Genomic DNA, 95,401 nt, shown 5'->3' on the forward strand with positions numbered 1-95,401 from the left:
GCTCCCTGGTCTGTGGGTGCCCCTCCTGATGTATGTCCGATACACGGCGGAGGGGCCGTCCTCGCCAGGAAGCCTCTGAGAACCCGCGGCGGTGCGGGTGTCGTAGGTGGGTTATGCGCCTGCGGCGCATGCGACACCTCATCGACGTGCAGCTTTGCGACCCGCGGTTGCGGGCCGGGAAACTGTGGAACCCTCTCCCGTGGCGGACGTGCGGTTTCCGGCGGGGGCGTGCGGTTTCAATTGAAACTGCGCGCGAACGTCAGGCCGCGACGCGTGGCAGGGCGGGGACTGCGACCGCGGGCGCGTTGCGGGGGAGCGCCCGGTCGACGGCCACCATCGCCAGGCCGAGGAGCCAGAAGGCTCCGCCGTAGATCGCCACGTTGAGCGCCATCCCGTCGTAGCCGAGGGCGTTGACGTCCAGGAACGGGTACGGGTACCGGTCCAGCAGCGCGCCCCGGATCAGGGCGAAGGCCAGGTAGCCGAACGGGTAGGCGAGCCAGTGCAACGCGTTGGCCCAGCGGAACCGGCGGTGCTCGTCGAACAGCAGCCAGTCGACCGCCGCCGCGATCGGGGTGACCAGGTGCACCAGCTGGTTGCCCAGTTCCCAGGTGCCGGACAGCGCCGCGGTCATCTGGAACGGCTGCCCGGCCAGCACCAGGTTGTAGACCAGCCCGGTGATCGCGATGAAGAGCGTCGTGCCGCCCTTGAGCCACTTCGGCGGGTGTCCCGCTCCGCACGCCGTCGCCACCGCGGCCCAGGCGAACACGACGGCCACCACGACGTTGCTCTGGATGGTGAAGTACACCAGGGCGCCGGTGAAGCTGCCGTCCTTCGTGCTCAGGTAGATCCCGATGACGGCCGCGAGCGCCACGGCGATCCGGAAGAGCGTTGCGGCCGGCCTGCGCATGTTGTCCCACCCAGAAACGCGAAGAATCATTCAAGATTCAGATTAACGAGGCGAACCGGGCGTGCCGACGTGATCTGCGGCGCATGGGAAACGGCCCGGCCCGAAGGGGAATCGGGCCGGGCCGTTCGGGGGCGCCGGATCAGTTCTGGGAGATCAGCGAACGCAGGAAGAAGACCAGGTTGGCCGGGCGCTCGGCGAGGCGGCGCATGAAGTAGCCGTACCACTCGTCGCCGTAGGCCACGTACACCCGCAGCTTGTTGCCCTCCGCGGCGATCCGCTTCTGCTCCTCGGCCCGGATGCCGTACAGCATCTGGAACTCGTAGCTGTCCGCGCTGCGCCCGGACCGGGCGGCCAGGTCGGCGGCGATCGCGATCATCCGCGGGTCGTGGCTGGCCACCATCGGGTAGCCCCCTCCCGCCATCAGGATCTTCAGGCAGCGGACGTACGAGCGGTCCACCTCGGACTTGCCCTGGTAGGCCACCGAGGCGGGCTCGGAGTAGGCGCCCTTGCACAGCCGGACCCGAGAGCCCTCGCCCGCCAGGTCGCGGCAGTCCTGCTCGGTGCGGTGCAGGTACGCCTGCAGCACCGCGCCGACCCACGGGAAGTCCACCCGCAGGTCGCGGAGGATGCCCAGCGTCGAGTCGGTGGTGGTGTGGTCCTCCATGTCGAGGGTCACCGTGGTGCCGGCGGCGGCCGCGGCCTCGCAGATCAGCCGCGCGTTGTCCAGGGCGATCTTCTCGCCGTCGTTGGACAGGAATTGCCCGACCGCGGAGAGCTTCACCGAGACCTCGGCCCGGTCGGCCAGGCCCTCGGTGGCGAGCACCTCCAGCATCTGCTGGTAGGCGCGGACGGTGTCGGTGGCCTGCTGCGCATCGAGGGTGTCTTCGCCGAGGTGGTCGAGCGTGACGTACATGTTCTGGTCACGCAGGGCCCGGGTGGCCCGGACCGCGTCCTCCGGCGTGGTGCCGGCCACGAACCGCTCGACGACCGGCTTGGTCAGCGGGTTGGCCTCCACGAGTCGGCGCACGCCCTGGGAACGGGCGGCGGCCAGCAGGGTGCTGCGCAGCATCGTGGTCTCCTTCTTTGCAGCTGTGCTCGGGGGTTTCGGGGATCTCCTGCCTTCCGCGTTGCCTGCAGTCGAAAGTGCGTGCCGCGGTTCGCCGAACGGGGCGAAGGGTTCGGAGTGGGGAACTGCTCAGGGGTTCGGGGCGCCCTCGGCCGAGGGCGCCCCGAACGCTCAGCCCATGTGCGGGTAGGAGATACCGGTGGGGGCGTCCCAGGTTTCCTTGATCGCCCGGGGGCTGGTCCACCGCTGGATGTTCAGCAGCGAACCGGCCTTGTCGTTGGTGCCGGAGGCGCGGCTGCCGCCGAAGGGCTGGCGGGAGACGATCGACCCGGTGGGCTTGTCGTTGACGTAGAAGTTGCCGGCCGCGCCGCGCAGCTTCTGGTGCGCCAGCTCGATGGCGCTGCGGTCGGTGGCGAACACCGCGCCGGTCAGCGCGTACGGGCTGGAGGCGTCGACGACGTCGAGGATCTCGGAGTACTTGGCGTCGTCGTAGACGTGCACGGCGATGATCGGCCCGAAGTACTCGGTGGTGAACACCTCGTCGGCCGGGTCGTCGCAGACCAGCACGGTGGGCTCGACGAAGTAGCCGACCGAGTCGTCGTAGCCGCCGCCGGCGAGGACCTCGATGGAGTCGGTCCCGGCCGCGCGGTCCAGGGCCGCCTTGTGCTTGGCGAAGGCGCGGGCGTCGATGACGGCGCCGCCGAAGTAGGAGAAGTCGGTGACGTCGCCGTAGCGGACCGAGCGGGTCAGGTCGGCCAGCTCGTCGCGCAGGCCGCCTTCCCAGATCGAGCGCGGGACGTAGGCGCGGGACGCGGCCGAGCACTTCTGGCCCTGGTACTCGAACGCGCCGCGGGCGAACGCGGTCGCCAGCGGGACCGGGTTGGCCGAGGGGTGCACGACGATGAAGTCCTTGCCGCCGGTCTCGCCGACGATGCGCGGGTAGCTGCCGTAGCTGTCGAGGTTGTCGCCGATGGTGCGCCACAGCTTCTTGAAGGTGGCGGTGGAGCCGGTGAAGTGCAGACCGGCGAAGCCCGGGTCGGTCAGCGCGACCTCGCTGATGGCCTGGCCGTCACCGGTGACGAGGTTGATCACGCCCGCCGGGAGCCCGGCGGCCTCGAACAGCCGCATGGTGAAGTGCGCGGCGAACTGCTGCGAGGGGGTCGGCTTCCACACCACGGTGTTGCCCATCAGCGCGGGCGCGGTGGGAAGGTTGCCGGCGATGGCGGTGAAGTTGAACGGCGTGATCGCGGTGACGAAGCCGTCCAGCGGGCGGTAGTCCATGCGGTTCCACTCGCCGGGAACCGAGCGCGGCTGCTCGGCGATGATCTGCCGCGCGTAGTGCACGTTGAACCGCAGGAAGTCGATGAACTCGCAGGCGGCGTCGATCTCGGCCTGCTGCACCGACTTGGACTGGCCGAGGATGGTGGCGGCGTTGATGGTGTCGCGCCACGGGCCGGCGAGCAGGTCGGCGGCGCGCAGGAGCACGGCGGCGCGCTCGTCGAACGACGTCGCGGCCCACGCGGGGGCGGCGTCCTTGGCGGCCTGCACGGCGTCGGCGACGTCCTGGGTGGTGGCCTGCGCGGCGGTGCCCAGCACGTGCTGGTGGTCGTGCGGCTGGACCACGTCGAACTTGTCACCGCCGCCGAGGCGCTGCACGCCACCGATGGTCTGGGTGAGTTCGATGCGCTCGGACTCCAGCTCCGCGACCCGCTTCTGCAACGACTCCCGCTCCGGCGAGCCGGGCGCGTAGCCCTTGACCGGCTCGTTGTAGGGCACCGGGACCGAAGTGATGGCGTCCATGGCCAATTTCGCCTCCTTGCGAGAGTCGCTGTCTGGGACAAGGGTCCTGTTACTTGGGAGATTAAGGTTTCGTTAGCGCCCCGGGCTTGTCCATTCGGCTATCGTTGTCAATATCGGATTGTCCGCTTGAACAAGTGGGGTTCCTGGTTTGCACGAGGTCGAAAACGCCCCGGCAGTGGACGCGGTTGGCGTCGCCGTCGTGGGGGTGCCATTGCGCCAACTCCTGATCGCGGTGGGCGAGCCACTGGTCGACGTGCTCGCGGCGCCGCGCGGCTTCGAGGTCGAGGTGCGCGACGTCGTCATTGTCGACCCGGAGGAGGAGTCCGGCAGCGGGCGCAACGGCGACTTCGTGCTGGTCATCGGCGCGCGAGGCCGGGCGGCCGCCCGGCTGGTGCGCGCGGCGGCGCGCGACGGCGCGGCGGCCGTGGCGGTGAAGGTCGACTCCGAATCCGACGCGCGAGCGCTGCGGGACACCGCGATCGATTGCCGGATCGCGCTGCTGGGCGTGCGGCCCGAGGTCCGCTGGGAGCGGTTGGAGTCCTTCGCGCGCTCGGCCGTCGACAACGCCCGCCTGACCACCGACGCGGACCTGGGCGAGGCGCTGGGCGACCTGTTCTCGCTGGCCCAGACGGTGGCGGCGATGACCGACGGCATCGTCGCGATCGAGGACACCGCGAGCCGGGTGCTCGCCTACTCGCGCTCGGACGACGAGGTCGACGAGCTGCGCAGGCTGTCGATCCTGGGCAGGCAGGGACCGGAGTCGTACCTGGCGATGCTCCGGGAGTGGGGCGTCTACCAGCGGCTGCGCGCCGGCGAGGACGTCGTGCGCATCGACGAGCGACCCGACCTGGGCATCCGCCGCCGGATGGCGGTCGGCATCCACGCGGGCACCCAGCCGCTGGGCACGATCTGGGTGCAGGAGGGCAAGCGGCCCCTGTCGGAGCACTCCGAGCGGGCGCTGCTGGGCGCGGCGCGGGTGGCGGCGCTGCAGCTGATCCGGCAGCGCACCGAGGCCACCGCCGGGCCGCGGTTCCGGGAGAACCTGCTGACCGGGTTGCTCGACGGCCTCATCGACGCCCAGTCGGTGGCCGACAACATCGGCGCCGACCCGGCAAAGCCCGCGGTGGTCGTGGTGTTCACGCTGCGCCCACCGGACGCCAGCGCGGACCGCTCCGAACTGGAGCTGCAGCGCGCCGAGATGACCAGCCTGATCTCGGTGCACGCCTCGGCGTACCGCCGCAGTGCGCTGGTCACCACCATCGGCTCGCGGGTGTACGTGCTGCTGCCGGACCTGCCGGAACGCTCGGCGGTGGCGTCGGCGCTGAGCCTGACGCGGGAGATCGTGGCGGCGGCCAAGCAGCACCTGCGGGCGCGGGTGCAGGTGGGCGTGGGCTCGGCGGCGCGGACGCTGGACGAGGTGGCGGAGTCGCGCACCGAGGCGGACCGCATCCTCGACGCGATGACCCACGACCTGCGCGCGGAGATCGCGACGATCTCGGACGTCCGGGCGCAGGTGGTGATCAGCGAGATCCTGACGGTGCTGCAGGGCAACGAGCGCTTCCGCGACTCCCGCCTGGCGGCGCTGCACGAGCACGACGCGGAGCACGGCACCGATCTGGCCCGCTCGCTGCTGGCGTACCTGGAGGCGTTCGGCGACGTCCGGGGGGCCAGCGACGGCCTGCACGTGCACCCGAACACGCTGCGCTACCGGGTCCGCCGGGCCGGCGAGATCACGGGCATCGACCTCACCAACCCGACGGAACGCCTGAGCGCCCACCTCCAGCTGCTGCTGTCCCGCCGGGCCGCCCGCCGCTGACCGCTATTCGGTGGCGTCCCTGCGGGTGGTCGCCACCAGCGCGGCGAAGCCGTCGTGGGGCTCCGGGGCATCGCCGTCGCCGGGCCACCAGTCGTACGCGGGGGACGGATCCATGGGTGGAACTCCTTCGGCGGTACGTGCGGGCCAGTCTCCCGGAACCCCGAGGCGCTCCGGGCGGATTCGCCCCTTCAGGCCCGGCATCGTGCCCACCCGTTCCCGGCGAGTCTCCCTCCACATAGGACCAGGAGATGCCGGAGGTGTTTTCAGATCTGTTCCCCGAGCACGACCACGGACCTGAATCCCGCGGCGTTCACGACATGCCTTCCGCTGCGAAGGCTTCGAGCACCATTTCGGCGAGTTCCGCGATCTCCGGGACTTCGTCGCCGCTGAGGTCGCGGGCCAGGTCGAGGCATTCCGGCCATTCGGCGTGGACGATCGCGTGGAGGGTGGCGTACCGGACGATCGGCGTCCCGTCCTGGGATCCCCGGGCGAACAGCGCCCTGACCTTCTCCGCCGCGGACAGCGGGGCGCTCAATCCCAGGCGGAGCATCGCGCGCACCTGCTCGTCGGGAAGCCCGCTGTCGAAGCTCCGGTCGGCGATCCGGTTCAGCTCGGCGGGGCTCCAGACGTTGATCTTTCCGTCTTCGATGGACTTCCGCACCTGGTCGACGTGTGCCCGGTCCTCGCCGTGCACGACGAGGTACCGCAGCTGGCCGGACTGGTCGACGCCGGTGTCGTCCACGATGTAGTGCACCGATGTCGCGGCGTCGGCCTGCCACTTCGTCTCGCGGTTTATGAGCTGCTCGGGATTCCGTTCGAGCGATCCGACGAGTTCCCAGCCGACCACTTCGGCGAACCGGTGCACCAGCTGTTCCGGTTCGCTCTTCTTCAGCAGGAGGCGGCGGCTTCGAACATCTCCAGCGGTCATGCGGCGCTCCACGGAAGGCTGCGAAAGATCAGTTCGTGATTGATGATTCCGATTCTCATCAGAAGAAGCACTCACGAGTGCGTCAACGGCGAGCGTCGAAGCGCTCTTGCAAGGGCGCGTAGTCGTGGTGCGGGAAGAGCTCGGGGAAGAAGCGCAGCATCGACCGCAGGCTGCTCGCCGTGTGGTGGAAGTCGTCGCCAGCCAGGTCCGCGTCGGTGAACAGGTACTGCCAGCCGAAGGTGCCCTTCGTCAGCGCCAGCGCCGCCAGATATCCCAGATAATCCAGGTCCATCTGCAGGGCGCCGACCCGGGCATCCCACACCCAGATCTCCAGCGGAGTGCGGTTCGGCTCGATGCGGACCGAGGTGATCACTCCGGTGCCCGCGCGCGGGTGGCCGTCGATCTCGCGGAACTGCGCGAGGAACTCCCGCTCGTCGTCCGGTGTTCCCTCCCAGGCGAGCGGCGGAGCGGACTCGAAGATCGCGCTGTGGAACTGCGGCAACCGGAACTCCCCGCCCAGGCTCGCGAATTCCTCGGCCCCGCGCCAATGCCCGGCGATCCGCCTGAACCTCGGGGCGGATTCGGCGATCGCGGGATCGACCACGACGTCCCTCAGCTCCGGCAGGAGAGCGCACACCTCCATCGCTTCGGCGGCGAGTTCCGCCGCCGACATGCCGTTCTCGCCGACGGCATCGGGCTCCACCACCAAGGTTTCCCGATGGACGGTGATCGCGGGACAGTCCCGGAGCTCGGACAACGTTCGCGCCAGGATCTTCTCGTACTCGGTGGGGTTCTCGATGGTAGTGCCGTCGGCGAGCTGCACGCGTTGCTCCTCTTCCCGAAGTGCTCCGCCGGAGAGTACTGAACTCCTCCCATTCGCGAAGCATCTTGCGCAGAGGACCCGTGCGCTCAGGTCGAATCCTCCGACCCCGCGGAGACCGCGGACGAGCTCGGCAATGCCGCCGGGATGTCGGCGCGCTCGGGGCGTTTCCCGATTTGCTCCAGCGGAACTTCCAGCGCATTGCCGAGTTGTTCCCGCTTTCCTGCGGGTGGGAGATCGAGACCGCCGATCAGCGCCGTGAGTGCTTTGGGGCGCTGTGGCACCCCAAAGCACTCACGGGACCTGGCCGGCGTCAGAGCTTGCGGAGGCGGACCCGGTTGATCGAGTGGTCGATGTCCTTGCGCAGCACCAGGGTCGCGCGGGGACGGGTCGGGAGGATGTTCTCCACGAGGTTCGGCTCGTTGATCGTGCGCCACAGGTGCTCGGCCTCGGCGCGGGCCTCCTCGTCGGAGAGCTCCGAGAAGTGGTGGAAGTGCGAGTCCGGGTTCGCGAACGCCGTGCTGCGCAGCGCCAGGAAGCGATCGGTGTACCAGCGGGCGATGTGGTCGGTGTGCGCGTCGACGTAGATCGAGAAGTCGAACAGGTCCGACACCGCCAGGCTCGGGCCCGGCTGCAGCACGTTCAGGCCCTCGATGATCAGGATGTCCGGCTTGCGGACCACGTTCCGCTCGCCGGGCAGGATGTCGTAGGCGACGTGCGAGTAGACCGGCGCGGTGACCTCCGGCGCGCCGGACTTCACCTCGGTGACGAAGCGCAGCAGCGCCCGCCGGTCGTAGCTCTCCGGGAAGCCCTTGCGGTGCATCAGGCCGCGGCGCACCAGTTCGGCCTTCGGGTGCAGGAAGCCGTCGGTGGTGACCAGGTCGACCCGCGGGTGGTCGGGCCAGCGCGCCAGCAGCGTGCGCAGGATCCGCGCGGTGGTCGACTTGCCGACCGCGACGCTGCCCGCGATGCCGATCACGAACGGCACCTTCGTGCCGTTCGTCTCCTCGCCCAGGAACGTCGTGGTGGTCTCGTGCAGCCGCTGGCGGGCCGCCACCTGGAGGCTGATCAGCCGCGACAGCGGCAGGTAGACGTCGGCGACCTCGGCGAGGTCGACCGGCTCGCCGAGCCCGCGCAGGGCGACGAGCTCGTCCTCGGACAGCGGTAGGGGCAGGGAATCGCGCAGCTCCCGCCACTGCGCTCGGTGCAGCTCGACATACGGGCTCAGTTCGCGAACGCGCGTCACAAGCACCCCTCGGCATTGAGGCCCGGCAGGAACTCCAACGCCCCCGGGAACTTCCGGCGACGCCCGGGAAAACCCTAGGACGCCGGAGCCCCGCCGCGCTGTGATCCAGTGCACGCTGAGACACAGCGAACACCCTTGATCGATCGCGACTCATTCCGCTTCGCGGACAAGAACTTCCATTTCCGCAATTTCAATGGAAATCGGACCTTCGATTTCCATTGAAATTGCGCCGGAACGCCGGAACGCCGGAACCCCGGAACGCCGGAACGCCGGAACGCCGGACGACGCGGGGGAGGGGCGTCATCCGGCGTTCCGGGTTCCGGTCGTGGACCGGGGTCAGCAGGTCACTTCGGCGGCTCGGTCGTGGTGGCCTCGTTCAGCTTCGACTTGCGGTAGCCGTAGGCGAAGTAGATCGCCAGGCCGATGACGAACCAGAGGGCGAACCGCAGCCAGGTCACCGGGTCGAGGAACGTGACCAGCCAGATCGAGAACACGATGCCGATGATCGGCACGATCGGCATGCCCGGGCACTTGAAGCCGCGCGGCAGGTCCGGCCGCTTGTAGCGGAGCACGATCACGGCGGCGCACACGATCACGAACGCGAGCAGGATGCCGATGTTGGTCAGCTCCGCGGCCTCGCCGATCGGCAGCAGGCCGGCGATCCCGGCCGAGGCGATGCCGATGAGCCAGGTGAAGCGGCTCGGCACCTGCTTCACCGGGTGGGTCTTGGAGAACCACTTCGGCAGCAGGCCGTCCCGGCTCATCGCGAAGCCCACGCGGGTCACGCCGAGCATGAAGGTGAACAGCACGGTGAGGATGCCCAGGATGGCGCCGACCGCGATGATCGCGCCGAGCACCGGCAGGCCGACGTCGGCGAAGGCGGTGGCGAACGCGCTCTCGCTGCTGATCTGCTGGTACGGGACCATGCCGGTGAGCACCAGGCAGGCCAGCACGTAGAGCACCATCGAGATGGCCAGCGAGTACATGATCGCCTTCGGCATGTGCCGCTGCGCGTCCTTGGACTCCTCGGCCGCCGTGCTCATCGCGTCGTAGCCGAACACCGCGAAGAACACCGTCGCCGCACCGGCGAACGCGCCGCTGATGCCGAACGGGAAGAACGGGTTGTAGTTGCCGGCGTTGATGTGGAAGGCGCCGACGACGATCACGACCAGCACCACGGCGACCTTCAGGTACACCAGCAGCGTCTCGAAGCGCGCCGCGCTCTTCATGCCCTGGTTGAGGATGAAGGCGATCAGCAGGCACAGCAGCGCCGCGAACAGGTTGATCTTGTAGCTGCCCGCCGGTACGCCGGCCTCCTCGGTGCCCGGCGCGCCCATCATCCACAGCGGTAGATCGATGTTCAGGAAGCCGAGCAGTTCGTTGAAGTACCCGGAGATGCCGATGGCGACCACCGCGACGATCGCGGTGTACTCCAGCAGCAGGTCCCAGCCGATCAGCCACCCGACGACCTCGCCGAGCACCGCGTAGCCGTAGGTGTAGGCCGAACCGGCCTTGGGGATCATGCCCGCGAACTCGGCGTAGGAGAACGCCGCGGCCGCGCTGGCGATGCCCGCGATCAGGAACGAGATCAGCACCGCCGGCCCGGCCTTCTCGTTGGCCACGGCGCCGGCCAGGGAGAAGATGCCGGCGCCGATGATGCCGCCGACGCCGATCGCGGTGAGCTGCCACAGGCCCAGCGTTCGCTTGAGCCCGGTGTCGCCGCCGTCCTCGACGATCGAGTCGATCGGCTTGCGGCGGAATATCCCCCGCCCGGGGTGGAGACTTGGTGTGGTCACGGCTTCTCCCGATGCATTTGTTCTCGCGAAACGGTACGTACATGGCGTGATCCGGCCCGGTGGACGTCCCGCGCAACGTCGTCCGTGTCCTGCATCACCAATGGGTTTGCACGTTGCGGCGAAACCTACGCGTCGACGATGCGCAATCTGATTGTGGGGTCGGATGAGAGTTTGCTGGGCCGTTTGGCCGACCGGACAAATTGGCCGGTGGGAGGTCGACGCCTGCCTCACAGCCGGGCTCTATCGGTAGCGACCCGTGACCCGCGGGCATCGCGATCGTTAGTGTTCACGCCGGAGTCCACCCGAGGCCAGCCCCGCGGCGGAAATGAGAGTTGTGATGTCCAGTTACCGAACCGTCGTCGTCGGGACCGACGGCTCGGCGCCCTCGTTGCGCGCGGTGGCCCGCGCCGCCGGGGTCGCCGGCGAATCGACGGCCCGGCTGGTGATCGTCTGCGCCTACTACCCGAGCAGCGCGCGGGAGGTGGAGGAGGCGAAGGACGCGCTCGGCGACGAGGCGTTCCAGGTGATCGGTTCGGCTCCGGCCGAGGACACCCTGCGCGAGGCGGCGGACGTCGCCCGCTCGGCGGGCGCGGCGGCGGTCGAGACGTTCGCCTCGGTCGGGGCGCCGGTGTCGGTGCTGCTGGCCGCCGCCGAGAAGGAGGTCGCCGACCTGTTGGTGGTGGGCAGCCGCGGGCTGAACACGTTGAAGGGGCGCATCCTCGGCTCGGTGCCGTCCGAGGTGTGCCGCCGGGCCGATTGCGATGTGCTCGTTGTCCGAACCGCGCGGTAAGCCGTCGATGCGCGGTCACGAGGTCGAGGAGACCATCCTCGGCGGGCCCGCGCGCTACACCAAGGACGAGGTCGCCGCGGCGGCCGGGGTGCCCGTGAGCCGCGCCGAGCAGCTGTGGCAGGCGATGGGCTTCGCGCACGTCGAAGACGACGCCGTGGTGTTCACCGACGCCGACGTCGCCGCGCTGCGCTCGCTGGTCGAGCTGGTCTCGGCGGAGGTGATCCCGCCGGAGCTGGAGTCGGCGGTGGCGCGGTCGCTGGCCCAGACCATGTCCCGGCTGGCGGAGTGGCAGGTCGGGATCTTCAAGTCGCTGCTGGGCGAGCAGTTCGCGCTGGACGTGTCGACCACCGCGCAGGTCGCCGACGTGATCCTGCCGGTGATGGAGCGGATGCAGGACTACGTGTGGCGGCGGCACCTGGCGGCCACCGCGGCGCGGGAGCTCGCTGAACGCGATCCCGGCGCCGACGAGCGGGTGCAGGTGATCGGCTTCGCCGACATCGTCGGCTACACCCGGTTGATCCGGGACTTCACCGAGCTGGAGCTGGCCCGGCTGATCGACGGCTTCGAGTCGCTGGCCGGCGGCGTGGTCGCCGAGAACTACGGCCGGGTGGTCAAGACGGTCGGCGACGAGGTGCTGTTCGTGACCGACAACGCGGCGGAGGCCGCCGAGATCGCGCTGACGCTGAACGAGGAGATCGCCAAGACCGACCTGCTGCCGCCGCTGCGGATCGGGCTCGCGATGGGCCCGGTGCTCGCGCGCTTCGGCGACGTCTACGGGTCGACGGTGAACATCGCGAGCCGGCTCACCTCGGTCGCCCGCCCCGCTTCGGTGCTGGTGGACCGGGAGGTGGCGGCAGCCCTGCGGGGGCGTGCCGAATACCGGCTGATCTCGGTGGGGCCGACGAAGGTGCAGAGCTTCCGCGGCCTGCGGGCCTGGGCGCTGCGCCGATCGGAGTGACGGCCACACGAACGGGTGCATTCTGTGTGACCTAAATCCCGTTTCACTTGCATGCGACAAGCAAGCATGCTTGGTATGAGGCCGGTCGGCGTTGATCACCTGGCCTTTTGCGATCTCCGCTGGTCGGCGGTCTCGTTCCGGCCGGGTTGATTTGGCCTCTTTGTCCGCGTTTCGGTCGTGTTCGCGCCGCGTAAAGCGGGATGCCCGCGGGCTTGACCGGCAATAGAGTCGGGATATGGCCGATCGGGGAACAGTCGCGGCAGGAAGCCATTCCGACGAAGTATCCGCTCTGGTGGCGCGGTACGGCCGGTTGCCGGCCGGCGCGCCGGTGCGCCTGGCCAAGCCGACCTCGAACCTGTTCCGCTTCCGCGCGCCGTCGCAGGGGGCGGGGCTGGACGTCGGGCGGTTCAACCGGGTGCTGGAAGTGGATTCCGCCGGGCGCACCGCGCAGGTGCAGGGCATGGCGACCTACGAGAGCATCGTCGACGCGCTGCTGCCGTCCGGGCACATGCCGTTCGTGGTGCCCCAGCTCAAGACGATCACGCTGGGTGGCGCGGTCGCCGGGCTGGGCATCGAGTCCACCTCCTTCCGCAACGGCCTCCCGCACGAATCCGTGCGGGAGATGGAGATCCTCACGGGTTCCGGCGAGGTCGTCCGGGCCCGCCCGGACAACGAGCACGCCGACCTGTTCCGCGGATTCCCCAATTCCTACGGCACGCTCGGCTACGCGCTGCGGCTGGAGATCGAGCTGGAGCAGGTCGAGCCGTACGTCCGGCTGCGGCACGTGCGCTTCGGCTCCGCGCAGGAGTGCGCCGCCGCGATCGCCGAGATCTGCCGCGACCGCAGCTACGACGGGGAGTCCGTCGACTTCCTCGACGGCACCGTGTTCGGCGCCCGCGAGCAGTACCTGACGCTCGGGTCCTATGTGGACAAGGCGCCGTTCGCCAGCGACTACACCGGCCAGCAGATCTACTACCGGTCCATCCAGCAGCGGCAGGTCGACTACCTGGGCATCCGCGATTACCTGTGGCGCTGGGACACCGACTGGTTCTGGTGCTCCCGCGCGCTCGGCGCGCAGCACCCGCTCGTCCGCCGGTTCTGGCCGCGGCAGTACCGCCGCTCCGACGTGTACCGCCGGATCGTGGCCTGGGACCGCCGCCACGCGGTCACCGACCGGATCGCGACGCTGCAGGGCAAGGGGCTCAACGAGCCGGTGATCCAGGACGTGGAGATCCCGGTCGAGCGGCTGCCGGAGTTCCTGGAGTTCTTCCACCGCGACATCGGAATCGCCCCCGTGTGGTTGTGCCCGGTGCAGCTGCGCGATGGCAAGGGCTGGCCGCTGTACCCGATGGATCCCGATGCGCTGTACGTCAACGTCGGCTTCTGGGCCACGGTGCCGCTGCGGCGCGGCGAGGCGCCGGGCCGGTTCAACCGGGCCATCGAGCGCGCGGTGACCGAGCTCGACGGGCACAAGTCGCTGTACTCCGACTCCTACTTCGAGGAAGCGGAGTTCTGGCAGCTCTACAACCGCCCCGCCTACCAGCGGCTGAAGGAGCGCTACGACCCGCAGGGCCGGCTCCCCGGCCTCTACGAGAAATGCGTGGGGAAAAAGTGAGCAGGAAGGAGATCCGCTGATGGGCTGGGCAGAGGTGTTCGCGCGCATCCTCGGAAGCGACCTCTCGGTGGAGATCCGCGCGTTCGACGGCAGCCGCGCCGGACGACCCGGGGCGGACGTGTGCGTGGAAATCCGTTCACCGCTGGCGCTTTCGCATCTCGCCGCCGCGCCGGGCGAGCTCGGCCTGGCGCGCGCCTACGTCACCGGGGCGATCGAGGTGCATGGCGACATGTACACCGCGCTGGCGGCGTTCCCGTCCGTCGCGCTCAACGACATCCCGCCGAGCCTGCGCCGCGAGCTGGCGGTGAAGCTCGTCGGATACCGGCTGTGGTGGCCGGTGCGCCCGCCGGCGGTCGAGCACCGCCCGCGCGGCTGGCGGCACTCGAAGCGCCGCGACAGCACGTCGATCGCGTACCACTACGACGTGTCCAACCGGTTCTACGAATGGGTGCTGGGCCCGTCGATGGCCTACACCTGCGCCGTCTACCCCGAGCAGACGTCCACTTTGGAGGAAGCGCAGTTCACCAAGCACGACCTGGTGGCGCGCAAGCTCGGCCTGCAGGAGGGCATGCGGCTGCTGGACGTCGGCTGCGGCTGGGGCGGCATGGTGATGCACGCGGCCGAGCACTACGGCGTGCGCGCGCTCGGCGTGACGCTGTCGCGGCAGCAGGCGCAGTGGGCGCAGAAGGCCATCGCCGAACGCGGCCTGGCGGACCTCGCCGAGGTGCGCTACCTGGACTACCGCGACGTCGCCGAGACCGGCTTCGACGCGGTCAGCTCGATCGGGCTCACGGAGCACATCGGCCTGGCGCAGCTGCCGGGCTACTTCTCGCTGCTGGCGAGCAAGCTGCGTCCCGGCGGGCGGCTGCTCAACCACTGCATCACCCGGCCGGACGGCAGCCACGGCTCGCGGCCGGGGAAGTTCATCGGTCGCTACGTGTTCCCCGACGGCGAGCTGGAGCCGGTGGGCACGCTGGTCTCGGCGATGAACGACAACGGCTTCGAGGTGCGCCACGAGGAGAACCTCCGGGAGCACTACGCGCTGACACTGGCCGGCTGGTGCAAGAACCTGGAGGAGCACTGGGGCGAGGCGGTCGCGGAGGCCGGACTCGACCGGGCACGCGTGTGGCGGCTCTACATGGCCGCCTGCCGGCTGGGCTTCGAGCGCAACATCGTCCAGCTCCACCAGGTCCTCGGCGTCCGTCTGGACGACACCGACGCCCACTACCCCCTCCGCCCGGCCTGGTAAGCATCGTTTCTACTGGTCAGGGCCCATGTGTGCGTTGTGCTGCTACGGCGGCGCAAAGTACGCACGGGCCCTGAACCGCGTTCCGGGCGATGAGTTCTGCCGCGGTCGCCGGTCTACCCGTCCGCAGCCGGCATGGTGGCGGCGGGACGGGAGACGGGCATGTACGAGATCAAGCAGAAGATCATCACCAACCTCTGGTTCGACACCCAGGCCGAGGAAGCCGCGCAGCACTACGCCGGCATCTTCGACGACTCGCGCATCGTGCGCGTCCAGCGCTACGGCGACGCGGGGCCGGGCGAGCCGGGAACGGTCATGACCGTGCTGTTCGAGCTGGCCGGGCAGCAGTTCGTGGGCATCAACGGCGGCCCGGAGTTCAAGTTCACCGAGGCGATCTCGTTGGAGGTCCTGTGCGACTCGCAGGACGAGGTGGACCGGCTGTGGCAGCGGCTCGGCGAGGGCGGCGAGCCCGGCCCCTGCGGCTGGCTGAAGGACAAGTACGGCCTGTCCTGGCAGATCGTCCCGCGCCGCCTGTACGAACTGATCGCCGACCAGGACGAGACCAAGGCACGGCGCGCGATGAAGGCGATGCTGAGCATGGGCAAGCTCGACATCGCGGCCCTGGAAGCCGCCGCCGAGGGCTGACCTCGCCGATCCGCGCATTCCTCCCCCGGAATGGTGTTCGCTGCTGGCAAACTGCCGGTGGCCGACACGAGGTGGGGGATGAGCGAGATTTCCGGGGAAATGCGCGATCTCAGCGACATCGATCTGCTCCGGCGCCGCTGCGAGTTCGACGCGGCGCAGCAGGCCGCCGACGCGGCTCTCGCCTTGGCGGACAGCGCCGAACTGCGCATCCTGCGGGGCCGGGTGGCGCTGGACCGGATCGCCGTCGGAACGGCGTTGATCGAGTTCGAGCGGGCGCTCGAACTCGACCCGGATTCCGAACGCGCGCACGCCTGGCGCGTCGCCGCGTTGGCACGCGACTACCGCTACGACCAGGCGCTGGAATTCGCCGAATCCGGGATCGAGCGCTTCCCGGACGGCGTGGTCGTCCGCGTTGCGCTCGGGCGCCTGCTCGTGGCGATGGAGCGCCCGGACGACGCGATGCGGCACCTGGAGAAGGCACTCGCGATCGCCCCGGATGACGTCAACGCCATCGAATGGCGATGCCTGGCATTGCACGCGGCCGGCGAACTCGACGCCGCCGTGGCGGCGATGCGCGAAGCGCTGCGACGGCTCCCCGACGAGGCGGATCTCCTGGATTCGCTGGCTTACCTGGAGATCGAGCAGCTCAGCTACGAGTCGGGGTTGCGCACCCTGGATCGCGCGCTCGAAGCGGACCCGTGGCACGCGCTCGCGCACGAGCGCAAGATCTCGCACCTGAGGGTGCTGACCAGGTTCGATGCGGCCGAACAAGCGGCCGCCGAAGCGCTGGACCGGCTTCCGCGCTCGCCGGACCTGCTGATCGAGCACGCCCTGGTCGCAAGCCGGCGAGGCCAGGACGAACTGGCCGTCGAGCGCATCGAGCGGGCCGTCGCGGTCGCCGCGGGCAACCCGCTCGTCGCGGACTGGCACGCGACGTTCCTCCGGGACGCGAAGCGGACCGAAGACGCCGAAACCGTGCTCGACGCGGCCATGGCCGTGAACCCGGAATCGCCCCGGCTGCTCCTGGAACTCGCGTGGCTGCGCACCTCCCAGGGGCGGCACGACGAGGCGGTCGAGTTGGCGCGGACCGCGGTGCGGATCGATCCGTACCGGAGGTACGCCCGCACCGTGGAGATCGGCGTGCTGCGCGGCGCGGGCCGGCTGGAGGACGCCGAGAAGGCGGCCCGGTCCGCACTGCGGCAGTTCCGCTCCGGCGAAGACATCCGGCTCGATCTGGTCAACGTGCTCGGTTCGCAGGGCCGGAACGAGGAGGCGTTGCAGGAGTGCCTCCACTTCCTGGACGACTGCCCGTACGACCTCGATCTGATCTTCGCCAGGTGCAACCTGCTCGACCGGCTGCGCCGCCACGACGAAGAGCTGGCCGCGGCGCAGGACGCGCAGCGCCGGTTCCCCGACGTACCGGCACTGCGCTACCTGGTAAGCCGGATCCACCGGTCCCGGGCGGACTACGACACCGCGCTCCAGTGGGTGGAGCGCACTCTCGACGTGGCGCCCGCCCATGTCGACGCACTGGAATCCAGGGCGTTGATCCTCCGCCTGATCAGGCGGTTCGACCAAGCCGAAGCGGCCGCCCGGGCGGGCTTGCGCAAGGTGCCGACCGCCCCCGAACTGCACGAAGAACTGTCCCTGGCCTTGTCCTGCCAGGGCCGGTACGAGGACGCGGTCGCCGCGCTGGAGGACGGTCTCAAGGCATGCGGTGAGACGTGGTACCTGTGCGAGGCACTGATCGCTGAGCACACCCGGCAGGGTCGTCACGAGGAGGCCCTCCAGACCGCCGAGCGCGCCTTGCGGCTGGATCCCGGGAACGTGTCGGCCCTGTTGGAGCGCTTCGACGCACTGGTGGAGCTGCGCCGGTTCGACGAGGTCGACGCCCTCGCCGCCCGGCTGGCCGCGGAGTTCGGCGAGGACGAGGACGTCATCCGGAAACTCGGTTGGCGGGAGTTGCTCCTCGGCCGTGTCGATGCGGCGATCGAGTTCTTCCGCCGCAACCGTGACGGCGACAGCCCGATGGTCGCCGTGCAGGACCAGGTCAAGGCGCTGCGCATCGCCGATCGTTACGACGAGGCCGCCGCGTTGCTGCGCGAGGAGTTGGCGCAGGATCCGGATTCCCGGTTCCTCCTGCTGGAACTGAGCCGGACGTTCCGCCAGGCCGGCCGGTTCGAGGACGCCCTTCAGCTGGCACGCCGGGCGCAGCGGGTGGAGCCGCACTCCCGGGTCGCGGTGTGGGACGAGATCATCGCCCTGCAGCGGATGCGCCTGGCCGCGGAGGCCGAAGCGGCCACGCTGGCCGCGATCGAGCGATTCCCCCACGACCTGGACTTCCCGCGGCTGCTGAGCGAGATCTACGCCGACACCAACCGTCCGGAGCAGGCGCTGTCCTGTTTGGACAAGATCCTGGCGGTCAGCCCGTACGGTTCGGACGTCGTCGTGCTGAAGGCCGGTGTGCTGCGCAAGCAGCGCAGGTATCGCGAAGCGGAGCGCGTCGTCCTCGACTACCTGCGGCGATATCCGCGTGACCGGTCGTTGCTCGTCGAGCTGGGCTGGATCCAGCTCGCGCAACGGCGGTTCACCGAGGCGGAGAAGCATTTCTCCGGGCTGCTCGGCGACGCGTTCAGGCCAGGCGAGCGGATCAACTCGCTCCTGGGCTTGGGCTGGGTGTCGTTGCACGGCAACGACACCCAGAAGGCGCAACGGCATTTCCGGGCGGCGCTGGAGATCGACCCGCGCGACGACGAGATCAGGCTTTCGCTGGCCGCCGCCCTGCTGCGCGAGGTGGGAACAGCGCAGCACGACGAGGTGGAACGGTTGTGCCTCGGCGTTCTGGAAGACGACCCGTGCGACGACGAGGCGCATGCGCTGCTGGGCGTGCTGAACTTCCGGCGCGGCAACCACGCCGCCGCCGAACACCACCTGCGCACCGCCGTCGAACTCGTCCCCGGCGGCGGTCCCATCGTCGACCTGGCCGCGCTGTACAGCCAGCTCGGGCGTTTCGACGAGGCGGAGAAGCTGCTGGACCAGGCCGTCGAGCGGGACTGGTACGACGTGCAGGCGCACATCGAGCTGGGCAACGTCTACCTCCAGCGAGACGTCGACGGGGGAGAGCCGGGCGAATGGGCCGGGCAGGCGGCGCAGCAGTTCCGCCAGGCGACGGTCCTGGCTCCGGGCAACGGAACCGCCGCGATCGGGCTGACTCGCTCGGTGGTGCGGTCCTCCGGTGACCTGGTGAGCGCGGAGGAGCCGCTGCGCTACGCGCTCGACCGGTCGGACTGCGACCTGCCGAAATGGCGCCTGCAGGTCGAGCTGGCCCGGCTGCTGGTGCAGCGCGGCGACGCGACCGGCAGCGAGGACCTCTACCTGGAGGCGCTGGCGGTCGCCCGGGAGGCGATCGGTTCGGCTTCGGACCAGGCCGAACCGCACTTCGTGGCGGGTGTTGCCGCGTACAAGATCGGGGAGAGCGGCGACGTGCAGCTCTCGTCGCTGCACTTCCGCCGGGCGATGCGCTACCTGCGCCGGGTGGAGAAGTTCGACAGCCGGAACTCCGAGGCGCACCGGGTCCGGGTGCTCGCGCAGCAGCGCATCCGGCGGGCCCGCTCCAGCGTGGTCGGCAGCACCGCGCTGATCACCGTGTCGCTGGTCATGCTGGCCATGCTATGGAGCGCGTTCTTCCTGCGGTACCAGGTGCCGACCGTACTGCTCGGCACCTTGACGCCGGTGCTCGTCGCGATGGTGGCGATCGGTTTCCTGCTGCCGCTGCTGGTCCGGCTGAAGCTGCCCGGCGGCCTGGAGGCCGATCTTTCCGCGAGCCTGCACCAGGTTTCCTCCGGTCCGACCGGCGAGGTCACCCTCGGCTCCGGGCGCTACGGGGGCCGGCCCAACGAACAGGCGCGGTCCCGTCCGGCATCGCTGAGCGAAGGCCCGCGCGGCGAACTCTCCGGCCGCAGCTGACTACTCCAGGTCCTCCAGGGTCAGGGGCGGGACGAAGTCGCCGATGCGGTTGCGGATCCAGAACGCGCCCGTTTCGCGGCGCTCGGCACGGGTCGCGAAGCGGTAGCGGTAGAACTGGGCCCGGACCAGCCGCGGCGGCGAATCCGGGAACGGGTTGTTCCGCAGCAGCCGGAGCACGTGCTCTTCGTTGCGCAGCAACGCTTTCACCAGGTTCGGCAGCCAGGACCGGCCGTAGCTGGGGGAGATCGCGAGGAACCACATCAGCCAGTCCAGGCGGAGGTGGTACGGCGCCACCTGCGGCGGCCGCCGGTGCGGGTCGCCGGGCTTGCCCTTGAACTCGTACGCCAGCCACTCGCCGTCCGCGGCCGCGCCCTCGATGATCACCTCGTAGCGGGTGCGCGTGACGCTGCCGAAGGCGCCGTAGGTGTTGCCCAGGTGCAGCCTGTTGAAGCTGCGGTTCATCACCTGCCGCCGCCCCAGCATGTTCCGCACCGGCCAGTAGCTGAGGACGACGAACACCACCGCCACGACGAGCACCGCGGCCACGAACCACGGTGGCGGCGCGGCCGGCGGCGGCGGTTCCGGCGTCACCCAGCGCAGCAGCCACGAGCCCATCGCCGAGAAGGCCAGCGTGATGGTCAGCCAGTTCAGCCACGCGAAGTTGCCGCTGAGCACCAGCCAGCCCTGCGTGGCCACGACGACCAGCGCGGCCATCGTGGCGGCCGGCTGCGGCGCGAACAGTACGAACGGCACCACCAGCTGCGTGCCGTGGTTGGCCGCGACCTCGACCTTGTGCAGCGGGCGCGGCAGCCAGTGGAACCAGCGGCTGAGCGGGCCGGGCATCGGCTGCGTCTCGTGGTGGTAGTACAGCGCGGTGAAGTCGCGCCAGCAGGCGTCGCCGCGCAGCTTGATCAGCCCGGCGCCGAACTCCACGCGGAACAGCAGCCAGGTGAGCAGCCACAGCACCGGCGCGGGCGGCGCGAGGGAACCGGGCCCGAGGAAGATCGCCAGGAATCCGGCCTCCAGCAGCAGCGATTCCCAGCCGAAGGAGTACCAGACCTGCCCGACGTTGACGATCGACAGGTACAGCAGCCACAACACCAGCCACAGCACGATCCACACCCACAACGGCGCGAAGTCGACGACCAGCGCCAGCACGCTGCCGGCGATCCCGGCCCAGCACACGCCCGCGAAGAACCGGTCGGAGTAGTGCAGGTGGAACAGGCTAGGCGCGCCGCGGAACGGTACGCGCGCCAGGTACCGGGGGATCGGCGTGAGGCCGCGTTCGCCCAGCAGGCCGCGGAACTGGCGCAGCGCGCAGGCGAAGGCCACCAGGTAACCGACCGCGAGGAGGTGCTGCACCGCGAACCGCGCGGCCCAGTAGTCGGGAGCCGAGAACCAGTCCCACATCCTCCCCACCATCCCTGCCGGTGGATGGCTCCTAGAATCTCGTACCGAACGTGTGGAGGCGAGCTTGCTGGACGACGTGGTGGCGGTGCTGGCCTGTCCGCACTGCGGTGCGGACCTGAACAGGGCCGGGAACAGCCTGCGCTGCGCGGCGAACCACGTGTTCGACATCGCGCGCCAGGGCTACGTGAGCCTGCTGCCGGGCGGCACGAAGGTCGTCGGTGACACGGCGGCGATGGTCGCGGCGCGAGCGGAGTTCCTCGAAGCGGGTCACTATGCCCCGATCGCCGACGCGGTGGCATCGGCGGTGGCCCCGCTCGACGGCTGCGTTGTGGACATCGGCGCCGGTACGGGTTACTACCTCGCGCGGGCCCTGGCGGATTCGGACCGCGTCGGGGTCGCGCTGGACGTCTCCAAGTACGCCTGCCGCCGCGCGGCGAAGGCCCACCCGCGCATGGGCGCCGCGGTGGCCGACGCATGGCAAGCGCTGCCGCTGCGCAGCGGCGCGGCGGCAGCGGTGCTGAACGTCTTCGCGCCGCGCAACGCGGCGGAGATGCACCGCGTGCTGCGCCCCGGCGGCCGGCTGGTGGTGGTCGTCCCGAACCCGGGCCACCTCGGGGACCTGGTGTCGGCGCTCGGCCTGCTCAACGTGGACGAGCGCAAGCAGGAACGGCTCACCGAACAACTGGCCGACCACTTCGACCTGGTCGAGCAGGAGACGTGCGAGTTCAGCCTGTCGCTGACCCAGGCGGCGGCCGAGTGGGTGGTGGCGATGGGCCCCAGCGCCTGGCACGCCGACCCCGAAGACCTGAGGGCCCGCATCGCGGCCCTGCCGAAACCGGTCACACCGATGGCTTCGGTCACGGTGGCGACGTACCGGCGCCGGGCGTGACCCGTGCGTGTTTTGGGGCGCTATGGCACCCCAAAACACGCACGGGGTCCTGACCAGCTCGAACAGTTACTCGGGTTCGTGGATGGTTTGGGGGATGTTCCAGGGGTTTTCGTCGCGGAGGGCTTCCGGGAGGAGGTTCTGCGGGACGTTCTGGTACGTCACCGGGCGCAGGAAGCGGTCGATCGACGCCGTTCCCACCGAGGTGAAGCGGGCGTCCGTCGTCGCCGGGTACGGGCCGCCGTGCTGCATCGCCGGCGACACCGCCACACCGGTCGGCCAGCCGTTGAACAGCACCCGGCCCGCGCGCTCGCGCAGGCGGCTCACCAGGGTCGCCGCGAACTCCGTGTCGTCCGGCTCGGAGTGCAGCGTCGCCGTGAGGTTGCCCTCGAACGCCTCGGCCGCGCGCCGCGCGTCGTCCTCCGAGGCATAGGTGACCACAATGGACAGCGGGCCGAAGACTTCCTCGAGCAGCGCCTCGCGATTGGCCAGGAGCGTCTCGACGTCGGTGGCCAGCAGCGTCGGCACCGCGCCGTCGTCCACGCTGCCTTCGGCCAGCACCCGCACGCCCGGCACCTCGGTGACGGCTGCCCGCCGCCCGCAGTAGCCCTCGTGTAGCCGCTCGTTGAGCAGCTTGTGCGCCGCGACGGCCTTCGACTCCGCCGCCAGCGTCTCGTCCAGGCCGTGGTCGGCGGGCAGGAACAGCAGGCCCGGCTTGGTGCACAGCTGCCCGGCGTTGCCCGAGTACGACGTCACGTAGCCCTTGGCGATCTCCTCGCCGCGGGCGCGCACCGCGCCGGGCGTGACGAACACCGGGTTCAGGCTGCCGAGCTCGCCGAAGAACGGGATCGGCGTCGGCCGCGAGTTGGCGATGTCGAACAGCGCGCGACCCGCCGGGACCGAGCCGGTGAACGCCGCGGCCTTGATCCGCGGGTCCTGCAGCGCCGCGGTGCCGACCTCGAAGCCGAGCACGACGGCGAACGCACCGTCCGGTGCGCCGGCGGAGCGCAAGGCCTCGACGATGATCTCGCCGGTGCGCACGGACAACTGCGGATGCCCGGGGTGGCCCTTGAGCACCACCGGGCAGCCCGCCGCGAGCGCCGACGCCGTGTCGCCGCCGGCGACGGAGAACGCGAACGGGAAGTTGCTCGCCGCGAACACCAGGACCGGGCCGACGGGCTGCAGGATCCGGCGCAGATCCGGCTTGGCGCCCAACGGGAATCCGGCGTCCGCGCGGTCCAGGGTGGCCTGCAGGTAGCGGCCCTCGTCCAGGACCTCGGCGAACAGCCGCAGCTGGAACGTGGTGCGCTTGAGCTCCCCGGTCAACCGCCCCTCGGACAGGTTGGACTCGGCCATCGCCAGCGGCACCAGCTCGCCGGCTGCGGCGTCGAGCGCGTCCGCGACGGCGCGGAGCTGCCGGGCGCGGGTAGCGGGCGGCTGCGCGCCGAAGGCATCGGCGGCGTCAGCGGCTCGCTGCAGGACGGTGTCGAGTTCTGCTCGGGTGGTGTCCGGGATCTCGGTCGCGGTCAACGTGCCCATCCTTTGCGCGTCGCGAATGGCGTCTCCCGACACCGTAGTACGCCACACAACCGGCAGGTCGCACGCCGTTCGAAATCACGGCCGGTGGAAACGCGAAAGGCGCCTCCGAGCCGGTTGCTCGGAGGCGCCCTTCAGGCCGAGAAGATCATTCGGCGCGGGAGATCCGCACCATCTCCTCGCGCGGCACGACCTTGACGCGCTCGCGGCCCTGGGCCTCGCCCAGCGCCTTCTCGTGCGCGTCCAGGCGGCCCCAGCCCTCCCACGTCGTGTACTCCACGCCGCGCTCTTCGAGCAGCCGCAGGATGCTGTCGTTCGCCGGCTCCTCCGCCTGCGGCATCGTCGGCAGGTCGGCGAGCAGGTTGTTGATCGTCTCCAGCGCGTCGCCCTTGGTGTGGCCGATCAGGCCCACCGGTCCGCGCTTGATCCAGCCGGTCGCGTAGACGCCCGGGATGTGCTCGCCGTCCAGGTCCAGCACCCGGCCGCCGGCGTTGGGCACCGTGCCGGTGCCGTGGTCGAACGGGATGTCCGCCAGCGGCGAACTCAGGTAGCCGACCGCGCGGTAGACCTGCTGCACCGGGTAGGTCTCGTACTCGCCGGTGCCGCGCACGTTGCCGTCGCCGGTGAGCTCCATGACCTCGACCTTGAAGCCCTCGACCCGGTCGGTGCCCTGCACCTCGACCGGCGAACGCAGGAAGTGCAGGTGCAGCCGCCGCGCGGTGTCGTGCTTCGGGTCCCGCAGCGCCCAGTCCTGCAGCGTCTTGACGATCGTCTTCACCTGGTTGTTGGTGCGGATCGCCTCCTCGCTGGCCTCGTCGAGCTCGAAGCCCTCCGGGTGCACGATGATCTCCACGTCGGCCTGGTGGTCGAGCTCGCGCAGTTCCAGCGGGGTGAACTTCGCCTGCGCCGGGCCGCGGCGGGCGAACAGGTGCACGTCGGTGACCCGGGAGTCCTTCAGGCCCGCGTGCACGTTCTCCGGGATCTCGGTGCTCAGCAGGTCATCGGCCTGCTTCGCCAGCACCCGGGCCACGTCCAGCGCCACGTTGCCGGCGCCGATCACGGCGACCTCCTCGCCGTCCAGCGTCCAGTCGCGCGGGGCCTCCGGATAGCCGTCGTACCAGTAGACGAAGTCGGCGGCGCCGTAGCTGTGCGGCAGGTCGATGCCCGGGATGTCCAGCGCCCGGTCCTTGTCCGCGCCGGTGGCGAAGATGATCGCGTCGTAGTGGTGGCGCAGGTCGTCCAGCTTGAGGTCCACGCCGTAGTCGACATGTCCGACGAACCGGATCTCGGGCTTCTCCAGCACCCGGTGCAGGGCGCTGACGATGCCCTTGATGCGCGGGTGGTCGGGGGCCACGCCGTAGCGGATCAAGCCGTAGGGCGCGGGCATCCGGTCCAGCAGGTCGATCTCGACCGGCGTCTCGGACTTGGTCAGGATGTCGGCGGCGTACACGCCGGCCGGCCCGGCCCCGACGATCGCTACCCGCAGTGGGCGAGTCATTCAATCTCCTCCTACGCCCGCTCCGGGCCGAACGGGGGTCGGCCGGATGGCGGCGCTTGACTTGCTGGCCCACGACTGGGCCTGGTGGCCGTCCACCAAGACCCCACCAGCTTAGGTATCCCTTACCCCGGATCCCGCGATGCGGACGGTGACAATGGTCATACCGGTTCCGCGGGCTCAGAGATGGCAACGCTGAGTACGTGACTAGACGCCCTGGGTGACAGTAAGATCGCCGCGTTGATCAATGCTCCGGTCGCGGCGACGTCGAACTCGAACGTTCCAGATGATCCCGATCACGGCCGTGCCTCGGGGCGCCGGAAGACCGAGCTCTGGAGGTCCCGCGGATGCGGCCGGACTGGATACCCGAAGGCGTCGACCTGGAGAAGCCCAGCGCCGCGAGGTGCTACGACTTCTACTTAGGCGGGGCGCACAACTTCGCCGTCGACCGCGAGCTCGGCCGCAAGGTGATGGAGGTCGTGCCGAACGTGCAGGAGGTCGCGGTGAACAACCGCGCGTTCCTGCGCCGCGCGGTCCGGTACTGCCTGGACCAGGGTGTGCGGCAGTTCCTGGACATCGGCTCCGGCATCCCCACCGCCGGCAACGTGCACGAGATCGCCCAGGCCGTCGACCCGGGCGCCCGCGTGGTCTACGTCGACAACGAGCCGGTCGCCGTCGCGCACAGCCGGTCGATCCTCGGCGACAACGAGAACGCCACGATCGTGCAAGCCGATCTGGTCGACGTCGAGGACGTCCTGGACGCGCCGGAGACCCGGCGGCTGCTCGACTTCTCCCAGCCCATCGCGGTCATGATGGTCGCGCTCGTGCACTTCGTCCCGGACGACAGCAAGCCCCGGGAGGTCATCCGCCACTACTACGATCGGTTGCCGGCCGGCAGCTACCTCGGCTTCTCCCACGTCACCGGTGACCACTACCCGGAAGGCGTCCAGGGGCTGGTCGAGCTGTACAAGAGCAGCACCAACCCCGTCACCCTGCGCACCCGCGCCGAGGTGGCCGGGATGCTCGACGACTTCGAGATCGTCGAGCCGGGCGTGGTCTACGTGCCCGACTGGCGCCCCGACACCGAGGACGACGTGTGGGAGAACCCGGAGCGGTCGATCGTCTACGGCGCCGTGGGGCGCAAGGTGTGACCCGGATGCCAGGTATGGGGGGACCGGCGGACGGGCAGCCGCGAGCGGACCAGGTGGTCCGGCAGTGGGCCGGCCAGATCATCAACACCAGCTACGTCCCGATGGGCCGCCGCGATCTCGAAGCCTTCCTGGGCAAGTGCTACGAGGAACTGGTGGGCGAGCTCGGCGGCGGCGGGGTGGAGGCCGCGCGCGACGTCGGTGAGCGGCTCGTCGGCGCGCACCTCACCAACTCGACGGCCCTGGCGCGCACGCTGCGGCATCTCGCCGCGGAGCTCCCGAAGTTCCGCGAGGCCGAACCGGCGAGGCTGACCGCGGTGCTCGGCGAGCTGGCCGCCGGGTACGCCGGCGCGCTGCGGGAGCAGACGCTGTGCGAGCAGGAGGTGATCCAGCGCGCCGTCTCTGACGCCCGGGACGCGGCGGAGGAGGCACTGCGCGCCAGCGAGGCGCGTTCGCGGGCGGTGTTCACGGCATCGGCGCTGGGCATCGCGATCGTCACGCTGGACGGGGTGATCGAGGAGACCAACCCGGCGCTGACGCGGATCTTCCGGCGGCCGGCGGGTGAGCTCGTCGGCGGCACGGTGTACGAGCTGGCCGACGAGGGCTGGCTGATCAAGCTCGCCGACACCGTCGCCGCGCTGGCCACGGGCGACACCGACCAGGACTTCCTGGACATCCGCTTCACCGAGCCCAACGGCTCGCACGTGTGGACCCAGCTGTCCGGGTCGCTGGTCCGCGACGCCCGCGGCGAACCGGACTACCTCGTGCTGCTCTACGAGGACATCACCGACCGGCACATGCTCCAGGAGCACTTCCGCCGGCAGGCCGTCCGGGATCCGCTGACCGGCCTGGGCAACCGCACCAAGCTGGAGTCGAGCCTGGCCGCCGCGCTGGAACCGAACCGCCCCGGCCGCCGGGTCGGGCTGTGCTACTTCGACCTCGACGGGTTCAAAGCGGTCAACGACAGCCTCGGCCACCCGATCGGCGACCGGCTGCTGCGGCAGGTCGCGCAGCGCCTCGAAGCGCTGGCCGCCGAGGCCGGTGCGGAAGCGGTGCGGATGGGCGGCGACGAGTTCGTGGTGCTGGTGCCCGACTCGTCCGGCGCCGGGCCGGTGATCGACCTGGTGGAACGCCTGCTGCGCGAAATCACCCGGCCGGTGCTGATCGGCGCGCACGAGCTCCGCGCTTCGGCCAGTGTCGGCGTCGTCGAGAGCGAGGTGGCCGGCACTGACGCCGAGGCGCTGCTGCGGGACGCCGACATCACCCTCTACCGGGCCAAGAGCGACGGCCGCGCGCAATGGGTGCTGTTCGACCCCGAGCGCAACGCCGAGGCGCGCGACCGGTTCAGGCTCTCGGCGGAGCTGCCCGCCGCCGTGGACCAGAACGAGCTGTTCGTCGAGTACGAGCCGATCTTGGACCTGCCCTCCGGCGCGCTGGCGGGCGCCGCCGCGGCCGTGCGCTGGGACCACGCGGAGTTCGGTGAGCTGGGCGACGAGCAGTTCCTCGGGCTGGCCGAGGAGACCGGGCTGATCGTCCGGCTCGGCAGCTGGGTGCTGGAGCAGGTGTGCGAGCACGCGGCGCGCTGGGTGCGGCAGCTCGGCGCGGACGCGCCGGTGCCCACGGTGAACCTGTCGCTGCGGCACTGCCGCGACCCCGAGCTCGTCGCCGACGTGCAGGAAGTCCTGCGGCGCACCGGGCTGCCGCCGGGCGCGCTGGCGCTGGGGCTGCCGGAGTCGGCCCTGTTCGACCACCAGGACGACCCGGTCGACACCCTGGAGATCTTCGCCGACATGGGCATCAAGCTGGTGGTCTACGAGTTCGGCGACGACTACGCGCGGCTGGGCCGGCTGCGCGGCCTGCCGCTGGCCGGGGTGCGCATCGACGGGCCGCACCTGGCGAGCCTGGCCGATCCGGACGGCCCGGACCCGCTGGACCGGCACCTGGTCCTCGCCGCGGTCGGCGGCGCACAGCTGCTGGGGCTGCCGGCACTCGCCACCGGCGTGCGCACCGAGCTGCAGGCCGACCGGCTGCGCGAGCTCGGCGTCAGCAAGGTCCAGGGCCCCTACGCGGGGGATCGCGCCTCGGCCCTGGAGATCGAGCAGCTCGTCGCGACGAGGAGCTGAACGTCGCGGGCAGCCTGCTCGGCTGCGACCGCGTTCCGCTCCTTCTTCCGCCACGCGCGCAACTCGCACCGCCACTGGTTCTCAGAAGTCGTCTGCGCGGGCAGACGTGTGCCGGGGATCGCACCGCTACCTGCGCCGCTGCGGGGAGCGGCCGAAAACGGGTCGCGACTGGCCGATAGCATCGGTATCCGAAGAGTATCCGCGCCGGTCCACGGCCGGCCCAGCCTAGGAGTGATCGTGTCCGTACAGCCTTCCCAAGCTCAACAAGCTCTCCGGGTGAAGGTTCCGGCGGGCACTACTGCGGGCGCGGCGGTCGCCGAGGCAGGGCTGCCGTCGAAGGGGCCGGACGCGATCGTGGTGGTCCGCGACGCCGAGGGCGACCTGCGCGACCTCGCGTGGGCGCCGGACGCCGACGTCGAGGTGGAGGCGGTCGCCGCCGACACCGAGGACGGCCGCAGCGTCATCCGGCACTCCGCGGCGCACGTGCTGGCCCAGGCGGTGCAGAACCTCTTCCCCGACGCGAAGCTGGGCATCGGCCCGCCGGTCCGGGACGGCTTCTACTACGACTTCGACGTGGACCGCCCGTTCACCCCGGAAGACCTGCAGGCGCTGGAGAAGCGCATGAAGCAGATCATCAAGTCCGGGCAGAAGTTCTCCCGCCGCCGCCTGGAGTCGGTCGAGGCCGCCAAGGATGAGCTGGCGAACGAGCCGTACAAGCTGGAGCTGGTGGACATCAAGTCCGATGTGGACACCAGCGAGGTGATGGAGGTCGGCGGCGGCGAGCTGACCGTCTACGACAACATCGACCGGCACGGCGAGGTCGTCTGGGGCGACCTGTGCCGCGGCCCGCACGTGCCGCACACCCGGTTCATCCCGGCGTTCAAGCTGATGCGGGTGGCCGCCGCGTACTGGCGGGGCGACCAGAACAACCCGCAGCTGCAGCGGATCTACGGCACCGCATGGGAGTCCAAGGAGAAGCTCGACGAGCACCTGGAGTGGCTGGCCGAGGCGGAGCGCCGCGACCACCGGCGGCTCGGCGCGGAGCTGGACCTGTTCTCCTTCCCGGACGAGATCGGCTCCGGGCTGCCGGTGTTCCACCCCAAGGGCGGCATCATCCGGCGCGAGCTGGAGGACTACTCGCGGAAGCGCCACGAGCAGGCCGACTACGAGTTCGTCTACAGCCCGCACATCACCAAGGACACGCTGTTCAAGACCTCCCGGCACCTGGAGTGGTACCGGGACGGCATGTTCCCGGCGATGCACCTCGACGAGGAGCGGGACGCCGACGGCGAGCTGCGCAAGCCGGGCGTCGACTACTACCTCAAGCCGATGAACTGCCCGTTCCACAACCTGATCTACCGCTCGCGCGGGCGTTCCTACCGGGAGCTGCCGCTGCGGCTGTTCGAGTTCGGCTCGGTCTACCGGTACGAGAAGTCCGGCGTGGTGCACGGGCTGACCCGGGTGCGCGGCATGACGCAGGACGACGCGCACATCTACTGCACCCCGGACCAGCTGCAGGACGAGCTGAAGTCGCTTCTGAAATTCGTGCTGGACCTGCTGCGCGACTACGGCCTGGAGGACTTCTACCTCGAGCTGTCGACCCGCAACGAGGAGAAGTACGTCGGCAGCGACGAGAGCTGGGCGGTGGCCACCGAGGCGCTGCGCACGGCCGCCGAGGACTCCGGGCTGGAACTGGTGCCCGACCCGGGCGGTGCGGCCTTCTACGGCCCGAAGATCTCCGTGCAGACCAAGGACGCGCTGGGCCGCAGCTGGCAGATGTCGACCATCCAGGTCGACTACCACCTGCCGGAGCTGTTCAACCTGGAGTACACCGCGCCGGACGGCAGCAAGCAGCGGCCGGTCAAGATCCACCGGGCGCTGTTCGGCTCGATCGAGCGGTTCTTCGGCGTGCTGACCGAGCACTATGCGGGCGCCTTCCCGGCCTGGCTGGCGCCGCAGCAGGTGGTCGGCATCCCGATCGCCGACGAGCACGTCGAGCACCTGCAGCGGGTGGCGAAGACGTTGCGCGCCAAGGGAATCCGCATCGACGTCGACACCAGCGACGACCGCATGCAGAAGAAGATCCGCACCCACACCACGCAGAAGGTGCCGTTCCTGCTGCTGGCCGGCGGCAAGGACGTGGAGGCCGACGCGGTGTCGTTCCGGTTCCGCGACGGCAGCCAGATCAACGGCGTGCCGGTGGACGCCGCGGTGGCCGCGCTGGAGGACTGGATCGGGCGCCGCGAGAACGCCTCGCCGACCGCGGAGAACTTCCAGGCGGAGCGGGCGTGAGCGGAGTTCGCGGCCCGGAGGGCGTCGAACTGACCGAGCAGTCGGGCGTCGGGGTGCCGGACGCGTTGCAGCGGCTGTGGACCCCTCACCGGATGGCCTACATCCAGGGCGAGAACAAGCCGGAGGGCGACGACAGCGACGGCTGCCCGTTCTGCCGGCTGCTCGAGTCGGGGCGGCCGGACGACGAGACGCTGATCGTCGCGCGCGACGAGCTGGTCTTCGCGATCCTCAACCTGTACCCGTACAACCCGGGGCACCTGATGGTGCTGCCGTACCGGCACGTGGCCGACTACACCGAGCTCAGCGCGGCGGAGACGGTGGCGGTCGCGGAGTACACGCAGCGGGCGATGCGGGTGATCCGGCGGGTTTCCGCGCCGCACGGGTTCAACATCGGGCTCAACCAGGGGCCGGTGGCGGGGGCGGGCATCGCGGCGCACCTGCACCAGCACGTGGTGCCCCGCTGGGGCGGCGACTCGAACTTCATGCCGGTCATCGGCCACACGAAGGTGCTGCCGCAGCTGCTCGGCGAGACCCGCCGGCTGCTCGCCACCGCCTGGTCCGAAGCGGACTGATCGGGTGGTCCGCAGTTTCAATTGAAACTGCGGTCCCCTTGGGTCTCGCAGTTTCAATTGAAACTGCTCCCGGACGGCGACGGGCCGAGGACGTGATCGTCCTCGGCCCGTCGTGCCGTCGTCGCTCAGCCGCGGAGCTTGGCCTCGATGTCGAGCGTGATGGTGATCTTCTCGCCGATCATCGCGCCGCCGGCCGGGCCGACGCCGAAGTCGGTGCGGTTGAGGACCACCTTGGCCGACAGGCCCAGCAGGCCGTCCTCGGTGAAGCCGCCCAGCTCGGTCTCCAGCGACACGGGCTTGGTGACGCCGTGCAGGGTGAACTCGCCGTCGATCACGAAGTCCTCGCCGTCCTGGCGGACGCCGGTGGAGCGGAAGGTCGCGGTGGGGAACTGCTCCACGTCGAGGAAGTCGGCGTTGCGCACGTGCGCGTCGCGGTCGGCGTTGCCGGTGTCGATCGACGTGGCGTCGATGGTGGCGGTGACGGTCGACTCCAGCGGGTCGGCCGCGGTGACGATTTCGCCCTGGAACGCGCCGAACCGGCCACGGGACTTGCCGACGCCCATGTGCCGCACGGTGAACTGGATGTCCGAGTGCACGGTGTCGATGTCCCAGGTGCCCGCGACGTAGCCGGGGATCTGCGCGGTTGCGGTCATGCTGCCTCCAGGGGAGAACGAAGTGGCAATCTCGTCCGAAGAACCAAATTGAAAGTTCAATTATTCCGCCTGTGTTCGCGGTCACGGCACCCGGTTGTTCCCGCACACCTGCCGTGCGATTGATCAGCTGCGGCTAATCTGCAGGAAACGACACTCGGTGCACAGGCGGCTGATACTTCACGCAATGCTCAACATCTTCGCGCGGGCTTCCATTTCGCGACTGACCGACCCGATCGGCGCGGGGTTGGTCCGCCTCGGGCTGTCGCCGAACGCGGTCACGGTGGCCGGCACGGTCGCCAGCGCCGGGGCGGCGATGTGGTTCTTCCCGCGCGGCCAGCTGTTCGTGGGCACCGTGGTGGTCGCGGTGTTCCTGCTCTTCGACATCCTCGACGGCGCGATGGCGCGGGCCGGCGGCAAGGCGACGCGGTTCGGCGGCGTGCTGGACGCGAGCTGCGACCGGCTGGTCGACGGCGCGCTGTTCGGCGCGCTGGTGTGGTGGGCGCTGGTCGTCGACGTGAACCACCTGCGCGGCCTGGCGCTGCTGATCTGCCTGGTGAGCGCCCAGGTGATCTCCTACGTGAAGGCGCGCGCGGAGGCCAACGGCCTCAGCGCCGACGGCGGCCTCGCGGAGCGAGCCGAGCGGTTCCTCGTGGTCCTGGTCGGCACCGGCCTGCACGGCCTGGGCGTGCCGTACGTGCTGGACGTCGCCGTCTGGCTGCTGGTGGCCCTGTCGCTGGTCACGATCGCCCAACGGCTGATCGCGGTGCACATCTCCTACCGCGACCGCTGACGCGGCCCGCCGTCGGCGTTACGCAATTTCAATGGAAATCGAAGGTCCGATTTCCATTGAAATTGCGGGACCGCGGGACCGGGCGCCCCGGTCACTTCTGCGGGATGAGGGACTCCGGCATCGGCTCGTAGCTCTCGAACTGCCGAGTGAAGGTCGCGCTGCCGGAGCTCAGCGACCGCACGTTCACCGTGTAGCGCACGAGCTCGCTCGCGGGCACGTGCGCGCGCACCACGGTCCACCCGCTGTCCTCCGGCTCCGTGCCGACGACCTTGCCGCGGCGGCTGGACAGGTCGCCCAGCACCGCCCCGAGGTGTTCGTCGGGAATGCGGACCGCGACCTCGTCGACCGGTTCCAGCGTGACCAGCCCCGCCTGCTCGGCGGCGGCCTTGAGCGCCAGCGCGCCCGCCGCCTGGAACGCCGCGTCGGAGGAGTCGACGCTGTGCGCCTTGCCGTCCACCAGCGTGACCCGCACGTCCACCAGCGGGGCGCCCTCGTTGATGCCCTTCTCGATCTGCGCCCGCACGCCCTTCTCCACGCTCGGGATGAACTGCCGCGGCACCGCGCCGCCGACCACGCGCTCGGTGAACTCGACGCCGGAACCGCGCGGCAGCGGCTCCACCTCGATGTCGCACACCGCGTACTGGCCGTGCCCGCCGGACTGCTTGACGTGCCGTCCGTGGCCCTTGGCGGGCTGGACGAAGGTCTGCCGCAGGGGCACCCGCACCGGCACCGTGTCGATCTCGGCGCCGCCCTCGCGCAGGCGTTGCAGCACCACCTCCGCGTGCGCCTCGCCCATGCACCACAGCACCAGCTGGTGCGTCTCGCTGTCGCGTTCCAGCCGCAGGCTCGGGTCGGCGGCGATCAGCCGGTTGAGGTTGCGCGCCAGCGCGTCCTCGTCGCTGCGGGTGTGCGCGGTGACCGCGATCGGCAGCAGCGGTTCCGGCATCGGCCACGGCTTGAGCAGCAGCGGGTCGGACGGATCGGACAGCGTGTCGCCGGTCTCGGCCGAGCCGATCTTGGTCAGCGCGCACAGGTCGCCCGCGATGCAGTGCGACACCTCGCGCAGGTTCACGCCCAGCGGCGAGTAGAGGTGCGCCACCCGCTCGTCCTCGTCGTGGTCCGGGTGCCCGCGCTCCGCCATCCCGTGCCCGGAGACGTGCACCGGGCGCTCGGGGCGCATCGTGCCGGAGAACACCCGAGCCAGCGACACGCGGCCCACGTACGAGTCGACCGAGGTGTGCACGACCTCGGCCGCCAGCGGCCCCGCCGGGTCCGGGGTGAGCGGGTGCGGGTCGCGGCCCTGCGGGTCGGTGAACTCCGGCAACGGGTGCTCCAGCGGCGACGGGAAGCCGCGCCGGATGCCTTCGAGCACCTCGCGGATGCCGACCCCGGTCAGCGCGCACACCGGCAGCACCGGGTGCAGGCCGCCCTTCGCCACGGCCTTCTCCAGGTCGGCGATCAGCGTGTCCTCGTCGATCTGCTCGCCGTTGAGGTACCGGTCCATCAGCGACTCGTCCTCGCTCTCGGCGATGATCGCCTCGATGAGCTCGCCGCGCGGCCGGTCGATCTGCTCGCGCAGCCGATCGTCGGCCGAGACGGTGCCGCCGAGCTCGTAGATCTGCTCGGTGAGCAGGCCGATCAGGCCGAAGAACTCGCCGTCGGAGTCGAAGTGCGGCAGGTACAGCGGCAGCACGCCCGAGCCGAACGCGTCCTGGCAGCTCAGCAGCGCGGTGTCGAAGTCGGAGCGCGGCTGGTCCAGCCGGGCGATGAGCACGGCTCGCGGCATGCCGACCGCGGCGCACTCCTGCCAGATCGCGCGGGTCGCGGCGTCGACGCCTTCGGTCGCCGAGACGACGAACAGGGCGGCGTCCGCCGCGCGCAGCCCGGCGCGCAGCTCGCCGACGAAGTCCGCGTAGCCGGGCGTGTCGATCAGGTTGATCTTGACGTCGCCGTGGTTCATCGGCGCGATGGCCAGGCCGATGGACCGCTGCTGCTCGATCGAGGCGGGCTCGTGGTCGCACACCGTGGTGCCCTCTGTGACCTTGCCCGATCTGGGAATCGTCGAGGTGGCGGCCAGCATCGCCTCGGCGAGCGTGGTCTTGCCGGCGGCCGACGGGCCGACCAGCACCACGTTGCGGATCTTCGCGGGATCTGAGGGGGCCGGTATCGCCGGCCCTCCTACTGTGCCGCTTTGCTTCGTGCCCATGAGTACCCCCTGCTAGCTCCCGGCGACCGACTGTGTCTCCGATCACACACCTCGCGTTCGGGTCGTGCAAGGCCGGTGGTCACCCGGCATGGGAGTGATGTCGCCGCCGGGCAAGTGGACTACCGGAAATCGCGGTTAGTGGACCGTGGAAATGGTCCAGTTCGGGAATAGCCTTGTCGCGGCAGAGCAGGACGACAGGAAGGCCGAAGGTGACTACCGTCGACGCCAAGGACACCGCCAACAACGCCCGGACCGGCACTGACGGGGTCAAGCGCGGCATGGCAGAAATGCTCAAGGGCGGCGTGATCATGGACGTGGTGACGCCCGAGCAGGCCAAGATCGCCGAGGCCGCCGGTGCGGTCGCGGTCATGGCGCTGGAGCGGGTGCCCGCCGACATCCGCGTCCAGGGCGGCGTGGCCCGGATGTCCGACCCGGACATGATCGAGGGCATCATCGACGCCGTCTCCATCCCGGTGATGGCCAAGGCGCGCATCGGCCACTTCGTCGAGGCGCAGGTCCTGCAGTCGCTGGGCGTGGACTACATCGACGAATCCGAGGTGCTCACCCCGGCCGACGAGGTCAACCACATCGACAAGTGGGCCTACACCGTGCCGTTCGTGTGCGGCGCGACCAACCTCGGCGAGGCGCTGCGGCGGATCTCCGAGGGTGCGGCGATGATCCGCTCCAAGGGCGAGGCCGGCACCGGCAACGTCGTGGAGGCGACCCGCCACATGCGGCAGATCCGCGCCGACATCCGGCGGCTGTCGGTGCTCGGCGAGGACGAGCTCTACGTCGCGGCGAAGGAGCTGCGCGCCCCGGTGCAGCTGGTCCAGGAGATCGCCAGGACCGGGAAGCTGCCGGTCGTGCTGTTCACCGCGGGCGGCATCGCTACCCCGGCGGACGCGGCGATGATGCGCCAGCTGGGTGCGGAGGGCGTCTTCGTCGGCTCGGGCATCTTCAAGTCCGGCGACCCGGCGAAGCGCGCCGAGGCGATCGTCAAGGCGACGACGTTCTACGACGACCCGGACGTGATCGCGAAGGTCTCCCGGGGCCTCGGCGAGGCGATGGTCGGCATCAACCTCGACGACCTCACCGAGCAGCAGCGCTACGCCCAGCGCGGCTGGTGACCCCGACGCGGCCGGGGTGCCTCCGGGTGCCCCGGCCGCGCGTCAGGCGTGCTCCATGACGAGGACCGCTCGGGTGGCCGGTTCGAGGGCTTCGTACATGTGGGGCACGTCGCCGGAGAAGGAGATGTAGTCACCCACGCCGAGCTCCACCGGGTTCTCCTCCGGACCTGCCAGCAGGCGTCCGGAGGTGAGGACGACGTGCTCCACCGATCCTGGGATGTGGGCGTCCGCGTGGCGGACCCCGCCCGGCTCCAGTTCGAGGACGTAGAGGTCGCGACGGGCCCCGGAGCGGCCGGAGGACAGCAGCGCCGCGGCGTAGGTCGACTGCTCCGAGCGCACGAGCGGGACCTGCCCGGCCCGCACGACCCGCACCTGCGGCGTCGGTGGATCGACGAGGCGGCTGAAGGGCACGCCCAGTGCCACGCCCAGCGCCCAGAGCGTTTCCACGCTGGGGTTGCCGGTGCCGGATTCGAGCTGCGACAGGGTGGATTTCGCGATCCCGGCGCGCCGGGCGAGTTCGGTGAGGGTCAGCCCGGCGCGGTCGCGTTCGCGGCGCAGGGAGGCGGCGATGGTTTCCAGCGGCGGCGCGGCCGCCGTGTTCTCGGTCTCACTCATGCCTGTTCGCTCTGTCGGTCCTTGGATTCGGTTTGACGAACAACGCCCTTGGTGTTCAGGATAACGAACGTGAGTACGTTAGAGCGAACACGAGCGGGATTCTGGCGGGACGCGCTGGTGCGCGACGTGCTGTCGATGGCCCTGGCGATGGCCATCGTCGGCGCGTCGCTCGGCGCCATCGCGGTGAGCAAGGGCGTGCCGCTGTGGATGATCACGCTGATGGGCGCGGTCGTGTTCGCCGGCGGCTCGGAGTTCATGGTGGTCGGCCTGGTCACCGCGGGCGCCGCCCCGGTCACCGCGGTGCTCGGCGGCCTGATGCTCAACGCCCGGCACCTCCCGTTCGGCATGGCGGTCGGCGGCCTGCTGGACCGCGGCTGGCCGAGCCGGCTGATCGGCAGTCACCTGATGGTGGACGAATCCGTGGCGTTCGCGCTGGCGCAGGACACCACAGCGCAGAAGAAGCGCGCGTACTGGCTGACCGGCATCGCCCTGTACTGCGCCTGGGCCCCCTCGGTGTTCCTCGGCGGCCTGCTCGGCCAGAGCGTCGGCGATCCGGGAGCCTTCGGCCTGGATGCGGCGATGCCCGCAGCCCTGCTGGCCCTGATCATGCCGTCGCTGCGGGAGTTCCGGACCCTGCGGGCGGTCGCGGTGGGCGCGTTCGTGGCCTTGCTGACCACGCCGGTGCTGCCCGAGGGCCTGCCGGTGATGGCCGCGCTGGTCGGCCTCGCCGCCGCGCTGCCGTTGCCGAAGCGACTGGTGGGGGAGGAGGCCCGATGACTCTCGGCGTGATCTTCGCGCTGGCCGCCGGCACCTACGCCATGCGGCTGGCCGGCCCGCTGCTGCGCGGCCGGATCCAGATCTCGGAGCGGTTGGAGCAGCTGCTGTCGATCGCCGCGATCGTGCTGCTCGGCGCCTTCGTCGCCACCAGCACCGCCTTCGAGTCCGGCGGCTTCGCCGGCTGGGCCCGCTTCGCGGGCGTCGCGGTCGGCGGCGTGCTGGCGTGGCGGCGGGCGCCGTTCGTGTTGGTGGTGGCAGCCGCGGCGGCCACCACGGCCCTGCTGAGGCTCACCGGCCTGGCGGGGTAGGTCGCCGCAATTTCAATGGAAATCGGACCTTCGATTTCCATTGAAATTGCGGCAGTCGGACTGCCGGGGGCCTGCGGGCCGCGCATCCCGGCCTTCGGTTGTGGACGGAAGTGCAGGAGAATCGGAACCGTGACGAAACCCGTGATCGGAGTCCTCGCTCTGCAAGGCGGCGTCGCCGAGCACCTGGCCGCGCTGGAGCGCAGCGGGGCCGATGCCCGGCCGGTTCGCCGAGCGGAGGAGCTGGCGGCGGTGCAGGGCATCGTGCTGCCGGGCGGCGAGTCGACCACCATGACCCGTCTGCTCGACACCTTCGAGCTCTACGAACCGTTGCGCGAACGCCTCGCGGCGGGTCTGCCCGCGTACGGCTCGTGCGCCGGGATGATCATGCTCTCCAGTGGAGTGCTCGACAGTGACATCCGAGGGGACCGGGAACTGCCGGCGGTCCGCCCGCTGGGCGCGCTGGACGTCGTCGTGCGGCGCAACGCCTTCGGCAGGCAGGTCGATTCCTTCGAAACGGACCTGGAATTCGCCGGCATCCCGGACGGCCCCGTGCACGCGGTGTTCATCCGCGCACCCTGGGTGGAGAAGGTCGGTGACGATGTCGACGTGCTGGCCGCAGTACCTGACTCGGGGCCCGATGACCCGGACACCACCGGGCGGGATGCGGCCGCCGGTAGGATCGTCGCGGTTCAGCAGGGACCGGTGCTCGCCACCGCTTTCCACCCGGAGCTGGTCGGCGGGGACGAGCGCGTGCACCGCTATTTCGTACAGATCGTCCGCGCGCGGCTTGGTTCCACGGCGCAGGCGTAGAAAGACGGAGGAGAGATGAGCGGCCACTCCAAGTGGGCCACCACCAAGCACAAGAAGGCCGCCCTCGACGCCAAGCGCGGCAAGCTCTTCGCGAAGCTGATCAAGAACATCGAGGTTGCCGCTCGTACCGGTGGGGGCGATCCCGAGGGCAACCCGACCCTGTACGACGCCGTCCAGAAGGCGCGCAAGAACTCGGTCCCGATGGACAACATCGAGCGCGCCCGCAAGCGCGGCGCCGGGGAAGAGGCCGGCGGCGCCGACTGGCAGACGATCATGTACGAGGGCTACGGCCCCAACGGCGTCGCAGTGCTGGTGGAGTGCCTGACCGACAACCGCAACCGCGCCGCGGGCGAGGTGCGCACCGCGATGACCCGCAACGGCGGCTCGATGGCCGACGCGGGCTCGGTGTCCTACATGTTCAACCGCAAGGGTGTCGTGCTGCTGCCGAAGAACGGGCTCAGCGAGGACGACGTGCTCTCCGCGGTGCTGGAGGCAGGTGCCGAGGAGATCAACGACCTCGGTGACAGCTACGAGATCCTGGCCGACCCGACCGACCTGGTCGAGGTGCGCAAGGCGCTGCAGGCGGCGGGCATCGAGTACGACTCGGCGGAGTCGAACTTCCTGGCCTCGGTCAACGTCGAGCTCGACGCCGACGCGGCCCGCAAGATCTTCAAGCTGATCGACGCCCTCGAGGACTGCGACGACGTGCAGAACGTCTTCGCCAACTTCGACGTGTCGGACGCGGTGCTCGAAGAGGTCAACGCGTAACCGGTGCGCAGCGGTGGCATCGCCACCGCCAGTGACCGATGGAGCGACCGGCCCCCAGCAGCGGGGCCGGTCGCTTTTGTCGGCTCGGGGAGCCGGCGGCCACGCGGCGTGCTCGGCCCGCTCCCGCCGGTGTCCACAGTGGCCGACGCCCGGGTGGCGGCGGGAGCGGATCTGCTCCGCAGGCAGAATGGCGCCGTGGTCGACACGGATGAGGCTCTGCGCAAGTGGATGGTGAACACCGCGGACAAGCACGGGGCCGCGGTGATGCACGTGGCGGGCGACGACAGCGGCGCGGCGTACGCGTTCTCGGTCGGCGCGTGGCGGCGCTTCGGCAAGCCCGAGGTCGTCGTGATCGGTCTGCCCAAGGAGGTCGCGCACGCGGTGGTCAACACCTACGTGCAGCGGGTCGGCGGCGGCGAGCGGTTCCAGCCGGGTCAGCTCTACGACGGCTTCCTGCAGGGCTGCCCGGTCACCTTCGAGAAGGTCGCGCTGCAGCACTACCCGGAGTACCTGGGCAGCGCGTTCCTGGTCTACAACGGGCCGGACTTCCCGGCGGTGCAGCTGATCGCCTCCAGCCCGGACGACGGCAAGTTCCCGTGGCAGCCCGACGCGCCGGGCGGTTTCCGCGAGTACCAGCCGGTCCTGACCGACAGCGGCCTCCCGGAATCCTGGACGCCCGGGACCGACGGTCCCTGACCACCGAGGACGCCGCGCGTTCTGACCCGGTCGGGTGAGGCGCGTGCGTGTCGGTGTGGTCGCGGGCTCCGGCGGTTCGATAAGGTTCGAACGAGTGTTCATCAGGCGGGAGCAGGTGGCGTCGTGCGCGTGCTGGGAGTCGACCCCGGGCTGACCCGCTGCGGCCTCGGCGTGGTCGACGGCGGCCGCGGCCGCGAGGTCGCCTGCATCGCGGTCGGCGTGGCGCGCACCCCGCCGGAGGACGAACTGTCCAGCCGGCTGCTGGCGGTGTCCGAAGTGGTGGAGCAGTGGATCGACGCGCACCGCCCCGAGGTGGTGGCGATCGAGCGGGTCTTCAGCCAGCACAACGTGCGCACCGTGATGGGCACCGCGCAGGTCTCGGGCATCGTGGCGCTGGCGGCCGCCCGCCGCAAGCTGCCGGTCGCCTTCCACACGCCCAGCGAGGTCAAGGCCGCCGTCAGCGGTTCCGGCCGCGCCGACAAGCGCCAGGTCACCATGATGATCACCAAGATCCTCGGACTGGCCGAAGCGCCCAAGCCGGCCGACGCCGCCGACGCGCTGGCGCTCGCGGTCTGCCACATCTGGCGCGCCCCGATGGCGGCCCGGCTCGCCGAGGCGGAGGCCAGGGCGGCCGAGCTCGCCCGGAACCACCGCGCCAGGCTGAAGGCCGCCGCGCAAGCCAACCGAAGATCGTGATGGTCGTCCCCGAAGCGGCGAAGCCGCTCGGCCCACGTGCGCGAGGTGACCACCGGCGGCGTTCCGCCGAGCGATCACCTGCGCAGAACTAGCCCATGAACAGGTTTGGAGGGATTTCCCGATGATCTCCACGGTCCGGGGTCCGGTGCTGTCCATCGGGCTGGACCACGCCGTGATCGAAGTCGGCGGCGTGGGCATGGCGGTGCACGCCACCCCGGTGACGCTGGCCGCCCTGCGCCGCGGCGAGGAAGCGCGGCTGTGGACGTCGCTGATCGTGCGCGAGGACTCGCTGACGCTCTACGGCTTCGCCGACGCCGAGGCCCGCGACCTCTTCGTGCTGCTGCAGACGGCCTCCGGGGTCGGCCCGCGGCTCGCGCTGGCCACGCTCGCGGTGCTCGCGCCCGACCAGCTCTGCCACGCGCTGGCCGACGGCAACCTGACGGTGCTCACCCAGGTGCCCGGCATCGGCAAGAAGAGCGCCGAGCGGCTGATCCTGGAGCTGCGCGACAAGGTCGGCGTGGTGGCCGGGACCGCGGCCGGACCGGTGGCCTCGGCGGATCGCGGCCGGGTGCGGTCCGAGGTCTCCGAGGCGCTGGTGGGGCTGGGCTTCTCGGCCAAGCAGGCCGAGCAGAGCGTCGAGGCGGTGTTGGCCGCCGGCAACGGCGACCTGGACACCTCGGCGGTGCTGCGCAAGGCGCTGGCCACGCTGGGGCCGAAGTGAGGCCGGCCTGATGCACGAGGACAACGACGAATGGCCGCCGTCCGCTGACGGCGTCGCCCTGACCCCGCAGCAGGACCTGGGTGATCAGGACGTCGAGACGACGCTGCGCCCGCGCAAGCTGAGCGAGTTCGTGGGCCAGTCCCGCGTGCGCGAGCAGCTGGAGCTGGTCCTGCACGGCGCGCTCAAGCGCGGCGAGCAGCCCGACCACGTGCTGTTCTCCGGCCCGCCCGGGCTGGGCAAGACCAGCCTGTCGATGATCATGGCGACGGAGCTGGGCGCCTCGATCCGGGTCACCTCCGGGCCGGCGCTGGAACGCCCCGGCGACCTCGCGGCGATGCTGTCCAACCTCGCCGAGGGCGACGTGCTGTTCATCGACGAGATCCACCGGATCGCCCGGCCCGCCGAGGAGATGCTCTACCTGGCGATGGAGGACTACCGGGTGGACATCGTGGTCGGCAAGGGACCGGGGGCGACCAGCATCCCGCTGGAGCTGGCCCCGTTCACGCTGGTCGGGGCCACCACCCGGTCCGGCGCGCTGACCGGGCCGCTGCGCGACCGGTTCGGCTTCACCGCGCACATGGAGTTCTACTCCGAGGCGGAGCTGGAGCTGGTGGTGCGCCGCTCGGCCGGGATCCTGGGCGTGGACCTGCGCGACGACGGGGCGATCGAGATCGCCCGCCGGTCCCGGGGCACGCCGCGGATCGCCAACCGGCTGCTGCGGCGGGTCCGCGACTTCGCGGAGGTGCGGGCCGACGGCGTGGTCGACCGCGAGATCGCGCGCGCCGCGCTGGCCGTCTACGACGTCGACGAGATGGGTCTGGACCGGCTGGACCGGGCGGTGCTCGCCGCGCTGGTCAAGTCGTTCCACGGCGGCCCGGTGGGCATTTCGACGCTGGCGGTCGCGGTCGGCGAGGAGTCGAGCACGGTCGAGGAGGTCTGCGAGCCCTACCTGGTGCGCGCGGGCATGATCGCCCGCACCCCGCGCGGCCGGGTCGCGACGGTCGCCGCGTGGCAGCACGTGGGCCTCACGCCGCCGCAGCACGCGCCCGGCGAGGCGCAGACCGACTTCTTCGCCGAGTGATCCAATAGTGACAAATCGCCGATACTGTGTGCGTCGCCCAGCCATCGGCTCGCAGCCGGGGCGTTGGTCCGTGCTTGCGGCGTGACGTTATCCTCCTCACGTCCCGCTCGGTGGTGGTGAACCGCGCGAGGCGGCACCGCCGGACGGGTGGTGTGCCGCGCGGCAGGCACGAACCGCGCCCCGCGCGAGAGCGGGGAGACTCTCCTGGTTCCCAGCGGGAGAGGACGTCGACCCGAGTTGACCTGGCACACTGGGGCAGAACATCCGAACAATTCGGGCGCAGTACTGCGAGGGCTGGGCCCCGAAGCGTCCGCTGAACGGAGCACGATGGACCTCCAATCCCTGATTCTTCCGCTGCTGATCGTCCTGCTGGCGGTGCCGCTGTTCCTGCAGGCCCGCAAGCAGAAGCGCGCCGTGGCCGAGCAGCAGAAGCTGCAGAACTCGATCGAGCCGGGCGACAAGGTGATGACCACCTCCGGTGTGTTCGGCAAGGTCGTCGCCACCAGCGACGACACCATCGACCTGGAGCTCGCCCCGGGCATGACCACCACCTGGGTGCGCGCCGCGGTCCGCGAGAAGGTCACCACCGACAGCGCCCCGGCCGCCGAGGCGGTCGAGTCGACCGAGTCGGCGAAGACCGAGGAGGCCCCGGCGGAGGCCGAGGTCCCTGAGTCGAAGGCCGAGATCGCCGAGCCGATCGAGAAGCAGAAGACCAACTGACAGCAGGCGCAACGCCTCCCCCGGGCGCCGCAGGGCGCCCGGCGGGCGGGTTCGCCGCAGCCAGGTCGTGACGCGGGCACCGGGATTCCGGGCCCGCGTCCGTGCGTAGTCGTCGATCAACGCACGGTCGCCACCCGGATCGCCGGAGCCCGCGCCCGGCCTGTCAGACTGGACCGAAGGAATTCGGCGATCCGCCGCCCGTTGGTGGCGAAGATCGCCAACAGATCGCGCCGATCGGGGAACCTGGCGAGCCCGGCTGTAGGTTGGCGTCGAGCGGGCGGAACCGCTCGTCACAGCTTGCGCAGTTCGGTAGGCGACGCCTACGCGAACCGACCGCGCACCCGATACGGACCGTGGACAGGAGACTGACGCACCGTGGCACCTCCGGCCGGGCAGATTCGCCCAGGGCGTTATCTGGCGATCTTCGCGCTGATCGTCGTGGGGCTGTACGCACTGGTGTTCTTCACCGGTGACGGCAAGCCGACGCCGAAGCTCGGGATCGACCTCCAGGGCGGCACCCGCGTGACGCTGACGGCCCGCACGCCGGACGGTCAGCCGCCCACCAACGAGGCGCTGAACCAGGCGCGGCAGATCATCGAGACCCGCGTCAACGGCATGGGCATCAGCGGTTCCGAGGTGACCCGGGACGGCAACAACCTGGTGATCACCGTGCCGGGCGAGGGCGGCGAGGAAGCCAAGCAGCTGGGGCAGACCGCCGAGCTGAACTTCCGCAAGGTCGTCAACGCGGTGCCCGCGGCGCAGCCGCCGGCGGGAACCACCCCGCAGGCCGCGCAGCAGCAGGGCCCTGGCGACCAGCAGAAGGCCATCGACGAGGCGAAGGCGCTCCGGCAGAGCACCGACCCGAACGTCCAGATGCAGGCGCTGCAGACGCTGAACTGCACCGCGGACGACCCGCTGCGCGGCAACGACGACCCGAAGCTGCCGCTGGTGACCTGCGACCGCGAGGGCCAGCAGAAGTACCTGCTGGAGCCGGTGTTCCTGCCCGGCAAGGAGATCGCGAACTCGCAGGCCGTGCCGCCGAACCCGCAGGCCGGGCAGCCGGGCTGGACGGTGTCGCTGGACTTCAAGAGCGAAGGCGCCAAGGTCTGGGCCGACTTCACCTCCGCCAACGTCGGCCAGCAGGCCGCGTTCGTGCTGGACACCGAGGTGGTGTCGGCGCCGCAGATCCAGCAGGCGCTGCTGGGCGGCAACGCCAGCATCAACGGGCAGTTCAACCAGGAGACCGCCACCGACCTGGCCAACATCCTCAAGTACGGCTCGCTGCCGCTGGCCTTCGATCAGTCCGAGGCGGAGACGGTCTCCGCGACCCTCGGCGTGGCCTCGCTGGAGGCCGGCCTGATCGCCGGTGGCATCGGCCTGATCCTGGTCGCGGTGTACTGCCTGCTCTACTACCGGCTGCTGGGCATCTTGACCGTCCTGTCGCTAGTGCTCTCCGGCGGCGTGGTCTACGGCGTGCTGGTGCTGCTCGGCCGCTGGGTCGGCTTCACCCTCGACCTGGCGGGTATCGCCGGTTTCATCGTCGCGATCGGCATCACCGCCGACTCGTTCATCGTGTTCTTCGAACGGCTCAAGGACGAGATCCGCGAGGGCCGCACGTTCCGCTCGGCCGTGCCGCGCGCCTGGACGAGGGCCCGGCGCACGATCCTGTCCGCCGACGCGGTCAGCTTCCTGGCCGCCGCCGTGCTGTACGTGCTCGCCGTCGGCCAGGTGAAGGGCTTCGCCTTCACCCTCGGCATGTCGACGGTGCTGGACCTGGTCGTGGTCTTCCTCGTCACGCACCCGCTGGTGGTGCTCGCCTCGAAGAACAAGTTCCTGTCCAAGCCCTCGGTCTCCGGCCTGGGGGCGGTGCAACGGCTCGGTGACCAGAACCGGGCCGCCCGCAAGGCCGCCGCGACCACCGCCAAGGAGGCGTGAAGGTGACGACTCCAGGAACCGAAGGCGCACGGCGCGAAAGCGTCTTCCAGCGCCTCTACACCGGTACCGGGGCCTTCGACATCATCGGCAAGCGCGCCCGGTGGTACATCTCGCTGGGCCTGCTCGTGCTCGTGTGCCTCGGTGCCATCGGGTTCAAGGGCTTCAACCTCGGCATCGACTTCGAGGGTGGCACCAAGCTCCAGCTGCCCGCCGTCGGCGTTCAGGGCCCGATCCAGACCGACCAGGTGCAGAACGCGTTCCAGGACGCGCTGGGTCACCCGGCCGAGACGGTGCAGATCGTCGGTGCCGGGGCCAACACGAGCATCCAGATCCGCTCCTCTGCGCTGACCCCGGACCAGGTGGCCGCCGTCAAGCAGTCGCTGTTCACCCAGGTGCAGCCGCTGGACGCGCAGGGCAACCCGAGCCAGCAGGTGATCAGCGACAGCGCGGTCAGCGGCACCTGGGGTGGCGAGATCACCCAGCAGGCGCTGATCGCCCTGGGCGTGTTCCTGGTGCTGGTCACGATCTTCCTGGCGTTCTACTTCGAGAAGTGGATGGCGGTGGCGGCGCTGATCGCGCTGTTCCACGACGTCCTGGTGACCGCGGGCATCTACTCGCTGGTCGGCTTCGAGGTCACGCCGAGCACCGTCATCGGCCTGCTGACCATCCTCGGGTTCTCGCTGTACGACACCGTGGTGGTCTTCGACAAGGTCAAGGAGAACACCCGCGGCCTGCTCGGGCTGACCCGCCGCACCTACGGTGAGGCAGCGAACCTGGCAGTCAACCAGACACTGATGCGCTCGATCAACACCTCGGTGATCGCGCTGCTGCCGGTGATCGGGCTGCTCGTGGTGGGCGCCGGGCTGCTCGGCGTCGGCGTGCTGCAGGACCTGGCGCTGGTGCAGATGGTCGGCATGATCGCCGGTGTGGTGTCGTCGATCTTCCTGGCCACGCCGCTGCTGGTGGACTTCAAGATGCGCGACCCGAAGTACCGCGACCACGCGGCGAAGGTGCGGCAGCGCCGTGAGCGCGCCGCCGCCAAGGCAGCGGGCGAGGACGTCCCGGCCGAGCCGAAGCACGCGGTCGCGGCGGGCACGGGCCCGCGCGGTGGGCGTCCCGGCACCAAGGCCGGCCGCCCGTCCGGGAAGCGGCGGCGTTGACAGCGATGGAGGAGACGGCCATTTCCGTGCAGGTGACCGATGCGACCGATCATGCGCTCCGGCAGGCGGTCGGGCTGATCCGCGAGGTGCCGGACTTCCCCGAGCCGGGAGTCCTGTTCCGCGACATCAGCCCGCTGCTCGCCGACGGCGCCGGGCTCAACGCCGTGGTGTCGGCGCTGGGCCGGGGCGTCGAGTTCGACGTGGTGGCCGGCGTGGAGGCGCGTGGCTTCCTGGTCGGCGCGGCGGTCGCGCAGGAGTTCGGCACGGGCGTGATCGGGCTCCGCAAGCCCGGCAAGCTGCCGGTGGTGGCGGACCGGGTCGACTACACGCTGGAGTACGGCCACGCCACGCTCGAACTCCCGGCGGACACGCTTCGTGCCGGTCAGCGGGTGCTGATCGTGGACGACGTCCTGGCCACCGGCGGGACCCTGGGCGCGGCTTGCCGCCTGGTCCGGCAGGCCGGTGCGGAGGTCGCGGCGGCGGCCGTCGTGCTCGAACTCACCGCCCTCGAAGGCCGCGACAAGATCATGGGCGAATCCGTCCGGGCCCTGCTGCAGGCCTGATCCGACGAGGTGAGCGCCGCCCGCGACCCGGCCACCGGGACGCGGGCGGCGCTTTCGTCGCTGATCGGTGCGGCTGAAGTTCTCTCGTCCTTCACCTGCGCCAGGTGACCGCTGGGCGTATCACACCCGTACCTGGGAAGGTCCGTCGCTCGGATGGCGTTATTCTCAGTGTCCGGGTCCCCCGGACCTGGGACGAGAGCAATACGAGCCCGGGAGCGTGCGGTGAGCCAACACGTCGAATCTCCTGCATCGGCAGCCGACCCGGCTGCCGAGCCGCGGGCGGCCTCTGCGACGCGTCGCGTCCGCGCCCGGCTGGCCAGGAGGATCACGGCGCAGCGGGCCGCCGCGGTCAAGCAGGTGCTGGAGCCGCTGGCGACGGTGCACCGGGAGCTGCACCCCCAGGCCGACCTCGCGCTGCTGCAGCGCGCCTACGACGTCGCCGAGGAGAAGCACCGCAGTCAGCGGCGCAAGTCCGGCGACCCGTACATCACGCATCCGCTGGCGGTCGCGACGATCCTCGCCGAGCTCGGCATGGACACCACCACCCTGGTCGCCGGCCTGCTGCACGACACCGTCGAGGACACCGACTACTCGCTGGAGAAGCTCGGCGCCGAGTTCGGCGACGAGGTGGCGCACCTGGTCGACGGGGTCACCAAGCTGGACAAGGTCAAGCTGGGTGCCGCCGCCGAAGCCGAGACCATCCGCAAGATGATCATCGCGATGGCCCGCGACCCGCGGGTGCTGGTGATCAAGCTCGCCGACCGGCTGCACAACATGCGCACCATGCGCTTCCTGCCGCCGGAGAAGCAGGCCCGCAAGGCGCGGGAGACCCTCGAGGTCCTGGCGCCGCTGGCGCACCGGCTGGGCATGGCCACCATCAAGTGGGAGCTGGAGGACCTGGCGTTCGCCATCCTGCAGCCCAAGAAGTACGACGAGATCGTGCGCCTGGTGGCCAACCGCGCGCCGTCCCGCGACACCTACCTGCGCACCGTCATCGACGAGCTGTCGCACCAGCTCGACACCGCCCGGCTGGCCGCGAAGGTGCAGGGCCGCCCCAAGCACTACTACTCCATCCACCAGAAGATGATCGTGCGGGGTCGCGACTTCGACGACATCCACGACCTGGTGGGCGTGCGGATCCTGGTCGACGAGGTCCGCGACTGCTACGCCGCGATGGGCGTGGTGCACGCGCTGTGGCAGCCGATGCCCGGCCGCTTCAAGGACTACATCGCGCAGCCCCGGTTCGGGGTCTACCAGTCGCTGCACACCACGGTGATCGGCCCGGAGGGCAAGCCGCTGGAGGTGCAGATCCGCACCCACGAGATGCACCGCACGGCCGAGTACGGCATCGCGGCGCACTGGCGGTACAAGGAGACCAAGGGCCGCAACGGCGCCGCGCAGTCGGCCGTCGAGGTCGACGAGATGGCGTGGATGCGGCAGCTGCTCGACTGGCAGCGGGAGGCCGCGGACCCCGGCGAGTTCCTGGAGTCGCTGCGCTACGACCTGGCGACCAGGGAGATCTTCGTCTTCACGCCGAAGGGCGACGTGATCACGCTGCCGTCCGGCTCGACCCCGGTGGACTTCGCCTACGCGGTGCACACCGAGGTGGGCCACCGCTGCATCGGCGCCCGCGTCAACGGCCGGCTCGTGGCGCTGGAGCGCAAGCTGGAGAACGGCGAGGTCGTCGAGATCTTCACCTCCAAGGCGGAGGGATCCGGCCCGAGCCGCGACTGGCTGTCGTTCGTGGCCTCGCCGCGGGCCAAGGCGAAGATCAAGCAGTGGTTCGCCAAGGAGCGCCGCGAGGAGGCGATCGAGTCCGGCAAGGAGCTGATCGCCAAGGAGATCCGGCGGCTGGGCCTGCCGTTGCAGCGCTTCGTGTCGGCGGAAACGCTCGGCGCGGTGGCCCGCGAACTGCACTACGTGGACGTCACCGGCCTGTACGCGGCGGTGGGGGAGAAGCAGCTCTCGGCGCAGCACTTGGTGCAGCGCCTCGTGGCGTTCATCGGCGGCCCGGAGCAGGCGGCCGACGAGATCGCGGAGCGGTCGACGCCGTCGACGTTGCGCGGCAAGCGCCGCAGCAGCGGCGACTCCGGCGTCGTGGTCAAGGATGCCGGGGACGTGTGGGCGAAGCTGGCGCGCTGCTGCACGCCGGTCCCGGGCGACGAGATCCTCGGCTTCGTGACCCGCGGTGGGTGGGTCAGCGTGCACCGCACGGACTGCACCAACGCCGACGACCTGCGCCGCACTCCCGAACGGCTGGTCGAGGTGCACTGGGCGCCGTCGGCGTCGTCGGTGTTCCTGGTCGCGATCCAGGTGGAGGCCCTGGATCGGCACCGGCTGCTCTCCGACGTGACGAAGGTGCTGGCGGACGAGCGGGTGAACATCCTGTCGGCGTCGGTGACCACGTCGAAGGACCGGGTGGCGGTGAGCCGCTTCTCCTTCGAGATGGGCGACCCGAAGCACCTGGGCCACGTCCTCAAGGCGGTCCGCAACATCGAGGGCGTCTACGACGTCTACCGCGTGACCTCCGCGGCCTGACGGCGTTTCCGCTGCTCAGGGCCCGTGAGCACGTTTGGTCGCAATTGCAGCGCACGGCGCTGACCAGGCCAAACGGCACCATTTGCGCAGCGAGGAGGGGCGCGGCCCGCAGGCCGCGCCCCTCCTCGCGTTCGCGTCAGGCCTGGACGTCGACCGACTCGAACTTGACCTCCTGCTTCGGGTGGCCGCCGCCCGGCGACGGCTCGAACGCGCCGTCGTGGCCCGCGCGGGCGATGCCGTCGATGACCTTCAGGCCATCCTCCGAGATGGTGCCGAACACGGTGTAGTCCGGCGACAGCGGAGCCTCGCCGAAGACCATGAAGAACTGGCTCCCGTTGGTGTTCGGGCCCGCGTTGGCCATCGCGAGGTAGCCGCGCCCGTACTGCAGCTCCGGGAACGTCTCGTCGTCGAAGCTGTAGCCCGGGCCGCCGGAACCCTTGCCGGTCGGGTCACCGCACTGCAGCATCTGCAGGCCCTCGGTGCCGATCCGGTGGCACGCGGTCCCGTTGTAGTAGCCCTGCTTGGACAGGCTGATGAAGCTGTTCACGGTGCACGGCGCCAGCGCGCGGTCGAGCGTCAGCGGGATCGCGCCCTGGCTGGTGTTGATGGTGGCCTGCACGGTGCCCTTGGAGGACACCTCGCCGTTGGCCGGCGGCTGCACCGGCTTGCTCGGCCCCTTGCTGTCCGGCCGGTACTGGCAGGACACCGGATCCGCCAGCGGCGTCGGCCGGGCCGGCGGCGGCGCGAGCTCGGTGGGGATCTGGACCTCCGGCTGCGCCTGCGGCGGCTGCTGCTGGGCGGTGTCGTCGCCGGTGCGGGTGAAGTAGAAGACGCCCACCACGACCGCGATGACCACGACGATCGTCGCGCCGATGGTGATCATCCGGCGTCGCTTGGCCTGCTCCGCCCGGCGCTGCAGTTGGCGTTCGAGCTTCCGCTTGGCCGCCTGGCGACGTTGCTCGTTGCTGGGCACCTGCTCCCTCCCCGGATTCGGTGAACCTGATGTTGTTCCGGGGAGTTTATGGGGTCGGTCGCGGACCGTTCCTGAGAGCCTGCGCATCGTGCCTGCCGCGCGCGAAGGCGCACGTGGGCGGGACGATAACCTTGGGGGACCGACCCGCCCCATCGGGTGTCGCCGCAACGAAAGGTCGCGCTTCGTGCTTGTCCTCGGGTTCCCGGTAGGACCGCTGCAGGCGAACTGCTACGTGCTCGCGCGCGGGGAAGGCGAGCCCTGCGTCGTCGTGGATCCCGGCCAGGACGCCGTGGCGCCGCTGGACGAACAGCTGCGCAAGCACCGCCTCGCGCCTGCCGCCGTGCTGCTCACCCACGGGCACTTCGACCACGTCTTCTCCGCCGGTGGGGTCTGCGCCGCGCACGAAGTGCCCGCCTACGTCCACCCGGCCGACCGGTTCATGCTCGCCGACCCGGGCGCCGCGCTCGGCCCGGCCGGGCGGCAGCTCTTCGGCGACGGTCCGGTGATGGACGCGCCCGCCGACGTCCGCGACCTCGCCGACGGCGACGTGCTGGAGCTCGCCGGGTTGCGCTTCGACGTCACGCACACCCCGGGCCATACCGGCGGATCGGTGCTGTTCGGCGTCGGGACCGACGAGGGTGGGCGGCTGCTGCTGTCCGGCGACACCCTCTTCGCCGGCGCCATCGGGCGCACCGATCTGCCCGGCGGCGACCACGGCCGGATGCTCGAGTCGCTGAGCACCAAGGTGCTGCCGCTGGACGACGAGATCGTCGTGCTGCCGGGCCACGGACCGACCACCACCATCGGGCGCGAGCGCGCGGGCAACCCGTTCCTGCAGGGCCTGCCGGCTTCCGACGCCATTTCCTGACGAGGACTGAACCACCACTCATGAGCACGTTCACCGCACCCAAGGGCATCCCCGAGTACTACCCGCCGGAGTCGGCGGGCTTCCTGGCGGTCCGCGACACCCTGTCCGACGCCGCGCGCCGCGCTGGCTACGGCTACATCGAGCTGCCGGTGTTCGAGGACACCACGCTGTTCGCCCGCGGCGTCGGGGAGTCCACCGACGTCGTCAGCAAGGAGATGTACACCTTCGCCGACCGCGGCGGCCGGTCCGTGACGTTGCGCCCGGAGGGCACGGCGGGCGTGATGCGTTCGGTCATCGAGAACGGCCTGGACCGCGGCCAGCTGCCGGTGAAGCTCTACTACAGCGGCGCGTTCTTCCGCTACGAGCGGCCGCAGGCCGGGCGGTACCGGCAGCTGCAGCAGGTCGGCGTGGAGGCGATCGGGGTCGACGACCCGGCGCTGGACGCCGAGGTCATCGCGATCGCCGACGAGGGCTACCGGCGGCTGGGGCTCAGCGGGCACCGCATCGAGATCACCTCGCTGGGCGACAACACCTGCCGCCCCGCCTACCGGGCGAAGCTGCAGGAGTTCCTGCGCGGGCTGCCGCTGGACGAGGAGACCCGGCGCCGCGCCGAGCTCAACCCGCTGCGGGTGCTCGATGACAAGCGGCCGGAGGTGCGGGAACTCGTCGCCGACGCTCCCTTGATGGTCGACCACCTCTCGGCGGAGGCGGAGGAGCACTACGAGCAGGTCAAGGCGCACCTGCTCGACCTCGGCGTGGCGTTCGTGGAGAACCCCCGCCTGGTGCGAGGCCTCGACTACTACACCAAGACCACCTTCGAGTTCGTCCACGATGGACTCGGCGCGCAGTCCGGCATCGGTGGCGGCGGCCGCTACGACGGCCTGATGGCCGAACTCGGCGGCCAGGAGTACTCCGGCGTCGGCTTCGGGCTCGGCGTCGACCGGACCCTGCTGGCCTGCCAGGCAGAGGGGCTGCAGGTCGGCGACCAGGCGCGCTGCGACGTGTACTGCGTGCCGATGGGCGAGACCGCCAAGCGCCGCCTGGTGGCGGCCGCGGGCGGGCTGCGGGCGGCCGGGGTCCGCGTCGACGTGGCCTACGGCGGCAAGGGCCTCAAGGGCGCGATGAAGGCCGCCGACCGCTCCGGCGCGCGGTTCGCGCTGGTCCTCGGCGAGCGGGACCTCGAAGCCGGCACCGCGCAGCTGAAGGAGCTGGCCAGCGGCGAACAGCGCGCGGTGTCGCTGGAATCGCTGGAGGCCGAGGTCCGGGACGCGGTCGCGGAGCCGAGATGACCGAAGCAGAGGCGGTTCCGCTGGATCTGCTGGACCGCAAGACGGTCCGGGCGCGGGCTCGCAACGTCGCGATCGCCGCGCTGATCGTCGCTGCTGCGATGGGCGGCATCGTGAGCCTGTTCGCGGGGCCCACGGGCTTCGCGATCACCGCGGCGATCGTGGGAATCCCGTTGCTGCTGCTGGCTTTCGCGGAGTCCCGCAAGACCATCGAGCTGCGCGGCGGCGAGCTGGTGGCCCGCGCGATGGGCACCCGCGTGGTCGACGTGAAGAACGCGGATCGGTTCGACCTGTTCGTCACCGACCTGCGCGGCGCCCGGACGGTCAACCTGCTGGTCGGCGGCCCGCCCAAGGGCAAGGCGATCAGCGCGTCGCTGGCGCTCTACGCGGGCACCGGCGGCCGGGAGCTCGGGATCTACGCGCTGCGCAGGCTGGCGGACACGCTGGCCGGCTCGGCCGACACCCGGGCCCTGGTTCTGTCGCAGCTGATCGTGGCCCAGCTGCGGGCGGAGGCGCGTGGCGACGCGGCCCCGGACCGCCCGCTGTACCGGCTGGCATCGGTCGCGCCGGCGGGCCGGATGGCGCAGCGGCTGCATCCCGACGCGGTCGCGAGGTTCGTCGCCGCACTGGGCTAGGAGCGCGCCTCACCGACTGCTCAGGTCCGCAATTTCACCGAGGTTTTCCATCCTCGTTTTGCGCGGCGGTGCGGGTGGCGGCCCCCTGCGGGAGTTACAGAGGCTTCCTGGTCTGTGGGTGCTCCTCCTGATGTATGCCCAATACACGGCGGAGGGGCGGTGCTCGCCGAGGGAACCCCGGAGGGTGGCACCGTGAACCCGCGGCGGTGCGAGTGTCGTAGGTGGGTTATGCGCCTGCGGCGCCCCGTAGACGTGCAGCTTTGCGGCCCGCGGCTGCGGGCCGCCCAGGACGAAAAGGGCTCACTCGAAACGCGGGTCACCGGAGTGTCGGGGCCCGACACACCGGAGCCTGGGGACAACTTCCGCAATTTCAATGGAAATCGGACCTTCGATTTCCATTGAAATTGCGGACCACCGGGGCTGAGGGCGGACGGATCAGCGGCCGGGCCTGAGGTGCGGCGGCCGTCGGCGCACCGTCGGGGTTTCCGCGCTGGTCGCGGCCGCTCGCCCCACGCGGTCCGCGACCGAACCCCCGCTGCGGCCCGAGCTCTTCGCGGGCTCCCGGACCGCCACCGCGGCGGCGATCGCCGTGGTGATCGGCACCGCGGCGACCAGACCGATGCTGCCGACCAGCGTGCGCACGACCTCCTGCGCCACCGCCTGCGAACTCACCACCTCACCGAAGGTCCGACCGGAGAGCGTGTACGCCAGCAGCAGCGGCAGGGCCGCGCCCGCATAGGCCAGGACCAGCGTGTTCACCGCCGACGACACGTGGTCGCGGCCGATCCGCTGGCCCGCCTTGTAGAGCTGCCGCCAGGACAACGAGGGGTTGGCCTTGCGCAGCTCCCACACCGCGCTGGTCTGGGTGACGGTCACGTCGTCGAGCACGCCGAGCGCGCCGATCACGATCCCGGCCAGCAGCAGGCCGCGCGCATCGATCGGCGTGCCGAGCACTCCCATCAGGCTCGACGTGTCCTCGTCCAGCCCGGTCAGGCTGGTGGCCGCCGAGAAGACCACGCTGAGCAGGCCGATCAGGGCGAGGCTCAGCAGGGTGCCGAGCACCGCGGTCGAGGTCCGCGCGGAGAAGCCGTGCGTCAGGTAGAGCACCACGAACATGATCAGCCCGGCCCCGACGACCGCCACCAGCAGCGGGTCCTCGCCGGCGAGGATGGCGGGCAGCACGAAGCCGATCAGCACGACGAAGCTCAGCCCGAGCGCGACCAGCGCGGCGACGCCCTGCCAGCGGCCGAGCACGATCACCGCGGCGGCGAACACGAGGGCCAGGACCAGCAGCGGCATGCCGCGCTGGAAGTCGACGACCTGGTAGGAGGTCGGGTCGTCGGGGTTGGCCCCGGCGTAGCTGAGCACCACGTGGTCGCCGACGGCGAATCGCGGCGTGCCGGGGTCCGTCGGCACCGTCTGCTCGATCGTCCGGTCGGCGCGCGGCCCGTCCTGCATCTGGACCCCGAGCACCACGCAGCCGCTCTCGTCGGGCGAGCCCTGGGTGCACGAGCCCGCGGCGGCGGAGACGATGACGGCGTTGACCGGGTACTGGCCGAATCCGAGGTCGGCGCCGGTGCGCTGCTGGTGGTCGAACGGGTAGAGCAGCAGGAAACCGACGACGGCGGCCAGCGCGAACGGCGCCAGCGCGATCGCGAGCACCCGCTTGACCTGTCTGGACGCCGGTTCGGCGGGGCCGTGGCCGTGCCCATGGCCGTGGCCGTGGCCGTGGCCGTGGCCGGTGGCGGGGCCGTCGTCCCGGCGAGGGCCCGGGTCCGCGCGGCGACCGCCCGGCGGCCGGTCCGCGGGCGGTTGGGCGGGCGGTTGGGCCTGGTCGGCGGCGCGACGGTGGCGAGCACGATGGCCGCCTCCGGGCTCGGGAGGCTCTCCGGTGGGGCGGCGGTCGGTCACCGGGCAATTATGCGGACCGCCTACCGCGGCCCGAAGCGGGGCGTTTGGCCGGGCTCGCGAACCCGCGCCACTCGATCGGCGGACATGCGGGAACGGCGCTCGACATGGTGTCGAAACTATGTTCGAATTGAGTCATGCGATGGGAACAGCAACGGGTCAAGCCACCGGTCGGGGGTGCGCCGGAGCTCCCGCTCGCGCTGCCGGAGCCGCCGCCGCGGTCCGGCGGGCGCGCGGGGCTGCGGTTGCCGGATCCGGTGCCGATCGAGGCGGGCACGGAGGAGGCGTACGCGATCGAGATCCACGCGAAATCGATCATCAACCGGGTGCCGGGGGAGTCCCAGGTGCCGTTCCGGTGGACCGTGAACCCGTACCGGGGATGCGGCCACGCGTGCCGGTACTGCTTCGCGAGGCGCACTCACACGTACTTGGACCTGGACGCGGGGCACGACTTCGACAGCAAGATCGTCGTGAAGGTCAACGCCGGGACCTTGCTGCGCAAGGAGTTGGCCGGCCCTCGCTGGGCGGGCGAGGCGATCGCGATGGGCACCAACACCGACCCGTACCAGCGAGCCGAGGGGCGCTACCGGCTGATGCGGGAGATCATCGCCGAGCTGCGCGACCGGGCCAACCCGTTCTCGATCCTCACCAAGGGGACGCTGATCCTGCGGGACGTGGACCTGATCGTGCAGGCCGCAGAGGTGGCTCCGGTGTCGGTGGCGGTCTCGGTGGGCTCGGTCGACGAGCGGCTCTGGCGGGCCGTCGAGCCGGGTGCTCCGTCGCCGCGGCGGCGGCTGGACGTGGTGCGCCGGTTCGCCGACGCGGGGATCGGCTGCTCGGTGCTGATGGCGCCGATCCTGCCGGGGCTCAGCGACGCGCCGGAGCAGATCGACGCGACGGTGCGGGCCCTGGCCGAGGCGGGTGCCGCGAACGTGACGCCGTTGCTGCTGCACCTGCGGCCTGGGGCGCGCGAGTGGTTCCGTGCCTGGCTGCAGCGCGAGCATCCGAAGTTGGTGCCGAGCTACGCGCGGCTCTACCGGGAGGGTTCGTACCTGCCGCAGTCCTACCAGCGCGACGTCCTCGCCCTGGTGGCCGATGCGAAGCGCCGCCACGGCATCGGCTCGTCGCGGCAGCCGGCGTTCCGCGACGTCGGGGCCGGTGCCGCCCGGTCCGCCGCCGAGGAGGAGGGAGTGCGCCAGCTCAGCCTGTTGTGAGCCCGGTCGGCGACGATCGGGAGTGGTTCCGGGAAATGCACATCATTTTCGATTGGGATAGGACAATGTTAAGGAAAACGATTTCTGACAAGTCCGGAAACTTCGCCGTTCCTTTCGGGGTTGTAAAAGCGCCGATGATGTTGATAATTCGGTCGCGCCCCGGTGCGCCGCCGATTCATGGTTACCTACCGTGCTGGAAGGCGATCGACGTGTCCCTGGATCGGGTCAACGTGTTGTGGTGCGCGAAGAGGTGCTGGAGCCCAGCTGCTCCTCGGGCTGCCATCGAACGCCGAAGACGCCCATGCCGAAGTCCAGCGCCACCGCGTGCGTGCGGCCGAACCGGTCGACGGTCAACGGCTTCGGGGGCTCCACCTCCTGCGTGGTGGAGTCGCCGACGTAGCTCTCGCACCGGGTCGGCGGGTGCGCCGGATCGAACTGCAGCTCCACCACGTACTGGCGCACGGGCAGCCGGAACAGCCGGCAGAAGCTGTGCTCGGCCTCGTTCGGGCCGGTCGGTGGGTCGATGATCTCGTACTCCAGCAGCAGCGTCTCGCCGCGCGCTAAGGCCCGGTCGAACAACAGCTCCGCCACCACCAGGTCGCGGGCGTGGTCGGTGAGGACCTGGCCTAACCGGCAGGATCGGATCGGCCGGATGATCGGGGGCGTTTCGCCGGAGGAGGCGCCGTCGAACATGATCACCCAGCGGTCGACGCCGTTGGTCTCGGCCCGGACCAGCTTGCGGGTGCGGATCTTGCGCAGCTCGCCGCGCTGGTCGACGTGCACGACGTCGTGGTGGCTCAGCCGGGCGAGCTTGCTGTCGTGGCTGGTGTCGATCTTGGTGAGGAGCTCGGCGGCGGACTCGTTCTCCGACCAGAGCGCGCTCAGCGGCGGCGCCTCGGCGGGGGCCTGCCGGGTGCGGCCGCGCGGGCGCGGCGGGCCGAGCAGTGCCGACAGCGAGCTCTCCGGCACGCCGAGCACCTGCTCCAGCTGCTGCAGGGCGAGCAGCGAGTCGGGGCGCTCGGGGCGCCGGCGGCCGGACTGCCAGTAACTCAGCGCGGTGATGCTGACGGGGGTGCCGCGGGCGCGCAGCCGGTGCTGGATGCGTTCCAGGCTCAGCCGGCTGGCCCGGATCGCGGTGCGCAGCGCGGCCTCGAACGGACCGGTTCGGAGCAGTTCGGAGAGTTCGGCCGACAAAGCGTTCGCTCCTTGCTGCGTGCCGCGGACGGCCGGGTGGGTGGCCGGGCGAGCCTCGGTTTTCGGGCCGGTCATCGTTACTCCTCGTGTCCGCCGAATTCCGAACTTACGCTAATCAGTGGGGTCTACGTTGCGCAACGACCGAGTTCCGGTAGGCGTCTACGACTAAAGGAGGAACTCGGGTGTGCTTAAGGCGGGAATCAACTCCTTCATCGCTTCGTAGACGCCTGGCAATGCCGCTGCGTGATCGTCGGTCGTGCCTCGAATCAGTTGAATTGTGGACCAGCTGCGGCAAAATTGGTATCGACCATTTGGTGCCGCTCCGGCGAACGGGCGAACCAAGGGGCGTGAGCAGGCGGCCGGGTGGGGGAGGCCGCGGCGGGGAGGTGCGGTCACGCTCCGCGGCGGTGGCCGGACGCGCGGCACCTGCGCGATGCGCTCCCAGGTTCGTTGGCTAGCCTTAATGCCTTGCGTCCCAGCTGCTGAACACCCTGATCGACAGACGTCCTGCCGATCGGGAGCGGCGGGGATCGCCGACAGCTACACCGTCCATACCGTCAAGCGCTGAACAGCGGAAGAAGGAGCTCAGTACCCGTGATGCGCACGCACGAGGCCGGATCGCTTCGCTCCGGTCATGCCGGGCAGACCGTCACCCTCGCCGGGTGGGTGGCGCGCCGTCGCGATCACGGCGGGGTCATCTTCATCGATCTGCGCGACGCCTCGGGCGTCGCACAGGTCGTCTTCCGCGAAGGCGAGATGGCCGAGCGCGCCCACCGGCTGCGCGCCGAGTTCTGCGTCCGGGTCACCGGCGAGGTGATCCGCCGCCCGGCGGGCAACGAGAACGCGGAGATCGCGACCGGCGAGATCGAGGTGACCGCCACCGAGCTGGAGGTCCTGTCCGAGGCCGCGCCGCTGCCGTTCCCGCTGGACGAGCACCTGGAGGTCGGCGAGGAGGTCCGGCTCAAGCACCGCTACCTGGACCTGCGCCGCGCCGAGCCCGCCCGGATCATGCGGATGCGCAGCGACGTCAACCGGATCGCCCGGGACGTGCTGCACGGTCGCGACTTCGTCGAGGTCGAGACGCCGACGATGACCCGCTCGACGCCGGAGGGCGCCCGGGACTTCCTCGTCCCGGCCCGCCTGCAGCCCGGCAACTGGTACGCGCTGCCGCAGTCGCCGCAGCTGTTCAAGCAGCTGCTGATGGTCGGCGGCCTGGAGCGGTACTTCCAGATCGCGCGCTGCTACCGCGACGAGGACTTCCGCGCCGACCGGCAGCCTGAGTTCACGCAGCTCGACATCGAGATGAGCTTCGTCGAGCAGGACGACGTGATCGAGCTCGGCGAAGCGCTCCTGACCGCGCTGTGGAGCAAGCTGGCCGACCACGAGATCCCGCGCCCGATCCCGCGGATGACCTACGCCGATGCGATGGCCAAGTACGGCACGGACAAGCCGGACCTGCGCTTCGGTCTCGAACTCACCGAGATGACCGAGTACTTCAAGGACACCACGTTCCGGGTGTTCCAGGCGCCCTACGTCGGCGCGGTCGTGATGCCCGGCGGCGCCGACCAGCCGCGGCGGCAGCTCGACGCCTGGCAGGAGTGGGCCAAGCAGCGCGGGCACAAGGGCCTTGCGTACGTGCTCATCGGGGCCGACGGCACGCTGTCCGGCCCGGTTGCGAAGAACCTGTCCGACGCCGAGCGCGAAGGGCTCGCCAAGGCGGTCGGCGCCTCCCCGGGCGACTGCGTGTTCTTCGCGGCCGGTCCGCGCTCGGCGGCCCGCGGCCTGCTGGGCGCGGCGAGGCTGGAGATCGGTGAGCGCTGTGGCCTGATCGACCACGACGCCTGGTCGTTCGTCTGGGTCGTCGACGCCCCGATGTTCGAGCCGGTGGACGAGACCGACGACGTCGCGGTCGGCACCGGTCGGTGGACGGCGGTGCACCACCCGTTCACCTCGCCGAACGCCGACTGGATCGACACCTTCGACCAGGACCCGGAGCACGCGCTGGCCTGGGCGTACGACATCGTCTGCAACGGCAACGAGATCGGTGGCGGCTCGATCCGTATCCACCGCTCCGAGATCCAGGAGCGGGTGTTCGAGCTGCTCGGCATCTCGCAGGACCAGGCGCAGGACAAGTTCGGCTTCCTGCTCGACGCGTTCAAGTTCGGCCCGCCGCCGCACGGCGGCATCGCCTTCGGCTGGGACCGGATCTGCATGCTGCTCGCCGGCGCCGACTCGCTGCGCGATGTCATCGCCTTCCCGAAGAGCGGGGGCGGGTTCGACCCGCTGACCGGTGCGCCGTCGCCGATCACCATCGAGCAGCGCAAGGAGGCCGGGATCGACGCCAAGGCTGCGGCGCAGGTCGGCGACCAGAGCATCTCGGTGTTCCCGCCCGGTGTGGTGGAGAAGCAGGGCTGACCGGAGCGCGGCGGGCACGACGTGCTGCACCTTCGGGTCATCTGTCCGGCCGAGCACACCGATCGGGTGCTCGCCGATGCCCGGTCGCACCCGGGCACGGCGCACCTGGTCGTCGTGCGCGGCGGCGCGCTCGATCCGGCGGGTGATCTCGTCGAGTTCGACGTGGCCCGCGAGGCCGCTGACGACGTGCTCGCCGCGATCGGCGCGTCCGAGTTGGCGGCGGTCGGCGCGGTGACCATCTCCGAGGCGGGCACCATGCTGTCGCAGCGCGCCGAGCGGGCCGAGGAGGCGGCTCCCGGCGATGGCGACGACGCGGTGGTCTGGGACGAGCTGATCGCCCGCACCGGCGAGGAATGCCGGCTGAACGCCACGTTCCTGGCGTTCCTCTCCATCGCGTGCGTGCTGGCGGCGGTCGGCGTGGTCACCGACTCGCCGGTGACGATCGTCGGCGCGATGGTGGTCGGCCCCGAGTTCGGGCCGCTGGCAGCCATCGCCGTCGGGTTGGTGTCCCGCCGCTGGCTGCTGGTGCGCCGCGCGTCGGTGGCGCTCGCGGTGGGCTTCCCGGTGGCGATGGTGGTGACCGCGGCGGCCGCGTTGCTCGGCGAGTGGACGGGCCTGATCGACCGGCTCAGCCTGCCCGCCGTCAGCCAGGTGGCGTTCGTGTACCAGGTCGGCTGGTCGTCGCTCATCGTGTCGTTGCTGGCCGGTGCGGCTGGGATGCTGTCGCTGACCTCCGCCAAGTCGGCGGTGCTGGTCGGCGTGTTCATCTCGGTCACGACGGTGCCCGCCGCCGGCTATGCGGTGGTGGCGGCGACGCTCGGCGACTGGGCGCAATGCTTCGGCTCGGTCGCGCAGCTCGTGGTCAACCTGGTGGGCATCGTCGTGTCGGCGGCCGCGGTGCTCGTGTTGCGGCGCAGGCGGGCCGGCCTGGCCGACCGGGTGCCGACGCGGGAAATGCGGTGAGGAAGCCCAATCTTCGCCGCCGTGCAACGCCGCCGCAGCTTTGTTCCGTCAGCGTCTAGGAGGCGACTGACGTTCGGCGGATCGTCGAGGGTGGGAGCGTGTTGTGCCCAGGTGAACACGCTGCGATTACGGGTGTTGACCGGTTGCGTGTCACTTGACCGGTAATGCCCTATCAGGTTCATGTTGTGGGGGTAGTGTCTGGAGACGATGAGCGTGGAGATCACCACCGGTCCCCCGGAGGTTCGCGTCCCGGTCAGCGCCGAGGCGACCGATACCGTAGGGACCGCGGAAGCCGTGCTGAGCAAGCGGACTGGAGCAACTGTCCGGCTTGCCGATGCGGAGGATCTCGGTGGCAGCGACCGCTCCGTCGTGATGCGGGTCCGGATCGCCGAATCGCCGTTCGAGCTGCCCCGCACCATCGTGGTCAAGCACTACGGCGAGTGCCCGGAGGAAGCCCGGTCTGACCCGTTCGCGCACGAGGCGGCGAGCTGCCAGCTCACCACCGCGCTGCCGCCCGAGGCCCGGATCGGCCCCGAACTCATCGCGCACGACGCCACCGAACGCCTGCTGGTGCTGGAGGACCTGGGCCGCGGCTCCACCCTGGCCGACGTGCTGTTCGCCGACGATCCGCGGATGGCGGAGCGGGCGCTGCTGGCGTGGGCGCGGGCGCTGGGCCGTCTGCACAGCACCACGGCGGGGTGCGAGGCGGACTTCGACGCGCTGATGCGCCGGCTGGGCGCGAGGTCGTGGACCGATCCGGTCGCCGACGACATCACGCGATCGGTGGGCGAGCTGCCGGAGCTGCTGTCGCAGACCCTCGGTGTGGACACCCCGCCGCGCATGGTCGAGCGGCTGACCGGCGCCTCCGAACTGCTGGAGTCGAGCCGGTACCGGTCGTTCAGCCCGTCGGACATCTGCCCGGACAACAGCCTCGTGACGGGCAGCGGCGTGCGGTTCATGGACTTCGAGTGGGGCTGCGTGCGGGATGTCGCGATGGACGCCGCCTACCTGCAGTACCCGTTCCCGTCGTCGTGGTGCTCGTACGCGCTGCCGGACAACCTGGCGGAGAGCATGTTGTCGACGTGGCGTTCGGAGATCGTCGAGGTCTGGCCGGAGCTGGACGACGACGAGGTGCTGATGCCCCGGCTGTTCAACGCCCAGCTGCTGTGGGTGTGGGTGTCGACCTGGTGGTTCCTGCCGCGGACCGGCGAGACCGACCGGCCGATCGACCTGCACATGCCTTCGCCGCGCCGCAGCACGGCGCTGGTGGACCGGTGGCGGCACCTGCGCTCGGACGCGGAGAAGGCCGATATGGCCGACGTCGCGGAGTTCGCGGACCGGGTGATCGACGCGCTGGTGGACCGCTTCGGTGCCGGGGCGCTGCACCTGCAGCCGTACCCGGCGTTCCGCACCGCGTAGACACACCGGCCGAAAGCCGTTGAGGGCCCGCCCGTCCCGTGGTTGGATGCATATACGAGTTTTTGCATGGTATGCATCGGGAGGCGTGGCGTGAGTTCCGTCGAGTCGGAGATCGAGCGGGCCGCCGTCGCCACCTGGCCCGCTTCGACGGTCGAGCGCGCCGATGGCTGGGTGCTGCGGCACTGCGAGCTGCTGAACCGCAAGCGCTCGAACTCGGCGCTGCCGCCGGAGGTCGTGCCGGATCCTGAGACCGCGGTCGAACGCGTGGAGAAGTTCTACGCGGCGCGGGAGGTGGCGCCGGTCGTGCAGGTCAGTCCGCTGGACCGGCACGCCGAGCTGGACGCGTTCCTGGCCGGCCGGGGCTATCGCGTGGTCGGCCGCACGTCGGCCATGTTCGCCGACTGCGATCGGGTGCTCGGCGCGCCGCAGGACTTCGAGGTGCGGCTGGAACCCGGCCCGCAGCCGTCCTGGCTCGTCGCCGCCGAGGTGGTGGGCCGCAAGCCGGAACCGAGCCTGGATCGCATCTCGCAGCCGGTGCGGTTCGCCATCGCGCTGCGCGACGGCGTCCCGATCGGCGTCGGGACGTTCGCCGTCTCGTCGGGTTGGTGCGGGATCTACGGCATGGCCACGAGTCCCGACTGGCGGCGTCGCGGCGTCGCCGGCGCGGTGCTGCGCGCGGGCGCGCGGTGGGCGGCCGGCGCGGGGGCGACGCGGCTGTTCCTCCAGGTCGAGGACGACAATCCCGGAGCGCGGTCGTGCTACGAAGCGCTGGGCTTCATCCCCTCGCACGGCTACCACTATCGGGTCCGCTAAGCTTTCCTGTTTCCGGCGCGTTGCGTGGGCGAATATATTTCAGGTTTCAAGCTAACTCGATGCGGTAATTCTGGTCACATCTCGAGTACTTTGCGTAGTGAACATCGTTTACGCAACGCAGTGACGGGCCTCCTGTCCACCCGGCATACGGGTGAATTACCAGGTCGAACCGAGTTGTATTAGAACATCTTCATTTGTTTCCCGGTCGACTCCACCGGATCTGCGACTTGCGCGTGCACCGCTGTTGTCGGATACCTTGAGTTCAGCGTTTCGCTACTTCTCCCCGCTACCGTCGATGTCGCCGGATGGGGATCGGCTGCTCTATTACAGGAGGCATTCGTGCGCGGCAAGGCGTGGCAGATCACGAGGGCGGGCTTGTTCCTGCTCTTCGCGGTCCTGCTCGCCGTGCTGAGTCCGCTGAGTGCCGAAGCCGGCCCGCAATTGCGCACCGGACCTGCGGAAACGAAGTCCGAGACCAGTGAGCACCGGGACAGCGAGAAGCTGCGCGAACGGATGCCGGGAATCGCGCTGCACCGCCGCAGCTTCGAACGGCGGGAAGACCGCCGCCCGCTGTTGCCGCGCAGCTTGCAGGGCATCCCGCGCCTCGAAAATCAGGCAGCGGCCGAGCAACTCCCAAATGCTGGGAGCAAGCCGCACCCTGCATATGCCAAGCTCAAACATTCTCCCGCCACGCTCCAGGTCATCCGCCACTGATCGGCGGCTCGCGACGTATTCCGAGCCGACGACCAGAGAGGCGACAATGAGCTTCGAACATTTCGTGCGACACGCTCGGCGACACCCGAGCATGCTTTCCGCTGACCGCCGCCAGCAGCTCGCCGCAGGTCAGAAACCGGCCGCGCTGTTCATCGGGTGCTCCGATTCGCGGGTGGTCCCATCGCAGATCACCGGTGCCGAACCGGGCAATCTGTTCGAACTGCGGACCGCGGGCAATGTGGTCCCGAAATACGCGCCGGATTCGGCGTCCAGCGAAATGGCCACCATCGAGTACGCCGTGCTGCAGCTGCGGGTGCCGGAGATCATCGTCTGCGGGCACTCGCACTGCGGTGCCGTGACGGCGTTGACCCTGGCCGGGCGCGGCCTGGAAGAGCTGCCGGCGCTGCGGGGCTGGCTCGGCACCGACGGCCTGAGCGGCGTCGAGCCGGACGATCCGAGCGTGCGCGCCGAGAGCAAGCGGCACATCCACGCGCAGCTGCAGACGCTGCGCGAATACCCGTTCATCCAGGACCGGATCGCCGCCGGCGAGCTGCGGTTGCACGGCTGGTTCTACGAGATCGACACCGGCCTCGTCTTCGCCTGCCCGCAGGCGCCGGAAGCCACGGACTTCCTGCCTCTCTAACCACAGTTTCCAAACTCGGCCTGCTTGGCGGTGCGGGCGGCGGAACCTCAGGCGCCTTCTCGCTGTGGGATCCCCGACTCATGAATACCGATTCAGTCGGGGCTGTCCTCGCGAGAAGACCCCTGAGAACCCGCGGCGGTGCGAGCTGAGTCCCACACCGCCAGCGGCTGCCGCCGCTTACAAGAGCTGGCCCCAACCCCGCCCACCGGGTCGACGCCCGCACCGCCAGGTGCGCGGCGCGATACCCGTTTCCCGCATTTCGACCTGCCCTGGAGGGCATCGTGATATCTCGACTCGAAACGCCTCGCCCGGCGCGCCGGAGGCTCGGCGCGCCGCGCTGGCCGAAGGCCACCTTCGGCGCCGACCTGGGGGCCTCGCTGGTGGTGTTCCTGGTGGCGGTGCCGCTGTGCGTCGGCGTGGCCGTCGCCTCCGGCGTTCCCGCCGAACTGGGCATCGTCACCGGCATCATCGGTGGGCTCGTGGTCGGTCTGCTGCCCGGCAGCACGATGCAGGTGAGCGGCCCCGCCGCGGGCCTGACGGTGCTGGTGGCCTCGGCAGTGGACCAGCACGGGCTGGCCGCGCTCGGCGTGATCGTGCTCGGCGCCGGTGTCGTGCAGATCGTGCTCGGGCTGAGCAGGCTCGGCACCTGGTTCCGCGCCATCTCGCCGTCGGTGGTGCAGGGGATGCTCGCCGGCATCGGGCTGGTGCTCATCCTCGGCCAGATCTACCCGGTGGGCGGGCTCGCGCAGCCCGAGTCCACCTGGGCGAAGTTCGCCGAGATCCCGGACCTGCTGATCGCGGCGACGACCACCGCGGAGGGCATCAGCGGCCTCGTGCTCGCCGTGCTGGCCCTGGGGATCATGAGCGGCTGGAAGAAGATGCCCGCGCGACTGCGGCTGGTGCCCGGCGCGCTGATCGCCGTCGTGGCCACCAGCGCGTTGGCGGTGATCTTCGCGATGCCGGTGCACAAGGTCGAGGTCGGCTCGCTGCTTGCGGCCCTGAACATGCCGACCGCCGAGGCATGGGGCGAGCTCATGACGCCCGCCGTGCTCGGCTCGATCCTGACGTTCGCGCTGATCGCCTCGGCGGAAAGCCTGTTCAGCGCCGCCGCCGTGGACCGCATGCACGACGCCCCGAAGACCCAGTACAACAAGGAACTCGTCGCCCAAGGCGCGGGCAACGCGCTCTGCGGTCTGCTCGGGGCGCTGCCGATGACCGCGGTCATCGTGCGCAGCGCCACGAACGTGCAGGCCGGCGCAAAGACCAAGCTCTCCCGCGTGCTCCACGGGTTCTGGCTGCTGCTGTTCGTAGTGCTGCTGCCGGGCGTGCTGGCCTTCATCCCGACGGCGGTGCTTGCGGCGCTGCTGATCCAGGCCGGCTGGAAGCTGCTGGAGCTGCGGCAGGTCGTAGCGCTGGTTCGGGAGCACCGATCCGAGGCGTTCGTGCTGGTGCTGACCGCGGGCATGATCGTGGCCACGGACCTGCTGATCGGCACGCTGGCCGGACTCGCGGTCGCCATCGTCAAGACCGCGATCGAGGTGTCCCGGCTGTCGGTGCGCGCCGAGCACGGCGACGAGCACGTGCGGGTCGAACTGGGGGGCAACGCGACGTTCCTGCGGCTGCCGCGGCTGCTGGACCACCTCGAACAGCTGCCGACGGGCAAGCACGTGCACCTGGACCTGACGATGGTCCGGCACCTCGACCGCGCTTGCCACCAGGCCGTCGAGCACTGGGCGGCGCAGCGCCGCCGCGGCGACTGCACCGTCGAGGTCGCGCTCCCCGCCCGCGTGGGCTGAGCGCAGCGGGCTGTTTTGGATGTGGCGGGTAGCGCGGGTTGTTGTTCTGAGAAGGCGACCGTAATTCCCGCAGGGGGGCCGCCACCCGCACCGCCACGCAAGACGAGTTCTCCAACAAGGAGGCCGCGCCTCCTGGCCGGTGGAGTGGTCGGTGGTGCCCGGTAGCGTCGGGGTGTGAGCGAGGGCTTGTTCGACGAAGGGCTGTTCGGCGCCGACACCGAGATGCGCGCGGGCGAGAAGTTGGCCGAGAACGCGCCGTTGGCGGTGCGGATGCGACCCCGTTCGCTGGACGAGGTCGTGGGCCAGCAGCACCTGCTGGGGGCCGGGGCCCCGCTGCGTCGCCTGGTGGAAGGCGCGGCGCCGGCATCGGTGCTGCTCTACGGGCCGCCGGGCACCGGCAAGACCACGCTCGCCAACCTCGTCTCGCTGGCCACCGGCCGCCGGTTCGCGGCGCTTTCCGCGCTGTCCTCCGGCGTCAAGGAGGTGCGTGCGGTCATCGAGGAGGCGCGTCGTCGGCTCGGCCGCTCGGGCGAGGCGACGGTGCTCTTCATCGACGAGGTGCACCGGTTTTCCAAGACCCAGCAGGACGCGCTGCTGGGCGCGGTCGAGGACCGCACCGTGCTGCTGGTGGCGGCCACCACGGAGAATCCCCACTTCTCCGTGGTGGCCCCGCTGCTGTCGCGGTCGCTGGTGCTGCAGCTGCGCAGCCTGGAGGAAGACGACATCCGGACGCTGCTTCGCCGAGCGGTCGGCGAAGAGCGCGGCCTGGGTGGGGCCTTGCGCCTGGAAGAGGACGCCGAGGCGCACTTGGTCGCGCTCGCCGGTGGCGACGCTAGGCGGGCGCTGACCGCGCTGGAAGCGGCGGCGGAGTCGGCGAGCTCGACCGGCGCGGACGCCATCGACCTGGCGACGGTCGAGGCCACCGTGAACCGCGCCGCGGTCCTCTACGACCGGGGCGGCGACCAGCACTACGACGTGGCGAGCGCGTTCATCAAGTCCATCCGCGGGTCCGACGTGGACGCCGCGCTGCACTACCTGGCCCGGATGGTGGAGGCGGGGGAGGACCCGCGGTTCATCGCCCGCCGGCTCGTCGTGCACGCCAGCGAGGACATCGGTATGGCCGACCCGACCGCGCTGCAGGCCGCCGTCGCGGCGGCGCACGCGGTGCAGTTCATCGGGATGCCCGAGGGGCGGATCGCGTTGGCGCAGGCCACGATCCACCTCGCCACCGCGCCGAAGTCGAACGCGGTGATCATGGCCATCGACGAGGCGCTGGGCGACGTCCGGGCGGGCAAGGCCGGCCCGGTGCCGCCGCACCTGCGCGACGGGCATTACGCCGGGGCGGAGAAGCTCGGCAACGCCAAGGGCTACCAGTACCCGCACAGCAAGCCGGAAGGCGTGCTCGCCCAGCAGTACCCGCCCCGCGAGCTGGTGGGCCGCGACTACTACCAGCCGACCGGCCGCGGCGCGGAGCGCACGCTCAGCGACCGGGTCCCGAAGCTCCGCAGCATCATCCGCGGCGAGGACTGAGGCCGCGGCTCGCGGCTTCGACCGGACCTCGGCCCGCTGGACACCCGGCCCACGCCGTGGAGTCCGCGGTTTCAATTGAAACTGCGAGGGGGACCGTGGGGATGGTGGTGGTCGACCGGTGAGCCCGGGGCGGGGCGGCAGGTAGATTCCGGCGGGGTTCTCGTCGCGAGGAGGTCGTTGTGGACAAGCGGATCGTGGTCAGCCGGGTTGTTCCGGAGTCCGCACTGGACGTGCTGCGCGAGGTCGGCGACGTGCACGTCTGCCCGCAGGACCGGCCGCTGACCGCGCCCGAGCTGCGCGAGGCGGTGCGCGGCGCGCACGCGATCGTCACGATGCTGCACGACCGGGTCGACGCCGAGCTGGTCGAGGCCGCCGGCCCGCAGCTGGAAGTGGTCGCCAACGTGGCGGTCGGCTACGACAACGTCGACGTCCCGGCCGTGACCGGGCGCGGCGTCACCGTCACCAACACGCCCGGCGTGCTCGTCGACGCGACCGCCGATCTGACCATCGGGCTGCTGCTGATGGCGACCCGCCGGCTCGGCGAGGGCGAACGGCTGCTTCGGTCGCGCCGGCCGTGGACCTTCCACCTCGGCTTCATGCTCGGCTCCGGGTTGCAGGGCAAGACGCTCGGCATCGTCGGGCTCGGCGACATCGGGCAGGCCGTGGCCCGGCGGGCTCGCGCGTTCGGGATGGACATCGCCTACACCGGCCGGCGTCGCGTCGCCGCGGACGTGGAAGCCGAACTCGACGCCCGCTTCCTGACCAAGGACGAGCTGCTGCGCACCGCCGACGTGGTGTCCCTGCACTGCCCACTGACCGAGCAGACCCGGCACCTCATCGACGAGGCGGCGCTCGCGGCCATGAAGCCGACCGCGTTCCTGATCAACACCAGTCGCGGCCCGGTGGTCGACGAGGGCGCGCTGGCGAAGGCGCTCCACGAGCAGCGGATCGGCGGCGCGGCCCTCGACGTCTTCGAGCGCGAACCCGAGGTGGAGCCCGCGCTGCTCGACCTCGACAACGTCGTGGTGGTGCCGCACCTGGGATCGGCGACCACCGAGACGCGAACCGCGATGGCCGAGCTCGCCGCCCGCAACGCCGCCGCGGTCCTCACCGGCCGGGAACCGCTCAACCCGGTCCGCTCGTAACACGATCGGTTCGAGATGCGCGCCCTTCGCCAAATTGTTTGGCGAAGGGCGCCGCTCGTTTCGCCGATCGGAGCCCCGGTCCGGTGGGCGCGGCGCCCGGCGGTGCCCGCACGCGGGCCGGGCCGACCGGGTGCGGGAGTGAGGATCGGGGCCGGTAACCTGACGCACGATCAACGGACCGGGCCGAGAGCTCGGTCCCACCGAATGACGTGGACATACGGGAGGGCACGTGACGCCCACGCAGATCGCCGCGCTGATCGCCGCCGGAGCGTTCGTGCTGCTGGTCGTGCTGCTGGCGATCCCGCTGATCAAGCTCGGCCGCACGCTGGACGAGGCGACCATCGCGATCCGCAAGGCGCACGAGAACTCCGATCCGCTGTTCACCGGCGCGAACTCGACCATCACGCACGTCAACACCCAGCTGGAGCGCGTCGACGGGATCACCGCCAACGCCAAGACGATCAGCGGCAACGTCTCGGCGTTGTCTTCGCTGTTCACGGCTACACTGGGTGGCCCGTTGGTGAAGACGGCGGCGTTCTCCTACGGGGTCAGCAAGGCACTGCGGGCCCGCCGGAAGCGGCGGCAGGAGCCCGCTGGCCGGCACTTCCGCCGCAAGGGCAAAGGGGGGCGCAAGTGAGGCGCCTGTTCTGGTTCGGCGCCGGCGTCGCGGCCGGGGTCGCGGTGGCGCGCAAGCTCAACGAGACCGCCCGCAAGGCGACTCCGAGCGGCATGGCCGAGCAGCTCGGCGGCGCGGTCCGGGAGCTGGCCGGAGCCGTCGGCTCGTTCGGCGCCGAGGTGCGCGCGGGAATGCAGGAGCGGGAGCAGGAGCTGCACGACGTCGTCGAGCGCGGCAGCGTCGTCGACACGGTGCAGTTCCGCCGGATCGACGCCCCGATCGCAGACGAGGGCGCGGCCGGCGGTCGGCGAGCTCGCCGGGCGGGCCGCTGACGCCGGCGCCGAAGCGCCGCCAGCCGTCCGCCGGTACCCCAGCCGTCTCCGTCACCCGAGTTCCGAGGACCCACCGTGCAGACCCACGAGATCAACAACCGGTTCACCGAGCACTTCCGCGGCCGCGGCCACACCGTGGTGCCCAGCGCGTCGCTGATCCTGGACGACCCGACGCTGCTGTTCGTCAACGCCGGGATGGTGCAGTTCAAGCCCTACTTCCTGGGTGAGGCGCCGGCCCCGTACCCGCGGGCCACCAGCATCCAGAAGTGCGTGCGCACCGGCGACATCGACGAGGTCGGCAAGACGACCCGGCACAACACGTTCTTCCAGATGGCGGGCAACTTCTCCTTCGGCGATTACTTCAAAGAAGGCGCCATGGAGTACGCCTGGGAGCTGCTCACCAAGTCCCAGGCCGACGGCGGCTACGGCTTCGACCCGGAGCGGCTGTGGGTGACCGTCTACGAGAAGGACGACGAGGCGGCCCAGCTGTGGCAGGAGGTCGCCGGCGTGCCCGCCGAGCGGATCCAGACCCGCGACGGCAAGGACAACTACTGGGACATGGGCGTGCCCGGTCCCGGCGGCCCGTGCTCGGAGATCTACTACGACCGCGGCCCGAAGTACGGCCGCGAGGGCGGCCCGGTCGCCGACGAGGACCGCTACATCGAGATCTGGAACCTGGTGTTCATGCAGGACATCAGGGGTGAGCAGTCGCCGAAGCTGGGGCACCCGCCGATCGGCACGCTGCCGACCAAGAACATCGACACCGGCATGGGCGTCGAGCGGGTGGCGTGCCTGCTGCAGGGCGTGGAGAACGTCTACGAGACCGACCTGGTCCGCCCGGTGATCGCCAAGGCCGAGGAGCTCTCCGGCCGCCGCTACGGTGCGAACCACGAGGACGACGTGCGGTTCCGCGTCATCGCCGACCACGCCCGCTCCGGCGTGATGCTGGTCGGCGACGGCGTCACCCCCGGCAACGAGGCCCGCGGCTACGTGCTGCGGCGGTTGCTGCGCCGGATCATCCGCTCCACCCGCCTGCTGGGCGTGCAGGAGCCGGTGCTCGGCGAGTTCAGCAAGGTCGTGCGCGACGCGATGGCGCCGAGCTACCCGGAGCTGATCACCGAGTTCGACCGCATCGACTCGGTGATGCGCAACGAGGAAGACGCCTTCCTCACCACCCTGACGGCGGGCTCGAAGATCTTCGACGTCGCGGTGGCCGAGACCAAGAAAGCCGGCGGCAAGCAGCTGGCCGGTGAGCAGGCCTTCCAGCTGCACGACACCTACGGCTTCCCGATCGACCTGACGCTGGAGATGGCCTCCGAGCAGGGCCTGACCGTCGACGAGCAGGGCTTCCGGAACCTGATGGCCGAGCAGCGCCGCCGGGCCAAGGAGGACGCCAAGGCGCGCAAGACCGGCCACGGCGACCTGTCGACCTACCGGACGCTGCTGGACCAGCACGGCACCACCGAGTTCATCGGCTACACCGATCTGCAGTCGCACAGCCGGGTGCTGGGCCTGCTGGTCGACGGGCAGCCGGCGAAGTCCGCCGCCGCGGGCACCGAGGTCGAGCTGGTCCTGGACCTCACTCCGTTCTACGCCGAGGGCGGTGGCCAGATCGCCGACACCGGCCGGCTGGTCGGTCCCGGTGTGGCCGTCGAGGTGCACGACGTGCAGCGCGCGGTCCCGGGCCTGTTCGTGCACCGCGCCAAGGTCGTCGAGGGCGAGCTCGGCGTGGACACCGCGCTGGAGGCCGCCGTAGACGTCGCGCGGCGCCACGCGATCGAGCGGTCGCACTCCGCCACCCACCTCGTGCACGCGGCGGTGCGCAGCGCCTACGGCAAGCGCGCCGCGCAGGCCGGTTCGCTGAACTCGCCCGGCCGGATGCGCTTCGACTTCACCGCCCCGTCCGCGGTGTCGACCGCCGTCCTCACCGGGGTCGAGGAAGAGGTCAACGACTACCTGCAGAGCGACGTCGAGGTGCAGGCCTACACCACGACGATGGACCGGGCCATGGAGCTCGGCGCCGTCGCGCTGTTCGGCGAGAAGTACGGCGACCAGGTCCGCGTGGTCGACATGGGCGACTACTCCCGCGAGCTGTGCGGCGGTACCCACGTGCCGAGCATCGCCCGCCTCGGCGTGGTCAAGCTGGTCGCCGACTCCTCCGTGGGTTCCGGCGTGCACCGCGTCGAAGCGCTGGTCGGCATGGACGCGATGCGCCACATCAGCAAGGAGCACCTGCTGGTCAGCCAGCTCGCCGAGCAGTTCAAGGTGCCGGCCGACGAGCTGCCGGAGCGCATCCAGGGCGTGGTGTCCCGGCTGCGCAGCGCGGAGAAGGAGCTGCACCAGCTGCGCATCGCGCAGGTCCTGCAGTCCGCGGGCGAGCTCGCCGACAAGGGCACCGACGTGCACGGCGTGACGCTGGTGGCCGAGCAGGTGCCGGACGGCGTGGACGGCAACGCGCTGCGCGCGCTGGCCGGTGAGATCCGCGGCCGGCTCGGCTCCCGCCCGTCCGTGGTGGCGCTGTTCTCCGCGGAAGAGGGCAAGGTCAGCTTCGTGGTCGGCGCCAACGACGCCGCGCGGGACAAGGGCATCGCGGCGGGCAAGCTGGTGCCCGGCTTCGCGGCCGAGGTCGGCGGGCGCGGCGGCGGCAAGCCGGACATGGCGCAGGGCGGCGGCACGAACCCCGCCGGCATCACCGCGGCGATCGCCGCGCTGCGCACGGCCCTGGACCAGGTGGTGGCTGGCGGGTGACCGAACACCGGCAGGCGGACCCCGGACCGGGACGTCGGCTCGGCGTCGACGTGGGTGCGGTCCGGGTCGGCGTCGCGCTCAGCGACCCCGCCCCGATGCTGGCGACCCCGCTGGTAACCCTGCGGCGGGATGCCGACGGCAACACCGATCTCGCGCAGCTGGCCGAGCTCGTCGCCGAGCACGAGGTGGTGGAAGTCGTGGTCGGCCTGCCCAAGACGCTGGCAGGTCGGCACGGAACCGCGGCGGAGACGGCGCAGTCCTACGGGGCGGCGCTCGCGGAGCGGATCGCGCCGGTGCCGGTGCGGTTCGCCGACGAGCGGCTGACCACCGTGACGGCCAGCCGGATGCTGTCGCAACGCGGAGTGCGGGGGAAGAAGCAGCGAGCCGTGGTCGACCAGGCGGCCGCGGTGGAGATCTTGCAGGCGTTCCTGGACAGTCGGGGGAAGACACGAGAGGACCTTTCGTGACCGACGATCTCGGATTGTTCGCGGACGAGCCCGACGAGCGGCAACGACGAGCCCCCGACCCGGAGCGGTTCCGCCGCCGCAAGCGACGCCGCCTGGTGACCGCGTTGGCCAGCCTGTTCGTGCTGGTGCTGGTCGGTTGCGGCGTGCTCTACGCCACCAGCCAGCTGATGCAGATCGGTTCCTACGAGGACTACGCGGGCGAAGGCGCCGGTGACGTCGTCATCGAGATCAAGTCCGGGGAGACCGTCAGCGCCATCGGCCGCAACCTGGCCGAGAAGGACGTGGTGGCCAGCACCAAGGCGTTCACCAAGGCCGCGGAGCCCAACCGGCAGATCAACAGCATCCAGCCGGGCTACTACCTGATGCGCAACAAGATGTCCGGCGAGGCCGCCGTGGCGCACATCCTGTCGCCGGCGGCGAAGGTCGGTCGGGTGGACATCCGCGCCGGCATGCGGCTGGAGGACCAGCTGGCGCCCGACAACGGCCACACGCCGGGCGTCCTGACCAAGCTCGCCGAAGCCACCTGCGCCGGGGCCAACCCCAACTGCATCACCTCCGAGGAGATGCACCGGGTCGCCGCGACCGCCGACCTGGCCTCGCTCGGCGTGCCGCAGTGGGCGATCGCCGACGCCTCCAAGGCCGAGCCGAAGCGCCGGCTGGAAGGCCTGATCATGCCCGGCCTCTACGACGTGAAGCCCGGCGAGACCGCGGAGAACGTGCTGCGCGACGTGGTCACCCGGTCCGCGGCGGCGCTCGAGGTCGCCGGACTTCCGAAGGCCGCCGAGGGCAGCCGCTACAGCCCGTACGAGCTGCTCAAGATCGCGTCGCTGGTGCAGAGCGAAGGCATCACCAAGGACTTCGGGCAGATCTCGCGGGTGATCCACAACCGGCTCGCGCCGCCCACGATGCACCTCGGGCTGGACTCCACGATCAACTACCCGCTGGACAAGCCGTCGCTGCTGACCAGGCCGGAGGACCGGGAACTGCCGGGTGCGTACAACACCTACAAGAACTACGGCCTGCCGCCGACGCCGATCTCGGCGGTCAGCAAGGAAGCGGTCCAGGCGGCGGAAACGCCCGCCGACGGCACCTGGAAGTACTTCGTCAAGTGCTACCCGGACGGCACCTCCTGCTTCGCCAACACGCCGCAGGAGCACCAGGCCTACATCGACGAGGCGCGGGCCCGTGGCGCGTTCTGAGCCGCGGCGGGCAGCGGTGCTCGGTTCACCGATCGAGCACTCGCTGTCCCCGGTGCTGCACGGCGCCGCGTACGCCGCGCTCGGCCTGGACGGCTGGACCTACGAGCGGGTGGAGGCCGACGCCGACCGGCTCGTCGAGTTCGTCGCCGGGCTCGGCCCCGAGTGGGCCGGGCTGTCGGTGACCATGCCCGGCAAGCGAGCGGCGCTGGGCGTCGCGAGCGAGGTCAGCGAGCGGGCGGCGGCGGTCGGAGCGGCGAACACCCTGGTGCACCGGCCCGACGGCAGCTGGGCCGCGGACTGCACCGACGTCGACGGAGTCGTCGGGGCGCTGCGCAGCGCGGGCGGATTCACCACCGGCCACAGCGGGCTGGTCCTGGGAGCCGGCGGCACCGCCGCCGCGGCCCTGGCCGCGCTTGCGGAGCTCGGGCTCAGCGATGCGACGCTCGCGGTGCGCGAGCCCGCGCGAGCGCGCGACGCGGCCGAGACCGCGGAGCGGGTCGGGCTGCGGGTGCGCGTGGAGCGGCTGGACCGCGTCGCGCTCGCGGACGCCGCGGCAGCGGCGGACGTCGTGGTGTCGACGCTCCCGGCAGGGGCGTTGGACGCGCAGGCGGCGGAGCTGGCGAAGGCCGCGTGCGTGCTGGACGTCGTCTACCACCCGTGGCCGACGCCGCTGGCCGCCGCGGTCACCGCGGCCGGCGGGCGGATCGCCACCGGGCTGGACATGCTGCTGCACCAGGCCTTCGGGCAGGTCGAGCAGTTCACCGGGCGCCAAGCGCCCCGCGAGGCCATGCGCGATGCCCTCGCCGCCGCCACCGGCGGCGAACTCCCGCTCCCGCTCTGACCGCAATTTCAATGGAAATTGGACCTTCGATTTCCATTGAAATTGCGTGAGTTGTCCACAGGTGTCGGTGTGTCGTGCCCTGACACGCCGACGGGACGCAACTTCCATTGAAATCGAAGGTTCGATTTCAATGGAAATTGCGGACGACGAACGGCCCCTCCTTGGATGGAGGGGCCATTCGTGCTGGTGGGTCAGTTGTTGTCGAGGTCCGAGGCGACCAGCTGGGCGAGGTGGTCCAGCGCCGCTTCCGCGCCGTCGCCCTCGGCCGCGAGCACGACCTCGTCGCCGTGGCCCGCGCCCAGCGTCATCAGGCCCAGGATGCTGCCTGCCTCCACCGGCTCCGTGTCGTCCTTGCGGATCGTGATCTTCACGGGCTGCGCTGCGGCGGCCTTGGCCACTAGTGCCGCCGGCCGCGCGTGCAGCCCCACCTTGCTTGCCACGGTGACCCGTCGCTCGAACATGGCTCTCCGTTCGTCGGGGGAATGGGGAAGCGCTGGCCGGGGATCAGCTCTTGTCGGGGCCCGACTTGGCTTCCTCACCAGCATTATCCGTGCTCGCCTCGGTGGCTTCCGTGTCGTCCTCCTCACGGCCCGGGGTGCGCAGGTTCCACTTCGTGATCACGAACCGGAACACGAAGTAGTAGATGACCGCGTAGCCCAGGCCGATCGGGATCAGCCACAGCGAGTTCTGCGAGATGCCGAAGTTGAGCAGGTAGTCGATGGCGCCTGCGGAGAACCCGAACCCGGAGTGGATGTCCAGGGCGTTGACCAGCGCCATCGAGGTGCCGGTGAGCACCGCGTGGACCAGCAGCAGCGGCCAGGCCACGAAGATGAACGCGAACTCCAGCGGCTCGGTGATGCCGGTGAGGAACGAGGTCAGCGCGACCGAGATCATGATGCCGCCGACGACCTTGCGCTGCGACGGCTTCGCCGTCTGCCAGATGGCCAGCGCCGCGGCGGGCAGGGCGAACATGAAGATCGGGAAGAAGCCGGTCATGAAGGTGCCCGCGGTCGGGTCACCGGCGAAGAAGCGGGCGATGTCGCCCTTCTCGCCGTGGTAGTCGCCGAAGAGGAACCAGACCACGTTGTTCGGGATGTGGTGCAGGCCGAACGGCAGCAGCAGCCGGTTGATCACGCCGTAGATGCCGCCGCCGATCACCGCGTTCTGGGTGACCGCGTCGCTGAAGGCGGTCAGCGCGGTGTTGAAGATCGGGAACAGCAGGCCCATGATCACGCCGGCGATCACCATGGCGAACGCCGTGATGATGGGCACGAACCGCCGCCCGCCGAAGAAGCCCAGGTAGGCGGGCAGCTTGATGCGGTGGTAGCGCTGCCATAGCCAGGCCGCGGTCAACCCGGCGACGATGCCGCCGAGCACGCCGTACGGGCCCTTGTTGAAGGCCTTGTCCGCCTCGGTGCCGGTGATCTCCCAGAGCACGCCCGAGAGCACCAGGTAGCCGACCGCGCCCGCCAGCGCCGTGGAGCCGTCGGCCTTCTTCGCGAAGCCGATCGCCACACCGATCGCGAACAGCAGCGGCAGGTAGTTGAACAGCGAGTTGCCCGCCGCGCCGATCACGCCGGCCACGGGCTGCATCCAGGGCAGCAGCGCCCCGAGGCCCTCCTTGCCGAGCAGGTCGTCCTGGCCGAGGCGGTTCAGCAGCGCGGCGGCGGGCAGGACCGCGATCGGCAGCATCAGGCTCCGGCCGAGCCGTTGCAGCAGAGCGAATCCCTTTCTGTCGCCCTTCGCCGCGGTGGCGTTGGCACTCATCGGTTACCTCCTGTGTCGTGGACACCGGGTCGTCTGGCGGGATGTTCGCGTCCGGTCGGCCCGGTCGGCCGCCTGGACGGGCGGTGCTGGCCGGAGCCGCTCGGGATGCGGTCCAGCTGCATCGTCACCTGGTACAGGTCGCCGCGGTACCAGGAAGTCATGTCCTCGATCGGGCGGCCCTGGGCCGTGGAGATCCGGCGGAACACCAGGACCGGGCTGCCGGTGCGGACGCCGAGCAGCCGCGCGGTCTCGGCGTCGGCGCCCTCGGCGAGCACGGTCTGCGTGCCGCTTTCCAGCTGCACCTCGTAGTTGCGGGCCAGCAGGGTGTAGAGCGAGTCGGACAGGTCGTGGTCGAGCAGGCCGGGCAGCAGCCCGGCGTGGTACCAGCCGCGTTCCACCGCCATCGGCGCACCGTCGGCCTTGCGCAGCCGGTACAGCCAGTACGCGGGCTGGTCGGGCCGGAGTCCGAGCGCTTCGGCGGTGGTCGGCGGCGGGATCGCCTCGGTCGCGTCGAGCAGCACCGTTTCCGGCTGCATGCCGCGGCGGCGCATGTCCTCGGTGAACGAGGCGAGGTGCAGTTGGGAATCCACCCGGGGCCGGGTGGTGAAGGTGCCCTTGCCGCGGACCCGCACCAGCAGACCCTCGGCGACGAGCTGCCCGACCGCCTCGCGGACGGTGAGCCGGGAGACGCCGTAGCGCACCGCGAGGTCGCGTTCCGACGGCACCGGCGAACCGGGCAGCAGTTCTTCGCTCGCCAGCTCGCGCAGGATCTCCCGCAGCTGGGCGTGCTTCGGCGTCGGGCCGTCGCGCAGCACGTCAGTCACGCCCTCGGGGCGGGGACTGCCGTCCGCGGTTCGCCGTGCGGCCACGCTGCCTCCATCGGTCTTGCTGGACATCGACGTCCGGTGCCCGGGGGCACCCGGCGCCGGTCGATCGCGAACGGATCGGATCCGGTGCTGTTCACTGGTCCTGCCGGGTTGGTACTGTCCGGTCTAAACCAGTCGGTTGCGAACAATGCGCTTTCATGCGATCGAGTGTCAAGACGGCTCGCGATTCGTTGCCGCATCGACACCGAGTGGCGCAAGATCGTCGCGACGCGGTGCGCAACGCCCGCGTCGTCGGAGGACGAAGGGAGCACGGGGTGGCTCAGGACAAGGCCGCGGCAATCCTCGCTGCACTTGGCGGCGGGGACAACGTGGTGGAGATCGAGCCGTGCATCACGCGGCTCCGCTGCGAGGTCGAAGACGGTTCGAAGATCGACGAAGCGGCCCTGAAGGCCGCCGGGGCGCACGGCGTGATGGTGCAGGGCTCCGTCGTGCAGGTCGTCGTCGGCCCGGAGGCGGACACGCTGGCCGAGGACATCGAGGACCTGCGGTGAGCACGGAGGTCGGCAGCCCGGTGGCGGGCCTGGCCACCGCGCTCAGCGAGGTGCCCGACCCGGTCTTCTCGCAGGCCATGGTGGGCCCCGGGGTGGCGGTGCAGCCGTCCGGCGGGCGGGCCGACGCGGTCGCGCCGGTGGCTGGCACGATCGCGACGCTGCACCCGCACGCTTTCGTGGTCGCCTCGCCCGGCGGCACCGCGGTGCTGGTGCACCTGGGCATCGACACGGTGAAGCTGAAGGGCGAGGGTTTCGAACTGCACGTCGCCAAGGGCGACGTCGTCGAGGCCGGCCAGCGCATCGTCACCTGGGACCCGTCCGAGGTGGAGTCGCACGGCTACTCGTCGATCTGCCCGGTCATCGCGCTGGACATCGCGCCGGAGGCCCTGGTGGACGTCCGCGAGGACGGCCAGGTCGTCACGGGCGACACCTTGTTCGCGGTGGACGTCTGAGCCTCGCGCGGGGCGCGTCAGGTTTTTGAAGCGAACGGCCTGTTCACCTCGCTAGGTGAGGCGAACAGGCCGTTCGCTCGTTCACAGCGGGGTTCCCGACACGCGCGGTTTCGCGGATCGGGTGCGCGGGGTTCCGCAGCGGCGCCTCGATGCTGGTGCGATGGTCGTGTTGATCGGGATCGCCGGTGGCGCAGCGGGTTTCGGCGCGGGCCGGCTCGGGCGGCTCTTGTTGTGCTCGGCGCGCAGGGGTGTCCGGCCGCCCCGGATGTGGTGCGAGTTGGCGGTGGGTCTGCTGTGGACGGTGGTGGCCGTGCGCGCTGCGACCGGGATGCCGTTGTGGTGGGTGGCGGTGCCGCTGTTGCTCGGCTGGCTCGCGGTGCTGCTGACGGCGTGCGATGTGCTCGCCTCGCGGCTGCCCGATGTGCTGACCCTGCCCGCGTATCCGGTCGCCGCGGTGCTGCTGGCCGTCGCGGCGGTGCCCCGGCCGGATGTGCTGCTCGGCGGCGCCGCCGGTGCGGTGGTGTTCGCCGGGACGTACCTGCTGGTGCGCGTGGTGTCGCCGGGGGCGATGGGGCCGGGTGACGTGAAGCTGGCGGGCAGCCTCGGCGCCGTGGTGGGCGCGGTCTCGTTGCCGGCGGTGCTGTTCGTGATGGCGGCCGCGGCGGCGTTGACGCTGGTGGCGGCGCTCTGGGCGAGGATCGGCGGCGTCCCGCACGGCCCCGCGATGCTCGCGCCGGCCTGGCTCGTCACCACCTTCGCCCCGTGGCCGTGAGCCGATCGCCGGAGGCCGGCATCCGCACGCCGTTGCCGCTGATCACCGCGGCCGCGGTCGTTGCGCTTCCGCCGTGCGAGGCGAGTTCGGAGTCGTCTCCGAGGTGAAAGCGCAGTGCAGGACCCCCGGGCGGGTTCAGTCGGGACTGAACGTGGCAGGATCTATGTGTGCTGCGTTGGATGACCGCTGGAGAATCGCATGGCCCCGCCCTGGTCGCGGTGCTGGAAGGCATGGTGGCCGGAGTCGAGGTGACCTCCGCCGACATCGCGACCCAGTTGGAGCGGCGCAAACTCGGTTTTGGCCGCAGCCCCCGGATGAACTTCGAGGCCGATGAGCTGGAGCTGATCGGCGGCATCCGGCACGGGCGGACCCAGGGCGGCCCGGTCGCGATCCGCATCGGCAACACCGAGTGGCCCAAGTGGGAGCAGGTGATGGCCGCCGACCCGGTCGACGAGGACGTGCTGTCGTCGCTGGCCCGCAACGCGCCGCTGACCCGCCCCCGGCCCGGGCACGCCGACATCGCCGGGATGCAGAAGTACGGGTTCGAAGAGGCCCGGCCGGTGCTGGAGCGCGCGAGCGCCCGCGAGACCGCCGCCCGCGTCGCCGTCGGCACCGTCGCCCGGCAGTTCCTGCGGCAGCTGCTCGGCGTGGAGATCGTCAGCCACGTCATCAGCCTCGGCGGCGTCGACGCCACGCACGACGTGCTGCCCGGCCCGGACGACCTGGACGCGATCGACCACAACCCGGTGCGCGCCTTCGGTGACGACGCCACCGAGAAGATGATGGCCGAGGTCGACGCGGCGAAGAAGGACGGCGACACCCTCGGCGGCGTCGTCGAGGTCATCGCCTACGGGCTGCCCCCGGGCATCGGTTCCCACGTGCACTGGGACCGCAAGCTCGACGCGCGGCTGGCCGGCGCGCTGATGAGCATCCAGGCGATCAAGGGCGTCGAGATCGGCGAGGGCTTCGCCAACGCGCACCGGCGCGGCAGCGCGGCGCACGACGAGATCTACCCGGACCAGGGCGCCAAGTGGGTCCGGCGGGACAGCAACCGGGCCGGTGGCCTGGAGGGCGGCATCACCAACGGCGAGCCGCTGATCGTCCGCGCCGCCAAGAAGCCGATCTCCAGCCTGCCGCGGGCACTGGCCACTGTGGACATGGTGACCGGCGAGCCGGCGCAGGCGATGCACCAGCGCTCGGACATCACGGCGGTGCCGCGCGCCGCGGTCGTCGCCGAGACCATGGTCGCGCTGGTCCTCGCGGAGGCCGTGCTGGAGAAGTTCGGCGGCGACTCGCTGCCGGAGACCCGCCGCAACGTCGAGGGCTACCTGGCCTCGCTGCGCGAGCGCGCCGAGAAGCGGCAGGTGCGGTGATGGCCCCGCGCGCCGTCGTGATCGGCCCGCCGGGCGCGGGCAAGACGACGATCGGCCAGCTGCTGGCGCAGCGCCTGGACGTGCCGTTCCGGGACACCGACGACGACATCGTGCGGACCGCGGGCCGGCCCATCTCCGACATCTTCGCCAACGACGGCGAGCCCGTTTTCCGGGCCATGGAAGAGGAAGCGGTCGCCGCGGCGCTGCGCGAGCACGACGGCGTGCTGGCGCTCGGCGGTGGCTCGGTGCTCTCCGAGCTCACCCGCGAGCGGCTGGCCGGGCACCCGGTCGTCTTCCTGTCCGTGGGCCTGGCCGAGGGCGCCAAGCGCGTCGGGCTGTCCACCGCGCGGCCGCTGCTGGCCGGGGTGAACCCGCGCGCCACCTTCAAGGCGCTGCTGGACGCGCGGCTGCCCATCTACCGCTCGGTGGCGTCCGTCGAGATCGTCACCGACCACGTGACGACCGGCGAGGTCGTGGAGCAGGTCGTCGCCGCGCTCGCCGCGAGCAGCACGCCGTCCAACTGATCAGAACTGAAGCCCGAAGGGACGATGATGACCGAGCCGGTGCGGATCAGGGTGGCCAGCCAGCAGCCCTACGACGTCGTGGTCGGCCGGGGACTGCTCGGCGAGCTCGTCGACTTCCTGCGCGACGCATCGGTGGTGGCGCTGGTGCACCAGCCCACCATCACCAACACCGTGGAAGCCGTGCGCGACGAGCTGGCCGCGGCCGGTGTGGACGCGCACCGGGTGGAGATCCCGGACGCCGAGGACGGCAAGAGCCTGCAGGTGGCCGGGTTCTGCTGGGAGGTCCTCGGCAAGGTCGGCATGGACCGCAACGGCGTCGTGGTGTCCTTCGGCGGCGGTGCGGTGACCGACCTCGCCGGGTTCGTCGCCGGGACCTGGATGCGCGGCGTGCGCGTGGTGCACGTGCCGACGACGCTGCTGGGCATGGTGGACGCCGCGGTCGGCGGCAAGGCCGGCATCAACACCGACGCGGGCAAGAACCTCGTCGGGCTGTTCCACGAGCCGAGCCTGGTGCTGGCCGACCTGGCGACGCTGGAGGGCCTGCCGCGCAACGAGCTCGTCGCCGGCATGGCCGAGATCGTCAAGGCGGGCTTCATCGCCGACCCGGAGATCCTGCGCCTCATCGAGGCCGACCCGGTGGCGGCGACCGACCCGGCCGGTGACGTGCTGGGCGAGCTGGTGCGCCGGTCGATCCAGGTCAAGGCCGACGTGGTCGCCGCGGACCTGAGGGAGTCGCACCTGCGCGAGGTGCTCAACTACGGCCACACCCTGGCCCACGCCATCGAGCGCCGGGAGCGCTACCGCTGGCGGCACGGCGCGGCGGTCAGCGTCGGGCTGGTGTTCGCCGCGGAGCTGGCCCGGCTCGCGGGGCGGCTGGACGACGAGACCGCCGACCGGCACAAGCGGGTCCTCGACCTGCTCGGCCTGCCTACCAGCTACGACCCGGACGCGCTCGGTCAGCTGCTGGAGGCGATGCGGGTGGACAAGAAGACCCGGTCCGGGGTGCTGCGGTTCGTCGTCCTGGACGGCCTCGCCAAGCCCGGCCGGCTGGAGGGCCCGGACCCGTCGCTGATCGCCGCCGCGTACTCGGCGGTCACCGGCGGCGAGGCCAAGTCGGGCTCGGAGGTGCTGCTGTGAAGGTGCTCGTCCTCAACGGGCCGAACCTCGGTCGGCTGGGCAAGCGGGAGCCGTCGGTCTACGGCAGCACGACCTACGCCGACCTGGTCGGGATGTGCGAGCGCGCGGGCGCGGAGCTGGGCGTCGAGGTGGAGGTCCGGCAGACCGACCACGAGGGCGAGATGGTCCAGTGGTTGCACGAGGCCGCCGACGAGCAGTGGCCGGTGGTGCTCAACGCGGGCGCGTGGACGCACTACTCGATCGCGGTGCGCGACGCGGCGGCGCAGCTCGCCGCCGACCTGATCGAGCTGCACATCTCCAACGTGCACAAGCGCGAGGAGTTCCGGCACGTCAGCTACCTGTCGGCGGTCTCCACCGCCGTCATCGCCGGGCTCGGCGTCGAAGGCTACCCGCTGGCCATCCGCTGGCTGGCCGACAAGGCGCGCGGCTAGTTCACCTGGTCCGGGGTCGTGAGTGCTTTGGGCTGCCATAGCGATCCAGAACGCTCACGAACCGGACGTGCCTCGGTCCGTTCGGGATCTAAGTTGGGTGCAGGTGCCCTTCACCTCGGTGTTGGCGCGGGTCTGGGGGGAGCATCGGTGAGGGATCGGATCGGGCTGCGCTGGTTGGCCGCGCTGGCCGCCGTCGCGTTGCTGTCGGGTTGCACGCAGGTCGAGGGCGCGCCCGGCCCGACGCCGCAGGCGGAGAAGCGGGTCGAGCCGCCGAAGGCCCCGGTCGAGCTGGATGTCGGCGGCGAGCGCGGCAGCGCAGGGGTGGTGGCGGCGGGCGGGATGCCCGCGCCGTACAACTACGGACCGACCGTGCTCGTGGAGGGCGGGAAGTACCGCACCTGGTGGTGCAGCCAGCTGCCCGGGGTCGGCCCGCCCGGTGATGACATCCTGACGGCCGAGTCGGGCAGCCCCGACGGTCCGTTCTTCGCCGCCGGCGGCGCGCCCGCGGTGCCGGTCTTCACCGGCCAGCCCGGCGCGTTCGACGGCATGCACACCTGCGATCCGTCGGTGCTGCGGGTCGACGGCCGCTACTACCTGTACTACACCGGCGCGGCGGGGGATCACGCGCACGGCAACGCCATAGGGGTGGCCAGCAGCGAGGACGGCCTGGCTTGGCGGCGGGAGGCCGGCGGCAGGCCGATCGTCCTGGCTTCCCGCGAGGTGAACCGGGAGAACGTCTACGGCGCGGGCCAGCCGTCGGCGCTGTACCTGGACGGCTGGTTCTACCTGATGTTCACCGACACCACGGCGTCCGGCGCCGGCTGGAACGGCGCGGGCCAGTTCGTGCTCCGCGCGCGCAATCCCGAGTTCACCGAGCAGTTGCAGGCGTTGACGGAGCGGGGTTTCCAGCCGGCGGGCGCGCAGCGTTCGCGTTCGGTGGTGGACGCCTTCAGCGCGGACTGGATGTGGGTTCCGGCGCTGGACGCGTTCGCGATCGCCCACCAGACCTCGGCGGGCACCACGATCACCTTCTGGGACCGGGATTTCACCCGCCACCCCTACGAGCCGGTGGTCGTGCCCGGCCCCTGGCGGGAGGGCCCGGGCCTGGTCCGCAGCCCTGAGGGGCACGCTCCGGTGTCCACAGCGGACCCGTGTGGCACGGTGCCGGTGGACGTTCTCCGCGCCACTGCGGAATTTCCGTCGCCGACCGATATCCGCCACTTCGGCATCGATGTCGCCGGAGCCGACGGGTGCCGGACGACCGCGCAGGCCGCGGCGGTCCTCGACGGGTTCGCGGTGCCGTCCCCGGCTCGCACCATGGACGTGGTGCGGGACGGCCGGCGGGTCCGCGTCGAGCGCCGCTCCGTCGCCGAGCAGCTGGTCACGAGGGTTCTCGACGAGCGGGTGCCCGCGCTGGACGAGCTCCCGGTGGCAGGCACCATCCGTTCCGCGGCGCCCGCCCTGCGGTCCCCACAGGGCGCGGTCGGCCTGCTCGACGACAAGGGTCGACTGTGGACGGTGACCGCGGAGGTGGCGGCCGCGAACGGTTCGCCGGTCACCGACGTCCCCCAGCAGGAGTGGGACGCGCACGCCCCGGCCGGCGATCTCCGCCGCTGATCAGCGCCCGGCGACCAGGTCCGCGACCCGCAGATCGGTCAGGAACATGTAGCCGGGCGCGTGCGTGATCGCCACCTCCGGGCGCACCTCGGCGAGCACCGCCTGCGGGGTGACGCCGCACGCCCAGAACACCGGAACCTCGTCGGCTTCGAGCGGCATCGGGTCGCCCCAGTCCGGTGTGGACGGATCGGCGATGCCGATCTCCGCCGGGTCGCCGACGTGCAGCGGCGCGCCGTGCGCGAATGGCAGCTCGGCCGTCACGGCGACGGCGCGGTCCACCTCGGATCGCCTGATCGCGCGCATGGACACCACCACCGGCCCGTGGAACCGGCCGACCGGCCGGCAGCGCAGCGAAGTGCGGAACATCGGCACGTTCCCGCCGGTTTCCAGGTGGCGCAGCCGGACCCCGGCGGCGAGCAGCCGTTCCTCCGCGCTGAAGCTGCAGCCGAGCAGGAAGCCGACGAAGTCGTCGCGCCAGAGCTCGCGCACGGAGTCCACTTCGGACTCGACGGTGCCGTGCCGGTGCACCCGGTACTTCGGCAGGTCCGTGCGGAGATCGGCGTGCGGCGCCACCCGCAGCCGGTCCGCGACCCCGGGCTCGGTGGCCTCCAGCGGCGGCAGCGGTTGCGGGTTCTGCCGGCAGAACTCCGCGAACTCGTCCGCGAGCTCGCCGGGGAGGACCGCCAGGTTCGCCTGCACGTAGCCGGCGCACAGGCCGGTCGTGACGGCGTGCCAAGCCCCGGACCGGATGCTCTCCCGCGCCGCCGCCGGCGTCGATTCCGCTGTGATGGAAGGCATTTCGACACCCTTCAGTCGAGGTCGGCGTCGCGGGTTTCCGGCCCGCGCAGCGCGCCGACCGCCGTCAGCACCCCGCCCAGGACGATCAGCACGATCGGCGTGTACTCGTACGGCATGAGGCGAGCCAGGCCGAGCATGTAGAACGCGTAGAACCCGGGGATGATCACGGCGAGGCTGTAGCCGATCCCGTAGCCCGAGGCGCGGACGCCGGTGGCGAAGCGCTCGATGATGTAGGTCGAGACGATTCCCCATGGCGAAACGGTGAGCACCAGCGCGGCAGTCGCGTAGACCATCACCATCAGCGTGCTCCCGTCGCCCGCGGCCGCCCCGGTGGCTTCGCGGACCATCGCGACGAACGCGAGCGGGGCCAGCAGCACCGTCCAGAACCCGGAGAGGACGAGCATGCGGCGGCGGCCGAAGCGCTGGCCCAGCTGCGCCATCACCAGGTAGCCCGCGGCGACGAAGACGTTCGCGACGAGCAGGCCGGTGTTCACCTCGGTGCTCGGCAGGCCGATGACCGCGGACAGCAGTGCCGGGGTCGCCGACAGCGTGGCCTGGACCGTGAACCACATGCCGGTCATCAGCAGCAGCACCTGCAGCAGCTTGCGCCGGTGCTCGCCGGTGAGCAGCTCCCGCAGCGGCGACTTCGGCTTCTCCGCCCGCTGGACCCGCTTGAACGCGGCGGATTCCTCGACCTTGCGGTAGTAGAGCAGGAACCAGGCGGACAGCGCCGCGCCGACGAAGAACGGGATGCGCCAACCCCATTGCACGTAAGGGGAATCCGGGCTGCCGGCCGGGGCGAACTGGAAGGTGATCGCGACGACGACCGAGATCGCGATGTAGCCCAGCGGGTAGGAGGCCGCGATCATGCCGCCGACCAGGCCGCGCAGGCGCTTCGGGCTGGCCTCCATCGCCAGCGGGTTCGCGCTGGAGTACTCGCCGCCCATGAACACGCCGCCGATGAACCGCAGCAGCAGCACCAGGATGATCGACAGCCAGCCGATCGTGGCGTAACCGGGCAGCAGGCCCATCAGCAGCGTGCAGGCGCCGGCACCGGCGACCGCGATGAGGGTGGCCCGGCGGCGGCCGGTGATGTCCGCGATCCGGCCGAAGATGATGGCCCCGACGGGCCGGCCGATCAGGGTGAGCGCGAGCGTGACGTAGGACAGCGTGGCCGCGACGGACGCCGGGGTGTGCTGGGCCTGGAAGTAGGCGATGGCGGGGGTCAGTGCCACCACGGGCAGGTAGATGTCGAAGTAGTCGACGAAGAATCCGAAGCAGGCGCCCTTCACGGCACGCTTCGCCGGTGGGCTCAGCCGCTGCTGGTCGGGGTCGTTCGTGCGGTCGGAGAGGTCAGTGGGCATGGGGGAGCGCTCCTTGGCTCGGGCGAGCGAGGCGTGGCGCTTGCGCCGGTGTCGCGGACCGGTCTGGATTGGTCCGGTGTGGACGGTCGACGCTCCGGTGCGCTCGCGGGGCGGCCGCGAGTGGCCCGACTTTAAGAGTTCGTCAGACGATAATCAAGGCGTGCCGCGTCATCGGCTCGCCGTTCGTCAGTCGACGAAGTGGTTCTGCAGCGCTTCTTCGGCGTCGATGAGGTAGGCGTCCAGCAGGGTCGCCGCGCCCTCCACGTCGCCGGAGCGCAGCGCGTCGGCGATCTCCTCGTTGCGCTTGAGGAACGCCGAGTGGAATACCTGGGTGTCCTTCATGTGCGCGTAGGCCAGCCGGAACTCGGCGAGGATCTCGCCGACCACCGCGTCCAGCCGCGCGCTGCCGGCCAGTGCGACGAGCGCCTCGTGGAACCTGATGCTGGCCGCCGCGACGTCGTCCCAGCGGCCCTTCTCGGCGGCCTCGCGGCCGTCGGAGATCGCGGCGGCCAGCCGGCGCAGCCCGGCCGGTTCGAGGCTGCGGATGTGCCGCAGGGCAGCGCATTCGATGACCCGGCGCACCTCGTAGAGGTCGGTGACGTCCTGCCGGGAGAGCTGCCGGACGAAGACGCCGCGGCTGAGCTCGTGGACCAGCAGCCGCTCCCGGATCAGCAGCCGGAACGCCTCGCGCAGCGTGCTGCGGGAGACGCCGTGCGCCTGCTTGACGCGCTCTTCGGACAGCCGCATGCCGGGCACGAGCTCGCCGGCGGCGATCTCGGCGCGCAGCGCGTCGGCCACCCGGCTCGCGGCGCCGCTCGTGTCGGTCACGTGGGTCCCCTTCGTCCGGCCGCGGCGGGCGCGCGCGGTTCGTGCAGTTTACCCGGCGGGCTCCGCAGTTCCCGGACGGATCGTCTGACGATCCGTTGCCAGATCGTCTGACGATCCGTACTGTCCCGGATTGCGCGCTCCCCGTCGAACCGGAGGGTTCCCATGGCAGATTCACGTGCGCTGCGGGTCGGGGTGGACATCGGCGGCACCTTCACCGACCTGGCGGTCCTCGACGAGAGCGGGATCGTCGCCGTCGGCAAGGCGCTGACCACCCACCACGAACCCGCCGCGGCGGTCGAAGCGGTGCTGCGGCAGGCAATAGCGGATCACGGGCTCGACCCGGCGGACATCGCGACCGTCGTGCACGGCACGACCCTGGTGACCAACGCGCTGATCGAGCGCCGCGGCGCCCGCACCGCGCTGCTCACCACCGAAGGCTTCCGCGACGTGGTCGAGATGGGCCGCGAACACCGGTACGAGCTCTACGACCTCGGGCTCGAACTGCCGCGCCCGCTCGTGCCCCGGCACCTGCGGTTCGGCGTGCGGGAACGGGTTCGCGCCGACGGCGCGGTGGTGACGCCGCTGGACGCGGGCGCCGTCAAGCAGCTCGGCGTCGAACTCGCCGCCGCCGGGGTCGAAGCCGTCGCCGTCTGCTTCCTGCACAGCCACACCAACGGCGAGCACGAGCGGCAGGCCAGGGAGATCCTCGAAGCCGCCGCGCCGGAGCTGCGGGTGGCGCTGTCCAGCGAGGTGAACCCGGAGATCCGGGAGTACGAGCGGAGTTCCACCACCCTCGCGAACGTCTACGTGCAGCAACTCGTCGAGGACTACCTCGCGGATCTGCGCGCCCGGCTCGGCGGGCTCGGGGTGCGCACCGATCCGCTGATCATGCTGTCCAACGGCGGCGTCGCGGCGATCGAGGTGGCGCGGCGGTTCCCCATCCGGATGCTGGAGTCGGGGCCGGCGGGCGGTGCGCTGGGCGCCGTCGCGTTCGGCCGGACCGCGCGGCGGCCGGACCAGCTGGCCTTCGACATGGGCGGCACCACCGCGAAGCTCTGCATGATCGAGCGGGACCGCCCGCTGATCACCCACACGTTCGAGGTGGACCGGGTGTACCGGCTGCGCGCCGGTTCCGGGCTGCCGGTGCGGGCGCCGGTGATCGACATGATCGAGATCGGCACCGGCGGCGGCTCGATCGCCCGCGTCGACCCGCTCGGCCTGATCACCGTCGGCCCCGACTCGGCGGGCTCGGAACCGGGGCCGGTGAGCTACGGGCGCGGCGGCACGCGGTGCACCGTCACCGATGCGGACGTCGTGCTCGGCTACCTCGACCCGGCCCGGTTCCTGGGCGGCGACATGCCGCTGGACGCGGCGGCCGCCGCGGCGGCGATCCGGGAGCAGGTCGCGGACCGGCTGGGCGTGTCCGTCCCGGAGGCGGCGTGGGGCATCCACACCACGGCGAACGAGAACATGGCCAACGCCGCCCGGGTGCACGCCATCGAGCGCGGCCAGGATCCGGGCCGGCTGCCGCTGTTCGTCTCGGGCGGCAACGGGCCGCTGCACGGTCCGGGCGTGGCTCGGGCGCTCGGGTCGCCGTCGATGGTCGCGCCGCCGGCCGCCGGGGTGCTCAGCGCGCTGGGCTTCCTGTCCGCGCCGATGTCGATCGACATCGTCCGCTCCCGGCACGCGCTGCTCGGTGAGATCGGGCTCGACGAGGCGCGGGCGCTGTTCGCGGAGATGGAACGCGAGGGCGCCGAGGTGCTGACCGCGTCCGGTGTCGCTGCCGCCGACGTCGTCCACGAGCGGACGCTGGAGATGCGGTTCGTGGGGCAGGGCAGCGAGATCGAGGTGCCGGTCCCGCCGGTCGGCGACGGCTGGCGCGACGAGGCGCTGGCGAGCTTCCGGCGGCAGTACGCGCAGCGCTTCGGCACGGTCGCCCCGACCGGCGTCGAGCCGGAACTGCTCACCTGGCGGGTCACCGCGCGCGGCCCGGAACCGCCCGCCCGGCTCGGCTTCGAGTCCACTTCGGACGGCCAGGACGCGCTGATCGGGCACCGCGACGCCTACTTCGCGCCGGAGGGCTACGCCCCGACGCCGGTCTACGACCGGTACCGGTTGCGCGCCGGCGCGGTGCTGACCGGGCCCGCGCTGGTGGAGGAGCGGGAAGCGACGCTGCTCGTCCCGCCCGGTGCGCGCTGCACCGTCGAGGCCGGCAGCAGCATCCTCGTCGAGTTCGCCGTGGGAGGTTCCCGATGAGCCGCGTCGATCCGGTGCTGGTCGGCCTGGTCGCCAACCGGCTGCACTCGCTGCTCGACGAGCAGCAGGCCGCTCTGGTGCACACCGCGTTCAGCCCGGTGGTGCGCGAATCCCTGGACCTGGCCTGCGCCGTGTTCAACTCGGCGGGGGAGATGGTGGGGCAGTCCAGCGGCGGCACTCCCGGGCACATCAACGCGATGGCCACCGGGATGCGGCACATCGTCGCCGAGTACCCGCCCGAGGTCCTGGCCGACGGCGACGTGCTGATCACCAACGACCCGTGGATGACCTCGGGGCAGATCAACGACATCACCATCGCCACCCCGGTGTTCCGGGGCGGGGCGCTGATCGCGTGGTTCGCGAGTTGCTGCCACTCGCCGGACATCGGCGGCCGGATCCTGTCCGCGGCGGCCACCGAGGTCTTCGAGGAGGGACTGCGGCTGCCGATCCTGAAGCTGCGGACCACGGAAGGTCCTAATAGGACGCTGGAGCGGTTGATCCGGGCGAACGTGCGGACGCCGAACGAGACGATGGGCGACATCTACGCGCAGGTGTCGGCCAACCAGGTCGGCATCCGCAGCCTCGACCGGATGCTGGACGAGTTCGGCCTCGACGGCATCGACGAGGTCGCCGCCGAGATCATGCTGCGCTCCGAGCAGGCGCTGCGCGCGGCGCTGCGGGAGATCCCGGACGGCACGTACTCGGCGAGCATGGACTCGGACGGCTTCGACGGCGACGCGATCCACCTGGCGGTCGCGGTGACCGTCGACGGCGACGCCGTCCGCGTCGACTACGCGGGATCGTCGCCGCAGTCCCCGCACGGCGTCAACGTGGTGCTCAACTACACCCGGGCGTACACGTCGTTCGCGATCAAGGCGGCGCTGGCGCCGGAGGTGCCGCACAACGCCGGGTCGTTCCGGCCGGTCGAGGTGACCGCGCCGCGCGGTTCGGTGCTCAACTGCGTCGAACCCGCGCCCGTCGCCTCCCGTCACCTCGTCGGGCACTTCCTGCCCAGCCTGCTGTTCGAGGCGCTCCGCCCGGCCGTGACCGGCGGTCTGCCCGCGGTGAGCGCGGACGCCCTGTGGATGACGGTGTGGCGCGGCGCCGGCATCGACGAGCCGCAACCGTTCACGCTGACGGTCTTCGGCGCGGGCGGGACCGGCGCGCGGCCGGACAAGGACGGGCTGAACACCACCGGCTTCCCGACCGGGGTGCGTGCCGCGCCGACGGAGGTGCTGGAAACCCTGACTCCGCTGGTGCAGTGGCGCCGGGAGCTGCGGCCGGATTCCGGTGGTGCGGGGCGGTTCCGCGGCGGGCTGGGGCAATCGGTGGAGGTGTCGCGGCACGGGCCGCACGGCTGGACCGTGAACGCGAACATCGATCGCGTCGACTTCCCGGCCGTCGGCGCCGAGTCCGGATCTGCCGGCGCGGCAGGGGAATTCGTCGACGCGAGCACCGGCCGGGAGCTGCCGCGCAAGCAGCTCGTCCGGCTCGGCGCCGACTCCCGGGTGCGGCTGCGCTTCCCGGGCGGGGGCGGCTACGGCCATCCGCAGGCCCGGCCGGTCGACCGCGTTCTCGACGACGTCGTCAACGGCTACGTGGGCATCGACGCCGCGCGCGAGCTCTACGGCGTGGAGATCGAGTACACCGGTGACCCGGATGCGTTGGTGCGGCCGCCCGATTCCTACCGCGTCCGGAGCGCGACGCCGCGCCGCTGACGGTGGGGCGCCCTCGGAAGGCGCCCCGCTAAGGATCACCGCTCGCCGGTGCCCGCCTCGACGCTCCGCACGGTGAGCTGGTTGCCGGGCAGCTTGTCGTTCGCGCAGCCGGTTTCGGGGTTGTCGAACGCGATGTACATCGACGCCGTTTCCTGCGGCGGGTAGATCCGCAGGCCCTTGGCCGTTTCCGGCCGGCAGGTGGCGGTCTCGTAGTTCTCGACGGTCGCGAACCCGATCACGGCGGCGGCCTTCTCGCCGGGCTGGAGGGTGATCGCCGGCCCCTTCTCGTCGACCCGGGCGGCGGCCGCGCCGACCTGGTGCCCGTCTTCGCCGCCGACGTAGGACACGCCCGGGAAGCCCTGGATCACGCACTGGCTGCCGCTGGTGTTGGTGAAGATCAGCGGGCGGTAGGTGGTGCCGGCCGCCGCGCCGCCCCTGCCGAACGACAGCTGGAGATCCGTTGCCTTGCAGAGCCCGTTGTCCGGCTTCTGCTCCGGCTTGGCGGTCGTCGAGCCGGCAGCGGTGGTCTCCGGGGCCGAGCCGGAACCGGTCGACTCGGCGGGGGCCGAGTTCGCGGGCGGGTCCTGGATGATCGATCCCGGTCCGCCCGCGTTCGATCCGCCGGGGCTGCAGGCCGCCAGCCCGACCGTCAGCGCAGCCGCCGCGACCGCGAGAATCCTCGCTCGAATCATCGATCTGCCTCTCCGTGCACCAATGTCGGCCGTTAGACGCGCGGTCGCCGGTGAGGTTGCCGGAGTTGTTCGATCTGTGATCAGCGGTCGCCGAGGAGCCCCGTCACCAGCCCGCGGGCGTAGGCGGTGTCGAGACCGCTGGGGCGGAACAGGATGCGGTACATCATGGGGGCGACGACGTGGTCGACGACCGCCTCCGTGCCGGGTGTGCTCTCGCCGCGTTCGGCCGCGCGGGCGAGGATGACGTCGATCTGCTCGGCCGCGTAGGCCGAGCACTGACCGGCGTTGCTGCCGTCCGGGTCGCCGAGCAGCGCGTCGCGGATGTAGGCGCGGCCCGGAGGAGAGGCCATCTCCTCCAGGAACTGCTCGGCCCAGCCCGTCAGGTCGGCGGCCAGGGCGCCCCGGTCCTCCGGCGGAGTCTCGGGGCGCAGCCGCTCGACCGCCACGTCCGACAGCAACTCCTGCAGATCGCCCCAGCGGCGGTAGATCGTCGACGGCGTGACCCCGGCGCGGGATGCCACCAGCGGAACGGTCAGCGCGTCCCGGCCCACCTCGGTCTCGAGTTCGCGCACGGCGTTGTGCACCGCCTCCTGGACCCGGGCGCTCCGCCCGCCCGGACGCACCATCGGCTTCCTACCCATGGCTCAACCTTAAAGCAAAGTCATGGCTTCTAGCGGCGTCTAGGCCACCGGCGCGAGCTCGCGGGCGGGCTCGGTCTGCTCGTACGCGTACCCGACCCGGAGCAGCAGATCCTCCGCGAAGGGCTTCCCGAGCAGCTGCATGCCGATCGGCATGCCAGCCTGGTCGCGGCCGACCGGCACGGACAGCGAGGGCACCCCGGTGACGTTGGCGGGAGCGGACAGGCGCACGTAGGCGTCGGAGGCGCTCTCGCTCGTGCCGTCGGGCCAGGTGATCGATTCCGCGCCGGCCCGCACGGCGGTCACCGGCACCGTCGGCGCGGCGATCACGTCGACCTCCGCCAGCATGCGCGTCCATTCCCGGCGCATCAGCGTCCGCGCGCGCTGGGCGCGCAGGTAGTCCGCGGCGGACATCAGGGCGCCGGCTTCGAGGAGGATGCGGACATCGGGCCCGTAGGCGTCGGGCACCGTTCGCAGGGTCTGCTCGTGGTACGCGGTGGCCTCGGGGACCATCAGGCCCCAGTGCGTCGCCTTGATGTAGCGCGTCATCGGGATCTCCACCTCGACCGGCCGGGCGCCGAGGCTCGCGAGGCGGTCGACGGTCCGCCGGACCGCGGCCTCGACCTCCGGGGCGACCCGGTCGAAGTAGTAGTTGCGCGGCACGCCGACGCGCAGGCCCGTCAGGTCGGTTCCGGCGGGCGGCCGGTGGTCCTGGTCGCGCCCGGCGAGGACGGCCAGGACCAGGGCCGCGTCCTCGACGGTGCGGGTGATGGGGCCGACGTGGTCCAGGGACCAGGACAGCGACGTGACGCCCTGCCGCGGAACGAGGCCGTACGTCGGCTTGAGGCCGACCACCCCGTTCAGCGCGGCCGGCACCCGGATCGACCCGCCGGTGTCGGTGCCCAGGGCGAACGTCGCCGCTCCCGCCGCGACCGCGACGGCGGACCCGCCGCTGGAGCCCCCGGCGATCCGATCCTGGTCCCAGGCGTTGTTCGTCTGCGGCGTGATCAGGCCGTAGGCGAACTCGTGGGTGTGGGTCTTGCCCAGCAGGGCGGCGCCGGCCGCCGCCAGGCGCGCGGCGACGGTGCTGTCGGCGTCCGCGCGGTGACCGGCCCGCGCCCGGGAACTCGCGGTGGTCGCCGTGCCGGCGACGTCGATGAGATCCTTGAGCCCCATGGGAATTCCGCGCAGCGGGCCCTGGGACAGGTCGGCCGCGCGCGCCTCCTGGCGCGCTCGTTCCGCCAGCACCGAGACGTAGGCCTGCAGGCGCGGTTCGACCTGCTCGATGCGGCCGAGCACCGAGTCCACCAGTTCGACGGGCGACAGCCGCCCGGCCCGCATCTCCGCGGCGGCGGCCGCGACGGTCAGCTCATACGGTTGCATCGGGCCGCTCCTCGTCTGCGCGGTGGGCGGGCGCGGTGTCCCCGAAGTCCAGCTCCCGGAGCAGCGCGACGACGGAGTGGATGTATTCGGCCGTGGCCGCGACTTCGGCGTGGCGGTCGGCCGCCAGCGGGAGCCCGGAGCGGTCGGCCCATCGGGCGGCCTCCGGCGGCGTGAGTCCAGCGGACATGGGCGCGCCCTCCTGTCGAATAAAAGCTAACGATTTGCTTTAGCTGACTGTAGGGCCTATCGTGTCTTAAAGCAAACGGATAGCTTTTAGCTGGCGCGATCGGGCAGACGGAGGAAACGACGGAACATGAACGAATCCGCCGCGACGTGGACCGTGGGCGACACGACCGTCCACCGCATCGACGAGGTCCTCCTGCCGCCCGCGACCGGGCCCTGGCTACTGCCCGACGCCACCCCGGACGTGGTCGCGCGGCAGGACTGGCTGCGCCCGGATTTCGCGGACCACGAGGGCGTTCTACGCCTCGACAGCCACAGCTTCGCGCTGGTCGTGGGCGGGCTGCGCGTCCTCGTCGACACCGGCATCGGCAACGGCAAGACCCGGGCGAACCCGGCGTGGCACGACCTGCGGACCGACTACCCGGAGCGTCTCGCGGGAGCCGGATTCGCCCCGGACTCCGTCGATCTGGTCGTCCTCACCCACCTGCACGCCGATCACGTCGGCTGGAACACGCGCGACGAGCAGGGCGAATGGGTACCCACCTTCCCCCGCGCCCGCTACGTCGTCTCCCGCGCCGAGCGGGAGTTCTGGGCCGGGTACGACATGGACGAGCCGCGGCGGCAGATGTTCCGCGACTCCGTGCACCCGGTGGAGGACGCGGGATTGCTCGACCTGGTCGACGTCCCGGCGGAGGGCACCGAAATCGCGCCCGGCCTGCGCCTGCTGCCGACTCCCGGTCATACGCCCGGCCACGTCGCCGTCCGGCTGAGCAGCGGCGGAGAGACGGCGCTGATCACCGGCGACTGCGTCCACCACCCCGTCCAGCTCGCCGAGCCGGACATCGGCAGCTGCGTCGACATCGATCCCGAACAGGCCGGAGCCACGCGCCGATCGGTGCTCGCATCGCTCGCCGGCACCGGAACCCTGTTGCTGGGCACCCATTTCCCGCCGCCGACCGCGGGCCGGGTGATCGCCGACGGCGACGCCTACCGCCTCGTGCCGAACCCCGCCGGCCGCTAGTCGCCAGCCCACGACCGGCCAAGACCCCGGTCACCGAGCGCACGCACCTCCCCGGTGGACCGCAATTTCAATGGAAATCATACCAGAGATTTGGAGAGAAATTTAGGTGCACCCACGGGGGCCGG

At 70.9% G+C, this 95,401-nt stretch carries 83 protein-coding genes; 57 read left to right on the forward strand and 26 right to left on the reverse strand.

Annotation, left to right across the window (positions count from 1 at the left end; translation table 11 throughout):
* Positions 1–259: 259 nt before the first annotated feature.
* The 3 genes from ACWEV3_RS31825 to pruA all read right to left on the reverse strand — a co-directional run bounded on the left by ACWEV3_RS31825 (position 260) and on the right by pruA (position 3,773).
* Entirely contained in the window at positions 260–907 is a 648-nt protein-coding gene (locus ACWEV3_RS31825) for a Pr6Pr family membrane protein (RefSeq protein WP_452617420.1), read from the reverse strand.
* 139 nt (positions 908–1,046) lie between these two features.
* Positions 1,047–1,976 (reverse strand): proline dehydrogenase family protein, encoded by a 930-nt coding sequence (locus ACWEV3_RS31830; RefSeq protein ID WP_452617421.1) that lies wholly within the window; start codon positions 1,974–1,976, stop codon positions 1,047–1,049.
* A gap of 168 nt (positions 1,977–2,144) precedes the next feature.
* Positions 2,145–3,773, reverse strand: a complete 1,629-nt coding sequence (pruA, locus tag ACWEV3_RS31835; RefSeq protein WP_452617422.1) for an L-glutamate gamma-semialdehyde dehydrogenase — start codon at positions 3,771–3,773, stop codon at positions 2,145–2,147.
* Positions 3,774–3,921: 148 nt separating this feature from the next.
* Here pruA and ACWEV3_RS31840 point away from each other — a divergent pair, with 148 nt between their 5' ends.
* The gene (locus tag ACWEV3_RS31840; protein WP_452617423.1) at positions 3,922–5,589 is read left to right on the forward strand and encodes a PucR family transcriptional regulator; all 1,668 of its coding nucleotides are present in this window, start codon (positions 3,922–3,924) and stop codon (positions 5,587–5,589) included.
* Positions 5,590–5,899: 310 nt separating this feature from the next.
* Here the strand turns inward: ACWEV3_RS31840 and ACWEV3_RS31845 are convergent, their stop codons facing one another.
* From ACWEV3_RS31845 to ACWEV3_RS31860, 4 genes are all read right to left on the reverse strand, one after another.
* On the reverse strand, positions 5,900–6,517 hold the full coding sequence (locus tag ACWEV3_RS31845; protein ID WP_452617424.1) for a hypothetical protein: 618 nt from the start codon (positions 6,515–6,517) through the stop codon (positions 5,900–5,902).
* A gap of 82 nt (positions 6,518–6,599) precedes the next feature.
* Positions 6,600–7,340, reverse strand: a complete 741-nt coding sequence (locus tag ACWEV3_RS31850; RefSeq protein WP_452617425.1) for a hypothetical protein — start codon at positions 7,338–7,340, stop codon at positions 6,600–6,602.
* 310 nt (positions 7,341–7,650) lie between these two features.
* Positions 7,651–8,583, reverse strand: a complete 933-nt coding sequence (gene coaA / locus ACWEV3_RS31855) for a type I pantothenate kinase (RefSeq protein ID WP_452617426.1) — start codon at positions 8,581–8,583, stop codon at positions 7,651–7,653.
* 344 nt (positions 8,584–8,927) lie between these two features.
* On the reverse strand, positions 8,928–10,379 hold the full coding sequence (locus ACWEV3_RS31860) for an amino acid permease (RefSeq protein WP_452617427.1): 1,452 nt from the start codon (positions 10,377–10,379) through the stop codon (positions 8,928–8,930).
* Between the two features lie 337 nt (positions 10,380–10,716).
* Between ACWEV3_RS31860 and ACWEV3_RS31865 the strand changes: the two genes are divergently transcribed.
* The 6 genes from ACWEV3_RS31865 (at position 10,717) to ACWEV3_RS31890 (ending at position 19,599) form a co-directional block, all read left to right on the forward strand.
* Positions 10,717–11,169, forward strand: coding sequence for a universal stress protein (locus ACWEV3_RS31865; RefSeq protein WP_452617428.1), 453 nt, complete (start codon positions 10,717–10,719; stop codon positions 11,167–11,169).
* A complete protein-coding gene (locus ACWEV3_RS31870) occupies positions 11,150–12,127 on the forward strand; it encodes an adenylate/guanylate cyclase domain-containing protein (protein ID WP_452617429.1) in 978 nt (325 codons plus the stop codon). The genes ACWEV3_RS31865 and ACWEV3_RS31870 overlap by 20 nt, the downstream gene beginning before the upstream one ends.
* 235 nt (positions 12,128–12,362) lie before the next feature.
* Positions 12,363–13,742 (forward strand): FAD-binding oxidoreductase, encoded by a 1,380-nt coding sequence (locus tag ACWEV3_RS31875; RefSeq protein WP_452617430.1) that lies wholly within the window; start codon positions 12,363–12,365, stop codon positions 13,740–13,742.
* 19 nt (positions 13,743–13,761) lie between these two features.
* Positions 13,762–14,991: a class I SAM-dependent methyltransferase gene (locus ACWEV3_RS31880; protein ID WP_452617431.1), complete on the forward strand. Its 1,230-nt coding sequence runs from the start codon at positions 13,762–13,764 to the stop codon at positions 14,989–14,991.
* Positions 14,992–15,150: 159 nt separating this feature from the next.
* Positions 15,151–15,633, forward strand: coding sequence for a VOC family protein (locus ACWEV3_RS31885; RefSeq protein ID WP_452617432.1), 483 nt, complete (start codon positions 15,151–15,153; stop codon positions 15,631–15,633).
* Between the two features lie 78 nt (positions 15,634–15,711).
* Entirely contained in the window at positions 15,712–19,599 is a 3,888-nt protein-coding gene (locus ACWEV3_RS31890; protein ID WP_452617433.1) for a tetratricopeptide repeat protein, read from the forward strand.
* Here ACWEV3_RS31890 and ACWEV3_RS31895 read toward each other — a convergent pair whose 3' ends face one another.
* Entirely contained in the window at positions 19,600–21,009 is a 1,410-nt protein-coding gene (locus ACWEV3_RS31895; protein WP_452617434.1) for a lipase maturation factor family protein, read from the reverse strand.
* A gap of 64 nt (positions 21,010–21,073) precedes the next feature.
* Here ACWEV3_RS31895 and ACWEV3_RS31900 point away from each other — a divergent pair, with 64 nt between their 5' ends.
* Positions 21,074–21,898 carry a putative RNA methyltransferase gene (locus tag ACWEV3_RS31900; protein ID WP_452617435.1) on the forward strand — a complete coding sequence of 275 codons (825 nt, stop codon included), beginning with the start codon at positions 21,074–21,076 and terminating at the stop codon, positions 21,896–21,898.
* 66 nt (positions 21,899–21,964) lie between these two features.
* Here the strand turns inward: ACWEV3_RS31900 and ACWEV3_RS31905 are convergent, their stop codons facing one another.
* Entirely contained in the window at positions 21,965–23,425 is a 1,461-nt protein-coding gene (locus ACWEV3_RS31905; protein WP_452617436.1) for an aldehyde dehydrogenase (NADP(+)), read from the reverse strand.
* A gap of 154 nt (positions 23,426–23,579) precedes the next feature.
* Positions 23,580–24,929, reverse strand: a complete 1,350-nt coding sequence (locus ACWEV3_RS31910; protein ID WP_452617437.1) for an FAD-dependent oxidoreductase — start codon at positions 24,927–24,929, stop codon at positions 23,580–23,582.
* A 344-nt stretch (positions 24,930–25,273) separates the two neighbouring features.
* Here ACWEV3_RS31910 and ACWEV3_RS31915 point away from each other — a divergent pair, with 344 nt between their 5' ends.
* From ACWEV3_RS31915 to ACWEV3_RS31930, 4 genes are all read left to right on the forward strand, one after another.
* Entirely contained in the window at positions 25,274–26,077 is an 804-nt protein-coding gene (locus tag ACWEV3_RS31915; RefSeq protein WP_452617438.1) for an SAM-dependent methyltransferase, read from the forward strand.
* Positions 26,078–26,082: 5 nt separating this feature from the next.
* Positions 26,083–28,197 carry a putative bifunctional diguanylate cyclase/phosphodiesterase gene (locus tag ACWEV3_RS31920; RefSeq protein ID WP_452617439.1) on the forward strand — a complete coding sequence of 705 codons (2,115 nt, stop codon included), beginning with the start codon at positions 26,083–26,085 and terminating at the stop codon, positions 28,195–28,197.
* Positions 28,198–28,473: 276 nt separating this feature from the next.
* Positions 28,474–30,489: a threonine--tRNA ligase gene (gene thrS / locus ACWEV3_RS31925; protein WP_452617440.1), complete on the forward strand. Its 2,016-nt coding sequence runs from the start codon at positions 28,474–28,476 to the stop codon at positions 30,487–30,489.
* Positions 30,486–31,061 (forward strand): HIT family protein, encoded by a 576-nt coding sequence (locus tag ACWEV3_RS31930; protein WP_452617441.1) that lies wholly within the window; start codon positions 30,486–30,488, stop codon positions 31,059–31,061. The genes thrS and ACWEV3_RS31930 overlap by 4 nt, the downstream gene beginning before the upstream one ends.
* 125 nt (positions 31,062–31,186) lie before the next feature.
* On the opposite strand, the gene ACWEV3_RS31935 is transcribed toward ACWEV3_RS31930, so the two are convergent.
* Entirely contained in the window at positions 31,187–31,714 is a 528-nt protein-coding gene (locus ACWEV3_RS31935) for a YceI family protein (RefSeq protein WP_452617442.1), read from the reverse strand.
* A 184-nt stretch (positions 31,715–31,898) separates the two neighbouring features.
* Here ACWEV3_RS31935 and pgsA point away from each other — a divergent pair, with 184 nt between their 5' ends.
* On the forward strand, positions 31,899–32,504 hold the full coding sequence (gene pgsA, locus ACWEV3_RS31940) for a phosphatidylinositol phosphate synthase (protein ID WP_452617443.1): 606 nt from the start codon (positions 31,899–31,901) through the stop codon (positions 32,502–32,504).
* Positions 32,505–32,595: 91 nt separating this feature from the next.
* On the opposite strand, the gene ACWEV3_RS31945 is transcribed toward pgsA, so the two are convergent.
* Positions 32,596–34,710, reverse strand: a complete 2,115-nt coding sequence (locus ACWEV3_RS31945) for an elongation factor G-like protein EF-G2 (protein ID WP_452617444.1) — start codon at positions 34,708–34,710, stop codon at positions 32,596–32,598.
* Between the two features lie 209 nt (positions 34,711–34,919).
* On the opposite strand from ACWEV3_RS31945, the gene pdxS reads away from it, so the two are divergent.
* Positions 34,920–35,837, forward strand: coding sequence for a pyridoxal 5'-phosphate synthase lyase subunit PdxS (pdxS, locus tag ACWEV3_RS31950; protein WP_132483549.1), 918 nt, complete (start codon positions 34,920–34,922; stop codon positions 35,835–35,837).
* A gap of 42 nt (positions 35,838–35,879) precedes the next feature.
* Here pdxS and ACWEV3_RS31955 read toward each other — a convergent pair whose 3' ends face one another.
* A complete protein-coding gene (locus ACWEV3_RS31955) occupies positions 35,880–36,452 on the reverse strand; it encodes a helix-turn-helix domain-containing protein (protein WP_452617445.1) in 573 nt (190 codons plus the stop codon).
* A 69-nt stretch (positions 36,453–36,521) separates the two neighbouring features.
* Here ACWEV3_RS31955 and ACWEV3_RS31960 point away from each other — a divergent pair, with 69 nt between their 5' ends.
* The 13 genes from ACWEV3_RS31960 to ACWEV3_RS32020 all read left to right on the forward strand — a co-directional run bounded on the left by ACWEV3_RS31960 (position 36,522) and on the right by ACWEV3_RS32020 (position 49,225).
* Positions 36,522–37,229: an AzlC family ABC transporter permease gene (locus ACWEV3_RS31960; protein WP_452617446.1), complete on the forward strand. Its 708-nt coding sequence runs from the start codon at positions 36,522–36,524 to the stop codon at positions 37,227–37,229.
* Positions 37,226–37,537, forward strand: a complete 312-nt coding sequence (locus ACWEV3_RS31965; RefSeq protein ID WP_358578540.1) for an AzlD domain-containing protein — start codon at positions 37,226–37,228, stop codon at positions 37,535–37,537. The genes ACWEV3_RS31960 and ACWEV3_RS31965 overlap by 4 nt, the downstream gene beginning before the upstream one ends.
* A 129-nt stretch (positions 37,538–37,666) precedes the next feature.
* Complete coding sequence (gene pdxT, locus ACWEV3_RS31970; RefSeq protein ID WP_452617447.1) at positions 37,667–38,347, forward strand: pyridoxal 5'-phosphate synthase glutaminase subunit PdxT; 681 nt, start codon at positions 37,667–37,669, stop codon at positions 38,345–38,347.
* A 15-nt stretch (positions 38,348–38,362) separates the two neighbouring features.
* Positions 38,363–39,115 carry a YebC/PmpR family DNA-binding transcriptional regulator gene (locus tag ACWEV3_RS31975; RefSeq protein WP_452617448.1) on the forward strand — a complete coding sequence of 251 codons (753 nt, stop codon included), beginning with the start codon at positions 38,363–38,365 and terminating at the stop codon, positions 39,113–39,115.
* A 228-nt stretch (positions 39,116–39,343) separates the two neighbouring features.
* Positions 39,344–39,811, forward strand: coding sequence for a DUF4262 domain-containing protein (locus tag ACWEV3_RS31980; RefSeq protein ID WP_235883461.1), 468 nt, complete (start codon positions 39,344–39,346; stop codon positions 39,809–39,811).
* 123 nt (positions 39,812–39,934) lie between these two features.
* Positions 39,935–40,507 carry a crossover junction endodeoxyribonuclease RuvC gene (gene ruvC / locus ACWEV3_RS31985; protein WP_452617449.1) on the forward strand — a complete coding sequence of 191 codons (573 nt, stop codon included), beginning with the start codon at positions 39,935–39,937 and terminating at the stop codon, positions 40,505–40,507.
* Between the two features lie 121 nt (positions 40,508–40,628).
* Entirely contained in the window at positions 40,629–41,228 is a 600-nt protein-coding gene (ruvA, locus tag ACWEV3_RS31990) for a Holliday junction branch migration protein RuvA (protein ID WP_452617450.1), read from the forward strand.
* Between the two features lie 10 nt (positions 41,229–41,238).
* Positions 41,239–42,309: a Holliday junction branch migration DNA helicase RuvB gene (gene ruvB, locus ACWEV3_RS31995; RefSeq protein ID WP_452617451.1), complete on the forward strand. Its 1,071-nt coding sequence runs from the start codon at positions 41,239–41,241 to the stop codon at positions 42,307–42,309.
* 327 nt (positions 42,310–42,636) lie between these two features.
* On the forward strand, positions 42,637–43,029 hold the full coding sequence (gene yajC, locus ACWEV3_RS32000) for a preprotein translocase subunit YajC (RefSeq protein ID WP_452617452.1): 393 nt from the start codon (positions 42,637–42,639) through the stop codon (positions 43,027–43,029).
* Positions 43,030–43,404: 375 nt separating this feature from the next.
* Entirely contained in the window at positions 43,405–44,964 is a 1,560-nt protein-coding gene (gene secD / locus ACWEV3_RS32005) for a protein translocase subunit SecD (RefSeq protein WP_452617453.1), read from the forward strand.
* Entirely contained in the window at positions 44,961–46,124 is a 1,164-nt protein-coding gene (gene secF / locus ACWEV3_RS32010) for a protein translocase subunit SecF (RefSeq protein ID WP_452617454.1), read from the forward strand. Before secD ends, secF begins: the two co-directional genes overlap by 4 nt.
* A 5-nt stretch (positions 46,125–46,129) precedes the next feature.
* A complete protein-coding gene (locus tag ACWEV3_RS32015) occupies positions 46,130–46,687 on the forward strand; it encodes an adenine phosphoribosyltransferase (protein ID WP_452617455.1) in 558 nt (185 codons plus the stop codon).
* Positions 46,688–46,909: 222 nt separating this feature from the next.
* Positions 46,910–49,225: a RelA/SpoT family protein gene (locus tag ACWEV3_RS32020; protein ID WP_452617456.1), complete on the forward strand. Its 2,316-nt coding sequence runs from the start codon at positions 46,910–46,912 to the stop codon at positions 49,223–49,225.
* A gap of 136 nt (positions 49,226–49,361) precedes the next feature.
* Here the strand turns inward: ACWEV3_RS32020 and ACWEV3_RS32025 are convergent, their stop codons facing one another.
* On the reverse strand, positions 49,362–50,198 hold the full coding sequence (locus ACWEV3_RS32025; protein ID WP_452617457.1) for a peptidylprolyl isomerase: 837 nt from the start codon (positions 50,196–50,198) through the stop codon (positions 49,362–49,364).
* 184 nt (positions 50,199–50,382) lie between these two features.
* Here ACWEV3_RS32025 and ACWEV3_RS32030 point away from each other — a divergent pair, with 184 nt between their 5' ends.
* The 3 genes from ACWEV3_RS32030 to ACWEV3_RS32040 are packed head-to-tail and all read left to right on the forward strand — an operon-like array spanning position 50,383 to position 52,987.
* The gene (locus tag ACWEV3_RS32030; RefSeq protein WP_452617458.1) at positions 50,383–51,066 is read left to right on the forward strand and encodes an MBL fold metallo-hydrolase; all 684 of its coding nucleotides are present in this window, start codon (positions 50,383–50,385) and stop codon (positions 51,064–51,066) included.
* A gap of 20 nt (positions 51,067–51,086) precedes the next feature.
* Positions 51,087–52,355 carry a histidine--tRNA ligase gene (hisS, locus tag ACWEV3_RS32035; RefSeq protein ID WP_452617459.1) on the forward strand — a complete coding sequence of 423 codons (1,269 nt, stop codon included), beginning with the start codon at positions 51,087–51,089 and terminating at the stop codon, positions 52,353–52,355.
* Positions 52,352–52,987: a hypothetical protein gene (locus ACWEV3_RS32040; RefSeq protein ID WP_452617460.1), complete on the forward strand. Its 636-nt coding sequence runs from the start codon at positions 52,352–52,354 to the stop codon at positions 52,985–52,987. Before hisS ends, ACWEV3_RS32040 begins: the two co-directional genes overlap by 4 nt.
* A 435-nt stretch (positions 52,988–53,422) precedes the next feature.
* Here the strand turns inward: ACWEV3_RS32040 and ACWEV3_RS32045 are convergent, their stop codons facing one another.
* Complete coding sequence (locus ACWEV3_RS32045; RefSeq protein WP_452617461.1) at positions 53,423–54,898, reverse strand: YibE/F family protein; 1,476 nt, start codon at positions 54,896–54,898, stop codon at positions 53,423–53,425.
* A 134-nt stretch (positions 54,899–55,032) separates the two neighbouring features.
* Here ACWEV3_RS32045 and ACWEV3_RS32050 point away from each other — a divergent pair, with 134 nt between their 5' ends.
* Complete coding sequence (locus ACWEV3_RS32050; RefSeq protein ID WP_452617462.1) at positions 55,033–56,109, forward strand: Rv2578c family radical SAM protein; 1,077 nt, start codon at positions 55,033–55,035, stop codon at positions 56,107–56,109.
* 225 nt (positions 56,110–56,334) lie between these two features.
* On the opposite strand, the gene ACWEV3_RS32055 is transcribed toward ACWEV3_RS32050, so the two are convergent.
* Positions 56,335–57,378: a hypothetical protein gene (locus tag ACWEV3_RS32055; protein WP_132483583.1), complete on the reverse strand. Its 1,044-nt coding sequence runs from the start codon at positions 57,376–57,378 to the stop codon at positions 56,335–56,337.
* A gap of 519 nt (positions 57,379–57,897) precedes the next feature.
* On the opposite strand from ACWEV3_RS32055, the gene aspS reads away from it, so the two are divergent.
* The 15 genes from aspS to ACWEV3_RS32130 all read left to right on the forward strand — a co-directional run bounded on the left by aspS (position 57,898) and on the right by ACWEV3_RS32130 (position 74,944).
* Positions 57,898–59,718 (forward strand): aspartate--tRNA ligase, encoded by a 1,821-nt coding sequence (aspS, locus tag ACWEV3_RS32060; protein ID WP_452617463.1) that lies wholly within the window; start codon positions 57,898–57,900, stop codon positions 59,716–59,718.
* A gap of 21 nt (positions 59,719–59,739) precedes the next feature.
* Positions 59,740–60,681, forward strand: coding sequence for a DUF389 domain-containing protein (locus tag ACWEV3_RS32065; RefSeq protein ID WP_358578577.1), 942 nt, complete (start codon positions 59,740–59,742; stop codon positions 60,679–60,681).
* A 207-nt stretch (positions 60,682–60,888) separates the two neighbouring features.
* The gene (locus ACWEV3_RS32070) at positions 60,889–62,100 is read left to right on the forward strand and encodes a hypothetical protein (protein WP_452617464.1); all 1,212 of its coding nucleotides are present in this window, start codon (positions 60,889–60,891) and stop codon (positions 62,098–62,100) included.
* 90 nt (positions 62,101–62,190) lie between these two features.
* On the forward strand, positions 62,191–62,913 hold the full coding sequence (locus ACWEV3_RS32075) for a GNAT family N-acetyltransferase (protein ID WP_452617465.1): 723 nt from the start codon (positions 62,191–62,193) through the stop codon (positions 62,911–62,913).
* Positions 62,914–63,252: 339 nt separating this feature from the next.
* On the forward strand, positions 63,253–63,627 hold the full coding sequence (locus ACWEV3_RS32080) for a hypothetical protein (protein WP_452617466.1): 375 nt from the start codon (positions 63,253–63,255) through the stop codon (positions 63,625–63,627).
* Between the two features lie 91 nt (positions 63,628–63,718).
* On the forward strand, positions 63,719–64,270 hold the full coding sequence (locus ACWEV3_RS32085; protein ID WP_452617467.1) for a carbonic anhydrase: 552 nt from the start codon (positions 63,719–63,721) through the stop codon (positions 64,268–64,270).
* A gap of 281 nt (positions 64,271–64,551) precedes the next feature.
* On the forward strand, positions 64,552–66,066 hold the full coding sequence (locus tag ACWEV3_RS32090) for a SulP family inorganic anion transporter (RefSeq protein WP_452617468.1): 1,515 nt from the start codon (positions 64,552–64,554) through the stop codon (positions 66,064–66,066).
* A gap of 174 nt (positions 66,067–66,240) precedes the next feature.
* Positions 66,241–67,596: a replication-associated recombination protein A gene (locus ACWEV3_RS32095; RefSeq protein ID WP_452617469.1), complete on the forward strand. Its 1,356-nt coding sequence runs from the start codon at positions 66,241–66,243 to the stop codon at positions 67,594–67,596.
* Positions 67,597–67,775: 179 nt separating this feature from the next.
* A complete protein-coding gene (locus ACWEV3_RS32100) occupies positions 67,776–68,741 on the forward strand; it encodes a 2-hydroxyacid dehydrogenase (RefSeq protein WP_452617470.1) in 966 nt (321 codons plus the stop codon).
* Between the two features lie 229 nt (positions 68,742–68,970).
* Positions 68,971–69,378: a DUF948 domain-containing protein gene (locus ACWEV3_RS32105; protein WP_010311092.1), complete on the forward strand. Its 408-nt coding sequence runs from the start codon at positions 68,971–68,973 to the stop codon at positions 69,376–69,378.
* Positions 69,375–69,689 (forward strand): hypothetical protein, encoded by a 315-nt coding sequence (locus tag ACWEV3_RS32110; protein ID WP_132493841.1) that lies wholly within the window; start codon positions 69,375–69,377, stop codon positions 69,687–69,689. Before ACWEV3_RS32105 ends, ACWEV3_RS32110 begins: the two co-directional genes overlap by 4 nt.
* Positions 69,690–69,764: 75 nt before the next feature.
* Positions 69,765–72,437 carry an alanine--tRNA ligase gene (gene alaS, locus ACWEV3_RS32115; protein ID WP_452617471.1) on the forward strand — a complete coding sequence of 891 codons (2,673 nt, stop codon included), beginning with the start codon at positions 69,765–69,767 and terminating at the stop codon, positions 72,435–72,437.
* On the forward strand, positions 72,434–72,904 hold the full coding sequence (gene ruvX / locus ACWEV3_RS32120) for a Holliday junction resolvase RuvX (RefSeq protein ID WP_452617472.1): 471 nt from the start codon (positions 72,434–72,436) through the stop codon (positions 72,902–72,904). The genes alaS and ruvX overlap by 4 nt, the downstream gene beginning before the upstream one ends.
* Positions 72,901–74,103, forward strand: coding sequence for an endolytic transglycosylase MltG (gene mltG, locus ACWEV3_RS32125; RefSeq protein WP_452617473.1), 1,203 nt, complete (start codon positions 72,901–72,903; stop codon positions 74,101–74,103). Before ruvX ends, mltG begins: the two co-directional genes overlap by 4 nt.
* A complete protein-coding gene (locus ACWEV3_RS32130) occupies positions 74,090–74,944 on the forward strand; it encodes a shikimate dehydrogenase (protein ID WP_452617474.1) in 855 nt (284 codons plus the stop codon). The genes mltG and ACWEV3_RS32130 overlap by 14 nt, the downstream gene beginning before the upstream one ends.
* Positions 74,945–75,135: 191 nt before the next feature.
* Here the strand turns inward: ACWEV3_RS32130 and ACWEV3_RS32135 are convergent, their stop codons facing one another.
* The 3 genes from ACWEV3_RS32135 to ACWEV3_RS32145 are packed head-to-tail and all read right to left on the reverse strand — an operon-like array spanning position 75,136 to position 77,580.
* Positions 75,136–75,405: an HPr family phosphocarrier protein gene (locus ACWEV3_RS32135; RefSeq protein ID WP_358578598.1), complete on the reverse strand. Its 270-nt coding sequence runs from the start codon at positions 75,403–75,405 to the stop codon at positions 75,136–75,138.
* 43 nt (positions 75,406–75,448) lie between these two features.
* Positions 75,449–76,711: a PTS transporter subunit EIIC gene (locus ACWEV3_RS32140; protein ID WP_452617475.1), complete on the reverse strand. Its 1,263-nt coding sequence runs from the start codon at positions 76,709–76,711 to the stop codon at positions 75,449–75,451.
* Complete coding sequence (locus tag ACWEV3_RS32145) at positions 76,708–77,580, reverse strand: GntR family transcriptional regulator (protein WP_452617476.1); 873 nt, start codon at positions 77,578–77,580, stop codon at positions 76,708–76,710. Before ACWEV3_RS32145 ends, ACWEV3_RS32140 begins: the two co-directional genes overlap by 4 nt.
* Positions 77,581–77,852: 272 nt before the next feature.
* Here ACWEV3_RS32145 and ACWEV3_RS32150 point away from each other — a divergent pair, with 272 nt between their 5' ends.
* The 8 genes from ACWEV3_RS32150 to ACWEV3_RS32185 all read left to right on the forward strand — a co-directional run bounded on the left by ACWEV3_RS32150 (position 77,853) and on the right by ACWEV3_RS32185 (position 84,395).
* On the forward strand, positions 77,853–78,089 hold the full coding sequence (locus ACWEV3_RS32150) for a glucose PTS transporter subunit EIIB (protein ID WP_132493847.1): 237 nt from the start codon (positions 77,853–77,855) through the stop codon (positions 78,087–78,089).
* Positions 78,086–78,541, forward strand: coding sequence for a PTS sugar transporter subunit IIA (locus ACWEV3_RS32155; RefSeq protein WP_452617477.1), 456 nt, complete (start codon positions 78,086–78,088; stop codon positions 78,539–78,541). The genes ACWEV3_RS32150 and ACWEV3_RS32155 overlap by 4 nt, the downstream gene beginning before the upstream one ends.
* Positions 78,542–78,701: 160 nt before the next feature.
* Positions 78,702–79,313, forward strand: a complete 612-nt coding sequence (locus tag ACWEV3_RS32160) for a prepilin peptidase (RefSeq protein WP_452617478.1) — start codon at positions 78,702–78,704, stop codon at positions 79,311–79,313.
* A gap of 167 nt (positions 79,314–79,480) precedes the next feature.
* Positions 79,481–80,686 (forward strand): chorismate synthase, encoded by a 1,206-nt coding sequence (aroC, locus tag ACWEV3_RS32165; protein ID WP_452617479.1) that lies wholly within the window; start codon positions 79,481–79,483, stop codon positions 80,684–80,686.
* Positions 80,686–81,210 (forward strand): shikimate kinase, encoded by a 525-nt coding sequence (locus ACWEV3_RS32170; RefSeq protein WP_452617480.1) that lies wholly within the window; start codon positions 80,686–80,688, stop codon positions 81,208–81,210. The genes aroC and ACWEV3_RS32170 overlap by 1 nt, the downstream gene beginning before the upstream one ends.
* 27 nt (positions 81,211–81,237) lie before the next feature.
* Positions 81,238–82,347, forward strand: coding sequence for a 3-dehydroquinate synthase (gene aroB / locus ACWEV3_RS32175; protein WP_452617481.1), 1,110 nt, complete (start codon positions 81,238–81,240; stop codon positions 82,345–82,347).
* On the forward strand, positions 82,344–82,778 hold the full coding sequence (aroQ, locus tag ACWEV3_RS32180) for a type II 3-dehydroquinate dehydratase (RefSeq protein WP_452617482.1): 435 nt from the start codon (positions 82,344–82,346) through the stop codon (positions 82,776–82,778). The genes aroB and aroQ overlap by 4 nt, the downstream gene beginning before the upstream one ends.
* 339 nt (positions 82,779–83,117) lie before the next feature.
* Positions 83,118–84,395, forward strand: a complete 1,278-nt coding sequence (locus ACWEV3_RS32185; protein ID WP_452617493.1) for a beta-xylosidase — start codon at positions 83,118–83,120, stop codon at positions 84,393–84,395.
* Here the strand turns inward: ACWEV3_RS32185 and ACWEV3_RS32190 are convergent, their stop codons facing one another.
* The 3 genes from ACWEV3_RS32190 to ACWEV3_RS32200 form a co-directional block, all read right to left on the reverse strand.
* Positions 84,396–85,193, reverse strand: a complete 798-nt coding sequence (locus tag ACWEV3_RS32190) for a putative hydro-lyase (protein ID WP_452617483.1) — start codon at positions 85,191–85,193, stop codon at positions 84,396–84,398.
* Between the two features lie 11 nt (positions 85,194–85,204).
* Positions 85,205–86,557, reverse strand: a complete 1,353-nt coding sequence (locus ACWEV3_RS32195; protein ID WP_452617484.1) for an MFS transporter — start codon at positions 86,555–86,557, stop codon at positions 85,205–85,207.
* Between the two features lie 186 nt (positions 86,558–86,743).
* Positions 86,744–87,385, reverse strand: coding sequence for a GntR family transcriptional regulator (locus ACWEV3_RS32200; protein ID WP_452617485.1), 642 nt, complete (start codon positions 87,383–87,385; stop codon positions 86,744–86,746).
* Positions 87,386–87,547: 162 nt separating this feature from the next.
* On the opposite strand from ACWEV3_RS32200, the gene ACWEV3_RS32205 reads away from it, so the two are divergent.
* Both ACWEV3_RS32205 and ACWEV3_RS32210 read left to right on the forward strand, forming a co-directional pair.
* Positions 87,548–89,641 carry a hydantoinase/oxoprolinase family protein gene (locus ACWEV3_RS32205; protein WP_452617486.1) on the forward strand — a complete coding sequence of 698 codons (2,094 nt, stop codon included), beginning with the start codon at positions 87,548–87,550 and terminating at the stop codon, positions 89,639–89,641.
* A complete protein-coding gene (locus tag ACWEV3_RS32210; RefSeq protein ID WP_452617487.1) occupies positions 89,638–91,359 on the forward strand; it encodes a hydantoinase B/oxoprolinase family protein in 1,722 nt (573 codons plus the stop codon). Before ACWEV3_RS32205 ends, ACWEV3_RS32210 begins: the two co-directional genes overlap by 4 nt.
* A gap of 35 nt (positions 91,360–91,394) precedes the next feature.
* On the opposite strand, the gene ACWEV3_RS32215 is transcribed toward ACWEV3_RS32210, so the two are convergent.
* The 4 genes from ACWEV3_RS32215 to ACWEV3_RS32230 form a co-directional block, all read right to left on the reverse strand.
* Complete coding sequence (locus tag ACWEV3_RS32215) at positions 91,395–92,051, reverse strand: DUF4232 domain-containing protein (protein ID WP_452617488.1); 657 nt, start codon at positions 92,049–92,051, stop codon at positions 91,395–91,397.
* Between the two features lie 80 nt (positions 92,052–92,131).
* On the reverse strand, positions 92,132–92,692 hold the full coding sequence (locus tag ACWEV3_RS32220; RefSeq protein ID WP_452617489.1) for a TetR/AcrR family transcriptional regulator: 561 nt from the start codon (positions 92,690–92,692) through the stop codon (positions 92,132–92,134).
* A 39-nt stretch (positions 92,693–92,731) separates the two neighbouring features.
* Positions 92,732–94,072, reverse strand: coding sequence for an amidase (locus ACWEV3_RS32225; RefSeq protein ID WP_452617490.1), 1,341 nt, complete (start codon positions 94,070–94,072; stop codon positions 92,732–92,734).
* Positions 94,059–94,259: a hypothetical protein gene (locus tag ACWEV3_RS32230; RefSeq protein ID WP_452617491.1), complete on the reverse strand. Its 201-nt coding sequence runs from the start codon at positions 94,257–94,259 to the stop codon at positions 94,059–94,061. Before ACWEV3_RS32230 ends, ACWEV3_RS32225 begins: the two co-directional genes overlap by 14 nt.
* 126 nt (positions 94,260–94,385) lie before the next feature.
* Here ACWEV3_RS32230 and ACWEV3_RS32235 point away from each other — a divergent pair, with 126 nt between their 5' ends.
* On the forward strand, positions 94,386–95,276 hold the full coding sequence (locus ACWEV3_RS32235) for an MBL fold metallo-hydrolase (RefSeq protein ID WP_452617492.1): 891 nt from the start codon (positions 94,386–94,388) through the stop codon (positions 95,274–95,276).
* Positions 95,277–95,401 lie beyond the last annotated feature (125 nt).

The organism is Saccharopolyspora sp. NPDC003752 (assembly GCF_053605825.1).

What these genes read in the sequence shown, in the direction of transcription:
- ACWEV3_RS31825 (WP_452617420.1), bottom strand. Translation starts at nt 907, where the DNA reads ATGCGCAGGCCGGCCGCAACGCTCTTCCGGATCGCCGTGGCGCTCGCG.
- ACWEV3_RS31830 (WP_452617421.1), bottom strand. Translation starts at nt 1,976, where the DNA reads ATGCTGCGCAGCACCCTGCTGGCCGCCGCCCGTTCCCAGGGCGTGCGC.
- pruA (WP_452617422.1), bottom strand. Translation starts at nt 3,773, where the DNA reads ATGGACGCCATCACTTCGGTCCCGGTGCCCTACAACGAGCCGGTCAAG.
- ACWEV3_RS31845 (WP_452617424.1), bottom strand. Translation starts at nt 6,517, where the DNA reads ATGACCGCTGGAGATGTTCGAAGCCGCCGCCTCCTGCTGAAGAAGAGC.
- ACWEV3_RS31865 (WP_452617428.1), top strand. Translation starts at nt 10,717, where the DNA reads ATGTCCAGTTACCGAACCGTCGTCGTCGGGACCGACGGCTCGGCGCCC.
- ACWEV3_RS31875 (WP_452617430.1), top strand. Translation starts at nt 12,363, where the DNA reads ATGGCCGATCGGGGAACAGTCGCGGCAGGAAGCCATTCCGACGAAGTA.
- ACWEV3_RS31880 (WP_452617431.1), top strand. Translation starts at nt 13,762, where the DNA reads ATGGGCTGGGCAGAGGTGTTCGCGCGCATCCTCGGAAGCGACCTCTCG.
- ACWEV3_RS31885 (WP_452617432.1), top strand. Translation starts at nt 15,151, where the DNA reads ATGTACGAGATCAAGCAGAAGATCATCACCAACCTCTGGTTCGACACC.
- ACWEV3_RS31890 (WP_452617433.1), top strand. Translation starts at nt 15,712, where the DNA reads ATGAGCGAGATTTCCGGGGAAATGCGCGATCTCAGCGACATCGATCTG.
- ACWEV3_RS31895 (WP_452617434.1), bottom strand. Translation starts at nt 21,009, where the DNA reads ATGTGGGACTGGTTCTCGGCTCCCGACTACTGGGCCGCGCGGTTCGCG.
- ACWEV3_RS31910 (WP_452617437.1), bottom strand. Translation starts at nt 24,929, where the DNA reads ATGACTCGCCCACTGCGGGTAGCGATCGTCGGGGCCGGGCCGGCCGGC.
- ACWEV3_RS31915 (WP_452617438.1), top strand. Translation starts at nt 25,274, where the DNA reads ATGCGGCCGGACTGGATACCCGAAGGCGTCGACCTGGAGAAGCCCAGC.
- ACWEV3_RS31920 (WP_452617439.1), top strand. Translation starts at nt 26,083, where the DNA reads ATGCCAGGTATGGGGGGACCGGCGGACGGGCAGCCGCGAGCGGACCAG.
- ACWEV3_RS31935 (WP_452617442.1), bottom strand. Translation starts at nt 31,714, where the DNA reads ATGACCGCAACCGCGCAGATCCCCGGCTACGTCGCGGGCACCTGGGAC.
- pgsA (WP_452617443.1), top strand. Translation starts at nt 31,899, where the DNA reads ATGCTCAACATCTTCGCGCGGGCTTCCATTTCGCGACTGACCGACCCG.
- ACWEV3_RS31945 (WP_452617444.1), bottom strand. Translation starts at nt 34,710, where the DNA reads ATGGGCACGAAGCAAAGCGGCACAGTAGGAGGGCCGGCGATACCGGCC.
- ACWEV3_RS31955 (WP_452617445.1), bottom strand. Translation starts at nt 36,452, where the DNA reads ATGAGTGAGACCGAGAACACGGCGGCCGCGCCGCCGCTGGAAACCATC.
- ACWEV3_RS31965 (WP_358578540.1), top strand. Translation starts at nt 37,226, where the DNA reads ATGACTCTCGGCGTGATCTTCGCGCTGGCCGCCGGCACCTACGCCATG.
- ACWEV3_RS31975 (WP_452617448.1), top strand. Translation starts at nt 38,363, where the DNA reads ATGAGCGGCCACTCCAAGTGGGCCACCACCAAGCACAAGAAGGCCGCC.
- ACWEV3_RS31980 (WP_235883461.1), top strand. Translation starts at nt 39,344, where the DNA reads ATGGTGAACACCGCGGACAAGCACGGGGCCGCGGTGATGCACGTGGCG.
- ruvA (WP_452617450.1), top strand. Translation starts at nt 40,629, where the DNA reads ATGATCTCCACGGTCCGGGGTCCGGTGCTGTCCATCGGGCTGGACCAC.
- ruvB (WP_452617451.1), top strand. Translation starts at nt 41,239, where the DNA reads ATGCACGAGGACAACGACGAATGGCCGCCGTCCGCTGACGGCGTCGCC.
- yajC (WP_452617452.1), top strand. Translation starts at nt 42,637, where the DNA reads ATGGACCTCCAATCCCTGATTCTTCCGCTGCTGATCGTCCTGCTGGCG.
- ACWEV3_RS32015 (WP_452617455.1), top strand. Translation starts at nt 46,130, where the DNA reads ATGGAGGAGACGGCCATTTCCGTGCAGGTGACCGATGCGACCGATCAT.
- hisS (WP_452617459.1), top strand. Translation starts at nt 51,087, where the DNA reads ATGAGCACGTTCACCGCACCCAAGGGCATCCCCGAGTACTACCCGCCG.
- ACWEV3_RS32040 (WP_452617460.1), top strand. Translation starts at nt 52,352, where the DNA reads ATGACCGAAGCAGAGGCGGTTCCGCTGGATCTGCTGGACCGCAAGACG.
- ACWEV3_RS32050 (WP_452617462.1), top strand. Translation starts at nt 55,033, where the DNA reads ATGCGATGGGAACAGCAACGGGTCAAGCCACCGGTCGGGGGTGCGCCG.
- ACWEV3_RS32055 (WP_132483583.1), bottom strand. Translation starts at nt 57,378, where the DNA reads ATGACCGGCCCGAAAACCGAGGCTCGCCCGGCCACCCACCCGGCCGTC.
- ACWEV3_RS32070 (WP_452617464.1), top strand. Translation starts at nt 60,889, where the DNA reads ATGAGCGTGGAGATCACCACCGGTCCCCCGGAGGTTCGCGTCCCGGTC.
- ACWEV3_RS32085 (WP_452617467.1), top strand. Translation starts at nt 63,719, where the DNA reads ATGCTTTCCGCTGACCGCCGCCAGCAGCTCGCCGCAGGTCAGAAACCG.
- ACWEV3_RS32135 (WP_358578598.1), bottom strand. Translation starts at nt 75,405, where the DNA reads ATGTTCGAGCGACGGGTCACCGTGGCAAGCAAGGTGGGGCTGCACGCG.
- ACWEV3_RS32140 (WP_452617475.1), bottom strand. Translation starts at nt 76,711, where the DNA reads ATGAGTGCCAACGCCACCGCGGCGAAGGGCGACAGAAAGGGATTCGCT.
- ACWEV3_RS32160 (WP_452617478.1), top strand. Translation starts at nt 78,702, where the DNA reads ATGGTCGTGTTGATCGGGATCGCCGGTGGCGCAGCGGGTTTCGGCGCG.
- ACWEV3_RS32170 (WP_452617480.1), top strand. Translation starts at nt 80,686, where the DNA reads ATGGCCCCGCGCGCCGTCGTGATCGGCCCGCCGGGCGCGGGCAAGACG.
- aroB (WP_452617481.1), top strand. Translation starts at nt 81,238, where the DNA reads ATGACCGAGCCGGTGCGGATCAGGGTGGCCAGCCAGCAGCCCTACGAC.
- ACWEV3_RS32185 (WP_452617493.1), top strand. Translation starts at nt 83,118, where the DNA reads ATGCCCGCGCCGTACAACTACGGACCGACCGTGCTCGTGGAGGGCGGG.
- ACWEV3_RS32190 (WP_452617483.1), bottom strand. Translation starts at nt 85,193, where the DNA reads ATGCCTTCCATCACAGCGGAATCGACGCCGGCGGCGGCGCGGGAGAGC.
- ACWEV3_RS32195 (WP_452617484.1), bottom strand. Translation starts at nt 86,557, where the DNA reads ATGCCCACTGACCTCTCCGACCGCACGAACGACCCCGACCAGCAGCGG.
- ACWEV3_RS32205 (WP_452617486.1), top strand. Translation starts at nt 87,548, where the DNA reads ATGGCAGATTCACGTGCGCTGCGGGTCGGGGTGGACATCGGCGGCACC.
- ACWEV3_RS32210 (WP_452617487.1), top strand. Translation starts at nt 89,638, where the DNA reads ATGAGCCGCGTCGATCCGGTGCTGGTCGGCCTGGTCGCCAACCGGCTG.
- ACWEV3_RS32215 (WP_452617488.1), bottom strand. Translation starts at nt 92,051, where the DNA reads ATGATTCGAGCGAGGATTCTCGCGGTCGCGGCGGCTGCGCTGACGGTC.
- ACWEV3_RS32220 (WP_452617489.1), bottom strand. Translation starts at nt 92,692, where the DNA reads ATGGGTAGGAAGCCGATGGTGCGTCCGGGCGGGCGGAGCGCCCGGGTC.
- ACWEV3_RS32225 (WP_452617490.1), bottom strand. Translation starts at nt 94,072, where the DNA reads ATGCAACCGTATGAGCTGACCGTCGCGGCCGCCGCCGCGGAGATGCGG.
- ACWEV3_RS32230 (WP_452617491.1), bottom strand. Translation starts at nt 94,259, where the DNA reads ATGTCCGCTGGACTCACGCCGCCGGAGGCCGCCCGATGGGCCGACCGC.
- ACWEV3_RS32235 (WP_452617492.1), top strand. Translation starts at nt 94,386, where the DNA reads ATGAACGAATCCGCCGCGACGTGGACCGTGGGCGACACGACCGTCCAC.